Genomic DNA, 115,343 nt, shown 5'->3' with positions numbered 1-115,343 from the left:
TTGAGAATAAGCAGGTGATCATTTGGCGATTCAAAAGCCCACAGATAAGGGATAGAGGCCATACCATAGAGAACTGAGCCGACAATAAAGGTGATTGCTGTTAGGTTCATCAATTGCAGTAATTGCACCGATTCAGCCTTGATAATCAGTAACACATTGGCTGCAGCGCCAAGCACAAACAATGTGCTGCCAATGATAAACAACCAAGTGCCGAGGATCAGATCATCAACCGCAGGGAAATAAGATATTCGGCCAAAAACAAAACATAGGGTACCCAGCAGATAACTGATACCTGCAAAATATTCTAATTTTAAATCAATCCCGTGGGATGGCTGGCTTTTCCAATGTCGCCTGATCTCAGCCATATCGTGAACATTAACCGCTAAGTAAATCAGTGAAGCGGCAAGAAAAAACCAACCGCCAATATGGGCATATTCAGCCCGACTTGGGAAAAAAAAGAAACTGCCAATAACAAAAAGAATACCGCCGACTTTATAAGCAATTGCGTTGATGGTTTCCCAGCGAAATTGTGCTCTAAGTTCTTTCTTATTTGCAGTTAAATTAAGAATACGTCGACGATTTGAAAATATATGCGGCATGTAAGTTTTGTCTCGGTTCTGGGGGGAAGAGGTTTCTTAAGTTAGTTTTGCTCATAATCTACAAGTACATCAATAAATGTGTTTTACTGACGTTTGTTTAACCTAGGTGCCTAAGCGTCTAAATTAACGCTTCGATTTAAAAATTCTGCTACAACTGCCAAAGGATGATAAACCACAGCTGTGAATAAGTGAAATATTCAACTCCACATCAGCCTAATTATAATCGCTAGTTACATTTATTGTTAAAACGAGTTGTCGCGACAAGAGTTGGCGGTTTGGATACAAGAAACCCTTGATAAATGGATAAAACTGGATTGATGTTCGTATTATGCACAATCAAGGTGTCCTAGCAGAGGATGATTGGCACTTAATCGCTTGGAGTAATGCCTTAACTTATAGTCCAATATTTTCAGAAAATATAGTAGATAAATTTTCGCAAATTAGTAGTGAAACCTTTCTAATCATCGGCACTAGGGATAGAACAGGTCCTGGCCGAGGTTGGTTAAAAAAAGGTGTTAATAGAAAGCTTGGAGATGACCAAAACCTTGGCAAACAAGCTCAGGTAATGATTAAAGGTTCAAGCCTTATTGAGTTGGAAGGTTTAGGTCACATGCCACAATATGAAGATTATGATGCTTTTCATGCGGCATTTACTCAGGTGATTGATGAATAGTTTACTTTGTTAATTAGGGTGACTTATCTATTTTAGCCATTCAAAACATTAAAAAGGCCGAACATATTACACTGTTCGGCCTTTTTATTATCGATTATTTGTGTTGTTGATAAGCTCTAAATCAGGGCTTAGCGCTTAGATTCAACCTCGTTATAACGCTCAAATGCTGCGGTTAAGTCGGCTATAAGATCATCGGGATCTTCAAGGCCAATATGTAGGCGAATAAGCGGCTTGCTGGTGTCCCATGTGGTGGCAGTTCTAATTTTATCAATGCCAAAGACACCGAGAATTAAACTTTCATAACCGCCCCAAGAAAAGCCCATTTTGAAGTGACGCATGTTTTCTACAAAAGCGGTCACAGAGGCTAAGTTGCCTTGTTTGAGTACGAATGAGAATAAGCCATTACCGCCACTGAAATCTCGCTGGTAAAACTCATGGCCCGGACAAGTTTCAAACCCAGGGTGGCGCAAGTGATCCACTTCAGGTCTGGTGGCTAACCAATTAGCGACCTTTAAGGCATTTTTGTCATGTTGGGCCATTCTGACGCCTAAGGTGCGTAAACCTCTTGCGGCAAGATAAACATCATCTGGTGAAGTGGTTTGACCCATGATGTAACTGTTTTCACGCAGTTGTTCCCAGCAGGCTTCATTAGCGGTTGCTGTGCCCATCATCACATCAGAGTGACCAACAATGTATTTAGTGGCAGCTTGAATTGAAATATCAACGCCCATCTCAAATGGACGACAATTGATAGGCGAAGCCCAAGTGTTATCGAGCATGACGACCATATCATGTTCGTGTGCGATACGACTTAAAGTGGGAACATCTTGAATTTCCATGGTGATAGAGCCTGGTGATTCAAGGAATAACACCTTGGTGTTGGGTTTAATCAGCGCTTTAATCCCTTCACCAATTAACGGATCGTAATAGGTGGTTTCAATGCCAAAGCCAGCTAACAGCTTATTACATAAATCGCGGGTGGGTTCGTAAGCATTATCAACCATTAATAAATGGTCACCACTTTTTAAAAATGACAGTAACGCGCTGCTGATTGCTCCCGCACCTGACGGATACAAGGCGGTACCTACGCCACCTTCAAGTTCACTGATGGCTTGCTGAAATGAAAAATGCGTTGGGGTGCCACGGCGACCATAAAACATTTCGCCATTGGTTTTATTTTTAATGGCAAAACGCATGTCATCCATGGTGTCAAACACTACGGTTGAGGCGCGAAACACCGGTGGGTTAATAATCCCTTTGGTGTATTTTTTGTCTCTGCCGACACTGACGATTTGCGTGGCTAATTTGTCTTGCTGATTGCTCATAGATTCATTCCCAACTGGCACAACGGATGTTATGAATTATTGTTTTAGCCATCCTAACATCTATACGGCTAAAATAAAGGTTATTTTGAGTCTGCTAAGGGGAATATCAGCACGAACTTAACCCCACTGCCATCGGCTAGATTCTCAGCCTTAATGCTGCCTTGGTGAAACTCAGTCACTAATCTTGCAATGTACAAACCTAGCCCTAGATGCGGCTTGGCTTGCACGCCTTGTGGACGTATTGACACCATAGATTCAAAGATTTGCGCTGTCATGTCTGCAGGCAATAATGGCCCTTGGTTAGCCAGTTCGATAATCGCAGTTTTAGCGGTGCGTTTAAGTGTCAGCCTAATAGGATCATCAGTACTGAACTCAATGGCGTTATTAATCAGTTTATCCATCAGCTGCGCTATGTATTCAGGTACACCGAACATGATCATTGGGCCATCATCAATGTCTAGGGTAAATTGAGTTTCAGGGTAGGTATATTGATAACCTTGCATGCAGCCGCTAATGACTTCTGTTAAAGAAAACTGGCTTTGCTCTGCATGGGATAAACTGGCTTCTAAGCGGGTTGCTTCACTTAAGTTGTTTAAGATTAAATGCAAACGGCTGACACCTTCTTGAGCGCGAGCGACGTATTTTTCACTGCCAGGCTCAAGTTGTTGCAAGCTTAAATGCTCAAGGGATGAACGCACTACGGCAACTGGGGTACGTAGTTCGTGTGACAGCCTCGATGACATGTTCTCTAAGTAGTGGGTGTATTGACCTAAACGGCCAACAATATTGGCAAAGCTGCGAGATAAATCGCCAATTTCATCACGGGTTTTAGAGGGGACAATTTGTTGTCTCACTCGGCCTTGGCTATCGATAGCTTGTTCAGATTGATCTCTGAGTTTGCGAATGCGGCTTGAAATGCTGGATGCAAAGATAAACAGCGCCAAGGTGCCCATACTCATGATGGTTAAAATCACATTAAACAGTTTTTCTAGCGCGCGGTTACGCAGGGTACGAATTCCGTGGGTGGTTTCTTCAGCAATGACGGCGCCCATAACTTTATCATCAATCCAGATAGGACTGGCCGCGGCTAATACCACCGCTTTACTGTCAGGGGTTAAGCGCCAGGTTGAGCCTTGTTTTCCATTAAGGGCTTGTTGTATATGACTGCCACTTAACTCGGTTGAGTCTTGCAATGAATCGACAAAATCCTGCGGCGGTTTAGTGAGGATTTTATAATATAGCGGCAATAGGTAATCAGTTTTAAATTGCCCCCAAATGCTAGGCTCACGGGTGTCATCTAAGCTTGATGACCAAAGATTATTGCTGGCGCGAATGTCACCCGATTTAGCTAATACCCGGCCATGATTATCAACCACCCAAATACGCGAGCTGTTATGACTCATACCTTTGATAATATTTTCAATTTCAGGTGATGGCACTAAGACTGTGCCTAAATGCGCCACAGAATCGATAGCTGAGGTACCGATAATAGTATTCACTGTACGGGTTTGGCTGTCATCAACATTGTAAATGGCGAACCCGAGTTTACTGCCTAGCATATTTAGCGGCATTCTAAATTCAATGTTATAACCTCTATCGGTGGCAAGCCATTGTCCTTGAATGCGAATTTCTGGTGTTACGGGCATTGATTGAGTTGGATCTTGTGGCAGCTCAAAGGCACTTAACCAACCGTCTTGAGTGTTGGCGACAATATAACGCTTAAATTGGCCATCAGGTGTTTGAGTGGCAATCACTAAATGATCGTTTTTATCTACCCGTAAGCTATTTTTACTACGATAGACCAGATGCTTATCGGCAACCTCAAAAAATCCATATAAATAGCCGGCGTATTTACCCACCATGTGACTAAAGTGAATATCAACGACTTGGTTTTCATTACGATTAAAAATCACGTGATCAGTGCCATAATTGATCACTCTATGCTGATATTGCTGCCAATCAGTCAGTTTACCATCAAGTTGAATTGGCCCCGAAAGTGGATAGGCGTATAAGTCGCGGCCTTTTTCAACCTGACTTAAAAAACTGGCTTGGTGATTAAACAGTTTCGGGCGTTCATGCAATGCGGTGGCTAAGGCTTGAGTGGTGCCCACCAAGGTTTTTTCTTGGCCGTGGCGCAGGTATTTTTCCATTTCCCACACGTATTCATAGCCAAGCCAAGGTAAGCACAGCAAAAATAGCGATAAGATAACGACTTTAGCGCGCAGCCCTATGGGAATATTAAACATTAACTGACACTGTCCCAGCGGTAACCCATGCCATACACGGTATCGATGCAATTAAAGTCTTTATCTGCGCTTAAAAACTTTTTACGAATACGTTTAACGTGGGAGGTAATGGTACTGTCATCGACAAATATTTTAGCTTCTTGCATTAAGTCTTGGCGACTTCGCACATGACCTGGATGTTTTGCCATCGCGTGCACCATCCAAAACTCTGTCACGGTCAACTCTATAGGTTGCTGCTGCCAGTACACCTGAATACGGTTGCCATCAATGGTGAGCTTGCCGTGTTCAATCAGGTTATCTTCAACGATGGCTGCGCCAATCAGTTCTGAGCGTCTAAATAAAGCGGCAATACGAGCAATTAAGTGCGGAAAGCTGACATCTTTTGATAGGTAATCATCAGCGCCTAATCTAAGGCCGCAAACGGTATCAAAGTCACTGTCTCGGGCGGTTAAAAAGATAATCGGTAAACTGCTAGACATAGATCGCAGCGACTGACATAAGGTAAAGCCGCCATCTATTTCGGTCTCAAGGCCAATATCAATAATGGCTAGGTCAGGTAAACGGGCATTAAAAGCCAACATGGCAGCAGGGCGGTTGGCATAACCCTGCACGCTATAGCCTTGTTGTTGCAGTAACTCTTTATAGTTTTCTCTAATGGCTACTTCATCTTCTACAATCGCAATTCTTTTCATATCACCATCTTTGTTTTGTCTTATATGGCTGACTATACATTATTTTTATGGCCAAAAAAGCGCTCCCTAGCAATTGCCATATTGTTGCCACATTTCATCGCTACATTGCCACTTTTACGCCCCTTAATTGCCATTTCAATGCTGTTTAATAGTTTCATCGAATGAGCAAACGCACTTCATTCAAATTGAATTATTAATCTGAAATAAAGGACAACACCATGAAAAAGCAATTAATCGCCATCGCAATCATCAGCAGTTTATCGATCGCCAACATCACTCACTTACACGCAGAAGAAATGAAACCAGCGATTGATTCAACCATTGATTCAAGTGATGTTTTAGCACAAACACCAGAAAGAGAGCACACAGAAGAGTTAGTCGGCTTGTCATCTGGGGCCATATTAGGCGCTGTGGTAGGCGGACCTGTTGGCGCCATCGTTGGCAGCTTTGTTGGAGTACTTATTGGTAAGACTGTGGGTGATGATTCAGAGATTGAAACTCAAAATGAGTTACTCGCCGATCAACAACAAGCAATCGAGCTGCAAACATATGAACTTACGGCGCTACATGAAAAGCAACAGTCTTTGGCGGAGGTCAATGATGAGTATATACAAGTGCAGACGCAATTAGCTGATTTGCGCCAAGCTCAAGAGCAAAAAATGCAAGAGTTGGCCATCGGGTTAAATGTGCAATTCAAAACCGGCTCAGCGACTATCGAGCCACATTTTGAACAACAACTCGATGATGTTGCTTATGTGATGGCATTATCACCTGATTTAATGTTGGATTTAACCGGTTACGCTGACCGCCGCGGTGACAGTAAATTTAACCAAGCACTATCAGAGCAGCGTTTAATAGCAGTGACCAAGTATTTGGCTAATCAAGGCATAGCTGATGAACGCTTACATGCCAAAGCCTATGGCGCGACAGCGCCTTTACATGAGCAACAAAATTTTGAAAACGACTTTTTTGATCGCCGCGTGACTTTAAAAATTATCCCTGTGGGTGAAGCTTTAGCCGCTAATTAATATGACGAAAATTCAGTGTAAACCTTGGACTGGTGAGAATGCTGGTTTTGAGGTTTACGCTAATTTCATGGAGAGAAAACAATGAATATTAGTGTTAATCGTCATAGGGTGCATTACCTTTGCTCGAGCTTAATTTTACTGGCTTTAGTGATTTTGAATGTGCTATTTCCAGTATATGCAATGCCAACAAGTAAAGCAGATGGGCGCTCTGATGAGATAACCCAGGGCGTGCTTGAATATATACAAGAGGGTGAAATCCACCATAGCCTGCCTTTATCCACCGATGTGTCAATGAAAGTATCTGGCTGGGTTAATCGCGTTAAGGTTAAGCAAACCTTTACCAATAACACCCAAGGCTTTATAAACGGTAAGTATCATTTTCCGTTATCCCACAATGGAGCGGTGGATCAAATGCGGTTAGTCATTGGCGAGCGTATTATTGAAGGCGAAGTACAACCAAAATTACAAGCCAAAGCCACCTTTGAAAAAGCCAAAGCTGCAGGTAAACGTGCCAGTTTAGTGAGTCAGCAAAGGGTGAATATTTTTACCACAGAAGTGGCGAATTTAGCCCCTAACGAGACTTTAACTGTTGAGATAAGTTATCAAGAAAAACTTAATTATAAAGAGGGTCAGTTTAGTTTACGGTTTCCAATGACCATTACGCCGCGTTATTCGCCAACAGCTTTATCAGAGCAAGTTTTAGTCGGTAATAGTGCTAGCAGTCAGAGTTCTAGTGAAAGTCCTAGTCGGCAACAGCGCCATAACCATTTGGGCATATTTGATTCTATTGCTGAAATGCTACCTGAGATGCTAACCGGCTTTAATTTGAATAACTTTGCAGAAGGGGCTGTAACTGATGATGCCTCTTCGGATTCTGCTGGTAATATCATGGTTAATATTAATGTCGAATTAAATACAGGTTTTGAACTTGGTGCGGTAACCAGTCCGTATCACAAAATTAAAGCAGCGCCAGTGGTAGGCAAGCAACAATGGATGGTAGAACTTGATCGCGCTGTGGTCGCCAATCAAGATTTTGTATTGAATTGGAAGCCTGTTGATGCAGCTAAATCGCATGCTGCAAATCATGCTGAGGTGGCGTTGCCGCTGCCATCAGTGTTCATTCAACAAGGATTAACTCATCAATCAGCTGAACTTACGTCAGCTAAAAACAAGGTCAAAAATCAAGATTATTACGGCTTAGTGATGTTAACGCCGCCACAAGTTAAAACGTATAGTGGCGTCACTCCTCGGGAGTTAATTCTGGTTATTGATACCTCTGGCTCAATGGAAGGGGACTCTATAGTGCAAGCCAAACAGGCTTTACTGTCTGCGCTTGCAGGTTTAAGAACTGAAGATAAGTTTAATATTATTGGATTTAATCATCAGCTAACAAAACTATCTGCATCATCTTTGAAAGTTAACAGCCGTAATATTGCTAAAGCCAATCAATTTGTCCAAGGATTACAAGCCAATGGCGGCACTGAAATTAGCATGGCGCTTTCTGCATCTTTGCTAATTCAACATCAAAGCAATCAAGTAAGGAGTGAAAACGCGCTACGTCAGGTGATATTTATTACTGACGGCGCGGTGAGTAACGAACAGGGCTTATTCAAGCAAATAGAAGCTGACTTAGGCCAAAGCAGACTATTCACTGTCGGGATTGGCTCAGCCCCGAATGGGCATTTTATGGAGCGCGCTGCCATGTTTGGCCGTGGCACTTACACCTACATTGGTAAAACAGCTGAGGTAAAACAAAAAATCGATGGGTTACTGCAAAAGATTGAGCAACCAGTGGCAACAGATGTAAAAGTCACTTATCAAGACGGCACAATCCCTGATTACTGGCCGGCAAAAATCCCTGACTTATATAATGATGAACCAATCTTAGTCAGCTTTAAATCTCCGGCATACAATCAGCAAGATATTGTTATATCAGGCGTGACTAATGGCGAATATTGGCAGCTGCAAGCACGCAACCCGCAACAGGCTAGTCATTTAGATAATTCAGACATTGAGGCCGCAGGGTTAGATCTTATCTGGGCTAATGCGCAAATCAATGCCATTGAAGCTACCCAAACTAGGGCGAATAGTGAACGTATAAAGCAGCAAGTGGAAGCATTAGGAATGAAGTATCATCTGGTGACCTCACAAACAAGTCTAGTAGCGGTAGATAAAAGCCAGGTTAACTTTACCCCTGAATTTAACGCTGATTATCAAGTTAAGCCACATTTACCAAAGGGATTACAAAAAGCAGGTGTCTTACCGCAAACAGCAACATCGAGCCGTTTGAATATACTCATTGGATTAAGCTTTTTATTGATTGCGCTTTTGCATGGACTTTGGCTTAAGCTGTGTCTTCCTGGTCAGCGGTTAACCATACCTAAGCATAAATAAGGAGCGCTGCGTTGATAAGTTTAAAAATGCTCATCCCTGGTTGTTTAGCCGTCTTAGGAGTCAGTTTTTTATCACATGGAGCCTATATGCAAGTTAAAGCGAATTTTGCGCAATATTTAATTGAGCAAGCATGGAATAAAACCTTGCAAGACCAAACACCCCATAAGCCTTGGAGCTGGGCTGATACGCATCCAGTTGGCAAGTTAATGCTTTATGCAGATAAAGAAACAGATGTTTATCCTGTAGGGGATCCTATGTTTGTGCTAGCGGGGGCTTCGGGCCGAAATTTGGCGTTTGGCCCAAGCTTGATGCTTAAAGGTGCAGGGGTTGGAGAGGTTGGTAATACAATCATTGCTGGCCACAGAGACACCCATTTTTCACACTTAAAAAATGTTAAAAAAGGCGACATCGTAGAATTAGAAACCGCAATTGGGCAAATACAAAGTTACTTAATAACCGGCATCGATATAGTACATGAAACGCAAACAGAGATACTCGATATGACGGCGGATAATCAGCTAACATTGATAACCTGTTACCCGTTTGAAGACTTGTCTGCAAGCAGTGATTACCGTTACGTGGTAACGGCAAAACAAGTAAATCACAGTTAGTTGTTTTAATTGGACGGTTTAATTTAACTCGCTACTTAATCGCTTTAACTATATAGGCATGACTCTATTACGCCCTAATCTTTTTGCTTGATATAACAACTGGTCAGCAGCCTCAATTAGCTGACTAGTTGTTTGATTTTCTTGCCACTGCACCACACCAAATGACGCATTGATATTATCAATTCGAGTGTCACTGCGCCTGTCTTTGACCCTGAGTTTTTCAATGGAGCGTCTCATGGCTTCGGCTAATTGTCTGGCGATCCTTAATTGGCTATTTGGGACGATAATGGCAAACTCTTCACCGCCAAAACGGTATAACTTTACCCCTTCTCGACAAGATTCCTGTAGCCGTTTGGCTACCACTCTAAGTACTAAGTCCCCAAGCTGGTGGCCATAAGTATCATTAAATAGTTTAAAGTTATCAATGTCAGCCATAATCAAGCAGCAGCCTTGGGGCGATTGTGCAATAACCGCATTAATATCGTCATTAAAGGCGCGACGATTTAACGTTTCGGTGAGTGCATCATACAAAACATCTTTTTCTGTTTTAGCCAGCTTTTGTTTTAAAATATTAATCTCGGACTGCGCTTTATTGAGTTGTTCAGTAAAACTCTTGCTACTTGATTGAATACGCGAAGATTCTTTAACCATACTGCGCACCACAGTGACCAATTGTTCCAGTGAAAAATCTTGGTTTTCAAACTCAGTTAATTTACGGACATTTTTTTGTATTTGAGATTGAAAAGTACGGGTGTCATGATGGGTATCTTTGATTGATTGAGATAACTCGCACACCATAGCATCAAGATTTTGACGCATAGTTCTGACATCTAACTCAACAGGATCGGCGATATGTTCTCGATACAGTAACTCACTTGAAACTGGTGAATATTGTTGATTTAGCTTAATATTTTCATCAAGTGCCAGATTTAGCTTAGGATTGGTTTCGCTAACATAGGCATACCAAAGTGCATAATTGGTTGGTGTTGTTGGAATGCTGTGTTTTAGCATTAAAGGTACGGCTTTTTTTAGATGAAGCGCGGCCGTTTTCAATAAATCGTTAGACATTCAATCCCTCAACAAAATAGGTAATAAAGCGAATGAACCAATTAGGTTTATCAATGAAATATAACAATTAATTAATGTGATAGATATTTTGTTAGTAAGTTTTTTGATAAACAGGCAAACCTTAAATAAAGTTTGCCCGTTTATTGATTGAAGATAAGATATTTTGCCGTGATTAAAAATGTAGTTGTTTAAAAGCGGTAGGACACTGCAAACATGGGGCCGGTGAAACCATAGTTTATGTTGTAATCTAGGGTACGATATTCTTCATCTAAAATACTTCTAGATTGTTCAATATCAACATCGACATCATAATAGTTATACGCCAGTGCTAATTGCCAGTTATCGCTAATTTTTGCCTGCACGCCAGCCCTGATGTCGACTAACGAACCTTTAAAATTATCATATTTGATCGCAAAATATTGAACATGGGCGCCAAATGTCCAACCAGGATAAAATTCATAGTTACCATATAAGCCGATATTAGGCAGAGGCGCAGTGATTGCGTTATCAACAACTTTTGGAGTAAAGGTCGTCGTATCACACAAACTATTGGGGTCACTGTGACCTTCACATAAACTAATATTGCCTTCGAAAATGGTTTCAACAAACATGGTGTGAATACCAATCGATGCGCCGACAAAATATTGTTCACCTTGCCAAATATCATAACCATAACCTAAACGGAGAATATCGATATTTAACGTGGTGGAAATAGTGGCACTACCATCAATAAGGTAATTCTGATCATTATCGCCAAATTCAGGGATTTCAATATCAAACCCCAGTTGTGGGGTTTCAGCATCTCGATGTAGAGATTTCCAATCAAGGTAAATATTATGACGGTCTTTGAAGTGATAGCGGAATTCGAAAAAAGGTAGAAATTGATCTTCTGTTAAAAGTAAGTCGTCTTCAAAATCAAGCAAATAGTAATTACCTGTATCTCTGGCACTTTTAACTAACATGGTGGAATCTGTATTGGCATAAAAAGCCCCGAGAGTAAATTTATACTCGTCAGCAGACACACTGTTAGATATACATAGGGCTGTCAATAGACCGATAGGGACTCGCTTTAACATTATTTCTCCGCACTCTATGGGGCTCATTTGGGGTAATAAATGAGGGTCGTGCATTATTATTTTTTTAGTTTTACTAGGCTAATATCTTAGCGCTGAAATATATTAGCATTATGTAAGCAAATGTGAAGTTTTTGTTGCTAAAGCGGTGGTTTTTTTGATCTAGTACAGGTTAACAAGCGTATTGGGCTAAAAACAAACGAAAGTCGCATTAAACCAGCTTGTTTAATGCGCATTTATAACCATACCTGATAATAACTACATCGTAGAGGGGCGCAGAATTGCTGTGGCTGATTGACAAGATTAAAAAGTAAAAGAGACTAATTCAGCACATAGGCATTAATCAAAATACATGCCCAAGTGATCCCACATAGGGCTAGGCTCATAAATACTGCTGCAGAGGCAGTATCTTTGGCTTGGCCACTTAAGGGATGAATTTCATCACTAATGCGATCCACTACAGCTTCAATTGCAGAGTTAACTAATTCGGTGATCAGAACAATAAATAAAGTCATGATTAACAGCAACTTTTCAATAAGGCTGACATCGACCATAATAGCCACTGGCAGTAAAATCCCCGCTAAAATCAGTTCTTGTCTGAATGCTGCTTCGTTAACCCATGCACTTTTAAGCCCTTTAAATGAAAAACCTGTCGCACGTAAGACACGTTTTAATCCATGATTGTTTTCAGGTTTCATATTGGCTGACTTAGTCCCTAAATGGTTTGGTGGATGATGGTCCAATTGATGACAAAAGTAGCCAAACATTGGCTAACTTATGGCAGTTTATTGATCATGCACTAAAATTGCTAATCAATTTGTTTAATTATTAGTTTACTTTTACGGCAACAGGATGTTGTTCCAAATACCAGCAAGGATGCAGCTATGTCTATTTTTTTATCAAAAACTATTGCTACGCCAGTGTCAGCTCTGTCGTTGATAGTAATTATATTGGCTGATTTTATAAGGCGTAATATATCAATCATCATGACAGTATTGAGTCTCTTTGCGCCCCCCATATTGTTTGCTGCAGATAAGCCAGCAATCCAACTTGCTACCAAAATCACTGAAGGAATTGATATTAATCAATATTATGTCAGTGAAAAGTTAGATGGTGTACGTGGTTATTGGACTGGGGACAAAATGCTTTCACGTTCAGGTCGAGAGTTCATTTTACCGCAATGGTTCGTGGCAGATTTTCCCAAGCAGGTTTTAGAAGGGGAGTTATGGCTAGGAAGAGCAAGCTTTGAAGCCATGTCAGGGCTTGCACGAAAAAATATCCCAGACAGTGAAATGTGGCGGCAAGTGAAGTTTATGCTGTTTGACTTACCTGAACATGGGGGCATGTTTCGTGACAGATACATAGCACTGCAACAGCTGGCCAAGCAGTCTAAATATCTGCAAGTCATACCCCAAGAAACGATAACCTCTGACACCATGCTGTATAAAAAACTGGATTTAGTCGTGAGTGCCCAAGGTGAAGGGCTAATGCTTCATCGCAAGCAAGCTTTTTATAAAGTAGGTCGCAGCCAAGATATTATGAAATTAAAACCCAAATATGATGCTGAAGCCATTGTTATTAAGCATATTGAAGGCAAGGGGAAATATACCGGTATGCTAGGGGCAATAGTTGTCAGCATGCCCGATGGGCTTGAGTTTAAAATCGGTAGCGGCTTTAGCTATGAACAAAGGCGTAAGCCGCCCCAAATAGGCGCAACGATAACTTATCAGTACTTAGGTCTAACCAAAAATGGTGTGCCACGATTCGCTCATTTTTTAAGAGAAAGACCTAAAATGTGATAGACATAAAAACAATTTTTAATACGCTGAAAAAGGAACTTATGTGAATACAATTAACTCGGTACTATTCGTATGCCTAGGTAACATCTGCCGCTCACCTAGCGCTGAAGCTGTGTTTCGTAGTAAAGCGGCTGAATATGGCTTAGTCATCGAGATTGCCTCTGCTGGCACCTTAGCTTACCACCAAGGTAATGCGCCCGATCCGCGCGCGATTAAAGCGGGCAATGCCAGAGGCTTAGACTTTTCAGGCATGTATGCAAGGCAAATCGCTCAGGCTGATTTTGAAAAATTTGATTTAATACTGGCTGCAGATAATTTTAACTTAAAGGACTTGCAGGCAATATGCCCGCAAGAACATCAACATAAGCTTAAATTAATGCTTAGTTATATGAGTGACGATGTAGCTGATTTTGATGAACTGAGTATGGATAAGTTTTCCCTTGAGCAAGTGAATCATGCCAAGGAAGTTCCTGACCCTTACTATGGCGGCACTAATGGTTTTGAAACGGTTTTGGACTTACTGGAGTCTAGCCTTGATAATTTAGCAAAGCAGATAGCGAAAAACCGTTAATATTATCTATACATATTCGCTCTTTAACGGGTAAAAACAATAAAGGCTTAGCATTGCTGCTAAGCCTTTATTTTAAATATGTCGTTTATCAAACACATTGCAGATAAGCTGGATGTTTTTGTTAAAGCCTTATTCGCCTTGGTGACGTTTACCTGATCGTTTCAGATTTTCTTGCTCTAATTTCTGCTGCTTAATAGCTTCTTTTTCAGCCAACACTCTAGCGACTTCTTCTTTCTCGATTTCGGCCATTTCAGGGGTTTCAAGGGTAAGTAGCCCTGTTTTGCCAGAGCGGAATTCATGTAACAGTAATTCTGATGCTTTATGTAAATCGATACGGCCACCAGGTCTTAGTGCTCCGCGCTTACGGCCAATTTCTTCAAGTAATTCAATGTCGGTTTCTGGCAATGATTTAAGCTTATAACGCTCACAAATTTCTTGTGGGTAAGCTTTTAAGAAATATTCAGCAGCAAACATGGCAACGTCTTCATATTCCATTGCGGTGTCTTTAATTGCACCAGTAACAGCAAGGCGGTAGCTACTGGCTTCGTTATCTACTTTAGGCCATAAAATACCCGGCGTATCTGATAGTACGATGCCATTTCGTAAATTAATTCGTTGTTGACGTTTAGTTACAGCTGGCTCATTACCGGTTTTAGCAATGGTTCTACCTGCAAGTGTATTAATGATGGTAGATTTACCAACGTTAGGGATCCCCATGATCATGGTACGAATATCTTTTTCGATTTTGTCTCTGGCAGGTACCAGTTTGCGGCAGATATCAGGAATGTTTTTGACCTGACCAGGTTGTAGTGTGGTGATAGCAGTGGCTTTTACGCCTTGTTCCTGCTCAAGGTACTCAATCCAACGCGCCGTGACTTTTGGATCTGCTAAGTCAGACTTGTTCAGTAGTTTGATACATGGCTTATCGCCCCTTAGCTTAGAAACCATTGGGTTTTCACTACTGTAAGGAATACGGGCATCAAGCACCTCAATAACAAGATCGACTTGAGGCATTGCCTCTTCAATCTCTTTACGAGCTTTATGCATGTGACCTGGATACCATTGAATTGCCATGATTTTGCCTTTTATAAATCTACTACTAACAAAGGGGGCATATTCTACCTTGTTATGAGTAAAAATGATAAAAAAAAGCGCCTATTGGCGCTTTAATATCATTAACGATGTCACTAAATAAGCAGTAGGGTTAAATAACCCCAAGCTCACGCAGTCTTTCCATTAAGTAGCTGTCAGCGGTGTGACGCTCTGACAATACTACTTCTGGATTTGGGTGTAAGAATAGTGGTAATGAAATTCTTGATTTAGTTTTATCACTGCCTTGAGGGTTAATCACCCGATGTGACGTTGAAGGGTAGTAACCTGCTGATGCCTCTTGTAGCATATCACCGATATTGATAATGATATTACCAAAGTCACTGGGTACATCAACCCAGTTACCTTCTTTGGTTTTAACTTGTAGTCCTGGCTCATTGGCAGCAGGTAGTACAGTAATAAGGTTTATGTCCTCATGTGCAGCAGCTCTGATAGCGCCTAACTCTTCATCGCCAAGCATTGGCGGGTAGTGCAGTACTCTTAATAATGTCTTCTGACTATTTTCAATCATTTGTGGTAATGGCATTGAGAATTTGTCAGCAATATCCTTAGGTGCGTACTCTTCAATCCAGCCGAGTAACTCTGCTGCTAGCGCGTTGGCATGTGCATAATAGGCTAAGATATTTTGTTTTAACGATTCAGGAATACGGCCCCAAGGATAAACGTGAAAATATTCTTTGATATCTTTTACGCTATGGCCTTTAGCGGTTTCTGAAATTGAAGCAGGGAAAAATCCATCTTGGGTTTCTGGTTTAAATAGATAATCATTTTTTTGTTCAGATTGAAAAAAGGCATACCACTCTTGATAAATTTTTTCGACCAGTTCTTGACTGACTGGGTGGTTAGAAAGAACGCCAAACCCGGTTTCTCTTAATGAAGCGACAAACTGTTGTGGACAATCTTTTGCGCGGTAATCAATTGTTTCTAGTTTCATATTTTTCTTCTATTGTTTTTATTTGACCCAGCGCGATTCTAACCTTGGTCACACTTTGTCGCAATTTTTTGATGCGAAATATGTCTTGGTCAGTCGAAATAGTGATCTTAATTGTGCATACTGCCATAGTTGTAATACTTGCAGTACAGTAAACCTAATCAAAACAGAAGTAGAGATGGAACTCATGAAGCAGTTAACGGAATTCGAAAAGTATGTGATTGAACAAAAAGGAACTGAGCAACCTTTTAGCGGCGAATACGTCAAACATGATGCCCCAGGGGTGTATTTATGCAAAAAGTGCTTAGCGCCTCTGTATAAAAGTGAGCATAAATTTAATGCTCATTGTGGTTGGCCTGCTTTTGATGATGAAATACCGGGAGCAATTGACCGAACTCCCGATGAAGATGGCCATCGAATCGAAATCACCTGCCGAAAATGTGACGGCCACCTAGGGCATATATTTGAAGGCGAAATGTTAACCGCTAAAAATATCCGTCACTGTGTCAATTCTGTTTCGATGATATTTCAAACGGCAGATGAATTACAAAAAGTAAATAGTAATCAGTTTGCTACTTTTGGCGCGGGCTGTTTTTGGTGCATTGAAGCGGTATTTAATGAGTTAAAGGGAGTGATTGAGGTAACGCCAGGCTACAGTGGCGGTAGTGGTAGCGATGCAAATTATATGGCGGTATGTTCTGGTGATACTGGACATGCTGAAGTTATATTGGTGGAATTTGATCCTAGTATCATTAGTTACCAAAGCTTACTGGCGGTTTTCTTTGCCATTCACAATCCCACCACCTTAAATCAGCAGGGTAATGATAAAGGTCCGCAATACCGTTCAGTTATTTTTACTCATTCAACAGAGCAGGTTGATCAAGCGACCATCGCTATTAGTAAACTAATTCAGCAAGCCATTTGGCCTAAACCTATAGTGACCGAAGTTGCCATGTTCGAAGCTTTTTATCCTGCAGAAAGTGTTCACGAAAATTATTATGCTAATAATGCTGAGCAGCCATATTGTGAGTTAATTATTAAACCAAAATTTGAAATGGCGATGAAACGATTTGAGCAGTTGTTAAAGGACACTGATAAATAATGACTAGCTAAGGTTAGTTTACATCGGCAACAAAAAAGGCGAACTGAGTTCGCCTTTTTTAATGTGTAAACCTAACGATTAAGAGTCTAATGCGTCGTCAGCCACTTTGTAATGGGGATCTTCAATCACATTGACCTCGACTAACGCTCTAGCTTTATGGAGTAAATCTTTACAATCACCGCTCAAATGGCGCAAGTGTAACTTCTTACCGGCAGCAAGATAACGCTCTGCTAAGGTGTCAATTGCATCGAGGGCAGAATGATCTGCAACCCGTGAGTTTTGGAAGTCTACGATAATGTCTTCAGGATCATTCTCTGCGTCAAACAGCTCTAAGAAATTAGATACCGAACCAAAAAATAACGGTCCATTTAATTTGTAAACTTTCCAACCGTTGGCATCAATATTGGTTTCAACATTAATATGTTTGGCATGCTCCCAAGCAAAGACTAATGCAGACACAATAACGCCGACAAATACTGCGAAGGCTAAATCTGTGAACACGGTTACCGTTGTTACTAACACAATGACAAACGCATCATGCTTAGGCACTTTGCCCATGACTTTGAAACTGGCCCATTCAAAGGTACCTAAAACGACAATGAACATAACCCCAACTAATGCAGCTAACGGAATTATTTCAATAAAGGCTGCACCAAATAAGATAAATGCCAATAAAGCGAGTGCTGCAGTGATCCCTGATAATCGTCCACGACCGCCAGAGTTGATGTTAATCATCGATTGTCCAATCATCGCACAGCCACCCATAGCGCCGAAAAAGCCACTGGTAATATTACCAACACCTTGACCAACACATTCTTTGTTACCTTTACCACGGCTGTTAGTCATTTCATCAATAACGGTTAGCGTCAGCAATGATTCAATCAAGCCTACAGCAGCAAGAATACAGGCATAAGGCAGAATGATATAAAGCGTTTCTAGCGTGAATGGGACACTTGGGATAGCAAAGCTTGGCAGGCTACCTGCAATTGTTGCTTGTTCATCGCCGCTCATGGTTTTTAAGAAATCGAGTACATTGCGAGTATCTAAATCTAAGCCTACAACCAATGCCGTTACCGTTAAAATAGCCACCAATGAAGAAGGGATAGCAGTGGTTATTTTGGGTAAGAAGTGAATGATCGCCATAGTTAGTGCCACTAAAGCTAACATAATCATTAGGGGCTCTTGTGCAAGCCATACCATGTTGCCAGCAGCATCTTTTACTTTAAATTGGCCTAATTGTGCAAGGAAAATCACAATGGCTAAGCCATTCACAAAACCTATCATCACAGGATAAGGAACAATACGGATAAATTTACCCAGTTTAAAAATACCGGCAGAAATTTGTATTATCCCTGCCAGTACTACTGCGGCAAATAGGTATTGAACACCATGTTCAACCACCAGTGATACCATAACAACAGCCATCGCGCCGGTAGCGCCAGAAATCATCCCAGGACGGCCACCAATAACAGCAGTAATTAGCCCCATGATGAAGGCTGCGTAAAGTCCTACCATAGGCTCAACTTGTGCGACAAAAGCAAAAGCAACGGCTTCAGGAATAAGCGCGAGTGCAACGGTTAAACCAGATAATATATCTGCTTTGCCGCTACTGGTTTTATGACGTAGTAGATCGAACATTTAACCTCTGAAATCTATTGATGTGTTTGATAATAAAAGTGTGAGCATGTTAACAAAAATGACAAACCTTCTAAACCTGAAATTAAACTTAATTTGTGCTAATTCGTATCGTTAGGGTTTTAGAGAGAATTTTTAAGAGGATAAGCTAAGCTTGATATTTTCGTTAGTAACAGAAAAACTAGATCACAGCTGAGGTTTTATAATCAGGATTAATATCAAGGCTTGATAAGGGCTGGTAGTTTGAACAGTCTCTAAGTTTTTAGTAAAAGTTAAGCATAAAAAACCACGCTAAGAAGCGTGGTTTTTATTACCATCAAAGGTGAATGCTAACAGTTATGCTTTAGACATATCTGCTGAAGCACTATTGGCCACTTTTGACTTAACGCTATTGGCTTCAGTTTGCGAAGCTTGATACTCGCGGCCTTTTGGCACAGCTTGCTGAGTACGAACCTCTGTTACTGGCTTAGTCGTATCTGACATGACCATAGAGCCGAAGCGGCTAGCGACAGGTGCTTTTTTAACAGCTGGTTCAGCTTTAACTTCGGTTGGTGCGACAGTTGTTGGTGCGACTGCGGCTTTACGTTGTATTGCAACAGGCTTAGTCATAGGTGCAGATGCAACCGTTTTAACTTCAACTTTAGCTGTTTCAGTTTTCACTTCAACCGCTGGCGTTTCAGTTTTCACTTCAACCGCTGGCGTTTCAGTTTTTACTTCAACTGCTGGCGTTTCAGTTTTAACTTCAACCGCTGGCGTTTCAGTTTTCACTTCAACTGCTGGCGTTTCAGTTTTTACTTCAACTGTTGGCGTTTCAGTTTTAACTTCAACTGCTGGCGTTTCAGTTTTCACTTCAACTGCTGGGGTTTCAGTTTTAACTTCAACCGCTGGGGTTTCAGTTTTAACTTCAACCGCTGGCGTTTCAATTTTAACTTCTACTGCAGGTGTTTCGGCTTTAACTTCGACAGCTGGCGTTTCTACAGTAGGTGCAGCTTTAGCTTCGTTAGCTTGCTCTGCATCAAGTTGTTTTTCTAGCTCATCAACAGATGTAAATACAGCAGGGCTTGACGAGGTATCATCTTCATCACGACGACGACGTTGACCCGCTGCACGAAGGTGGCGAGGGCTACGACGGCTACGGCGCTGTCCTTCACGCTTGTCATCAGCATCTTCATTTACGGTTTCAGAAGCATCTTGAGTTGCTGTGATTTCTTCTGCAGATGTTGTGTTAGCAACAGCGGTTTCAGTAACAGGCGCCTGAACCGGTGCTTGCGCTTCAACTGGCGTTTTAGCTTCTACTTTAATGTCAGTTTCAGTGCTAACGTCTTTAGTCACTGGAACAGCAGCCTTAGCTTCAGATTTAGCTGAATCATTTTTAGTGATAACTTCAGCGTCTTTTCTTGGGCGGCGAGTACGGGCAGGTTTTGAATCCTGTTTGGTCTCTGGCTTAGCTTTAGGTTCAACTGCAACTTCAACCTGTGAAGTGGTGGTTTCCGCTAATTTAGCTTCGTTTTGCTCATTTTCAATTCGCACTTTACGACGCATGTTACGACGTTGACGACGCTCTCTCGCTGCTTCTTGCTTAGGCGATTTCTCAGCATCTTGACGTGGCTTTTCTGTCTTCGCTTTTGGCTCTGCTTTAGTTGGACGCTTATCAAGTTGTTCTTTATTAGCTACATCTCTGTCCGACTTTTTATTGCGCGCTTTATTATCACGGCCTTTATTATCAGCGTCGTTGCGAGTATTACGGCGGTTGTCATTTCGAGAATCGTTACGACGACTGTCATTACGAGAGTCGTTACGACGATTACGACGGTTGTTTTGTGCTTCTTTACGGTTCTTATCAGCAGATTTAGTTTCAGTTTTAACTGGCTCTGGTGAGGCGAATAAACCACTAATAGCAGCAACAATTTTTGAGAAGAACCCAGGCTCTGCAGGCGCAGCCGGTTTGGCTACTGCAGCAGGTTTAGCTGCAGTTGTAGCTGCTGGCGCCGCTTTAGGGGTACCGAAGCCTTTAATTGCTGGCTGTTGTGCTTCCGCGCGCTCTAATTTGCGAGGCTCGTAAAGTTTTGCAGCAGGCTTTTCAACACGCTTGTAGCTTGACTCAACCACTTCATCATCGCTTCTGAGGCGTGATACGCGGTAATCTGGTGTGGTCATATGTGCATCTGGGATGACATAAACTTCAACTTTATGGCGCTCTTCAGTAATACGAATTGCTTTACGCTTTTCATTTAACAAGAAGGCCGCTACATCGACAGGCACTACTGCTTCTATTTGAGTGGTGTTTTCTTTAATTGCTTCTTCTTCCATTAAGCGAAGAATAGAAAGCGCTAAAGACTCAGTGCTACGAATCGTACCTTGACCGTGACAGCGAGGGCATAAATGGCCAGCTGATTCACCAAGAGAAGGACGAAGACGTTGACGAGACATTTCCATCAGGCCGAAGCGTGAGATGCGACCGAGTTGAACACGGGCACGATCTAAATGAACCGCATCACGCATTCTATTTTCAACTTCACGTTGGTGTCTAACAGGGGTCATATCGATGAAATCGATAACCACTAAACCGCCTAAGTCACGAAGACGTAATTGACGGGCAATTTCATCAGCAGCTTCTAGGTTAGTGTTTAATGCTGTTTCTTCGATATCACCGCCTTTGGTTGCGCGTGCAGAGTTAATATCGATAGAGGTCAACGCTTCAGTTGGGTCAATAACGATTGAACCACCTGAAGGCAAACGTACTTCACGTTGGAAAGCCGACTCGATTTGAGATTCAATTTGGAAGTGAGTAAATAACGGCACTTCTGATTCATAACGCTTAACGCGCTCAACAAAATCTGGTCGAACTAAACCTATGTGCTGTTTAGCTTCTTCAAAAATGCGCGGGTGGTCGATTAGAATTTCACCGACATCACGGCGTAAGTAGTCACGTATTGCGCGAACAATAACGTTACTCTCTTGGTGAATTAAGAAAGGTGCAGGTTTGGTTTGCGCGGCCTCTTGAATTGCATCCCAGTGATGTTGTAAAACTTTCAAGTCCCACTTTAATTCAGCAGCATCTTTACCAACACCTGCAGTTCGAACGATTAAGCCCATACCGTTTGGCACTGATAACTCAGACATTGCCGCTTTAAGTTCAGTACGCTCATCACCTTCAATGCGACGAGAAATACCGCCAGCACGTGGGTTATTAGGCATAAGTACTAAGTAAGAACCTGCAAGACTGATAAAGGTTGTTAGCGCAGCGCCTTTATTACCGCGTTCTTCTTTATCAATTTGAACGATAACTTCTTGACCTTCAGATACCACTTCTTTGATATTTGGACGGCCTTGGAAAGAGTAACCTTTAGGGAAGTATTCGCGAGCAATTTCTTTTAGCGGTAAGAAACCATGGCGATCAGCACCATAGTCAACAAAAGCAGCTTCTAAAGAAGGTTCTACGCGGGTGATAGTACCTTTATAGATATTTGATTTTTTTTGTTCATGGCCTGGGCTTTCGATGTCCAGATCATACAATTGTTGCCCATCAACTAGGGCAACACGCAACTCTTCAGACTGAGTTGCATTAATTAACATACGTTTCATGATGACTTAATTCTTCTAATAAGGTCATCAAACAAAGTAAATTCGCTGCATTACGGGCCTAAAATGGTTATGCACAAAGCCTCGCGGCTGGTTTTTAGGCAAGTTAGGTGCGCATTACTGTAAGACGCATCGCTGCGTGTCGCATCCTATTTATGGCTTATTTTTTAATAATTACAAAAACAAGGAATTGGTTGTTCATTATCAACCAACCCCATAAATTTAATATTTCTTCCGATAATGCCCAAGTCGAATTGGTTTGTTTGATAACAAGCTAAAATTTGTTCGAATTTGGGATGGTATTTTTCAGGAAAACTTTTAAAATAAAGATGACACCGACGGTTTAATTGTAAAAACGAATTATTTCGTTTTGTGATGTTTACAATTTGCAAATCAATGACTTGCTACCAGTCTTGTTCATGAATTCTACTGAAAAAACACCGTAATAAATTGAGTTTGTGAACATTTTATCCACTGTTTATCCTCAATCACAGCGCAAATATAGCAATAATCAATTTAGACAGCAATCAAAACTCTCATTCTTATTGTCCCATCAGGTAGAAACTTAGGTTACAATACGCGCCGTAATAACTTAAGGCGCATCATGAATACAGAAACTCCCACAAAAGTTCAATTGGTCACTATTGATGAAGACCATTTCGAACAACGCATTGACAATTTTCTTCTCACCAAATTGAAAGGTGTACCTAAAAGCATGATTTACCGAATCGTGCGTAAAGGTGAGGTGAGGGTTAATAAAAAAAGAGTGAAGCCAGAATACAAGCTTCAACTTGAAGATGTTGTTCGTATTCCGCCAGTTAGAATTGCGGAAAAAGACAACCGCACAGCGCCGTCTGCAAAACTGTCTAAAGTAAGCCAGTTAGAAAGCAGAATCATTCATGAAGATAATCATCTTATCGTGCTGAACAAACCTGCAGGTATCGCAGTTCATGGTGGTAGCGGTGTCGATTACGGTGTGATTGAAGGATTACGTTCTTTAAGGCCACAGCAAAAATTTTTAGAGCTAGTACATCGTTTAGATAAAGACACCTCTGGCGTGTTGCTTATTGCCAAAAAGCGCAGTGCACTTAAGCATTTGCATGAGCAACTTAGAAACAAAACGATGCAAAAGGATTACCTTGCATTAGTTAGAGGTGATTGGCAGGCAAAAGACAAAGTGGTTAAAGTGCCTTTGCTAAAAATTACCTTAAAATCCGGCGAACGTATTGTTCGTGCCAATCAAGAAGGTAAACCTTCTGAAACACGTTACAAAATTATGCAGCGTTACCAAGGATGTACCTTAGTCAAAGCCAGTCCAGTGACAGGTCGAACTCACCAAATTCGCGTGCATTGTCAATATGCCGGCCATGCTATTGCGTGTGACGACAAATACAGTGAGCAAAAATTTGACGATTCTATGCGGGCTAAAGGTTTAAATCGTTTGTTCTTGCATGCTGCAGAGCTTAAATTTAAACATCCTGACAATGATGAAGTCACCACAGTCAAAGCGCCACTTGATGATGTTTTGTTAGCCACTTTAGATAAATTGACTCGTGCATGAAGCTAAATAATATAAAGCAGTACCAATTAGTGATTTTTGATTGGGATGGCACCTTAATGGATTCAGTCGGTAAAATTGTCGATTGTATGCAAAGCGTGGCGCAATCATTAGCACTTGATATTCCCTCTGAGCAAGCGGTTAGGGATATCATTGGCTTGTCTTTATTACCTGCGTTAGAAAAATTATTTCCTCATCATGGGAATAAGTACGATGAATTAATCGCAGGTTATAAACACTATTACCTTAATGTTAATCTAACACCATCGCCTTTGTTTGACGGCATAGAGCATTTACTTGCACAACTCAAAACCGCTGGTTACACCTTGGCAATTGCCACTGGTAAAAGGCGGGCGGGCTTAGACCGAATGTTGGCTGAAACTGGTTTAGGGCAATATTTTGTCGCGACTCGCTCAGCCGATGAAGCGCATTCGAAACCGCATCCATCGATGATTTTATCTTTGCTCGAAGAGTTAAATATTAACGCGGATCAAGCGGTGATGATCGGTGATTCAAAACTTGATATTGCGATGGCGAACAATGCTAAGGTAAACAGTATTGCGGTCACCTATGGCGCCCATAGCCTAGAGGATCTGTTAACTGAAGGGCCCACAGCCACAGTTAATCAGCCGAAAGATATTTTATTACATATATAAGCAGAGCCATAATACGCTTTGCTTACTTTTGTAATTCATAAAGCCGATGTTAACCGCATCGGCTTTTTTGTGAGCCAATTACCAGTTGAACTGACAGCTAGCCAAAGCGGCATTGTGCAAGCTAAAGACGGTCTTGTTGAAAATTTAGCATTGTGTAAATATTTTTTAGCATCAAAAAGTTTATAGCACGTTTATATTATGGCGCTTTAATAGCTCGATTAAGCGGATTAATGGCAGACCAATGAGGGTATTAGGGTCATCTCCCTCAAGGCGTTCAAATAAAGCAATACCCAGTCCTTCAGATTTAAAACTACCTGCGCAATATAAAGGCTGCTCTAAATCAACATAACGCTCAATTTCTGCAGTCGTTAATTTTTTAAAGTGCACAGTGAAGGGTTCTACAATGCTATAAGCTTGCTGTGTGACATTATGGATAACACTTAAGCCAGTATAAAAGGTAATAGATTGACCTGAGGCTTGCTTAAGTTGTTTAACTGCGTTTTGTTTGTTTAGTGGTTTACCAATGATTTGTCCATTAATGACGGCCACTTGATCAGAGCCGATGATCACAGCAGGAATATGCGCTTGCTGACAGCTCGTTTGATTAAATAACTCAACACCAGCTTTTGCTTTTAATTGCGCTAAACGCAAAACTAATTGCTGCGCTGTTTCATCTTTAAGCGGCGTTTCATTGGTTTTTGGGCTGACACATTCAAACGGCAGTTGTAATTTTTCTAATAACGCTTTGCGATAAATAGAGGTGGAAGCTAGGATGATTTTAGTGTTCATGGCTCACTATTCGGGGAATTAGACAATTACTTCTATAATACGATAAAAAAGCGACTGAATGGAGTAATTTTAGTCGGATCGCGCTTGTGATCGCGGGCTGTGACAGGTAAAATTTCGCTTCGATCCATTTTAATGTTGGTGTTTAAGTAATGAGTCTATTTTGTTTGGTTAAGTCATTAACCACAATTTGGATAAATTTTCTTTGACTCTAGCGTTTTCAAACTATAATATGCGCGCCTTATGCAAACAGTAAAGATACCAGTATCAATTGATCCTATTCGAACTGCAGCCAGTGGTCTTCGTTATGAAGGCATAGTGCCTGGGGTTCAAAATAAGCGATTAAATGAATTATGTGCTGGCGATTGTTCCGATGTGACAGTGTCGTTAGAATGTGGCGTCGATATTCAGGGGATAGTCTACCTTCGCGGGAAGGCTGTGACGGAGCTCACTCTGCTATGTCAACGTTGTATGACACCATATACCACAAAGGTTACGGTCGACTTCAGCTTTGGTCTTTGTAAGACCCAAGATGAAATCGATGAGCTCCCGGATGCGTATGAGCCGATTGAGTGCAATGAAATTGGTGAAGTTCGTCTACATCAATTGGTTGAAGATGAATTGATAATCGCTATGCCAATTATTCCTATGCATCAGAATGATGATTGCAATTTAGGAACGAGCGACGTAGTTGTAGGCGAGATTGACCCCTCTCATGAGGAGCGTCCAAATCCGTTTGCAGTGTTAGAAAAACTGAAGAGCAAGTAATCTAGGAGACAGGTCAAATGGCTGTACAACAGAATAAAAAATCACGTTCAAAGCGCGGCATGCGCCGTTCACACGATGCATTGAGCACAGCTCAATTATCTGTAGACGCTACTAGCGGTGAATTACATCTACGTCACAATGTGACTGCTGATGGTTTTTACCGCGGTAAAAAGGTTATCAACAAGTAATTGTTGCTAATCTTATGACGAATCTGACGCTCGCGTTAGATGTGATGGGGGGCGATCATGGCCCCCTCGTCACAGTGCCTGCAGCCTTGCAGGCACTGAAATTTAACCCTCAATTATCAATTTATCTAGTCGGTAATCAAGCCGAAATAGACCCATATCTAATTGATATTGAAACGGCTATTCAAGCAAGAATTCAAATTATCCATACCACTGAAGTCATCACTATGTGTGATCGACCAATTCATGCTATCCGTTCTAAAAAACAAAGTTCAATGCGCTTAGCATTAGAATTAGTTAAAGATGGTAAGGCTCAGGCCTGTGTGAGTGCGGGTAATACTGGCGCGTTAATGGCGCTATCAAAGATCTTATTAAAAACCTTGCCCGGTGTAGATAGACCTGCATTAGTCAGTTGTTTACCTGCTATGACAGGTAAACCAGTTTATTTACTCGATCTGGGTGCTAACGTTTCTTGCGATTCTGAAACCTTGTTTCAGTTTGCTGTCATGGGCTCGGTGTTATGTGAAGTTGTGCATAAACGCTCTAGACCAAAAATTGCGTTACTTAACGTCGGTATTGAAGACGTTAAAGGTAACGATCAAGTCCAACAAGCAGCTCAGCACCTGATACACACTTCTCAAGTCAATTACGATGGCTTTATTGAAGGTGATGAGATATTTACCGGCAAAGTCGATGTTATCGTCTGTGACGGCTTTGTTGGCAACATTACATTAAAAACATCTGAAGGTATTGCTAAGTTATTAGTTCATCAATTAAAACATGGATTAACTCAAGGCTTTTTCGTTCGTTTGTTATCAAAATTCCTCGCTCCACGTATCCAAGCTGTACTGAGTAAGATGAACCCCGACCACTACAATGGTGCAAGTCTGATAGGATTGCGCGGAATAGTAGTAAAAAGTCACGGAAATGCTGATGAAGCCGCTTATTTACAAGCAATCAATTTAGCTGCAACGGAAGCAAAACGTCGTTTACCGGAAATGATTAAAGATCGTCTGGAGACGATTCTTTTAGACATCAATAGCTGATCTCATAATATGTATACAAAAATTCTCGGAACTGGTAGTTATCTGCCGGTGCAAGTTCGTAGTAACCACGATCTAGAAAAAATGGTCGACACCTCTGACCAATGGATTGTGGAACGTACGGGTATTTCAGAGCGACGCATCGCTGCTGAATATGAATCTGTGACTACCATGGGTTATCAAGCTGCGCTGAAAGCCATAGAAATGGCAGGTGTTGAAGCAAGCGAATTAGATATGATTGTCTGTGGTACAACCAGTGCCAATAATGCATTTCCAGCTGCGGCTTGCGAAATACAAAAATTATTAGGCATTCATACTATTCCTGCATTTGATATTGCTGCCGCATGTTCAGGCTTTGTTTATGCATTGTCGGTTGCAGATCAATTTATTAAAACCGGTGCCGCTAAGAAAATATTGGTGGTGGGCGCTGACGTGTTGTCACGCCTGTGCGATCCTGAAGATCGCAGTACCATCATATTATTTGGTGATGGTGCTGGCGCTGCGGTTATTGGCGCCAGTGAGCAACCGGGTATTATTTCAACCCATATTTATGCCGATGGCCGCCAGGGGGATTTGCTAAAGTGCACATTCCCGCCTCGGGCCAGCGAAACATCAGAAGCTGTGAGCTTTATGACCATGAAGGGCAATGATGTCTTTAAGTTTGCGGTGACGCAATTATCCCATGTGGTGACAGAAACCCTGCGAATTAATAATATCGACAAGTCTGAAATTGATTGGTTAGTACCACATCAAGCCAACTTTAGAATTATTAAAGCGACCGCCAAAAAGTTAGATATGAGTTTAGATAAAGTGGTATTAACGCTGGCAAAGCACGGTAATACTTCAGCAGCTTCTGTGCCTATCGCGTTAGATGAGGCAGTAAGAGATGGCCGTATTAAACGCGGACAGCTTATTTTACTTGAAGCATTTGGCGGTGGATTTGCTTGGGGCAGTGCGCTAGTTAGATTCTAGATATCATTGATAAATAGCAGTAGGATATAACGCGATTAATTTATATTTTACAGCTAGCAAAAAATAAAAAGTTGTTTTTCAAAAACGAATAAAGGTAATAATTATAATGGAAAATATAGCGTTTGTTTTTCCAGGTCAAGGCTCGCAATCAGTTGGTATGCTTGCTGATTTAGCAGCTGATTACCCTGTAGTAACTGAGACATTTGCTCAGGCGAGTGCCGTATTAGGTTACGACTTATGGGCATTGGTGCAAGATGGACCTGCTGAAACTCTAAATGAAACAGATAAAACTCAGCCTGCATTATTAACCGCAAGTGTGGCTATCTGGCGCGTTATCGAAGCAAGTGGCACGATTAAACCTGCTGTTTTAGCAGGCCATAGTTTAGGTGAGTATTCAGCATTAGTGTGTGCTGGCATTATTGCCTTTGAAGATGCGGTAAAATTAGTTGAATTGCGCGGTCAATTAATGCAGCAAGCAGTACCAGCAGGTACCGGTGCTATGTACGCCATTATTGGTTTAGATAATGATGCAATTGCTAAGGCATGTGAAGAGTCAGCAAATGGCGCTGTTGTTAGCCCTGTGAATTTTAATAGTCCTGGCCAAGTAGTTATTGCGGGTGAAAAAGAAGCCACAGAAAGAGCCGCTGGCGCATGTAAAGCTGCTGGCGCTAAAATGGCAGTTGCTTTACCTGTGAGTGTGCCGTCACATTGCGCATTAATGAAACCTGCAGCTGATAAACTGGCACTTGCATTAGAGAATATCAAGTTTAACTCGCCGGTTATTTCTGTGATTAATAACGTTGATGTAGCAAGCCCTAATGATGCAGCTGCAATTAAAGATGCGCTAGTTCGCCAATTATATTGCCCGGTACGTTGGAGTGAGACAGTTGAGTTAATGGCAAGTCAGGGGATTACTGATTTAGCTGAAATTGGCCCTGGTAAAGTATTAACTGGGTTATCAAAAAGAATTAATAAGTCATTAAAAGGGCAAGCAATTAATAATGCAGCCACTTTATCAGCTTTAATCCAATAAGGAATATTCATGAGCATTAGCTTTGATTTAACAGGTAAAGTCGCGTTAGTTACTGGCGCAAGTCGTGGTATTGGCCGTGCCATCAGTGAAACACTGGTTGAAGCAGGCGCTACCGTGATCGGCACTGCAACCAGTGAAAAAGGTGCCGCTGCAATTCAAGATTACCTTGGTGATAACGGCTTTGGTTTAGTATTAAATGTGACTGATAGTGAATCAGTTACACAATTATTTAGCCAGATAAAAGAAAAAGCCGGAGATGTTGATATCTTAGTAAACAATGCTGGTATCACACGTGATAATTTATTAATGCGCATGAAAGATGATGAGTGGCATGATATTCTTGACACTAATTTGACATCACTGTTTAGATTATCCAAGCCGGTTATGCGGTCTATGATGAAAAAGCGCAGCGGCCGTATTATTAATATTGGCTCTGTGGTCGGAACCATGGGTAATGCCGGGCAAGTAAACTACTCTGCAGCTAAAGCTGGTTTGATTGGATTTACAAAATCTCTTGCAAGAGAGGTTGCATCTCGTCAAATTACCGTTAATGCTGTTGCCCCTGGATTTATCCAAACAGACATGACAGATGAGCTTAATGAAGAGCAGCAAAAAGCTTTCATGGCGCAAGTTCCAATGGCTCGACTCGGTCAGGCGCAAGAGATTGCCAATGCGGTATTGTTTCTAGCTTCTGACTCTGCAGCTTACATCACTGGTGAAACTTTGCATGTAAACGGCGGAATGTACATGGTCTAAGGACCATAATTGATAACGACTTTTATTGAATCTCGTTTGATATCAAAGTATGATAATTTTCGTGGTTAGACCACGAAAACTAAGCTTGCAATGTCAGCTGGATCGAATAAACTACTCTCAATCTTACGCAAGTGTGTAATTTGAATAGGAAAGAAAACTAATGAGCAACATCGAAGAACGTGTAAAGAAAATCATTATTGAGCAACTTGGCGTTAAGGAAGAAGACGTTAAATCAGCTGCATCATTCGTAGACGATTTAGGTGCAGATTCTCTGGACACTGTTGAATTGGTTATGGCTCTAGAAGAAGAGTTTGACACTGAGATCCCTGATGAAGAAGCTGAAAAGATCACTACTGTTCAAGCAGCGATCGATTACGTTTCAAAAAATCAGTAATCCCTGATTCACTAAAACAGGTGGCATTTATGCCGCCTGTTTTTGTTTGTGGCGTCGAATAAATGTCGACTTAACTCTCTATAAAAGTGAGTTAACCCATCATTTCTTATCATCCGTTTGATCTTTTTCCTTTGATTGGTGGTGGGTTAACAGAATATCTCTTGGCGAATGCCTAATAAAATACAAAGGTGAATGCTGTGTCTAAACGTCGTGTGGTAATTACAGGTTTAGGACTAGTTACTCCAGTGGGTAACGATGTCGAATCTTCTTGGCAATCTTTATTAGCTGGTAAAAGTGGTATTGCACCTATTACCAAATTTGATGCAACTGAATTTAGTACTCGTTTCAGTGGCTCGGTAAAAGACTTCGATGTTGAGCATTATATGTCTCGCAAAGATGCCCGTAAAATGGATTTATTTATCCAATACGGCATGGCTGCAGGTATACAAGCAATGACAGACTCAGGTCTTGATATGGAACAAGAAAATCCAGCGCGAGTTGGCACAGCGATTGGTGCTGGTATGGGCGGAATGCCATTAATTGAGCAAAATCATGCAGCATTGCTTAAAGGTGGCCCTCGAAAAGTGTCGCCATTTTTTGTTCCTAGCACCATTATTAATATGATTTCTGGTCATTTATCTATTAAGTATGGCATGACTGGGCCAAACTTTGCAGTGACAACAGCTTGTACAACGGGTGTGCATAATATTGGTTTTGCAGCGCGTACGATTGCCTACGGTGACGCCGACGTTATGGTTGCTGGCGGCGCTGAAGATGTTACTTGTCCGTTAGCTGTTGCTGGTTTTGGCAGCGCCAAAGCCTTGTCAACTCGTAATGACGATCCAACCTCTGCAAGCCGCCCATGGGATAAAGACCGTGATGGTTTTGTTATCGGTGATGGCGCAGGTGTGTTGGTGATGGAAGAGCATGAGCATGCTAAGGCGCGCGGCGCTAAAATTTATGCAGAGCTTGTTGGCTTTGGTATGAGTGGCGATGCTTTTCATATGACATCACCACCAAGTGATGGTGCGGGCGCTGCTGCAGCAATGGTTAATGCCATTAATGATGCGCAAATTGCCAATGAAGAGGTTGGTTATATCAATGCCCATGGCACTTCGACTCCAGCAGGTGATAAAGCTGAAGCGGCTGCGGTTAAGTCGGTGTTTGGCGACCATGCTTATGATTTACTTGTAAGTTCTACTAAATCTATGACCGGACATTTATTAGGTGCAGCGGGCTCAGTTGAAGCAATTATTACAATCTTAGCGTTGCGGGATCAAATTGTACCGCCTACCATTAATTTGGATAACCCTGATGAAGGTTGTGACTTAGATTTTGTACCGCACGTAGCCAAACCCCATAGTTTTGATTATGCATTGTGTAACTCATTTGGCTTTGGTGGCACTAATGGTTCACTTTTATTTAAAAAGTAACGTGATTAAAATGTAATAAAAAGGCAGTCACTTTAAAAGTGACTGCCTTTTTATTTAAATTAATTAAAGCTTACAGTTTTATTAGTCGCTGCTGTACTCGCTCAATGTCGTTACTCTTACCCACTAATTGAATATGATCGCCTTCTTCAGTTATCAGATCAGGAGTAATCAACATATCAAATTTATTTCTGGCAAGTGCTGTAATACATACTGAACTGTCGGTATTGGCATTCAGCATTTTTTTAATCGCTTTTAGTGACAGACCAACTAAGTGGTTAGGCTTAATCACGTATTCAAATGTCGTTTCAATAATGTTGCTATCATCAATAGCGATTTCAGTACCAATGATATTATCATCATAATAATAAAGTGCATTATTAGGTCCGGTAATGGTCACAATATCACCTGCTGCAATCATATCAGGCTGTTGTTTATCAAGGTTTTGGCTTAAGGTTAATTCAAAACTCACATCAATTGCTGCCTCATTAAGTTGTAACAAGGTTTTATCGACGACCGTACTATCGTTATTTACTTCAAATGAGCGAGAAACAATATTTTTAGTGGTATTGATATTTTTTGGCTTAAATGGATCCATTAACAAGAGTTTACTCTCTGTATATTTAGAGCCAGATAAAAAACCAATGATATAGATAAATATACCCAATAGCAGTACACCAAGTTCTGGCTCTAAATGGAGATGAAGCAGTGTGATGGTGATGCAACCACCGATAAAACTAGCCAGAATACCAAACACAACTCTGTGCATGCTAATTAAGCCGATTAAAAAACCTATTACTAATGTTAAAACAAAAGTGATGTATGGGTTGGAATGAAATAAATTTTCAATTGTTTCCATAATTATGACTACTTTATTTTGGAGCGATTTATGCCAACAATACTCATTACTGTATATATTAATTACATAGTAGGGATATTCACCCTTGGTAAAATATCACCAACGATAATCAATACAGTGTGGTGTTATGCAGTCATAATAAAGTGCAGTCAGTTTTATAGACAATCTCATTTGAAGGATGAAACCCTGCATTGAAGTTGCTGAAGATAACTAAAGGGATGAAAGCCTCTTAATGCAGAGGCTACTAATACAAATATGATGCTATTATTTGGATCTAACTCTATTTATATAGTTAGCTATGGCTGATGTGATAGACTTTTTGGCCGGCATAACTTGTTTTGAGTGTGGGTTCCAAAGTGATATAGGTACTTGTAATGCGTCTTGTATTTGTTCTATTTCTATCGGTATAAGATCGTGTGCAGTATATTCCATGGAATTGATTAACAATGGGAAAATGCTCCACCCAAGACCTTCTTCAACCATTTTAATGATGAGAGTCAGTTGATCTACCACTTCATAATTGGAGGAGACAATGATTTTTTTACTCATATCATCATCAAGCATGGATTTTAAGATAAACTGACGGCTAGTCTTCATTTTAGCCAAGGTTGCTTCAGAGTTTAGTGTTGCTAGGTCAGCGTCTTTGTTGGTGAAAGCGGCAAATGACATGTTACATAAAAAAGTATGATCGATGCTGTTTAGCACTTTGCTTTCGTATACATTCACAATTCCAAAATGAATACTGCCGTCTTGTATTCCCACTTTAATATCATTTTTGGTTCTGACGAGGAAGTTAACTTTTAATGATGGGCTGTCAATTAGCAGTTGTTTTCTTATCTCAGATATCACTTGTTGCGGTATAAAACTGCAATACCCAATTGTAATTGAATTAAGCTCACCAAATGCCAAGCTCATGGCCACTTGGTCAAAGGTTTTGGATTGCTCAATAGCCTGTTTGGCATAGTTATAAAGTAGTACTGCATCTTCAGTCGGTTCAACGGTTCTACCGATCCGTTCAAACAGGGTAATGGCTAATTGATCTTCAAGGTTATTAATGACTTGGCCAATAGTTGTACGATGTTTGTCCAGTTTCACCGCTGCTTTACTGAAAGCTTTCTGCTCATAGACAGTTACAAAGGCAAGAAGTTGTTCCAAACTAAAGTTCATAGTTGTCTCTTCAAATAATGAAAAATGCGATGTGGTATGCATTTGGGGTTATACCGTCACTTAAATCACAATTTATCACACATAAAAACAATTGTTTATAGATTTCGATGGGTGAGATCCATCATAGATGATTACAAGATTTTCTCTGCCGCCATTAAAATATATGCATAAATGAGTAAGAAGACATTAAGTCAATGTTTTTTAAATAGTTAATATTATTTAGGTGATAGGCGTATGAGCATAATGCCCCATGAAGTGGTAATCGGTGATGTGTATTTTCCGCCATTATTACTGGTTGCCGCTATGGCATATATATTAACCGGCGTAGTTACCGCTATTGGTACTAAAATTGGTTTACATAAATATGTCGCAGCTCCGGCCATAGTTGAATTGTCTATGGTTATTCTTTTTATCGGCTTAATTAGCCAATTTATTTCCATATTTTAAGTAGGTAACGCCAATGTTTAAACGTTATTTTATTACCCTGTTGCTGATGGCGGCGGCAATAGGTGTTTTGTATAGTCAGTATCAAACTTACACTGATAATCCTTGGACAAGAGACGGTCAAGTCAGAGCCTATGTTATCCAAGTAACCCCACGAGTGACAGGTCAAATTGTAAAAGTTAATGTCATTGATAATAGTCATGTACAAAAAGGTGATGTGCTTTTTGAGATTGACGCTAGCCTATACCAAACCAGTTTACAAAAAGCGGTAGCAACTGAAAAGCAATCACAAGCATTAGTTCGTAAGGCTCAGAACGAGTCTAGTCGTGCTATTGAATTAGAAAAGCTAACCCCTGGTGCTCAGTCAGTGTTAACCCTTAATAATCTACAAAATGCAGTTGAAACCGCACAAGCGAACTTGTTAATGGCAAAAGCCCAAGTGGCAGAAGCTAAATTAAATCTAGCTTACACTAAAATTACTGCACCAACAGATGGCTATATTACTAATTTGAATTATCGAGTAGGCTCACAAGTCGTTGCTAATTCGCCTGTTGTTGCTTTGATTGATGAAAACAGCTTTTGGATTGACGGTTTTTTTAAAGAAACTGATTTAAAAGATGTGGCTATTGATAATAAAGCCCAAGTCACATTAATGATGCATGACCAAGTCACTTTAGAAGGTAAAGTACAAAGTATTGGTTACGGCATTTCGAAAACTGATGGCAGTACCGGCAATTCGTTACTACCTAATGTGAACCCGAATTTCGAGTGGATCCGCTTAGCACAACGCATTCCAGTTAAGATAAAACTTGATAAGTTACCTGAAGATATTCAGCTGCGAGTAGGTATGACGGCATCGGTAAAAATTCTAAAGCATTAAATTTTATAGAGTGAGAATGTGTATGCTCAGTTTACCCGTTAAGGAAGCGATAAAAGTTTCTGTCTCTGTCGGTATAGCAATTGCCTTAGCATTGCTTTTTCAATGGGAAAAACCTTATTGGGCTGCTATTACCGTTATTGCCATTGCTTCAAATGAAACTCTTGGGCATGGCTTACACAAAGGTAAAAACCGCCTTATAGGTACAGTTTGCGGCATTAGTGTGGCGTTATTTCTGGTGAGCTTTTTTGCCCAGACTCCGATGTTATTCATTGGTTGTTTACTGTTGCTTTTGGCTGTTAGCGTGTGGTTTGCTGATAATTTGCGTTATGGTTATGCATTTACCATGGGCTTTACTGTGTGCACTATTGTTGCGGTAATGGGAGGCTTTAATGGTGAAGCTTCATTTGATATTGCGGTTTTACGAATACAAGATAATTTACTTGGAGTGCTAGTTTATTCAATTGTTTATCGTTTTATTTGGCCTTTAAACACTGAATCTTTATTCTTTAGCAGCGTTGACTCTGCGTTAAATGCTTTTCATAAAATAGATAACGCGCTTAACGAGGCTGCAAAAAGTGCTCATCATGATAATATTCAAGACTTATTAGTCGATGCACAATTACTGATTGATAAATTAAGTGACTTGATCAGTATGCCATTGAGTTCCAGTTATAAACTTCAACATGAAAAAGATAAATGGACTGTCATAGTCGATGGTTTTTCTCACGTTCTGCAGCATAGCAAATCCACCATCAAGTTGTTATCCAGTGATAAACCCAATGATGATAAGTTGCAACAGTTAGGTTATTTTTCCCAAGAAATTAAAATGCTTGATAATGCCATTAATGGCGAAAAGTTAGATGTTGAAATTTTAGCTAACTACTGGAAGCAAGAGAGCATAAAGCCCCAAAACTCGAAAGAGGCTGTAAAAGAAAATTTATTGAAAGTGAGAATTAACAGAGTTATAAAGGCGGTTGCAATAGCCTCAACTTGTTATGGCGCATGGATATATTTTGCCTTACCTGGTGGTATTTTTATCCCTATGTTTGGTTCAATTTTTGCCAATATAACAGTCAGTTTACCATTTCCTTTAATGAAGCAGGTGATATTATCTGCACTGCTATGGGGAGTGTTTTTTTTACTGCAATATATTTTTATAATGCCCGCATTTACAGAGCTTTGGCAGTTAGTTGGTTTTTATATGATTAACGTTTTCCTCATTTGGGGACTTTTTCCAAAGCCTGCAATGATGCTAGTGCGTATGCTAGGTGGCAATTTACTTATGGTAATGACTATGAGTGCATTACATTTAACGCCTAGTTATGACATTAATACGCCATTGCTGATACTGGTCATATTAATGATTACCGTGATTGTTGCACGTTTCTATAATCAATTATTTATGCTCAAATAAGAGAAATAAGATTTCCTCATGACGCTCAATACAGCATTGAGCGTCATTAATAGCCTCGAATTTACATTCTTTTATATATAATTCCAGTTTAACCCCCTAATCCTTCTATTGGTTTTGATCCGTTTTTATTTTATCTACTTAGGTAATTTTGATGCTGATTTGCTGTTTATCTCAGTAGTGGTTTTTATTCATGTAGGGTTTAATCCATCAATAGCGATTAAATATCTAATAAATAAACACATACAATATTCCCATTGAACGGAAAAAGCGCGTTAGCCAATAACGTTTGCTGAACTTGCATTATGTTTTTCCGAAATTTGAATCAGGAAATGATTCGATAACTTATTTGCCATAGATTGGCTTTCAAAGGGTACTATTAATGAATCAAACGCTATTTTGTTCACTTAATCATTTTTCTACTTCTCGCTGTATTCTAAAAGCAATACCAATAGCCATATTGTTAACACTCTCAAACGTAAGTTATGCGCAGGAAAGTATTTTTGTTGAAGATAAAAACAACAAACAACTCATTAATTCAGCGGAGCAAAATGTTTTTCAACAATACGGCGTTTCAGAAGATATTTTGAAATTAGGCTTAAGCTCGCTGTCACTAGGTGATCAGCAAGTTGAGCGTGTGGTTAGAACCTTGGAAGTCGGCGATAAGGTAAAAAGTTCAGATGTGTTTTTGGTTCAAAGTACAGATACTCGCGGTAATATTGATCTGAGAATTAAATATGACCAATCTAAATTAGATGATAATGAGGATGTCATAAAAACTATCGAACAAATAACTAAAACAGAATATCGCTTGAAAAATTACATGGAAAGTTATGATAAGTCTTCCGTCGTTGTTGATGAGATATCTGCCAATGAAATAGAAATAAGCTTTAATTACTCTAAATATGGTTTACCGCAAGATATTGCTTATTTTCGTTTTATGCGGGTTAAGCTTACTGTAGTAAATGGTGTTGCAACCAAAATGGTCATGACCAATTCAAAACCATTTGATTTTGATGCGTTTAGTGTCGAACATTATCGTCAAGAAGTTGATTTAATGACACTGGTTAACGGACACACAGCCATTGCAAATAAAGTGATTCACGCTACTGGTAAAAAAGGTAACAAAGAAGCAAGTTATCACGCAACTATCAAGCCCGTGGCATTTTATGATGATGAACATGGTGCATTAGTTTTTGATGAAGCGTCATTAAAAATGGTTTCTGATCCGCGCATTCGTGAAGAAAAGGTCGATTTAGATAGACTCTTTCCGTTAATGAGTGATTTAGTTCGCCAGCAAGGTATTGATGTGCCACTGCCATTTGGTTTTTCGGTCGCTTATCGAAATCAAGATATGGATTTTGGTTTTGATAGTTTTAATATTATGGGGGTAGATTTGGATGAATGGTTTGATCCATCGAGCTCAGTTGGCACTGTTAATGCTGAAAGTTATTCATTTAGAGCTGATGTCAATATTTTACCGTTTTGGAATATATATGCTTTAGTGGGCAAGGTGAATGTGGATGCAGTCGTTGATGCCCAATATACCGGAAAACTTAAAGATGTGTTTGAAGATAAGCTCGGGGTTATCGGTGGCAGTTTGGCATGCAGTTTATTAGAAAATCAGGGCGCTGATTTATGCTCACCAGGAAGAGTCGAAGTGCCGCTACATTTAGAATATGATCTGGCAGGTTTGGGGACAACGCTTTCTGTCGGTTATAAAGAATTTTTTGCATCTGTTACTGCAACTTACTCTAAAACTCGTCTTGATGGCCAGGATTGGGGAGATGGTATTGTGACTATCCAGCCAATGCTTGGTTATCAATTCCTTGAGTCGCGAGCACAAATTTTTATCGGCGCAGAATATCAAGGCCTTAAGCCTTCGATGACTGGTAATTTAGGCGATATATTGGGAACCGGTGAAGACTTTACTTTTGATGTGGGTGTAGGGTTAGAACAATGGGCTTATTTAGTGGGTTTTAATAAACAGATAGGTCGTCATTTAAATTTGACAGGGCTGTACAATAAAGGTGAAACAAGAAGTTCATTTACTTTAAATTTAGGTTATCGTTTTTGATGTATTCAGTGGTAATTCAAGAGCCACCCATTAGCTAACCCTTTATAGTGTCAGTTTTAGTAAGCACAACTTTTTTAAGTTGTGCTTTTTTGTTTTTTGAAACTCAGCAGTATTTTTTTGAACTACCAAATAGCAATTAAGTACTCTTTCATCAAATATTTTCATTTAGGCATAATTTTTACTCATTTCTTTGATTAATTATCGTAAACTGACATTAATTAGCTGAATTAGGAGTCGTTATGGCCGGATTAGAAAGAGAAATTACCTTAAGGTTTTTAGCTGAACCTGCAGATGTGAACTTTGGCGGCAAAGTGCATGGTGGCGCGGTGATGAAATGGATTGATTTAGCTGCATATGCTGGTGCTGCAGGTTGGAGTGGTAAATATTGCATTACCGCTTATGCTGGTGGTATTCGTTTTGTAAAGCCTATCCATGTGGGCAATATTGTTGAAGTAAGCGCCAAAGTTATTTATACCGGCACATCGTCCATGCATTTTGGTATAGCGGTTAAAGCGGGTGACCCTAAAGAGCCTGAACGTCATCTTACTACCCATTGTATCGTGATTATGGTCGCAGTTGATGATGATGGTAAACCTACATCAGTACCTGAGTGGGTCCCCCAAACAGATGATGATATTCGTTTGAGGGATTCAGCATTACGTTTAATGGATATGCGCAAAAAAATTGGCTCTGAAATGGAAGCCCATGTAAAACCGGCTTTGTAATCAATGTATTAGCCAAAATTCAATCGCTTACTCATAAAGCCTGACTCGTTTTGGCTTGTAGCACAATCAACACTATTTTTAATAAACAACCACAATAATAATGAACGAAGGAATGATATGGCTAAAGTAGCATTTATCGGCTTGGGCGTGATGGGATACCCAATGGCAGGGCATTTGGCTAACCAAGGGCATCAAGTTACGGTTTATAATCGCACCACAGCAAAAGCGCAGCAATGGGCAGCGCAATATTCTGGTGAGTTAGCATTGACCCCAAAACTTGCGGCAGTAGAGCAAGATATCGTGTTTACTTGTGTGGGTAATGATGACGATCTTCGCCAAGTGGTTTTAGGGGAAGATGGCATTGTTCATGGGATAAAAGCTGGTGCAATTTTGGTCGATCACACCACCGCATCTGCCGATGTTGCTCGTGAACTGGCAGCCGTGCTTGCTAAGCAAGAGGTTGAGTTTCTAGATGCGCCCGTATCAGGTGGTCAAGCCGGTGCTGAAAATGGCGTGTTAACTGTGATGATGGGCGGAAAAGAAGCCGTTTTTAACCAAGTAAAACCGGTCATTGAGGCCTATAGTCGCTGCGCAGAATTATTAGGGGAGGTTGGCGCGGGCCAGTTAACCAAAATGGTCAATCAAATCTGTATCGCAGGAGTGGTGCAAGGGCTTGCCGAAGGGTTACACTTTGCTAAAAGTGCAGGTCTTGATGGTTTAAAAGTGGTTGAGGTGATCAGCAAGGGCGCAGCTCAAAGCTGGCAAATGGAAAATCGTTATCAAACCATGTGGCAAGGTGAGTATGACTTTGGCTTTGCCATTGACTGGATGCGTAAAGATTTAGCTATTGCTTTAGATGAAGGGCGTCGTAATGGTAGCCAGTTACCAGTTACTGCCTTAGTGGATCAATTTTATTCTGAAGTACAAGCCATGAAAGGTAACCGCTGGGATACTTCAAGTTTGTTAGCGCGTTTAGAAAAAAACCGCTAGACGCTCTCAATGGTGATAACTTATTAGCCATTGCACAATTTTGTCGTTTAAGTTGCGAATTTAGTTTGTTGGTAACATAAAAGCTCGCTGGTATTTAACATTGCCAGTGAGCTTTTTTGTTATCGTATTAGCCCTTGGTATTTGTAAAAAATTCAATAATTTACTATCACTTGTTGTAATAATGTTCATTGGTTCTCAAGGTGATTGATTAGCTTATAAGCATTTGCTGCTCATAAATGGCGCTTAAGTTAATAGGTCGTTAATTTGTATTAAATTATACTATCGAAAATATAAATTCGATTTAATTTAAATGCCGCATTTTACTCAATAAAATCGTAATAAATGCTAGTAAATTAAGCTTAGCTAACGTAAAATTCCAGCTTTTGTTTTACCCCCATGCTTTAGGCATAAAGTTGACTTTGTGCCTAGACTACTATGTCGCCTGATAATCAGGCGCCCAATAGCATTTGATATGCAAAAATGCAGTGGATGAGAAAATGCAGCAGTTAACAGAGATCGTAGAACAAGCCTTAGAAGTAATAGGTAAGGCCAGTGATCTAAAGACACTGGATGATATCCGTGTCGACTACCTTGGTAAGAAAGGTAAGATCACTGACATGATGAAAATGATGGGTAGCTTAAGTCCAGCAGAGAAACCTGCCTTTGGACAAGCAGTCAACCAAGCTAAGCAAGCGGTACAGAAGCAACTTTCTGAGCGTATTGAAGGCTTAAAGGCTGCTGAATTAGAAGCGCAACTTATCGCAGATAAAATCGATGTAACCTTACCAGGTCGTACGCTTGAAATGGGCGGTTTACACCCAGTAACACGTACGATTGAACGTATTGAAACTTTCTTTGGCGAGCTTGGTTTTACCACTAAGCATGGTCCTGAAATCGAAGATGACTTTCATAACTTCGATGCATTGAATATTTCTGAGCATCATCCAGCTCGTGCTGATCATGACACCTTTTATTTCAATCCAAAAGTGATGTTGCGTACGCAAACTTCAGGGGTACAAATTCGTACCATGGAGCATGAAAAGCCACCTTTACGTATCATTTCTCCAGGTCGTGTTTATCGTAACGACTACGATCAAACTCACACGCCAATGTTCCACCAAGTGGAAGGTTTGTTAGTTGATGAAAAAGTTAACTTTGCAGAGCTGAAAGGCATTTTGCATGACTTCTTACGTAACTTTTTCGAAGAAGATTTAGAAGTGCGATTCCGTCCATCTTACTTCCCGTTTACTGAGCCTTCAGCTGAAGTTGATGTTATGGGTAAAAACGGTAAGTGGCTTGAAGTATTAGGTTGCGGCATGGTGCACCCTAATGTCCTTCGCAGTGTCGGTATCGACCCAGAAAAATACTCTGGTTTTGCTTTTGGTATGGGGGTTGAGCGTTTGACTATGCTGCGCTACGGTGTTAACGACTTACGTGCCTTCTTTGAAAACGATTTACGTTTTCTTAAGCAATTCAAATAACGGAGCAATATAAAGATGAAATTCAGTGAATCTTGGCTTCGTGAATGGGTTAGCCCATCTGTAAGCCGTGAAGAATTATCACACCAAATCACAATGGCCGGTCTTGAAGTTGACGGTATTGATGCCGTTGCAGCCGAATTTAGCGGTGTGATTGTTGGTGAAGTGGTTGAGTGTGGTCAGCATCCAGATGCTGACAAATTACGCGTAACTAAAATTAATGTTGGCGGCGATGAGTTAATTGATATCGTCTGCGGTGCACCAAACTGCCGTTTAGGCTTAAAAGTTGCTGTGGCAATGGTGGGCGCTGTGTTACCTGGCGATTTTAAAATTAAAAAAGCCAAACTGCGCGGTCAGCCATCATTTGGTATGTTGTGTTCATACGGCGAAATCGGTATTGATATCGACAGCGACGGTATTATTGAATTACCAACAGATGCTCCAATCGGTAAAGACATCCGTGAATACCTTGAATTAAACGATGCGATTATAGATGTTGATTTAACCGCTAACCGTGCTGATTGTTTAGGTATGGCAGGTTTAGCGCGCGAAGTCGGTGTATTAAACCGTCAAGCGGTTGTTGAGCCAACGTGGGATGCAGTAACTGCGACTATCGATGATAAAGTTGAAATTAACGTTATTGCAGCAGATGCCTGTCCTCGTTATTTAGGCCGTGTGGTTAAGAATGTAAACCTAGCGGCAGCAACGCCTTTATGGATGCAAGAGAAGTTACGTCGTAGTGGTATTCGTTCAATCGATCCGATTGTTGATATTACTAACTACGTATTAATTGAATACGGTCAGCCAATGCATGCCTTTGACTTAGCAGCCTTAAATGGTGCTATCCAAGTGCGTTTAAGCGATGGTGTTGAAAAGTTAACTTTACTTGACGGTAATGAAATTACTGTTCCATGCGACACTCTAGTCATTGCTGACGATAAAGCAGCCGTGGCATTAGCGGGTGTATTTGGCGGTGAAGCGTCAGGCGTAACCGAAAAGACCCAAGATATTTTATTAGAGTGTGCATTCTTTGCGCCTTTAGCCATTATGGGTAAATCTCGCCGCTTAGGCTTACACACAGATGCGTCACACCGTTTTGAACGTGGTGTTGACCCTGAGCTTCAACATAAAGTTATGGACCGAGCTACGCGCTTAGTACTTGATATTTGTGGTGGTGAAGCAGGTCCTATTGCTGAAGCAGTATCTGAAACGCATTTACCAAAGCCGGCTCAAATCACTTTGCGCCGAAGCAAGTTAGACAAAATTCTAGGTCATCATATCCCTGATAGCGATGTGACAGAAATTCTTGAGCGTCTTGGATTTACTGTTGCAGTAACCGCTGACGCTTGGAATGTGACCACGGCAACATATCGTTTTGATATGGCCATTGAAGAAGATTTAATCGAAGAAGTTGCCCGTATTTACGGATATAACAATATCCCAAATATTGCACCTGTTGCTTCATTAAGTATGTCTGATCACAAAGAAGCTAATATTCCATTAAGTAAAGTGCGCAGTGTATTAGTGGCTCGCGGTTTCCAAGAAGCTGTGACCTATAGCTTTGTTGATCCTAAGTTACAAAACATTGTTCATCCAAATGAGCCTGCAATGATTTTACCGAATCCTATTTCGGTTGAAATGTCAGCGATGCGTTTATCGATGTTCACGGGTTTATTAACTTGTGTAGGTTATAACCAAAGCCGTCAACAAGGTCGCGTACGTTTATTTGAAACCGGTTTACGCTTTGTACCTGATGCCAAAGCAGATTCTGGCGTTAGACAACAAGCGATGATTGGCGCGGTTATTTCTGGTGTTCAAAATGATGAACATTGGTCTATGGAATCTAAAACTGTCGACTTCTTTGATTTAAAAGGCGATTTAGAATCAATTATCGGCTTGACAGTTTCGACTTCTGAATTTACTTTTAGAAGTGCAACACATTCAGCTCTACATCCAGGGCAATGTGCTGAAATATTGAGAAATAATCGAGTTATTGGTGTCATAGGTGCTATCCATCCTAGTTTGGAGAAGCCTTTTGGCCTTAATGGCAAAACAATTGTTTTTGAGTTAGAACTGGACGCTTTATTACAAGCCAGTTTGCCGCTAGCCCAAGCTGTATCTAAGTTTCCTGCTAATCGACGTGATATTGCTGTTGTTGTAGACGAAGAAGTTTCTGCAACTAATGTTATGAATTTGATAAGAAAAGTTGGCGAAAATCAGTTGGTTGGCTTAAACTTGTTCGATGTATACCGGGGTAAAGGTGTTGAAGCTGGCAAAAAGAGCCTTGCAATCGCACTTACATTACAAGACATTACTCGTACACTTGAAGAAAAAGACATTACTGAAACTGTTGATTCAGTTGTCTCGGCACTTAAGAGCGAGTTCAACGCATTGTTGAGGGATTAAAAGTATGGCACTTACCAAAGCCGAAATGGCAGAACATCTTTTCGAAACACTTGGCATGAACAAACGTGTAGCCAAAGAGATGGTTGAGTCTTTCTTTGAAGAGATTAGAGAAGCACTTGAAAGTGGTGAGCAGGTCAAGTTATCTGGCTTTGGAAACTTTGATTTGCGCGATAAAAACCAAAGACCGGGAAGGAACCCAAAAACTGGTGAAGATATTCCTATTTCAGCTCGCCGTGTAGTGACGTTCCGTCCGGGGCAAAAACTCAAAACACGTGTTGAAGAAGCAAATGCTGAAAAGAAGTAGTTTCACTGTTTAATAAAAAAGCCACTCATTGAGTGGCTTTTTTATTTTAACAAATTAAGCAAGATTCAAAGTAGCAATTTTACAATATTCAGATGTTGTCCCGCTGATAAATTGGTATTATGGCCAATTCCTTAGGCTCTTTGTTTCACTGTGTTAATGTAATCTTTGAGGTTTCTTTTGGCTAGACAAGCAAAACATTTCGATCGTCGCTTTACCCTATCTTTATTGCACCCGAAATATTGGGGTACATGGCTAGCCATTATGGTGTTATTTATGTTTGGGGTGATGCCTGCTTGGTTGCGAGATCCTATAGCGCGACTATTAGCCAAGCTGGTACTGTCTTATGCGAAAAAACCCATCAATATTGCGCGTATCAATATTCAAACATGTTTTCCTGAGAAGTCAGCGACTGAGGTGGATGAGTTAATTAACGCCAACGTCGATATGTTTGTTTTAACCTTGGTATCTCAAGCTGAATTATTAATTCGCTCAGATGCGCATCTAAGGCGTCGAGTCAGTATTACAGGTTTTGAACATGTGCAAGCCGCGCGTGATGCTGGCCAGCCGATTATTTTTATCATGCCCCATGTATGGCCGATTGATTATGCCGGGCTGCGTTTAAATATCGAACTGCCTATGGTTACCATGGCCAAAGCTCATAATAACGGCTTATTCAATTGGTTTAGTAATCGACTACGCAGTAGTAAGAATGGCCGCGTTTACATGCGAGAGGCGGGCATACGCGCGCTAATCACTGAATTAAAGCAAGATAATAGCTTCTTTTATTTACCAGATGAAGATTTAGGTCCTGAGCAAAGTGTATTTGCTCCATTGCTGGCAACAGAAAAAGCCACCTTACCGGTAGTAGGGCGTTTAGCGCAAGCAGGTAAGGCGCAGGTTTTACCGGTAAAAATTGGTTACGACAAAGCAGCTTACCAGTTTAAGTTGACCGTGATGCCGCAAGTTAAGCCTGAAGATATGCAAGGTAAGGATAACGAAGCCATTGCTTTAAATAAAATGGTTGAGCAAGTTATTCAAGCTTACCCTGAGCAATATATGTGGTTTTTGAAATTCCTTAAAACCCGTCCAGAAGGGCAAGCAAAAATCTATTAATTTGAATAACTAATAAACCAAAAAAGCACTCGATGAGTGCTTTTTTTGGTTAAAGGAAAATTAGTGTGGCGCTAAGATGTCACTTTAATTAACGGTTACTCTGAAAAGTAATACCAACCTTGATTGATAAGCTGGGTTAATACCGTCATGACTTGCTGATCATTGAGCCAGTTTTGAAGCTGCGATTGAGTGAGTAGGTGATTATTGGCGATCTCGGCGATGATGTCTTGTTCAATCCCTGCGGCGTAAACCACTTCACCATTGATATACAACTGCGCTTGGGTATCAGCCTCTAGGCTTAATACCTTTAAGCCGCCAATACGTTGCATGTTAGCGCCATCTTCAATGGCTTCCTTAACATCTGTTGTTGAAATTGGCGCTTCAAAGGGATTGATATCGAGTTCAAAACGATTTTGGCTGAGTAACTTACCTAGCATAGTTTGGTATTGGGCAGGATCAGTTGCTAATTGAGCCAGTAAATCCATGATCCCTTGCTGCTGAGTTTGACTGACTAGGCCATGGCTTGCAGCTTCTTCGCTAGAGGTAAATCTATGTTGGCCAGCACTGTTATCAATCAGCGAATCAGCCAACTCAGTTAATAACTCTTGCTGACTTGGCGCTCTAAAACCAATAGAATAACTCATTGCAAGACTTAAGGTTTCACCGCAATGAGGGTAGCCTGGCGGAATATATAACATATCGCCTTTGCTGAGCACCACATCAATAATAGGTTCAAAGTCATCGACTAATGGACTTGATGGATCTCCACCACGGCATTGATGTTCGCCATTATGGCCCACTTTCCAGCGGCGTTCCCCTTCTCCTTGGATCAAGAACACATCATAATTATCAATATGTGGCCCAATGCCGCCTTGTGGGGTGGCAAACGATACCATTAAGTCATCAAAACGCCAATCAGGTAAAAATCTGAATGCTTCAACCAGTGGTTGAGACTCCGGATACCAATGGTTTACCGCTTGTACAAGTAACTGCCATTTGTCATCGCCATGTTCGTCATAGTCTTCAAACGGCCCTTGAATCACTTTCCAGTCATCGGTTTCAGTTTTAACGATGCGAGAAGAGATATCTTCTTCCATGGCTAGGCCTGCAAGTTCATCGGCCGATATTGGATCTTCAAATGCCTTAAAGGCATTTTTGATGACTATAGGTTTTTGTTGCCAATATTTACTGATGAACTCAGCAGTATCAAAATTTAATGTATACATAGTATTAAAAAAGGCGGCAATCCTTATGGAACTGCCGCCTATCCTTATTCAACAATCAATAGTTGTTATTGAGTGGAAGATTATTTTAACTCGTCAACAAATGCTTCAGCACGACCAATGTAGTTGGCTGGCGTCATTGTTTTAAGTTCAGCTTTAACGTTATCAGGTAACTCTAGACCATCGATAAAGACTGCAAGTTGATCGCCGTCGATACGCTTACCACGGGTTAACTCTTTTAATTTCTCGTATGGCTTTTCAATGCCGTAGCGACGCATCACTGTTTGTACTGGCTCTGCTAATACTTCCCAGTTTTTATCTAACTCAGCGCGAAGGTTTGCTTCATTCACTTCAAGCTTGCTGATGCCTTTCATTGTTGCTTGATAAGCAATTAATGAATGCGCCATACCAACACCTAAGTTACGCAATACTGTTGAGTCAGTTAAATCTCGCTGCCATCTTGATACAGGAAGCTTTGCGGCTAAATGCTGCATTAACGCGTTAGCAATACCTAAGTTACCTTCAGAATTTTCAAAATCAATTGGGTTAACTTTGTGCGGCATGGTTGATGAACCAATCTCGCCAGCGATAGTGCGTTGCTTGAAGTGACCTAATGCAATGTAGCCCCAAATGTCACGATCGAAATCGATTAAGATGGTGTTGAAACGGGCAATAGCATCAAATAACTCAGCGATGTAATCATGGGGCTCAATTTGAGTGGTGTATGCGTTCCAGTTAATACCTAAACTTGTCACAAAGCGTTGTGACAGCTCATGCCAGTTAACTTCTGGGTAAGCAGAAAGGTGAGCATTGTAGTTACCCACAGCGCCATTGATTTTACCCATGATTTCTACTGCATTGATTTGGTCTAGTTGGCGTTCTAAACGAACGGCAACGTTAGCCATTTCTTTACCCAGCGTAGAAGGCGAAGCCGGTTGACCATGTGTACGTGACATCAATGGTACTGATTTGTTGTCTCTTGCTAATTGCTTAAGCGCATTGACAATTTCTAGACACTGAGGCGCTAATACTAATTCACGTGCTTCTTTAAGCATTAATGCGTGAGATAAGTTATTAATATCTTCAGAAGTACAAGCAAAATGTACGAATTCGTCGATTGCAACTAATTCAGCGTTATCTGCAATTTGTTCTTTGATGAAATACTCAACCGCTTTAACGTCATGGTTAGTGGTTCTTTCAATCGTTTTAACGCGCAAAGCGTCTTCTTCACTGAAGTTATCCTTAATGCTATCTAGTAACGCTAATGCGTCTTCACTAAATGGCGGAACTTCTTCAATCTCTGGGCAACTTGAAAGTAGTTTTAACCAGTTAATTTCAACTTGTACACGGTATTTTGTTAAACCGAATTCGCTGAAAATACCTCGTAGAGAGGTGGTTTTACTACCGTAACGACCGTCTATCGGCGAGATAGCTGTCAGTGCAGAAAGATCCATTTGAAGCTCCTTGATGAACTTTTATTGTAAGTTGGAATATTTGTAGGGTGAATCGTTAATTATTTTTACGGCTACTGATAGCGGTATCCACAATGGCTTTACGGGCAAAAACTAAGTGACGGCGTTTGCCTCCCAGTTGTCGCCATAAAACGGCACTGCGCATCGCTGCTAGCAATAAAGCACGAATTTTTTGTTGTACTTGCGGTTGTTGTAAATAAGCTGGATTCCCAGAAATTTGCAATTTAGGTCCCAGTTCACTGATGGTATCACTGTAAATACTGGCAAGACTGGCGATGATTTGTTCATCAGTAATCGCAAAATGGTGTAGTTGTCGATGCACTTGGTTGATGCGTTCAGCTAACATGCCTAAGCCATTTGCTGAGCGAGCCAGTTTGCGCTCCAGTGCTAACATACCAACAAGGTAGCGGGTGGTTTCCACATCCTTGCTATTACCATCACCCAATTGGTTTTCAATGAGCTGATAACCTTTATTAAGTGCTTGCTTATCGGTATAGATATCACTAATAGAATCAGGATCTGTGACCATGATGGTGTTCAGACTTGCAGCAAGTGCGCTTTCATCTGAATCACCATGACGAGCAATATGTTGTACTTGAGCAATAGCTTGTAATATTCCGGCAAACGCCATAGTGCGTTCAAATAAGACTTGGCTCACAGACTATCCTCTAATTAAACAATCAATGATTCCGCCGCCAAGGCAGACTTCACCATCATAAAATACTGCAGATTGCCCCGGCGTTACCGCAGCAACGGGTTCATCAAAAATAACCCTTAAGTTACTGTCATCATCATAAGTCACAGTGCAGTGCACATCTTGCTGACGATAACGAGTTTTAACGGTAATTTTTGCTGGTGCGCTTGGGCCTTTGCGGTCAACCCAATGTAATTGATTGACCAACATGCCAGTAGACATTAACCGTGGATGCTTACCACCTTGGGCCACAACGAGCACATTGCGGGTTAAATCTTTATCAACCACATACCAAGGATCATCGTTACTATTTTTCAAGCCACCAATACCCAGACCTTTACGCTGGCCTAGTGTGTGGTACATCAATCCTTGGTGGGTACCAATCACTTCACCTTCATCAGCGGTTTCAATATCACCAGGCTGAGCAGGTAAGTAGGTTGCTAAAAAGTCAGTAAACTTGCGCTCACCGATAAAGCAGATGCCAGTACTGTCTTTTTTATCATGGGTGATTAAGCCCATTTCTTTGGCGATATCACGAACTTGGTGTTTTTCTAATTCGCCCACAGGGAATAAACTTTTAGCCACTTGCTCATGACTAAGGGTATAGAGGAAATAACTTTGATCTTTATTGCCATCAACACCACGTAACATTTGAGTTCCGTCAGCACTGTCATAACGGCGAACGTAGTGGCCCATAGCAATATAGTCAGCATCAAGAATTTCGTCAGCGAATTCTAAAAATGCTTTGAATTTGATTTCTTTGTTACAGATGATATCGGGATTTGGGGTACGACCTGCTTTATATTCCGCTAAGAAATACTCGAAAACATTGTCCCAATACTCTGCCGCAAAGTTAACTGTATGAAGTTTAATGCCTAATTTATCACAGACGGACTGGGCATCTTTTAAGTCTTCAGAAGCCGCACAATACTCATCGGTATCATCTTCTTCCCAGTTCTTCATGAACAATCCTTCTACTTGGTAGCCTTGCTGCATAAGCAAATACGCAGAAACAGAAGAATCTACACCGCCGGACATGCCAACGATGACTTTTTTACCATTTGGATTGGGAGTACTTAATGTCATAAAACCTAGAAACCATGAGTGTTTGGGTAGTTAGAGATTATAATGTGGTCGCCGTTAGTGCATTTCAAGTGCGCTGACAAATGAACCTATAAATCTCCAAAATGTGCGGCGCATATTCTATCATGCATTATTGGTTGCGGCTATGATCTGCAGTTCACTATTAATCAGTGATAATGGGCTGTGGGGTTTATGTAAATAGTCTTCAATAGATTTGAGTACTAATGGGCTGCGAAGTTGATTTTGACGGGCTTTTACCTGTTCTATAGTTAACCAATGGCAGGCACTAATAGCAGGATCTGTTGGGGTGCATTCAACGCATTTGTTTACTTGTGCGCAAAAAGTAAATCGCATAAAAGACAATGCGTTTGATGCACTAAATTGGTAGATGCAAACGAGTGCCGAAATAGTAATATTTAATCCGGTTTCTTCTTTTACTTCCCGAATGCAGGCATCAATGATGGTTTCATTGGCTTCTAAATGCCCTGCAGGTTGGTTAAAGCGCACTTCACCATCAATAATTTCTTCAACTAATAAAAATTTATTATCACAATGGATAACACAAGCAACAGTGGTATTGGGTTTATAACGTGGTTTCACCATGACTTATCCTATTGCCTAAAAATCTTGTGTGACAGATTAACTTTCTTGTTTGTGGACTTTATATTCACCACAATTAATGTCACCTAAACTCCATTGACCTATTTTATAGCGAATTAATCTTAAAGTAGGGTGGCCGATATGCGCTGTCATGCGTCTCACTTGTCGGTTTCTGCCTTCACAAATTTGAATTTCTAACCAGGTTGTTGGAATAGACTTTCGCTCACGCACTGGCGGGGTTCGCTCCCAAACCGCAGGTTCATCGATTACTTTTGCTTTTGCTGGCAAGGTCATGCCATCTTTTAGTTCAACCCCTTGGCAGAGTGCTTTTATTGACGCTGCATCTGGCTCACCTTCAACTTGAGCCCAATAAGTCTTAAAGGTATTCTTTTTCGGCTGGGTCAATTTCGCCTGCAGTTTACCGTCATTAGTGAGTAGCAATAAGCCTTCACTGTCTCTATCTAAACGTCCTGCAGCATAAACGTCTTTTACTGGAATAAAATCTTTTAAGGTTTGGCGACCAGATTCATCGGTAAATTGACATAAAACATCAAAAGGTTTGTTAAACAACACAATTACGGGATCGGATACTGGCTTAGCTACTGGGCGTTTAAAGCCTTTTTTCATTGGGCGAGTTGATGTTGGGGATGCAAATTTATTACTGAAACGTTTTGGTTTGCCATTGACTGACATATAAAAGCCTTTAATGATGAAATTGATTCATTTTGTATAGTTTACTCGGCATTGGGCCTTAGTGGAATTTGAATCTTGCACATAATGGTCTATGATGTTGGCCTAAAAATGTGATCTGTACCCGTTTTTAAAAAACAAGCAGCCACTATTTATTTTTCAAATTTCATATGGATTTGTGCCGCAAAATTACACTTTAACAATAGATTAAAGGTCTTTTTAGGTAGATACTTATTACAATAATAATTTATAAAAACTATTTATTTCAATAATGTAGGAAAAAGCATGAAAGATAATTCTCCAACGATCATTTATACTGAAACTGATGAAGCCCCCGCATTAGCTACGCTGTCATTACTCCCTATCATCCGCACATTTACCAATGCTGCAGGTGTAAAAGTCGAGACTAGAGATATATCTTTATCTGGCCGTATTATTGCTAACTTTCCTGAAAAGTTAACTGCAGAGCAAAAAATTGCTGATGCACTCACTGAGTTAGGCCTAATGGCAAATACGCCTGAAGCTAATATTATCAAGTTACCTAACATCAGTGCGTCAATTCCACAGTTAAAAGCCTGTATCGCTGAACTTCAAGCGAAAGGTTACGACATACCAAACTACCCAGATGAGCCATCGACTGATGCAGAGCGTGAATCTCAGTCACGTTATGACAAGATTAAAGGCAGTGCAGTAAACCCGGTATTGCGTGAAGGTAACTCTGATCGCCGCGCGCCAACATCGGTAAAAAATTACGCTAAGAAAAACCCGCATTCAATGGGTAAATGGGCAAGTGATTCAGCATCACACGTTGCGCATATGAATGAAGGTGATTTTTACGGTAGTGAGCAATCAGTCACCCTGACTGATGCTGATACTGTAGATATCGTGCTAACCCAAGCAGATGGCCAAAAAGTAGCTTTGAAAACGGGCTTATCTTTATTAGCCGGTGAAGTAATTGATACCGCAGTAATGAGCAACAAAGCTTTAGTTGCCTTTTACGAGCGAGAAATCGAAGCGGCTAAATCTGAAGATGTACTATTGTCATTGCACCTTAAAGCAACAATGATGAAAGTATCAGACCCGATTTTATTTGGTCACGCTGTAAAAGTTTTCTTTAAAGAGGTTTTTGACAAGCACCAAGTGCTGTTTGATGAATTAGGCGTTGATGTTAACAATGGTTTTGGTGATGTATACGCAAAAATTGCCACATTACCAGAAGCCCAGCGCGCAGAAATCGAGGCTGATATTGCTGCGGTTTATGCTAAACGTCCAGCATTGGCGATGGTTGATTCAGATAAAGGCATCACTAACTTACACGTACCAAGTGATATTATTATTGATGCATCTATGCCTGCAGCTATTCGTTCTTCAGGTAAAATGTGGGGCCCAGATGGCCAACTTAAAGACACCAAAGCAATGATCCCTGATCGTTGTTATGCCGGTGTGTATCAAGAAACAATTGCATTTTGTAAAACCAATGGCGCATTTAACCCAACCACAATGGGCAGTGTGCCAAACGTCGGTTTGATGGCTCAAAAAGCCGAAGAATACGGTAGTCATGATAAAACATTTGAAATTGCACAAGCAGGTGTTGTTAACGTTGTTAACCGTGCTGGCAAGGTGTTGATGACGCATAATGTTGAAGTTGGTGACATTTTCAGAATGTGCCAGGTAAAAGATGCACCAATCCGCGATTGGGTTAAGTTAGCAGTTCGACGTTCACGTTTAAGTGCCACGCCTGCAATTTTCTGGTTAGACAGTAAGCGTGCTCATGACGCTCAATTAATCACTAAAGTTGAAGCTTATCTTCAAGATCATGATACTGACGGCTTGGATATACAAATTCTTGCACCAGTAGAAGCAACTCGAGTGACACTCGCTCGCGTTAAACAAGGTTTAGATACTATTTCTGTAACGGGTAACGTACTGCGTGATTACCTGACTGATCTATTCCCAATTCTTGAATTAGGCACTAGTGCTAAAATGCTATCAATTGTGCCGTTAATGAATGGCGGTGGCTTATTTGAAACAGGCGCGGGTGGTAGTGCACCTAAGCATGTTCAACAAGTTGAGAAAGAAGGCCATTTACGCTGGGATTCACTGGGTGAATTTTTGGCATTAGCGGCTTCTTTAGAGCATTTAAGCCAAACAGCAAATAACCCTAAAGCACAGGTGCTAGCGGATACGTTAGATATTGCTATCGGCCAATTCCTTGATAGCAATAAATCACCTTCACGTCGTGTTGGTGAGCTTGATAACCGTGGTAGTCACTTTTATTTAGCCATGTATTGGGCTCAAGCTGTCTCAGTGCAAACTGTTGATACGGAATTAGCTGCGCAGTTTACTGAACTTGCTGAGTCGCTAACATCTAACGAAGCGGCAATTGTGGCGGAATTGAATGCATCACAAGGCCCTGCTGTTGATTTAGGTGGTTACTACCGTTTAGACGCAGCAAAAGCTGAAGCTGCCATGCGTCCAAGTGCATTACTAAATCAATTTATTACACATTAAGCGTTTTTTTGTGGCTAAATTGAAGGCATAAAATTGATGCCGTAAAGCAGAGGGCTTGCTCTCTGCTTTTTTGTGCCTGTTTGCCGCCATAGCCAGTTCGACTGATTTTAATCGCACTCAGTTAATGGGATAAGCTTTCAAGGCTTGAATACTGAAACTAGGCTCAGTGAGATTTAGCCTCTGTCAGCAAATTTGTTAACGCCGGAGGTTGAAGTTGCTTAAGTTAAGATGAATTGAACCTCAGTTTTATTTACGATTAGGTGTTTTTTTGGGCAAACAGTTTAATATTTACTTTTTATTTGCCCAATAAAAAAGGCAGAGATTAAAATCTCTGCCTTTTTGATTTATAGTTTCACCGACTATTTTGTTGGTGAAATGGCTGAAGCATGCATGCCCTTTGGGCCCTGCTCAGTTTCGAAATCGACAGGCTGACCCGCTTTTAGCGTTCTGTAGCCTTCCATTTCAATAGTTGAATAATGTGCAAAAACATCTTCGCCACCCTGATCTGGGCATATAAACCCGAATCCTTTGGCGTTGTTGAACCATTTAACAGTTCCGCTTGCCATACTTCCACTTCCTTCTGTTGCCTACTTACCAGTAAGATAGTAAAACTTATTAAGAGCGGTCTACATGTGCCGCCTGCAAACAGAATGAAATTTGTACGAAAAGATGTCAAGTAAAAATTAACAAAATGACAACATTTAATTAATTTAATAATATCAATTGGTCTTGTACCAAACTAGAGGCTAGTATTAACACATGGGTAGATTAGGCAGCGTAGAGCACACTAAAGAGCGTGTTGAATCGGAGCTACAACCACCTTCAATGTATAAGGTCGTGTTAAATAACGATGATTACACACCGATGGATTTTGTTATTGAAGTGCTTCAACGCTTTTTTAACAAGGATGAACAGCAAGCCACAGACATCATGTTGGCTATCCATCACCAAGGTAAAGGAATATGTGGTGTTTTTTCATTTGGGATCGCTGAAACCAAAGTCTTACAAGTAAATCAATTTGCCAGAGAAAACGAACATCCGTTGCTGTGTACATTAGAAGCCGCATAGTGAACTTGCTGTTCACAACCGGTAACTCTGCAGTATTTGAGTATTTTTAGGGGGTGCTATGCTAAACAAAGATCTTGAAGTCACCTTGAATCTCGCTTTTCAACAAGCTCGAGATTCACGTCATGAATATATGACAGTAGAACATTTATTATTAGCATTAATTAATAACCCATCGGCTAAAGAAGCACTATTAGCCTGTGGTGCAGATCTGTCTCGTTTACACGAGGAAGTATCTAACTTCATCCAACAAACAACCCCATTAATCGCTGACACCACAGAAGAACGTGAAACTCAGCCTACCTTAGGCTTTCAACGTGTGCTTCAGCGTGCAGTATTTCATGTGCAGTCATCAGGTCGTAATGAAGTCACAGGTGCCAATGTCTTAGTTGCTATTTTTAGTGAGCAAGAGTCTCAGGCTGTATATTTACTGCGTCGCTGCGAAATAACGCGTTTAGATGTGGTTAACTATATCTCCCACGGTTTACCAAAAGACGATAGTGACGAAGAGATAAATAACCCAGAAGCCAGCGAAGAAGGCACTGAAGCCGGTGAAGATAGAAGTTTATTGGCTCAATTTGCTACAGACTTAAATCAATTATCTAAAGATGGGGTCATAGACCCACTCATTGGCCGTGATGATGAAGTTGAACGAGCGATTCAAACCTTATGTCGTCGTCGTAAAAATAACCCATTATTGGTCGGTGAGGCTGGTGTGGGTAAAACAGCCATTGCTGAAGGTTTAGCCTACCGTATCGTTAATGAGCAAGTACCTGATGTTATCAAAGATGCGACTGTGTATTCGTTAGATTTAGGCTCATTACTCGCTGGCACTAAATACCGTGGTGATTTTGAAAAACGCTTTAAAGGGCTATTAAAAGAGCTGGCCAAAAATGAACATGCGATTTTATTTATTGATGAAATTCATACCATCATTGGTGCAGGTGCCGCTTCAGGTGGGGTAATGGATGCCTCAAATCTGTTAAAACCTTTGTTATCCAACGGCTCACTTCGATGTATGGGCTCAACCACATTCCAGGAATACCAAAGTATTTTTGAGAAAGACAGGGCTTTAGCCCGTCGTTTCCAAAAAATTGATATTAACGAACCTTCGGTTGCTGAAACCACTAAGATTTTACTGGGACTTAAATCAAAGTATGAAGAACATCATGGGGTTCGTTACACTCAGGCTGCAATCAGTTCTGCGGCCAGCTTGTCAGCTAAGCACATTAATGACCGTCACTTGCCTGACAAGGCCATTGATGTGATTGATGAGGCGGGCGCTAGAATGGTGATGCTGCCAGCTAGCAAACGTAAAAAAACCATCGGTCAGCCAGAAATTGAAGCCATTATTGCCAAAATAGCACGTATTCCTGAGAAGTCCGTATCGTCTACTGACAAAGATTTACTTAAGAACCTTGAACGTAACCTTAAGATGTTGGTATTCGGGCAGGACAAAGCCATTGAGGGCCTTAGCTCTGCCATACGTTTATCTCGAAGCGGCTTAGGTGCAGAGAAAAAGCCTGTGGGCAGTTTCTTATTTGCCGGCCCTACTGGGGTGGGTAAAACCGAGGTGACTAATCAGTTGGCATCATGTTTAAACATGAAGCTTATCCGTTTTGATATGTCTGAGTATACCGAAAGACATACGGTTTCACGTTTAATTGGTTCACCACCCGGTTATGTCGGTTACGAGCAAGGCGGTTTACTTACTGATGCCGTAATTAAAAACCCGCATTGTGTGGTGCTGCTAGATGAAATCGAAAAAGCTCACCCTGACATTTATAATTTGCTGTTGCAAGTCATGGATCACGGTACCTTAACCGATAATAACGGTCGCAAAGCAGACTTTAGAAATGTGACCTTGGTGATGACCACCAATGCTGGCGTTCAAGAGTCTATCCGTACTTCAATAGGCTTTAAGCAACAAGACAACAGCCTTAATGCGATGTCAGAAATTAATAAAGTGTTTTCACCAGAGTTTCGAAATCGTTTAGATTCGATTATTTGGTTTAATCATCTTGATATGACCATTATTGCTAAGGTTGTCGATAAGTTCCTTATTGAGCTGCAAGCGCAGTTAGATGAGAAGCGTGTCACCCTCGAGGTCACTGATGAAGCGCGCACTTTATTAGCTGAAAAGGGTTACGATAAAAATATGGGCGCTCGCCCGATGAGCCGTGTTGTTACTGAGTTAATCAAACGACCATTGGCTGATGAAATCTTATTTGGCAAGCTTGAAACTGGTGGAATAGCAAAAGTTGATGTCAAAGATAATGAGCTGGTGATCAGTTGCGAATGTGAAGAGAAAGTCTCTTAAACCTTGTTAATTATTTGGCTCAAATAAAAATGGCTATCTGTTTTCAGATAGCCATTTTTTCTTGACGTTAATCGCCTAATTACTATTACTAAAAATTACTGCTAATTCTTAGTATTTGCCAGGATAGCTAGCAAATAAAAAACCCGACATTAAAGCCGGGTTTTTAATATATGAGGCAGGATTAACGTGCGCGGAAGACGATACGACCTTTACTTAAATCGTAAGGAGTCAACTGAACAGTGACTTTATCACCCGTTAAAATACGGATGTAGTTTTTGCGCATCTTGCCAGAAATGTGTGCTATCACTACATGACCATTTTCAAGTTCTACGCGGAACATTGTATTTGGCAAGGTCTCAAGGATAGTGCCCTGCATTTCAATGTTGTCTTCTTTCGCCATTAATTGGTTACCTTTATGCCTTCAAATATAAAAAATTCGCCGTATCATGCCGTAAAAAGCGCGAGCTGTAAAGGCTTGAAACACTAAAGCATAGGTTCTTTTTCAATATGTTGCCATCCTTGAGCTGTTAAGATTTGATAAGGACGATATAAACGCTTGTAATTCATTTTACGATTTTCATCAATTTGGTAGCCTAAATAAAGAAATTGCTTATGTTTTTGCTGCGCGAGCTGGCATTGCAATAAAATCATATATGACCCTAAGGAACGTTTTGCATATTCGGGGTCAAAATAACTGTAAATTGCCGACATTGAATGCGTCATCATATCGGTTACAGCAACGCCAATGAGCTTTTGTTGGTCATAAACTTCAATGAAGGTATCAGGTAGCCACTGGCAAGCAAGAAAGTCGTTAAACTGGCTCTCAGAGGGAGGATACATAGGACCATCAAAATGGCGACCAATAATATATTGTTCATATAATTGATAATGTGCCGCCGTACGCTCGTGCGTAACTTTCCAGGTTAAATCTTGATTATTCTTTAAGGTTCTTTTTTGTCTTTTGGATACCTTAAACTGGCCAACATCCACTCGAATGGACTGACAAGCCTGACAGCTAGGACATCTGGGTTTGTAAATTGAACTGCCATTACGTCTAAAACCCATTCCTAACAATTGTTCGAATAAGTTTGCGTCAAGTTCAGACTCTTGAATAACAAGTAATTGCTCTTGTAAACCGTCAATATAATTACAATCAAACGGCTGGGTTAGGCCAACGCTAATGCTTCTAGAACTCAAAATAGACCTCTTGTTGTAACCAAGTATCATCGTTAATAACTTGATTTCGTAATTGTTTTAGTTGAGCTAAAAATGCTTTTCTGGGAACGTCTACGGCGCCTAAATTGGCTAGGTGAGGGTTCATAATTTGTGCATCAATGAGTTTAAAACCCTTGTCGAATAAATGCTGGTTGAGCATAGCAAAGGCCGCTTTTGAGGCATTAGATTGACGATGAAACATTGACTCGCCACAAAACACGCTTCCCACTGCAATGCCGTATAAGCCGCCAACTAGCTCATCATTATCCCACACTTCAATTGAATGTGCTTTTCCCAGTTTATGCAGCTGTATATAGGCCTGCTGGATGTCAGATGAAATCCAAGTGCCTTGCTGTGTGAGCCTAGGTTGTGAGCAAGCATGGATAACCTCAGTGAAGGCTTTATTAATACTAAAGCGCCATGGACTTTTTTTGAGCAGCTTTAACATACTTTTATTTACTGCATGTCGCTTGGGGATAAAAATGGCTCTAGGATCTGGTGACCACCAAAGGATGGGGTCGTGTTCATTAAACCAAGGGAATATGCCTTGATAGTAGGCTTCCACAAGGCGTTGCGGGCTTAAATCACCACCAACAGCTAGTAAACCATTGGGATCTGACAATGCTTGTTGTGGATCAGGAAACAAAGGCAGTTTATTTAAATAGGACAGTGAGTTCACAATTGAGTATATTAATGAGTAGACCTTATGCATACGTTAGCGGAATTTTGCCTATGTTGAAACTCACAAACTGTTCTCGAGCACTTTTTAGTGCGATTTTGTTTATCTTAATCTCAGTGCCAGCAAGTGCGGCCTACGACCGAAATCAAGCTGTCCCAGTAGAAAAGGTTGTCTACGGCCAAGTTGAATCAATTAAACATGTCACTCAAACCCAGTTGGTGGAAGATCGAAATGTTGGCTGGAAAACATTTGGCGGCGCCTTGGTGGGCGGCGTTATTGGCCATCAATTTGGTGGTGGCTCAGGCCAAGATGTTGCAACTGTGCTTGGTGCGTTAGTGGGCGGCGCTGCTGCAAATCAGTATGGAAACACGACCAGAACATTAGAATATAAACTCATTGAAATGATGATAAACCTTGATGATGGTAGCCAAGTGATGGTGATTCAAGATCAAGATCCTGGCATGGCATTTAACGCAGGTGACGAAGTGAGGGTGGTTTATCTAAAAGGCTATGTCAGAGTTGATTTAGCCATGTAAGTCTGGACGTAATTTACACAATAAAAAAGGACACAATAAAAAAGGAGCCTAAGCTCCTTTTTTATTGTGTAAACGCACCTGAAACTAGAAACCGCGAGGTAAGGTACTTTTACCTGCCGCAGCTAGTTTTTCACGCCATAATTCTTTTGGCGTTTTACCACCAGAAGTTGACGTTGCTGGTGTACTTGCAACTTTAACAGCAGGCTTTTTAGCAACTGCTTTTTTTGCGACAACTGCTTTAACCGGCTTATCTGCTACAGGCGCAACAGCGGTTTGACCTTGTGTGGCTTCAAGGTGCATTTTCTCAAGTTCGCTAAAGCGTATCGACTTGCCGCCATCAATTTTGTACCAACTGCCTTTCTGTTCAATTTCAACAGATTTACCAGTTTGATTTTCAAGAGCCGCGGTTAATTCAGCGATAAGCGCTTCTTTTGTCAAGTTTGACATTTTGAGACCTATTTTTATTTATTGAATAGTTTATTTAATGTGTTCAACATCCCGTGGGCTAATTTTAATGTTTAATGTACTTAAAAGTCCAATTTATGCAAAAATCGCTCAGCTATTAGCCAATCTTAACAAGGGTTTTTCAATAAGTATTGGTCTGCGTTACACTATTACTATCAATAAATTTAGGGTTAGTTTTATGTCATTAACGTCTGTATCTCGCCAACAATTGTCTAAATATCTCAATGATTTTCTGAATGTGAATCAGTTTAAAGATTACGCTCCCAATGGGCTGCAAGTGCAGGGCACTGAACACATCAGCACGATTGTGACTGGCGTTACCGCTTGCCAAGCATTAATCGATCAAGCTGCAGCATTAAATGCAGACGCGATTTTAGTGCACCATGGTTTTTTTTGGAAAAATGAACCCGAAGTGCTTACTGGTATGAAATACCAAAGAATAAAATCACTAATGACCCACGATATGAATTTATTCGGCTATCATTTACCTTTAGATGCACATCAAACACTGGGTAATAATGCTGAATTAGCTAAAGAATTAGGTATTGTCGATGTTGAGGTGTGTACCGATATACCGCAAAATTTACTATGGCAGGGGAAATTTCCTCAGCCATTAACTGTTGCACAAGTTAATGCATTATTAACAGAGAAGCTTAATCGAGTGCCGTTACACATTGGTGACGAGACTGAGGTTATTTCATCTATTGCTTGGTGTACTGGCGGGGCGCAGGATTATATTGATCATGCTGCAGGCTTGTACGTTGACGCCTTTATCAGTGGTGAAGTGTCAGAAAGGACCTTTCATTGCGCTATGGAGCAAGGGATCCATTACTTTGCCGCAGGTCATCATGCTACAGAGCAATTTGGTATAAAAGCTTTAGGTGAACATTTAGCCAATGAATTTGGTTTAACCCATCACTATATTGATATTGTGAACCCTGTGTAATGTTTGTCACCTGAGCGCAAAATAACTACAGATAAGGAATAAATGGATGACTGAGTATTTTTTACAAGCGTTTATATATTTATCAGCTGCAGTTATCGCCGTACCATTGGCTCAACGTTTAGGGCTTGGCTCAGTGCTTGGCTATTTAATTGCCGGACTGGTCATTGGTCCCATCATCGGCCTTGTTGGCAGTGAAACCAGCACCATTCAGCATTTTGCTGAATTTGGTGTAGTGATGATGTTATTTCTGGTGGGCTTAGAGTTAGAGCCTAAAATGCTGTGGTCCATGCGGCATCGTCTTATTGGCATGGGCGGCTTACAAGTTGGCTTGTCAGTGGGCGGTGTGATGGCCATTGCGATGTTATTTGATATTCAATGGTCAATCGCATTAACCATAGGTTTGATTTTTTCATTGTCTTCAACAGCAATTGTATTGCAGACCTTTAATGAAAAAGGCTTAATTAAAACGCCTGCCGGTCGAAATGCATTCTCAGTGCTTCTGTTTCAAGATATTGCCGTGATCCCCATGTTGGCGTTAATCCCATTGCTAGCGTTACCTGAATTAGTCGCAGTGACACAAACAGCGGTGTCTGAGGCGGCAGCCCATCATGAAGAGTTATCCTTGGTGGCTGAACTCTCCAGTGGTGTGTATGCCATCGTTTTAGTGCTCTCAATCGCTTTTGTTATTTTTGGCGGCCATTATTTAACTCGACCCATTTTTAAATTTGTTGCAGATTCTGGTGTCAGAGAGATTTCAACTGCTGCGGCATTATTGTTAGTTATTGGCATTGCGGCATTAATGAGTTTGGTTGAGGTTTCACCTGCTTTAGGCACATTTTTAGCAGGTGTGGTACTGGCTAATAGTGAGTTTAAGCATGAACTTGAGGCGAATATTGCGCCGTTTAAAGGTTTATTACTGGGGCTATTTTTCATTACCGTGGGGGCGGGGATTGATTTTGACATCTTATGGCAATATCTAGGACCCATTTTAGCCATTACTTTTGGGGTGATGTTTTTAAAGGCATTGGTGTTATTTATATTGTCTTTTATATTCCGAATTACAGGTAGTGATAGGTGGCTGTTTACCCTAAGTCTCGCTCAAGCGGGTGAATTCGGTTTTGTGTTATTGAGCTTTAGCCAACAAAATGATGTATTACCCATTCATATCGCCCAGCCATTATCTATTGTGGTTGCCTTGTCGATGTTTTTGACTCCAGGCTTATTCATCTTCTATGAAAAGTTTATTGTGCCCAAATATGAAAAGAACTCAAACGAGCGGGAACAAGATACGGTTGATGAGCAAGGTGTGGTGATCATTGCCGGTATCGGTCGTTTTGGTCAGATAGTCAATCGACTGTTACTGTCTAATGGGGTTAAGACGGTGGTGTTAGATCATCAAGCGACCCAAGTCGATAATCTACGTAAAGTCAATACTAAAGCCTTTTATGGCGACGCTACGAGACCAGATTTACTTGAGACCGCAGGTGTTGCCACGGCATCAGCATTTGTTGTAGCGATAGATAATCCACAAGCCAGTGTAGAGCTGGTTAAGCACCTAAAACATAAATACCCTAAACTGAAAGTGATTAGCCGAGCATTTGACCGTGGACATGGCCATTTATTACGTCAGGCGGGGGCTGATTACGTTGAGTCAGAGACGTTTCGCTCAGCGTTAAAAGTCGGAGCCGAATCAATGAAAGCGATGGGCTTTTCTGATGAGCTTGTGCAAAGACAAAAGAAGACTTACATGCGAGTTGAGAGTGAAGCTTCTGAAGTGCTTTATAACGAGTGGGCTAATCGTTCAGATGGTGAAAAATTTGGTGGCGATTTTATCAACTTGTTTATTGAATACGAGGAACGTTTAAAAGAGGCTATCGTAGCTGATACTGAAGCGTATAAAAGTCAACGATTCGCCCAAGAACATCCTTGCGACCCAGACAAAGAAAACTGCGGTAAAATAAATAGTAATGACACTGACAAAGACTCAGAAACTAAGTTGATGTCTTAAATTTTATTATTCATAACCCATTAAAAAAGCCGTCAAATGACGGCTTTTTTGTTGTTAATAAGTCAGTAAACTTATTACATCACACGCATACCAGGTTTTGCACCTGCATGTGGCTCTAAAATCCAGATATCTTTTCCACCAGGACCGGCGGCTAATACCATGCCTTCAGATTCACCGAACTTCATTTTACGTGGTGCAAGGTTGGCAACCATTACAGTGTGTTTACCAATTAAGTCTTCTGGTGCATAAGCTGATTTAATTCCTGCAAAGACTTGCTTAGTTTCGCCGCCTAAATCCAGTTCTAATCGAAGTAGTTTATTGGCTTTTTCAATATGTTCAGCTTTAGAAATAAGCGCGATACGCAAATCAACTTTGGCAAAATCATCAAAAGTAATTTCAGGGCTTAGGGGCTCTTTCTCAAGCTCAGTTTGAGTAGCTTCCGGCGCAGCATCAGTCACTTTACTTGCAGTTACTTGTAAGTTTTCAGTTGATGCCTCAATGATAGCTTCAATGCTTTTCATTTCAATGCGCTGCATTAATGCTTTAAACTTAGCAATTTCATGGCCAGCTAGATCTACAGCTAAATTATCCCATGTTAATGGCGTCTGTAAGAAAGCTTCAACATTGTCAGCTAGCTTAGGTAGTACCGGTTTAAGGTAAGTGACTAAGATGCGGAACAAGTTAAGTGCATTGCTACACACTTGATGGGCTTCATCTTGCTTGTCTTCTTGTTTGATTAACTGCCAAGGCGCGGCATCAGCAACATAGGCATTTGCCATGTCAGCTAAAGCCATAATTTCACGCATCGCTTTACCAAACTCACGAGTCTCATATAAATCAGCAATGATATCCTGTTTAGCTAAAAAGGCCTCAGTCAAAGTCATATCGTTGATTTTAGCTAACTTGCCGTCAAAACGTTTACTGATAAAACCAGCGGTACGTGAGGCTAAGTTCACTAATTTACCAACTAGATCAGAGTTCACTCGCTGTGCGAAGTCTTCTAGATTTAAATCTAAGTCATCAACACGGCTGTTTAATTTCGCCGCGTAGTAATAGCGAAGATACTCAGGATCTAAATTATCTAAATAAGTACGCGCTTTAATAAACGTGCCTTTTGACTTAGACATTTTGGCACCATTTACCGTAACATAACCATGTGCATAAACAGCAGTAGGTTTACGAATACCCGCGCCATCTAGCACTGCAGGCCAAAATAAACCGTGGAAGTTGACAATATCTTTACCAATGAAGTGATAAAGCTCTGTTGTAGAGTCTTTTTTCCAAAATTCGTCAAAATCAAGGTCACCACGTTTATCACATAAGTTTTTAAACGAGCCCATGTAACCGATAGGTGCGTCTAACCATACGTAGAAAAATTTACCTGGTTGCTCTGGTATTTCAAAACCAAAATAAGGCGCATCACGGGAAATATCCCATTGCTGCAGACCTTGTTCGAACCATTCTCTTAGCTTGTTGGCGATTTCAGGTTGTAGTGAACCTGATGCAAGCCATTCACTTAACATGGTTTCAAATGCAGGTAAGTCAAAGAAGAAATGTTCACTGTCCTTCATTACTGGCGTAGCACCTGACACGACCGAGTAAGGATTGATTAAATCTGTGGTGCTATAAGTCGCACCACAGTTATCGCAGTTATCACCATATTGATCTTCACTCTTACATTTCGGGCAAGTGCCTTTGACAAAGCGGTCTGGTAAAAACATTTCTTTTTCAGGATCGAATAATTGAGAAATGGTTTTGGTTTTAATGTAACCACCATCACGCAACTTCAGATAAATATCGCTGGCAAGCTCACGGTTTTCTTTACAGTGCGTGCTATGGAAGTTATCAAAGTTGATATTGAAATCAGCGAAATCTTGTTCATGTTCTTTTTGAACTTGAGCAATCATTTCTTCTGGTGTAATACCCAGTTGTTGGGCTTTCAGCATGATTGGGGTGCCATGGGCATCATCTGCACAAATATAGTGACATTCATGTCCACGAAGTTTTTGGTAACGAGACCAAATATCAGTTTGAATATACTCAAGCATATGACCTAAATGGATAGGACCATTTGCATATGGGAGGGCACTTGTCACCAGAATTTTACGTTGTGAATTTGTCATTTTGTCTCAACAATCGATTACACCAAATATATGTTGATGATACTAACCGATCAAAGTGATTATTTCATCAAACAACAACAAAATGGGCTAAATTTGCGCTCATTTTTCTTGAATTCTGGTACACTTGAACAAATTTATCGCTGGGAGTTCTGCTTTTGTCTACTTCGCATACAGATTATCAATTAAGTGCTGACCTATTAGGTCCCGTGTTGAGTATTTTAGATGCATATCAAGATCCATATTTAGCCGAAGGGCTTGTATCTGCAGGTTGTGTCACTAAGCTTTCAATTGAAGGCAAACGTTTATCACTTGGGTTAGTTTATCCATACCCATGTATGACGCAATATCGTGATACTGTCATGGATGTGACTAAAAAATTAGCCGTACTTGATGCTATTGATGAAGTAGAGTGCGAAATTGATTTTCAGCCAAGAGTATTTTCTGCGGTTAGCTCTGTAGCGCCATTGCCAAATATTAAGCAAGTCATTGCTGTGGCTTCAGGTAAAGGTGGCGTGGGTAAATCAACCACGGCAGTTAACCTTGCATTAGCTTTAAAAGCAGAAGGTGCTGAAGTGGGCATCTTAGATGCTGACATTTACGGTCCTTCAATTCCTATGATGCTGGGTTTACAAGGTTTTAAACCGACTTCACCTGACGGGAAAATGATGACCGCAGCCAGTGCTCATGGCATTACTGCCCAATCAATCGGCTTTATGTTAGGTGATGGCGAAGCTGCAGTATGGCGTGGCCCAATGGCGGCCGGTGCTTTAAATCAGTTATTAACTGAAACCCAGTGGCCAGAACTTGATTATTTGGTTATCGATTTACCACCTGGAACCGGTGATATCCAATTAACCCTTTCGCAAAAATTTCCTGTGAGTGGCACGGTTGTGGTGACTACACCGCAAGATATTGCCCTTGAAGATGCGAAAAAAGGCATTACCATGTTCCAAAAAGTGGATATCCCAGTGTTAGGGATTATTGAGAACATGAGTTTTCATTTATGTCCAGAATGTGGCCATAAAGAACACCCATTTGGTACTCATGGTGGCAGTAAAATTGCCGAGCGTTATGAAGTACCGTTATTAGGTGCTTTGCCGCTTAATATCAACATTCGTGAATCAATGGATGAAGGTAACCCTGCAGTTGTGAGTCAGCCTGATTCTGAAGTGGCAGGGATTTATCGTGAGATCGCTCGTAAAGTTGGGGCTCAACTAGCCAAACAACAAAGTAAAAAGACAGTATCAATTAGTATTTCAGACGACGAGTAAGGTTTTAAATAATGAATTCTCCGCAATGTGTCATTATCGGTATCGCGGGTGCGTCAGCATCAGGTAAAAGTTTAATTGCTCAAACTATTTTTGAAGAGTTAAAGCGTGATTTAGGTACCGACCAAATTGGCGTAATCAATGAAGATGCCTATTATCGCGACCAGAGCCATTTATCAATGGAAGATCGTGTTAAAACCAATTATGACCACCCTAAAGCATTAGATCATCAGTTGTTGGCTGAGCATCTAAAACAGCTAAAACGAGGCGAGTCGGTTGATATTCCTTGCTACAGCTATAAGGAACATACTCGTATTGGCAAGACCTTAGATATGCAACCTAAAAAGGTGATTATTTTAGAAGGTATCTTATTATTAACGGATCCTAAACTGCGTGAATTAATGGATGCCAGTGTATTTATGGATACGCCGTTAGATATCTGTTTTTTACGTCGTCTATCACGTGATGTTGCTGAGCGCGGGCGTACCATGGAATCTGTGATTTCTCAGTATAAAGCGACCGTTAGGCCGATGTTTTTACAATTTATTGAGCCATCTAAGCAACATGCTGACATTATCGTGCCTCGTGGTGGTAAAAACCGTATTGCAACCGATATTCTTAAAGCAAGAATACAGCATTTATTGGCACGCTAGATATTAGCACGCTTAATATAGCCGTGTTTTGCGGATTAAAATTGTATTAAGATAAAATGATGACACAGAAAGGCTCCTACAAATGGGGCCATTCTTTTGTGTAAAACCGCTTGAATCGACATGCTAATATCAAGCTGGCAGTCAGATAACACTCAGGAACGAGAATGGCATCAGTATTTGTTAATGGATTACCACAACAGCAAATTAACCCACTGGATAGAGGTTTAGCCTACGGTGATGGTGCATTTGCCACCATGCGTGTGTTACAGGGTAAGGTGTTATTCATTGATGAACATATTGAGCGATTGCAGCAAGCATGTTTGCGTATGGGCTTTGCATTACAAAATCAACTTGAGTTAATAAATCAGCTTGAGCAGCACGGCCAGGTTTTAAACCAAGGCTGTATCAAAATACTCATTAGCCGCGGTGTAGGTGGTCGAGGTTACAGTGCCCCAGACATTGTGGAGCAAACAAGCGTCATTTCCTTACATGATATTCCCGCTCACTATCAGCAATGGCAACAGCAGGGGATCAGTTTATCTTTAGCGGCGATTAGCTTAGCGCGCCAACCAATACTTGCTGGGATGAAACACCTTAATCGGCTTGAGCAAGTGCTGATAAAGCAAAACCTATTACCACAAGGTTGCGATGACTGGCTGGTACTTGACACCGATGGCAATGTGGTTGAATCATCAATGGCCAATGTCTTTATTGTAGAAGGCCAAAATGTTTATACCCCAGCAATCAGCCACAGCGGTGTATCAGGGGTGATGCGACAACAAGTTATTATCGCGTTATTAGAAAACAACATTAACGTTTACGCTGAACCAATCAGCTTATCCAGGCTTAAGCAAGCAGATCATGTTTTTATCAGCAACAGCCTGTTGGGCGTTGTTAATATTAATCATCTTGATGATAACCAATATTCCAGCTGGCCTATGAGCCATAACTTAATTAAACAGTTACAATTATCACTCTAATATGAAAAAAATACTGACCGTTTTACTCGCATTTTTGATGACCCTAACCACAGTGGCTTGCATTGTCGGTTACTGGGGATATCAACAGATAATTGCTTATCCCAATCAGACTCTCACCGTCGATGCGCCTGTTGAGTTAACTATTTCACAGGGCATGAATGTCACCAAGCTTGCTAAAGATTTAGAGCATAAACAATGGCTAACAGATAGCTGGAAATTAAAATATCTGGTTAAGCTTAAACCTGAATATGCCCATATCAAAACAGGCTTATATCAAATTGAGCCGGGTGACAGCTTGGCCTCTTTACTGAATAAGATTAATTCGGGTGACCAAATCAGCTTTTCAGTAACGTTAATCGAAGGCAAGACTATTAAGGAATGGCAACAAGTGTTGGCCACATCACCGCATCTAACTTTTGATGAGCAAGTGTTCAATCGAGTGTTATTGAAAAATGGTGACGATTCAAATTTACCAGAAGGTAAGTTTTTCCCTGAGACCTATCAATATCATGCAGGCGATAGTTTAGAGTCGGTGCTGCAACGCAGTTATACATTAATGCAAACCACTTTAGAGGCTGCGTGGCAACAGCGCGATAAAGATCTTAAACTAAAAACACCCTATGAGTTATTGATCATTGCTTCAATCATCGAAAAAGAAACAGGCAAGCCAGAAGAGCGCGATTGGGTCGCTGCAGTATTTAATAATCGCTTAAAATTAGGCATGCGTCTTCAAACAGATCCGACCGTTATTTATGGCATGGGCGATCGCTACCAAGGTAATATCACTCGCAGTGATTTACGAGAACACACGGCATTTAATACTTATCGTATAAATGGTTTACCGCCAACACCGATTGCAGCGCCAAGTAAAGCTGCTTTGTTTGCAGCAGCAAAACCTGCTGAAGTCGATTATTTATACTTTGTCTCAAGAAATGATGGCAGCCATGTTTTTTCAAAGACACTTGCACAACATAACCGTGCAGTTAACGAATATCAGAGAAATAGAAAATGAGTAAAAACAACGCTAAATTCATTACAATTGAAGGATTAGAAGGCGCGGGTAAGTCCAGCGCAGTTGAATTAGTAAAGCAAATTATTACTGACCATTGTCATCAAGCGCCAATATGCACCCGTGAGCCAGGCGGTACGCCATTAGCAGAAAAAATTAGAGATTTAGTCAAAATTGCTGATGATAGTGATCCACTGTGTGATGAGGCTGAATGTTTACTGTTTTACGCAGCCCGTACTCAGTTAATTTCAAATGTCATTAAGCCCGCTTTAGCCAACGGAACTTGGGTATTAGGCGATAGACATAACCTCTCGTCGTTAGCTTACCAAGGCGGCGGTAGAGGATTAATGCCATTAGTAAAATCCATTAGTGATGCTTGTTTACAGGGCTTCAAGCCCGATTTAACCCTTTATTTAGATATTGAACCGCAATTAGGCTTAGCCCGCGCAGCCAAACGTGGTGAGTTAGATCGCATCGAGCAACAAGAATTGGATTTCTTTATTCGTGCTCGAGAAACCTTTTTAGCGTTTGCTGCTGAAGATAGCTCAATTTTAGTTATTGATGCTAGTAAACCCATTGATCAAGTCCATGAACAGATCCGAGTCGCATTAGCAGCGAATCTTGTGTAATGGTAATGACCTTGATTAAAACAGCGTAAAGTGAGTCATTGATGCAAGCTTTTGGATTAAATCAGTTGCCCTGGTTAGATGAACCGTTTCAGCGATTCTTAAATGAGTTAGCAAACGGGCATAGTGCTCACGCACAACTGTTAACCATAGATACCGGTCTAGGAGGGTATTTATTTGCTCATGAAATGGCCCATGCCGCCATGTGCCAAAACTTAACCCCTGTTGGGGCATGCGGTCAATGTAAAAGCTGTCTGTTATTTAAAGCGGGAACACACCCTGATTGTCATGTGATTAAAGCTGATGGCAATCAAATCAAGGTCGATCAAATTCGCGACTTATGTCAAAAATTAACGGTCACAGCCCAGCAAGGCGGTCAACGTGTCGCCATTATTCAAAACTGCGAGCAATTTAATTTAGCGTCAGCCAATGCGTTATTAAAAACCTTAGAAGAGCCGGGTAATAATATTTTAATTATTTTACAAACAGACGTGCCTTCAAGATTGTTAGCAACCATTAAAAGTCGCTGCCAGAATGTGGCCTTTAATGCCCCTGATAGACGCCAAGTATTAGCTTGGCTGTCTTCCCATCAATTATTACCACAACCTCCTTATGGCGAGAAAGCCCATGATGTGACTTGGTGTTTAAGTATGATTGGTGGGCCGTTGAAATTAGCTGAAAGCCTAGGTAATCAACATTACCAACAACTACTGCAATATCGAGTCGATTGGGCAAACAGTATTAAATCAGGACATTTGACTGGCAGTTTAATTAAGTTATCAGAGCAACAAATTATTGATGCACTTAATGTTTTATATTTGTACTTAAGGCAATATGTGTTAAAAAGTAAAGAGCTCGACGCATTAGCTGCGAGTAACATCATTGGTTTCTCATCGAAAGTCGCGCAAATGTGCCAAAAATTAGCGACGATGGCGAGTATAAACGCGCCTGCATTATGTCAAGACTACATTCTTGAATTTAGACAACTTATTCATTACAGACAATAGAATTACACTATGACCGATCTTGTTGTAAATTTTGATACTCTGCACCAGTTGTACAGAGCATATATGCCATTCATTAAACCTGCGGGTTTGTTTATTTCGACCACAGAAAGCCACTTTCTAGGTCAGGAGTTATCCATAGCTTATAAGTTGCCAGGTACTTCACAAATGGCTGATTTTCAAGGTGTGGTGGTGTGGATTAATCCACTTGGTGCATCAGGCGGCCGACCTGCGGGTATTGGCGTAAAAATAAAAACCGATCCTGAAAGTCATAAACATCATATTGAAAAGCTGCTTTCTACTCAGTTATCTTCAAGTGACATGACTTGTACCATGTAATAGTTAAACAAGGGTACTGTAAAGGTTCTTCCTCTATCATAGGTTTTATTTGGCTAATACAATTAAGTTAAACAAAAAATGTCAAAACCAAATCTAACCTTTGATTAAACTGTGGTAACTGCTGATATGAAAATCAGCTTGAAAGATAATCCTCCCCTAGGTATTCTTGCTGGCTTGTTTAAGCCTTTAAAGAATCATCATGTTAATCGACTCTCACTGTCATCTAGACCGCTTAAAATCCGCGCCAGATCAAGCTAGTTTGCACGCTATTGTAGATGCTGCAAAATCTCGCGGGGTTGAATATCTTCTTTGTGTTAATGTTCGCCAGCAAGGTTTTGAAGCCATGCGCGATAAAATGGCCGACTTTGATAATATATTCTTATCATCAGGGGTGCATCCACTTGACGTTAAAGACGGTCTCAATGTCAGTGAAATAAAGCAATTTGCCACTGATCAAAAAGTCGTGGCAATTGGTGAAACTGGCCTTGATTATTTTTATGCCCCTGAAACGAAAGTATTGCAGCAACAATGCTTTGAACAACAAATAGCCTTAGCCGTAGAGGTGAATAAGCCGCTGATTGTTCACACTCGTGATGCCCGCGAAGATACTATTAACATGTTAAAAGCTGGCTACGCAGACAAAGTGGGTGGGGTATTGCATTGTTTTACAGAAAACTGGGAAATGGCCAAAGCAGCGATTGATTTAGGTTTTTATATCTCGGTGTCAGGTATTGTCACTTTTAAAAATGCCGGTGAACTTCGTAGCGTGATCCGTAAAGTACCTAAAGACAGGCTACTGGTTGAAACTGACTCACCGTATTTAGCGCCAGTACCGCACAGAGGGCAAGAAAACCAACCAGCTTTTGTGCGAGATGTTGCTGAGTTTGTTGCCGAGTTACGGGGTGAGAAATATATCGATTTAGCCGAATATACCACGGAGAACTTTTTTAACTTGTTCAAAGAGGCTGCAATATTAGCCAAGCGTTAACTTACGCTTTTGTGGTAAATTTTGATATTAAGTTTAGGCTGAATTTAGGCAAAAAGAGACCCAAAACTATCCAATTGTTCTGGGTCTAGGGGAACGGCTCTTTTAGAAAAGAGCCTTGCGCTACTGTCGAAAACCAATTTCACTAAAAATCTTACTTCTCAGTATAGACCCGTTAATCATACTTTGCCTAAAAATCGCGCAACCGGTCAGTGTTTTATGCCGCAATAGCTTAACAACTAGCGCCTACTGATAATTGTTAAACGATAAAAGTCGCTGAATTATCGGCAATAAAGTGTATCTACTCTATTTTATCTTTTACCAATTCTCTTGGTAAATTATTTTTCAATCTATGGCCTAAATGCTTTACCACCCCTAATGGACTGTGGTGATGAGTGACAATCATTTCGCCCTTTGGGGTTAAGTCTAAATCGCTAAAGCTATCAGTGGCGATATCACGGCCCATTAAAAAGTCTTTCGCTTGTTGAGCATCAAGTTCGATAATTTTATCGTCTGAGCTGATATAGCGCCTAAGGCAGATAATGGCTTCATGTTTCACCTTAAAGCCTTTTTTCATCACATCGGCCAATTTGACCCCAATGCGTTGATAACGCATTAAACCGGTGAAATCGTTAAATTCAGCTGGAAATAACCAATACTCATCATCACGGATCATCACCGTATGATCTGCAGGTAAAGTGAGATTAAAGGTGGTGCTAAAGTATTGTTCAATGGCGGATGCTTGTTTGGCATTCGCAACAGAAAACGGGAAGTTACGCTGAGGCTTAGGCTGCTTTTTAATTCGTTCAACAGATGCGGTTTTAGCAATTTTAGCGACGAAGAAACCTTCGCTATCATAAATTTGTGGCCAAACGTGTAAAAAACCTTCTTGGGTACAGGCTTGTTCTGCGCCAGGGAATAAATCAGTTAGAGGAATAAATTCAACCGCATCGGCATAGGTTTGTCTTAAAAATTGACAAATTTGCTGATTTTCAAGTTGACTTAAGGTGCAAGTGGAATAAACCAATGTGCCACCGGGCTTTAAGGCTAAAAAGGCGGATTGGATCAGCTGTTTTTGAGTCTCGGCAATATCAACAACATCATCTAATTGCCAGTTTTTAAGCGCATTAACGTCTTTTCTAACCGTACCTTCGCCACCGCATGGTGCATCGAGCAACACAGCATCAAACTTTTCAAATAAATACTCCCCAAAGACTTTGCCATCAAAATGGGTGAGGGCACATTGCTTTACGCCCATTCTAAGCACGTTGGCGTGCAAAATTTTAACGCGACTGGCAGAGTACTCATTAGCAATTAATAAGCCTTGATTATCCATTAAGGCGGCTAACTGAGTCGTTTTTGAGCCAGGTGCTGAGGCGACATCGAGGATCAGTTTACTGTGGTTATCATTTTGTAGCAGCGCAACAGGTGGCAACATCGAACTGGCTTCTTGGATATAAAATAAGCCTTGAATATGCTCAATCATATTACCAATTTGCACATCATCGCTGACTGAAACCCAAAACCCTTCAGCGCACCAAGGGATAGCTTCAAACTGCCAGCCATTATCAGTCATTATTTGGGTAAATTGCGCCACGGAAATCTTTAAAGTATTTACTCTGATTGATTTACGTAAAGGACGATTACAGGCAGCAATAAAGTCGTCCATATTAAGATGTGCGGGGAGTTCTGTAGCAATATGGGTTAAGTATTGCGGATTTATTTGAGCCATAGTAAAAATATCGATAAAACAACTGTGTAATAATGCGATAGATTATATCATGCATTTTCACGGTGTCGCTCACCCTGTTAAAGAAAGCGCAACCAACACATTCGCTAACAGCTGATGTTGAAAACTACAGCTGTGAAAAATAACGGAGTATTCAGTGCTAAATAGAGTTTGGTTGTTTTTTTTCTTAACGGCAGCAATCGCCATAATCGTGCAATTGTTTAATGGCCATGTTGAGGTATTAGGGGAGTCGGTTAAAGCTATTTTTAGTAGCGCTAAGTTAGCTGCTGAAATATCCATTGGCTTAATTGGTGTATTAGCGCTATGGATGGGGCTGATGCAAGTGGGTGAGAAAGCCGGTGTGGTTACGGTATTTGCTAAACTATTTGAGCCGTTATTATCAAAGTTAATGCCAGAGGTGCCAAGGGGGCATAAAGCTTACGGCAGTATCACCATGAATCTCACCGCAAACATGTTAGGCCTAGACAATGCAGCTACGCCGCTTGGTCTTAAAGCGATGCAAGACTTACAAAGCCTAAACCCAAATAAAGACGTGGCGACCAATGCGCAGATCTTGTTTTTAGTGCTCAATACTTCCTCAGTCACTTTAGTGCCAGTGACGGTATTTTTGTATCGAGCTCAGCAAGGTGCAGTCAATCCAGCAGATGTGTTTTTACCTATTCTATTAACCACAGTGGCATCAACCTTAGTGGGTTTATCTGTCGTGGCAATTGTTCAGCGTATTTCTTTAATCAATAGTGTGGTGCTGGCTTATGGCGCAACTTTGTTTAGTATATTAATTGCGGGTGTGTTTTATTTATTAACCCTATCTGCTGAAGCCATTGGAACATTATCGACTGTATTAGGTAATGGCATATTATTAGCCTTAATTATGAGTTTTATCCTGATTGCTGGTTACCGCAAAGTCGCCATTTATGATGAGTTTGTCGAAGGGGCCAAAAGCGGTTTTTCCCAAGCAATAATGTTAATTCCATATTTGTTGGCAATGTTACTCGCCATTGGATTATTGCGCTCATCGGGCGCCCTTGACTTTGCCCTTCAAGGCATAGCAGGCCTAGTGAGCTTGTTGGGGTTTGACAGCCGTTTTGTCGATGCCATGCCTACGGCGTTAATGAAACCATTTAGTGGTTCAGGGGCAAGGGCGATGATGTTAGAAACGATGGAGCATCATGGGGTAGACTCTTTTGCGGGTCGTTTATCGGCGATTTTTCAAGGGAGCACAGAAACCACCTTTTATGTACTTGCGGTGTACTTTGGCTCTGTCGGTATTCGAAATAGCCGCCATGCATTGGGCTGTGGCTTAGCGGCAGACGTCGGCGGAATAATGGCTGCCATCGCCGTTTGTTATTGGTTTTATGGCTAAGCACAACAGCTATTAAACGAGCAATAAAAAATCGGCAAATGCCGATTTTTTATTGGATGTTATCTACGCGCAGAAAGGTTATAAAGGCTTCACTTGTTCAGGTTTCCATTTACGCCATTCGGCTTTCATTTTGTTATGCAGGGTAAATCTTTCATCGAGAGCTAATTGATTCGTTTTATCCGTTACTTCCTCGGTCACGACTGAAATGCCACCTGAAAGCAGCGTTTCAAGAGAGCCTGTTTCAATTTGAGCGCCAGAGAAAATACCCACTTCAAGTTTTATACCTGATGCATCCCAAAACTGACTTGTTTGATTCACTAAGTGGGCATATTGTTTTTCAATGTGTGAATACATTAATACTTGGTTGCCATTGTAAGATAATGAGTAACCATCCACTTGCCCAATAGCAATACCTCTGAAGAAAATTGGGGTGCCAATTTTTATCGAACCAAGCTGACTATCAACTAGGGTCACTTTTAATGCATCTTCATCGATATCCGCATCGTAATGCGCAGCTAGGAGACCATCAAACTGTGTTGCTTGTCGTTCTGACGTGCCAGGTAACACGCCAATGTAAGGGCCGGTTATCAAGGTTTCTGGCGCTTTAATACCCACTAATGAAATTTGTGCATCGACGACAAAAAATTCACTGTCTTCTTTGGTGAAATGTTGTGCGTATTCACCATAAAGATAAGCACTCACGGTTAAGTTGGCTAAGTCTTGATTGAGTTTAACCTGTTGGATCACACCCACTTGATGGCCTTGATAACGAATCGCTGCTTTTGCAGCTACTTTGGCATCAGCTGGTAGTGATAGTGTTATGGCTTTGGCCTGTTTTAGGGCCAGCTCTTTAGAATCATATAAACGAGTTTGATTGCCTTGTTGGTTTTCTGGCAACAAACCTAGGCTAATACTGCCTTTTAAGGCGCCTTCTAATGGAGCGATATCAACATCAATGCCAGATAAACTTGCATTGATACTGGCGGCATCATTTCGCCAAAATACGCTGTTACTTCGAACCAAGTTAGTAAACCTTTTTTGAATGGCCACCGTGATTGAAAACTTATCAGTTTGACTGTTCCAATTTACTTCTGAGACAGAGCCAATACGCATTTTTTTGTAATAAACCGGTGAGCCATGAGCTAAACCTGCGCCATCAATACTGTCTAGCGCCAAGGTACTCATTGATGATTTATTCAAGGCCGTTAAGGCTTGATCAGCAGATTGATATAACGAAAATTTTGCTTGAGGTTTAACTACAGCCTTAGCTTTACCTGGCACCAAAGATACAGCGCCAGCAAGCAGGGTATTAATATCTCGGGTTTTGACCTTTACGCCATCTAAGGAGGCATCTATGGCAAGCGCCGATTCAGACACAAAATAACTGTCCACAGTGAGTAATGATGAATATTCAGGCTGAATGTCCACTGAGTATTCAACACGGCTAAAGTCATCAGATAATTTTACTTGGCTAATCTCACCAATAGGCATTTGTTTGTAACGCACCTCAGCCCCAGCGCTTAAACCACTGTGTTCATCAGACGTTAATTTGATGGTCAACTGGCTAGCTTGCATAAGGTCCGGTGCTTGAGATTGTAATTGATACTCTTGTGGCAGCGCGTTGTCGCTCACTCCAGGTAGTACATTGACTACACTACCAGTGATCAACCTTGCAGCGTGCTTAACGCCCTCTAAAGAAATATCAGCACCTGCAATCCAAAATTGGGTATCTGCGTTTAATAAGTGTTGGTATTGACTATCAAACTTAGCTAAAAACTTCACGCCGTTTTCAGTTAGTTGGGTTTGATGAATCTTACCCACATCAATGCCGCGATAAACTAACGTTGAGCCTTGATTAATCTCATCAGCATTATCGGCTAGCAGAGTGAATTCGATGCCTTTGACAGCACTTTCTTCATCAGGGTAAAGCACAAAGTTGTCACCATTTTGCGCCGCGGCAGAATTAGCGACTGAATTAAAACTAATTCCGCCAGCGAGCAGCGATGCCAAGCTTTCGGTATTGACTTTAATGCCCGACATAGACGCATCAATTTTTAGACCTGACACGTTCCAGAACTGGGACTCTTGTGTCACTAAATGGGCGTACTGTTGCTCGATAAACGTGCTGATATTAATGGTATCGCTGTCAATTAAGCGATAGTTTACAACTTTCCCTACAGGTATTTGACGGTAAAACACCATTGAGCCGATATCCAGTGAGCCTAATTTTGAGGTGGTCAGCGTAATAAGCACCCCATTAGTATCAGGAAGCATAGTTGGCGCATCTTTTAAGGCGACAAATTCAGATGCTGAGCTGCCATCACCGGGTTGAACGGCAATATAATTGCCTGAAAACAAGGTATCTAAACCTTCAATACCAGTGATACTGGCTTTAGGCGTGACCAACCAGAACTTGGAATTTTTATTGAGAAATGGTTCAGAGCGATAATCCATAATAATTTTGACATTAACGCCAGACAATTCATTGTCGATACTGATATCTGTCACCTTACCAACGGTCAAACCTTGGTATTTGACTAAGGTTTTACCTATGTCGATACCAATGGCACTAGGAAAATGGACTTGAATTTCAATACCAGATTCTTTAATGCTTTTGACGCCTAACCAAGCACCAAGGGCCAAGGCCACAATCGGTAATAACCAAATTGGCGAGAATAATTTCTTTTTAACAATTTTTGGCGATTCAATTTTTGTCATTATTTTTTTCCAAGCGATCCCAAAGTAAACGAGTATCCAAAACTTTTGCAGCTAACTGTGTCAGTAAGATAACTAAAGCAAATGCGGTAGCAGCAGGCGCAGGTTTAGCGTCTAATAGTTGCCCCATATTAACCACGGAAACGGTTAACGCAATAACAAATAAATCTAACATCGACCATCTGCCAATCCATTCAATTATATGAAAGCCAATCATTAATTTCTTTTTTGAAATAGGTAAATTGAAACTAATAGCAGAGAGGTATATCGCTAAACCAATAATTTTGAGCCAAGGGACTAAAATACTGGCAGCAAATACGATAATAGCAATGGGGATCATTTCTAAGTGAACTAAATGCACGATACCAGAGAAAATGGTGTCATAAGTGACCTTGCCCTGATTGGTTACCATAGTTATAGGGTAAATATTTGCTGGTACCAGTAAGATTGCTGCTGTTATAAGTAGAGCCCAGCTTTGCTGTAAACTGGCCTGATTTCGAGCTTGAATTTTAGAATCACAGCGACGACATCGGCTACGGCTAATGCTATTTATTTTTCGGCAAACAGTACACAAACAAAAACCAATTTGTTTTCCTTGAAAAATTGGCATTTTACTCGTCATGTGTAAACCCCCACATATGTTCCAAATTGTACTCTCGTTGTAAAAATAAGATCACCAAAAAAAGCATACTAAAAGAAAAAGTCCCCATACCAAGATGTATATCAGCAAAGTCAGAAAGGTTAAATGCCGCCACCAAGAATGAAATAACATAAATTTCTAACATGGTCAGCTGCGATAATAGAACATGGTTTTTAAGAAGATTTCGGTAGGTGTGCTGCCAAAAAGATGATTGTAACTTTAATTTAACGATAAAGACTTGTATTAAAATGGATACAATCAATAAGCCGGGAGCAATAACCGCAGAAGCCATAACCGCAATGGAGACAATCCAATAGCCTTGGTTGCCGACAGCAATAGCTGATTCGTAAACCGTACTGGTTCTGACACTGCCTAAAAAATGAATTTCAATGACAGGTAAGACTGTGGCAGGGATATAAAATAATAACGCAGCAATGCATAAGGCAAGCATGCCATTAATTGAGCAGTAAGGCACGTCGTAAAGAGTAGTGTGACAGCGAGGGCATAGCGCCCGAACATTGGATGGAAGGGCTCTTTTTTGTACCGCTAAATCACAGGAACGACATAATAATATTGTGTTTGGGTCAAGACTTTTCGGCATATATAAACGTAAACCGTCCACTTAGAGAAACATTAACGGGTAATATAATAATGTTAAACACCCTGTTTTTGATTAAAAACACAGTGGAAATATTATTTATCAAGTTACAATAAAAACAGATAATACCAGAATAATCAGAATACTTGCATCAGAAGTTAGTTCTATGACACTCTATGCACTGTATATAAAAACAGTAAGAGGTTAATCATGGCTGTAATAACAAAGTTTGTCGTGGTAAGAGAAGGGGTTGAGAAGATGACGTTTACATCTAAGAAAGAAGCTGACGCCTACGACAAAATGCTCGACATTGCGGATAACTTAGTGCCTTTTATTTCTGGCGCTGAGCTGGAAATAGAGGAAAATAGTGTCGAAAAACTTGCTTTTTATCTTGCATCTAACAAGGATGAACTTGCAAATTTATTAAAAGGGATCGTAAAGCCTAAAGCGGCTACACCCAAAACAGCAAACAAAAAAGCCACTAAAAAAGCGGCTGCAGAATAATAAAAACCTCACTTAGGATGGAAAATGAAAGCTGAGTTTTATGACACATTAAACCGCCAAGTACTGGCATTAATGACCGGTGAAGACGACCTTATTGCAGGAATGGCAAACTTTTCAGCGTTATTAAATGACAACTTAGATGATATAAATTGGGTTGGCTTCTATATTAAGCGTGAAGAACAACTCGTTCTTGGTCCGTTTCAAGGAAAAGTTGCTTGTACACGTATTGTGATCGGTAAAGGTGTATGCGGCACAGCAGCGGCAAATGATGAAACACAATTAGTGGCAGATGTGCATCAATTTGCAGGACATATTGCCTGTGATGCTGCCAGTAATTCTGAAATTGTAGTCCCTGTTCGCCAAGGCAATGACGTAGTTGCGGTATTAGATATTGATAGCCCATCATTGAATCGTTTTGATACAGACGATAGAAAAGGCTTAGAAATGCTAGTAAAAAGCTTTGAATCTTGCCTATTTGCTTAATTAGCGACCAAATATAGCAAATTGCGGGTCGCAATCGCTGCCATGAGCTTTATAATACCGAACAGCGCGCATTGCTATGGATAAAATTTATTTACTGTAAAATTACAGCTAAGTGAGTTAATTTGTTAAAGCATGTTTCAATTGCTTTAGCAATCGAATAAGAAGTGCTAATTTGAACGTTAAGCAAGATCTGTTTAACGAAAGATAAACGACTGTACTCGCAAAGAAAGCTGAGACTCAGTCCCTTTTATAACGTGGAAGTAAAAATGGAATCAACAGACAAGTTGACCGACACCAACGCAGTTTTAGCGTATTTATATGAAACATTTCCTTTATGCTTTATTGCAGAAGGTGAAACTAAGCCATTAAAAATTGGGTTGTTTCAAGATTTAGCTGCTAGGTTGGCTGATGATTCTAAAGTAAGTAAGACACAATTACGTGTTGCACTTAGACGTTATACAAGCAGCTGGCGCTACTTGAAAGGCGTTAAAACTGGTGTTCAACGTATCGATCTTGACGGTCAAGATTGTGGTGAGTTAGAACAAGAACATATTGACCACGCTCAACAAACGTTGAAAGAAGGTCAAGAAAAAGCCAAAGCTAAGCGTCAAGCTGTAGCGGCTAAAGCGGCGCCTAAAAAGCCAGCAAGAAAACCTGCTGCAAAAGCACCGGTTAAAAAAGAACGTCCAGCTAAGCCTGCAAAACCTGCCGCACCTAAAATTAATTATGTTGCTGCAAAATTTGACGAGCTTAAGCAAAAACAACGTGTTAGTGTCAAGTTAGGACAGAACCCAGTACCTGGTGTTATCACTGACATTAAGAAAGAAGATATCCATGTCCAGCTAGATACGGGTTTAATTGTTAAAGTTCGTGCAGAGCATATTTTATTATCGTGATCATTTAAGGAGTAACTTGTTGATGCGAAAACTCACTTTGGCTGCGTCGATTGCCACTTTATTTGTCGGTTTTTCGGCTTGGGCAATTTCACCAACGATTCAAATCAACGAGTTACCTAAACTTGAGCAAGAGCCTCAACATAAGGTTGCGAGTAAAAGGGTAACGAATTTATTTACTCGTTCTCATTATCATCGCTTTAACCTTGATGATGCTTTTTCTGAGTTGATTTACGACAGATATTTGCAACAACTTGATTTTCGTCGCAATGTTCTGACTCAAGCTGATGTTGATACTTTTAAACAGTATCAACATCTGTTTGATGATATGGTCAAATCTGGCAATATCTCACCTGCCTTTGATATGTACTCCCTAGTACAAAAACGTCGTTATGAACGTTTTACTTATGCACTTACTTTACTTGATAAAGAATTCGACTTTACCGAAGCTGGTGACGCTTACGAATTCGATCGTGAAGAAGCTGCTTGGCCAAAAGATGAAGCTGAATTAAATGAGTTATGGCGTCAGCGAGTTAAATATGACGCACTTAACCTAAAACTTGCCGGTAAAGATTGGAAAGAAACCGCTGAAGTATTAGGTAAGCGTTATAACAATGCCATTAAACGTTTAAGTCAAACACAAAGCGAGGATGTATTCCAAGGTGTGATGAATGCCTTTGCGCGTACTGTAGAACCTCATACCAGTTACTTGTCTCCTCGTAATGCAGAACGTTTCCAAATGGAAATGAACCTGAGCCTTGAAGGTATTGGTGCAGTTTTACAAATGGATGATGATTACACAGTAATTAAAAGTTTAGTTGCTGGTGGCCCCGCTGCTACCAGTGAAAAATTATCACCTGAAGATAAAATTATTGGTGTAGGCCAAAAAGACGGTGAGATAGTCGATGTTATCGGTTGGCGTTTAGATGATGTTGTAGAGTTAATTAAAGGCCCAAAAGGCAGTGAAGTTAACTTACAAATTTTACCTAAAAAAGGTGGCGCCAATGCAAAAGCATTTGAAGTGACCATTATCCGCGATAAAATTCGACTAGAAGATCGCGCTGCAACGTCAAAAGTCGTTGAGCCAACTGAAGGTGAATACGCCAACCGTAAAGTCGGTGTCATTCAAATCCCAGGCTTTTACATGAACTTATCTGTTGATGTAGAAAAAGAACTGGCTAAATTAAAAGAACAAAACGTTGAAGGCGTTATCATTGATTTACGTCGTAACGGCGGCGGAGCGTTAACTGAAGCCACATTATTAACGGGTTTGTTTATTGATATGGGCCCAGTGGTTCAAATTCGCGATGCAAATGGCCGTGTTACTCAAAACCGCGATAATGATGGCAAGAGCGCATATGATGGCCCATTAACTGTCATGGTTGATCGTTATAGTGCATCAGCGTCTGAAATTTTTGCAGCGGCATTGCAAGATTACGATAGAGCCTTAATTGTAGGTGAAGCCAGTTTTGGTAAAGGTACTGTGCAGCAGCACAAGAGCCTTGGCAGAATTTATGATATGTACGAAAAACCTATTGGTCATGTGCAATACACCATTGCTAAGTTTTATCGCATTAATGGTGGCAGTACCCAGCTTAAAGGTGTTACACCCGATATTATGTTCCCAAGTGCATTAGAGCCGGGTGAATACGGTGAATCTGAAGAAAAGAATGCACTGCCATGGGACAAGGTTCCTGTCGCGCAATACGGCACGTTAGGCAATATCAAACCAGAGTTAGTGACTAAGCTTGACGAAAAGCATCAGCAGCGTATTAAAGCAGATGTTGAGTTTGGCTATATCTTTGAAGATATCGCTGAGTTTAAGAAGCACCACGATGATAAAACCATTTCATTAGTTGAAAGTGAGCGAATCGCTTCACGTGAAGATGATGATAAGCGCTTACTTGATAGAACCAATGAACGCCGTGTTAAAAATGGTTTAGAACCATTAGCCTCTTTAGATGACGATGAAGAAATCGAAGACGGTGCAGATACTAGCATTGAGGCAACTGAAGTGGCACAAGCAAATGAGGCTGACGAAGAAACTGAAGACGAGTTAGTTGTGCCAGATGCTTTCTTAGACGAAACAGCATTAATCACCTTAGATATGGTTGATGCAAAGAAACTCGCACTGAAGTAAACTTTATTTCGTGCCAAAAAAACGCGCTCTAAGCGCGTTTTTTATTAAGTGAATTTTAGCTCTAACAAGAGCAGTGTTATTCAAGGATTACCTATGACTCAAGCACAAGCAAAACATCTTAAAGATTATAAATCACCTTTATTTACCATTAGCCATATAGCGCTAGATTTTGATTTAAATGGTGCAGAAACTCAGGTCGTTGCAAAGAGTAAAATCCAAAGAGTTGGCGAGCACAAAGAAGCGCTGCATTTAGTTGGTGAACAAATTCAGTTAACCTCAGTGTTAATTAATGGCCACAAAGCTAACTATAAAACAGAAAATAACCAGCTTATCATTGACACAGAGCTAACAGACTTTGAATTAACGGTTGTTACTAAACAAGATCCTGAAGCTAACTCAAGCCTAGAAGGTTTGTATATGTCCGATGGCGCTTATTGCACTCAGTGTGAAGCAGAAGGCTTTAGACGAATTACTTATTTCCTTGATCGCCCCGATGTTTTAGCCATTTATAGCGTCAGAATCGAAGCAGATAAAGCAGCGTTTCCGTTTTTATTGAGTAATGGTAATTTAGTCGAGCAGGGCACTTGTGCTGATGAAAGTCGCCACTTTGTTCGTTGGCAAGATCCTTTCCCAAAACCGAGCTACTTATTTGCGTTAGTTGCAGGCGATTTTGATTTATTAGAAGATAAATTTATCACCCGTAGTGGAAGAGAAGTAAAGCTACAAGTATTTGTGGATAAGGGTAATTTACATAAAGCCAATCACGCCATGGTGTCATTGCAAAAGTCGATGGCATGGGATGAGTCGCGTTTTGATTTAGAGTATGACTTAGATATCTACATGATAGTCGCGGTAGATTTTTTCAACATGGGTGCAATGGAAAATAAAGGCCTCAATGTATTTAATACCAAGTATGTATTAGCAGATACCGCCAGCGCGACAGATGAAGACTATCATGGCATTGAATCCGTTGTTGGGCATGAGTATTTCCATAACTGGACAGGTAACCGAGTGACTTGTCGTGATTGGTTCCAATTAAGCCTTAAAGAAGGGCTCACGGTATTTAGAGATCAAGAATTTAGTTCCGATTTAGGTTCTCGCGCTGTTAACCGCATTCAAGCTATTCGTGTCATGAAAAATCAACAGTTTGCCGAAGATGCTGGACCTATGTCACATCCTATTCGCCCTGAATCTGTCATTGAAATGAATAACTTCTATACCGTGACCGTTTATAACAAAGGCGCAGAAGTCATTCGCATGATGCACACCATTTTAGGTGAAGCTAAATTCCAGCTAGGAATGAAGTGTTATTTTGAGCGTCATGATGGTCAAGCTGTAACCTGCGATGACTTTGTCAACGCGATGGAAACAGCAAGCGGAATCGATTTGTCTCAATTTAGACGCTGGTATAGGCAAGCAGGCACTCCGGTGCTTAAAGTAACAGATCACTATAATGCTGCGACTAAGCAATATTCACTGACTGTTGCACAATCTGTGATGTCTAACGGTGTTGCAGGGGAGGTATTACATATCCCGTTCAGCATTGAGCTACTCGATACTCAAGGTCAGTCAGTTGCTAATACCGTGTTAGATGTAAAACAAGCACAGGAAACCTTTGTGTTTGACAATATTGCGTCATCGCCAATTCCATCATTATTACAAGACTTTTCAGCGCCAGTAAGACTTGATTATCAATTTAATGTTGATCAGTTAGTGCACTTAACGCGCTACGCATCAAGCGAAGTGGCTCGCTGGGAAGCATCTGTTGGGTTATTTAGCCAAGCCGTGTGGCAAAACGTCGCCAGTCTTGAAGCGAAAGAAACGATGCATTTAGATGCCAGAGTCATTGAAGCTGTTAGAGGAATTATCCTCGATGAAAGCATCGATAAAGCGCTAGTGGCTGAGATTTTGGCATTCCCAAGTGCTGCAGCATTAATTGAACAAGTAGAGACAGTGAACTTAGATGCCTTGGCGGCTGCAAGAGAGTTTGTGGTTAATGAAATCGCAGAGTCTTGTTTAGACGAGCTGGTAACGCGCTATCGTAGCTTGATTAATGAAGATAATGCAGCAAGTCGTGCATTTAAGAATATTTGCTTAAGTTTGTTGTCTAAAGTGTCTTCTGAATATGAAGACTTGGTGATTAACCAATATCAGCAAGCTTCAAATATGACAGATAGCTTAGGCGCATTAAAAGCGGCAGTCTCGGGCCAGTTGACTTGTCAGCAGTCATTAATGCAAGATTTTGAGCAAAAGTGGCTAAAAACGCCGCTAGTGATGGATAAGTGGTTTAGCTTACAAGCCTCGCAAAATACCGCAGATGTGTTGGAGGTTATTAAAGGGCTCACTGAGCATGAAAGTTTTAGTTTCAATAACCCTAATCGCGTACGCTCATTAATTGGATTTTTCGTAGCGGCAAACACCTATCAATTCCATGATGCAGCAGGTAAAGGTTACCAGTATCTAACTGATGTACTGATCAAGCTTAACGAGTTAAACCCACAAATAGCGGCAAGAATGATCACTCCGCTTATTCAATTCAGCAAGTTTGACGAAAACCGTCAGCAACTAATGAAAGCATCGTTACTGCGATTGAAAGCATTACCGAATTTATCTAAAGATTTATTCGAGAAAGTTGAAAAGGCGTTAGAGCAAGCTTAACTATCATTTTAACAATTAACGCCCACAAGGATTTAATTAATTATTGTGGGCTTTTTTATAAGGTTTTATAACGTTACGATGGAATTTAATTTTTCAATCTATGTGAGTTTCAATGATTTTCTGCCTTTTTACCAAGGTGCAGTGAAAAACGTTGAAGTTCGAGACCGTAATGGCAACGTATTACACATCAATGGTAAATATTTTAGACCATTTGTGACTGCTGCAGGCATTCATGGCTGTTTCATTTTACGCCTCGATACTTCAGGTAATTTCATTTCACTAAACAAGATTTAGAGTATTTACTTAAAACGGTCGATTGATTAGAGAGTGTTAAATTAGCTGGAATTATCACCTCTAACTTATTGAAAGTTAACAATTACATTTAAAGATTACTCACGGCTCATATATTTAAGCCATTCAATTCAAATCAGTCTGACTTTTTTTACCCATAAAATCATCTAACTGCACCAATTCATTCATAAATTTTCTTTTTTTTGAACTTGCCGAATCATGTTAATTGCTGTAACAATGGTGTTGCCTGTAGGCTAACAAAATGTTGGTTTAAATCCTATAACAACGAATCCGGCAGGTTACGGAGAGAAGCAAAATGAATATTGTTAAAAGACGCTTTAACAAGTCGGCACTCGCTTTGGGGGTGGTGTCGGCATTAACTTTGGGGATGAGCAGTAGCGTTAATGCTGTTTCATTTGATTGGGGAGAAGTACGCGGTACTTTCGATTCTACTTGGACTGTCGGAGCTAGCTGGCGTGTGTCTGATAGAGATTGGGAAGGGCAGATCGGTAAAGTCAACCAACCACAAATGGATTGGTCTGGCTATTCTGCATTTGGTGCCCCTTTCGGCCAAACACCTATCTATTCTAAAGCCCAAATTTGGGATCAAGCAGGGTCGTACTCAAGTAACAACGATTTGAGTAACCTACTTTATTCAAAGGGTGATACCACCTCTGAACGTTTCAAAGGGTTACATGAACTGTCACTAGAGTATAAAAATTTCGGTTTGTTTGTTCGTGGTATGTACTTCTACGATACTAAAATCAGCGATGGTGATTATGACTTTAATGACCCGCTAACTGGCAAAGAATTTGATCCGTGTGAAGATAGCCGCGCATCAGAAGTGCAATGTAAAGACATTCGCTTATTAGATGCTTTTGTATACGGTAATTTCGATTTAAATGATGGCAAAAACCCATTATCAGTGCGTGTGGGTAACCAAGTTGTTTCATGGGGGGAAAGCACCTTAATACCTCATGGTATTGGTGTGATTAACGCTGTCGATTTAAACATCCTCAATGCTCCAGGAGCTGAGCTAAAAGAAGCATTCCGTCCACAAGGAATGGTGTGGGCTTCATTAGGTCTGAGTGAAAATTTAAACATTGAAGCTTATTACCAATATGATTGGGAACCAATTTGGGTGCCAACCCCAGGTTCAAACTTTGCCACTAACGATTTTGCTGGTTTTGGCGGTTATAGCCAAAATGCACAGTTAGGTTTTAACGCTAACCCTGATATTAATCTTGAATTCTTAATGTCTGAGTATGCAGCATTATATAGTGCGGCATCTCAAGTCACAGATCCTGAGCAGCTTCAAGCAATGGCAGCCTACATGGTACCTTACGCGACTAAAGTGGCGCTGCTCCAAGATGAAGCAGAGCCTGCTGATGACGGCCAATATGGTATCAAACTAGGTTATTACGCGCCTAATTTCGGTGAGACTGAATTTGGTTTGTATTACATGAACTACCATAGCCGTCGCCCAATTATCAGTGGTACAGCGTCAGATTTCTCACAAGCTGCTATAGGTGGGGATTTCAATAAGTTATTAGCAAGTGGCGGTGATATCGACCGTGAATTGCTATTAAGCATGGATACATTTACTAAGGCTCAGATTGTCTATCCAGAAGATATTCAATTATACGGCGCAAGTTTTAATACTTTAGTGGGCGATACCTCTGTTGCCGGTGAAGTATCACATCGTATTGATGAACCTTTACAAATCGATGATGTTGAATTGTTATTTGCGGGTATGCCACAGCAATTAGCTAATGGCGGAATAGCTCCAGAATTAGATGGTGTATCCCAAATTAGTGGTGTCGAAGCTGGTGAAACAATTGATGGTTTTATCTTGTCAGATACAACTCAAGCACAGTTTACGCTAACCCATTTATTTGGCCCTACTTGGGGAACGGATAATTTAGTGATGCTTGCTGAAGTTGGCGGCGTGTGGATCCATGACATGCCAGGATTTGATGAGCTACGTTTAAATGGCCCAGGAACAGCTCGTTCTGGTGGCAATCCTGATATGCCAGGCATTATCGAAGCACTGCATGATGGTCCTGAAACTAATCCGTTCCCTACTGATTTTGCTTGGGGATATCGTTTAGTTGCTAAGGCTGACTTTAACAATGTCTTTGCCGGTGTGAATATGTCACCGCGGGTGATTTTCTCTCACGATGTTGACGGTATTACACCAGATCCAATGTTCTTATTTACTGAAGGGCGTAAGTCTGTGGCTGTTGGTCTAAACTTTGACTATCGCAGTCGCTGGGGGGCAGATGTGTCCTATAACAGCTTCTTTGGTGGCGTAGGCACAACTAATGCAATGACTGACAGAGATTATGTCTCTTTCAACGTCAAGTATTCGATCTAAAAGGATAATAATAATGAAGAAACTGACGATATTATCGGCTGCTGTCATGTTATCGCTGACTGCACCAGTAGCGATGGCGAAAGTATCAGAAGCCGAAGCTGCAAAATTAGGTACTGAATTAACCCCTTTAGGGGCAGTTATGGCAGCTAATGCTGATGGCTCTATCCCTGCATGGGATAAGGGGATTACATCAGCACCAGCTGGGTATGAGAAGGGCATGCATCATCCAGACCCTTTTCCAAACGATAAAGTGTTATTTACTATTACCAATGCTAACAAAGCACAATATGCTGAGTTTTTAACACCGGGTCAGGTGAAGTTATTTGAGCTTTATCCAGATACCTACAAAATGAATGTCTATGAGACTCGTCGTACTGCGTCTGTTCCTCAGTATGTTTACGAAGCCACTAAAGCGAATGCGTTAAACGCTGAATTAGTTTCAAATGGTAATGGCGTGAGTGGGGCATCTATTGGTGTACCATTTCCTATTCCATCAACTGGTTTAGAGGTGATTTGGAACCATATCTTGCGTTATCGCGGTGTTGATGTGGAAACTTATCGTAGCCAAGCTTCACCAACAAAAAGTGGCTCTTACACCTTGATCGAAACCGCTGAAGAGATCCGTTTTGAATATAGCCGTCCAGAGATCACGCTAGATAAACTCGCTGAAACTAATACCTTGTTCTTCTTTAAACAAGTTGTTCGTCAGCCAGCACGTCTTGCTGGTACTGCATTGTTAGTTAAAGAAACCATGGATCAAGAAGCATTACCTCGTCAAGCATGGACTTATAACACTGGCCAACGCCGTGTTCGTAAAGCGCCAAACGTTGCTTTTGATACGCCGGGTACTGTTTCAGATGGTTTAAGAACCACAGATGATTTTGACATGTTCAACGGCTCTCCAGTACGTTATAACTGGGAACTCGTTGGTAAGAAAGAAGTTTATATCCCTTACAATGATTACAAACTTCATTCTGATGCACTTGAATATGATCAAATCCTAAAACCTGGTCATATCAATCCTGAGTATGCTCGTTGGGAAAAACACCGTGTTTGGGAAGTAAAAGCAACTCTTAAAGACGGTATGCGTCATATCTATAAAACCCGTGTTTTCTATATTGATGAAGATTCATGGCAAGTATCGTTAACCGATATGTATGATAACCGTGATGAGCTTTATCGTGTGGGTACAGCACATTCTATCAACTACTATGAAGTTCCGACTCATTGGAGTACGTTAGAAATTTTCCACGATTTACAATCTCGTCGCTACTTAGCAATGGGATTAGATAACGAAGGCCGCATGTATAATTTTGATGCCAAGCTTTCTGAAGCTAATTTCACACCTGATGCGCTTCGTCGCGCAGGTATTCGCTAAGACCTTTATGGGGCGCATCATGCGCCCCAGCTATTCTTAAGGAAGTTTGTATGTCGTTTCGCACACTTCGCAATGTTGCCGTAATCAGTGTTAGCTGCTTTTTCGGTGTTGCATCAGCAAATGTTCAATTTGATCCGCTCAGCGTTCAACTCCAACCCCTTGCTCAATCATCTTTAGTGTTAGATATTGCTAACGCTGGCGATAAGCTAGTTGCTGTTGGTGAACGTGGCCATGTTTTAGTCAAACAACAACAATGGCAACAAGTGACTACGCCTGTTATCGCGCACTTAACCAAAGTATTTTTCCTCGATGAGATGCAAGGCTGGGCCGTGGGTCATGATGCAACCATCATTCATACCCAAGACGGTGGTTTAACTTGGACCTTACAATTTCAGTCATTTGAAATTGAAAAGCCGTTATTAGATATTTTATTTTTTGATGATAAAAACGGTATAGCGGTTGGGGCATATGGCTTGTTTTATCGCACCGAGGATGGCGGTCAAAACTGGCAAGAAGAATTCCATGAAGAGTTATTATTCGAAGAAGATATTGGTTATTTAGCGGATTTAAAAGCTGAAGATGAAGCACTGTATTTATCTGAACGCGCAGCGTTACTACCGCATTTTAACCGTGTTATTCAATTAGCTGACAATAGTTTATTAATGGTTGGCGAACTGGGGTTAGTCGCCACATCAATTGATAATGGTAAAACCTTTACTGCACATGATTTTATTTATGACGGTTCAATGTTTAATGCCATTGAAACGGATAAAAATATCTTTTTGATGGGGCTTCGTGGTCATGTTTTTGTTACCGATAAACAATTTTCACAATGGAGTGAAATTAAATTACCGGTTAAGTCAACGATACATAACGCTTATATCAACACAGATGGTTCAATTTACTTAGTTGGTAACGCTGGCATGATCATTGAGCTCAATAATAAGCTTGAGGCCAAAGTCATAGCTCGCAGACAAGGTGAAAACATTGTTGCTGTAGCCAGTGATAATCAAGGGGAACTTTGGTTTGCAGGTACTAAAGGCTTATTCCAACTTAAGTAGCCATAACAAATAGCCATCACAAAATGATAACTAAAATTAAAACAACAATAATAGGGCCGATAAGATGTTAGAAAAACTGGTCAATGGATTTGAAAGTTACCTCTTTAGACACAGGATGTGGGTAATATTTTCATTTATATTAATTACCTTCTTTCTAGGTTACCAAGCTAGCCAATTAAAAATGGATGCCGCTTTTAGTAAGAATATTCCATTAAATCATGAATACATGAAAACCTATACCAAGCATCAAAAAGATTTTGGTGGTGCGAATAGGATCATGGTGGCAGTGGAAGATACCAGCGGCAATATTTTTAACCCAGAGTATTTTGAAACCCTCAAAAATGTACATGATCAACTCTTTTTCATTCCTGGGGTTGAACGCTCTCAAGTTAAGTCATTGTATTCACCTTCGACTCGATTTACCGAAGTCGTTGAAGATGGTTTTGCTGGTGGGCCGGTTATTCCTGCTGACTTTCGTAATGATGAATATGGCTTAAATACTGTCAGAGACAATATCGAAAAAGCCGGTATTGTTGGCCGCTTAGTGTCCAATGATTATTCATCAGCTATGTTAACGGCGCAGTTAATGGAGTTTGTAGCAAAAACAGATGAAGAAATGGCCGCATCTGAAGGCGCTGAAAAGGATGTTACTTTTAAGCCGTTAAATACGATTCAATTTGCTCAGCAACTTGAAAATGAATTACGCGCTAAATATGAAACCGATACCATCAAAATCCATATTATTGGTTTTGCTAAAATGGCTGGTGATGTAGCTGAAGGCGCTAAGGGCGTGCTGCTGTTTTTCTTGATTGCTATCGCAATCACAGCTGTGATGGTTTATTTATTTTCTAAGTCATTAATGCTGACGATTTTGCCTTTAGTATGCAGCTTAATTGCGGTGGTGTGGCAACTTGGGTTGTTAACAGTAGTAGGTTTTGGTTTAGATCCAATGTCAATTCTTGTACCATTTTTGGTGTTTGCAATTGGCGTAAGCCATGGGGTACAAATGATTAATGCGGTTAGGCGCCGTGTTGGTGATGGACAAGCCACTAAAGCTGCAGCTGCATCCGCGTTTCGTAGTTTATTAGTACCAGGCGGTATTGCATTATTATCAGACACCGTTGGCTTTTTAACCTTACTTGCAATCGATATCGGTATTATTAGAGAGTTAGCGATATCGGCATCATTAGGTGTTGCTGTTATTATTTTGACCAATTTAATTTTATTGCCACTGGTTATTTCTTACACCAACATCAAACCGGTTCAAGAGAATAAAGCGCAAAAAGATAAAATTGAAGGGATTTGGCGTAGCTTATCTAAATTTGCCACTCCTAAATATGCTGTCATTGTGCTGATTTGTACTGCACTGTTATATGCTTTTGGCTTGCAACAAGCCAGTAATATGAAAATAGGTGACCTTCAAGGCGGTGCGCCGGCATTGCATCTTGATTCAAGATACAACCAAGATACTTTTTATATTACTGATAATTATTCAATTACCACTGATTATATGACGGTGATTGTTGAAGCAACCCCTGAAGCCTGTACCTATCATTCCATATTAGCTGAGATCGATCAATTCGAATGGATGGTGGCCAATACCCCGGGAGTTGAATCAACAGCCAGTTTAGCGTCAGTGGCTAAGCAGGTTAATGCCGGCTTTAACGAAGGTAACCCTAAGTGGCAAATATTGCCAAGAACCACAGCAAGTTTAGTGCAAGCGGTAGGACGAGTACCAACGACTTCAGGTTTATTAAACGGCAACTGTTCGGTGATGCCTATTTTCTTATTTTTGAAAGATCATAAGGCTGAAACCATTGAAGTGGTGATTGCTAAAGTCAAAGATGTAGCTGAAAAGCTCAATACCGAAACATTACAATTTAAACTGGCTTCTGGCCCTGTTGGTGTCATGGCTGCGACTAACGAAGCTGTTAGTGAAGCGCAGCTACCTATGATGATTTATGTTTATGGCGCTGTATTTATCCTATGTTTAATTAGCTTCAAATCACTTAAAGCGACGGTAGCAGTGATTGTGCCGTTATATGTGGTGTCGACATTAGCACAAGCATTAATGACTTGGCTTGATATCGGCCTTGCGGTGAGCACTTTACCGGTGATTGCATTAGGTGTTGGTATTGGTGTTGATTATGGTATTTATATTCTCTCGACTATGGCAGGTAAACTCAACAATGGCATGGCGGTGCAGCAAGCCTATTTTGAAGCGTTAATTGAGCGAGGCAGTGCGGTTATTTTTACCGGGCTTACTTTAGCCATCGGTGTGAGTACTTGGTTCTTTTCTGCACTGAAATTCCAAATGGATATGGGAATTTTATTAACATTCATGTTTTTAGTGAATATGTTGGGAGCGATAATTATTTTGCCCGCATTATCAGCCGTTTTCTGGCGCAAACCCAAGTAAGTTAAAGGGTTTATAAATTAAAGAGGAGCTTAGCTCCTTTTTTTTTTTGCATAGTTAGTCTATCTAAACGCTTGATTGGTCAATTAGTGACTATAATTCTTGAATTAACAAGGGTTTTAGAGGATCTACCACTAAAATTTAGCTCGAAATAGCATGAAATTAGTAATAAACTTTGCGGCAGATCTCAGTTTAAGACGGGATCAACAAGCCGAAGCATCCAATATAATGATAAAAGCGCTGCCATAAACGCTTAAGGAAACTGCAACATGGCCTTTAAAGATGCAATGCCTTCAGTACTACTAGAAAATGTAGTCAATTTAATTCATAAAAAAATCCCTAATACTCAAGCAAAACAAGTTGAGCAATTTGCCCATTGTATATACGCCCATATGTCAGAAGACGACTTAAACGCTCGTAATGACAGCGATTTGTATGGCGCAGTATTAAGTCTTTGGAATGCCTTAAACAAATCTGCTGCAACCAATACCCACATTCGGGTATTTAATCCAAGTCAGTCAAAACATGGCTGGCAGTCAAGTCATAGTATTATCGAAATTATACAGCCTGATATGCCATTCTTGGTTGATTCAGTTGCTATGGCGTTAAATCGTATGGGGATTACTGCTCATATGATGCTGCACACACCAATGGCGTTGGTGCGTGAAAAAGAATTAGTTAAAGAAGTGTCTTTTATTAAAGATGCTGATGAAAACACAGAAAATGTTGCGGTGTTTTTGATTGAAATTGATCGCCAAAGCAGTGAAGCCGATATTAAAGCCATTGGTAAAGAACTTGAATCAGTTTTTGCTGATGTGGTGTCGTCAGTCGTTGATTGGCAAAAAATGTCTGACAAATTGTCAGAAACAGTAAAATTATTACCTAAGCAGCCTTTTCCTGGCGCGAAATGTGAAAAAGAAGAAGCAATTAGCTTTTTAACCTACCTAAATAATCATCACTTCACCCTACTAGGTTACCGCTATTATGAGTTAAAGCGTGTTGAAGGTGATGTTGAGTTAGTACCTGATTTAGATTCAAGTTTAGGATTAATGAGCCGCTCTGTTAATAAAAACGGCGAGCGTGGCTTATTACTGTCTTCGCTTTCTCAATCAGCAAGAAAAGAAGCTCTAGATGAGAGTCTGTTAGTGCTGACTAAAAGCTCGACTAAAAGCCGAGTTCATAGGCCCGCTTATGTGGATTACATCGGTATTAAACGCTTTGATAAAAAAGGTAACGTGATTGGAGAAGATCGCTTTTTAGGACTTTACGCGTCCAATCTTTATAACCGTAGCCCCAGAGAAATACCGCTGTTAGCTGAAAAAGTTGAACGGATTATGGAGCGCTCAGGTCTAGCACCACGTTCACATGACTACAAAGCGTTGATGAATACCCTTGAGAATTTACCTCGTGATGAGTTAATTCAATCTAAAGAAGATGAATTAGCCAGTGTTGCTCGTGGTGTATTACATATGCAAGACCGTGACAAATTAAAAGTATTTGTTCGTAAAGACGGTTTTGGCCGATTTTTGTCCTGTTTGGTGTATGTTTCAAAAGATCGCTACAACACTAAATTACGTCAAGACACTCAACGTATTTTAGCGCAGCATTTTAACAGCACTGAAGATGTTGAATTTACCACTTATTTCTCAGAATCGACTTTAGCGCGTACGCACTACATCGTGAAAGTTGATAATAATAATATGGATGTCGATGTGGCTGCTATTGAGAAAAACCTAATTGAAGCGGCGCGCTCTTGGGAAGATAAATTACAGAGTTCATTAACTAACTCATTAGGTGAGCAATCGGGTACTGGCTTAGTTAAACGTTACCTCAATGCGTTTTCACCAAGCTATAAAGAAGATGTATTGCCGAGTTCAGCCGTGGTCGATATTCAGCACCTTGAAGCGTTGAATGACGAGCATAAACTAGGCATGCTATTTTATCAGCCGCAAGAAACAGCCTTAAATGATAATAAAGTACGTTTAAAGTTGTTCCATAAAGATGAACCGATACATCTGTCTGATGTACTGCCAATGTTAGAAAACTTTGGATTACGGGTCATCAATGAGCGTCCATATGAAGTGAAAACTGAAGATGGTGCCACCTATTGGATCCTTGATTTCTTAATGATGGTGCAGGGCGCAGCAATTGAAAACTTGGCAGATAGCCAAGATCGATTCCAAAATGCGTTATCTCAAGTATGGCAAAAGAAACTTGAAGATGATGGCTTTAACCGCATGGTGTTGGCAACCAGCCTTACTGGCCGTGAAGTATCTATTTTACGTGCTTATGCCAAATATATGCGTCAAATTGATGCAACATTTAGCCAATCATATATCGAAGAAACCTTTAATCGTTATCCGCAAATTGCTGATTTATTAGTTAAAATGTTTATTCGTAAGTTTAACCCTAAACTTAAAACCCGCACTCTCAGTAAATTTTATGAGCAAATCGATTTACGCCTAGAAGATGTCTCTAGCCTTGATGATGACCGCATTATTCGCCGTTACTTAGATTTGATTAACGCAACGCTGCGTACCAACTTCTATCAAACGATTAACGATGTTGATGTTAAACCTTATATCTCATTCAAGTTTTTACCTGAAGATATTCCTGAGATGCCGCGTCCATTGCCAAAATTTGAAATCTTTGTGTATTCACCAAGGTTTGAAGGGGTGCATTTGCGTGGTGGTAAAGTCGCTCGTGGTGGCTTACGTTGGTCAGATCGTCGTGAAGATTTCCGTACTGAAGTACTAGGCTTGGTCAAAGCGCAACAAGTTAAAAATACCGTGATTGTTCCTGTTGGTGCAAAAGGCGGTTTTGTGTGTAAGCAGCTGCCTACAGACGGCGGCCGTGAAGCCTTCTTTAACGAAGGGCAAGCGTGTTACCGCTTATTCATTCGCGGGTTATTGGACATCAGTGACAATATCATCGAAGGCAATGTTGTACCGCCAAAAGATGTGGTTCGTCATGACGAAGATGATGCCTATTTAGTGGTTGCAGCCGATAAAGGCACTGCAACATTCTCCGATATTGCCAATGAAATCGCCATTGAATACAACTTTTGGTTAGGTGATGCATTTGCATCTGGCGGCAGTAATGGTTATGACCATAAGAAAATGGGCATTACCGCCAAAGGGGCTTGGGAGTCTGTCAAACGTCACTTCCGTGAAGAAGGCATCGATTGTCAAAGTACCGACTTTACCTGTCTGGCAATTGGCGACATGGCTGGTGATGTATTTGGTAATGGCATGTTGTTATCCCGTCATACTAAGTTAGTGGCGGCATTTAACCATATGCATATCTTCATCGATCCCAATCCAGATGTTGAAGCCAGTTATATCGAGCGTGAGCGTTTATTTAATTTACCGCGTTCAAGTTGGGAAGATTACAATACCAAGCTAATGTCAAAAGGCGGGGTAGTATTCCAACGTTCAGCTAAGTCATTAAAATTGACTAAAGAAATCAAGCTGATGCTGGATACTACCGAAAACACCATGACGCCAAATCAACTTATGCAAGCATTGCTAAAAATGCGTGTAGATTTAATTTGGAATGGCGGTATTGGTACCTACGTTAAGGCGACGACTGAAACTCATGCTGAAGTTGGCGATCGTGCTAATGACGCTATTCGAGTCAACGGTAATGAACTCAACGCTAAAATCATTGGTGAAGGTGGCAACTTAGGTGCAACCCAATTGGGTCGTATTGAATTTGCAGCCAATGGTGGCCGAGTCAATACTGATTTTGTTGACAATGTCGGTGGGGTTGATTGTTCAGACAACGAAGTGAACATCAAAATCTTACTTAATACTATTGTTGCAGATGGTGAACTTACGGTTAAACAGCGTAACCGTCTGTTAGAGTCAATGACAGATGAAGTCGGTGAGATTGTTCTGCAAGACTGTAACGATCAAACCCGCACCATTTCTGTGACTCTGGCACATGGTGTTGCTCAGTTAAAAGAGCATATCCGATACATTCAATATCTTGAAAAAGATGGCAAATTAGATCGCGCCCTAGAATTTTTACCAACAGATGATGAGTTAGCCGATCGCTTAGCAAATAACCGTGCACTGACTCGTCCAGAGCTATCAGTATTGGTTGCTTATGGCAAAATGGTCCTAAAAGAGCAATTGGTCACCGCTGAAATCACTGAAGATAGTTTTTTAAGTAAATTGCTAACGAACTATTTCCCGCAGCAATTGAAAGATAAATATGCAGATAAGATGATTTCGCATCCTTTGCGCGGTGAAATTATTGCAACTTCATTAGCCAATGAATTGGTTAATGATATGGGCTTTAACTTTGTACAGCGTATGCAAGATGAGACCGGTGCCTCAGTTGCTGAAGCGGCAATTTGCTACACTATGGCTCGAGAAATATTTAGCTTAACTGAACTAACACAGTCAATTACTAAGCTTAATGGAATTGTGTCTGCTGACGTTCAAAGTGAAATGTTGCACCAATTACGTCGTAACATGCGCAGAGCTTGTCGCTGGTTAATTCGTCACCGCAAGAAAGGTGAAAATATTGAGCAAACTGTAGCATTCTTCAAACCTGTGTTTGATGAATTAAAAGCTAATGTTGATCAATATATGATTTCTGCAGAAGTTATGGCTATTTCAACTGAAATTAAATTACTCCAGGAACAGCAAGTACCAGAGTCTTTAGCGCATGTTATCGCTAAAATGAGTACCTTATTCTCAGCATTAGATATTGCTCAAATTGCCCAACTTGAGGACAAATCAGTAAAACTGGTTGCTGAAACGTATTTCAGATTAGGTGCAAAAGTTGAATTACATTGGTTCTTAGAACAGATTAGTATTCAACCAGTGTCTAATCATTGGCAAGGATTAGCCCGCGCAGCCTTCAGAGAAGAGTTAGATTGGCAACAGCGCTCATTAAGCTCTACAGTCCTTCGAGCCTGTACAGACTCTTGCGATGCAGATGTGATCATTAACCAGTGGATTGATAATAATCAAAAGTTGTTAGAACGCTGGTTTAACCTACTGACTGAATTTAAGGTGTCTCAAAGCCATGATTTTGCAAAATTCTCAGTGGCACTGCGAGAACTTAATTTATTGATCCTTCATTGTGAAGGACCGAGATAATTATTTATAATAAGTGAACGAGCCCTGGCGATAGCCGGGGCTTTTTTTAGGTTTAGGAGAAAGCATGTTTTTTTATAAAGTTGCACAAAAAGTAATGTTTCAGATGGATCCAGAGATCGCGCATAATATCGCTATCGGAAGTTTAAAAAATACTGGAAACAACCCTTTAAACCTATTTTACAGTCAAAAAGTTGCCTCAGCGCCTGTGACTTGTATGGGCATTAATTTTAAAAATCCAGTTGGCTTGGCGGCTGGATTGGATAAAGATGGCGAATCAATTGATGCATTTCATGCGATGGGATTTGGTCATATTGAAGTCGGTACGGTAACGCCTCGTCCACAACCGGGTAATGAACAACCGCGTTTATTTCGCTTAAAACCTGCAAAAGCAATCATTAATAGAATGGGTTTTAACAATAAAGGTGTAGATAATTTAGTCAGAAATTTAATGGCGAAGAAATCCGATATTATTGTTGGTGTAAATATTGGTAAAAATAAAGATACCCCAGTAGATGAAGGTAAGAATGATTATTTAATCTGCATGGAAAAAGTCTACCAATATTCGGATTATATTGCGGTAAATATCTCATCACCTAATACTCCAGGTCTACGTACGCTGCAATATGGTGAGTTATTAGACGATTTACTATCTTCATTAAAAGAAAAGCAAACAGAACTCGCAAAAAAGTACAATAAGTATGTACCAATAGCACTAAAAATTGCCCCGGATTTAACCTCTGAAGAAATTGAAAAGATTGCTGAATCGCTATTAAAAAGTAAATTTGATGGCGCGATTGCGACAAATACCACTTTAACCCGTGATGCGGTTGTTGGCTTAGACAATGCTAACGAAGCGGGTGGCTTAAGTGGTAAGCCGTTGACGGATCTTTCTACTCAAGTGATCAGACAATTAGCGGGATATTTGAACGGTGAGATCCCGATTATTGGCGTCGGTGGAATAAATAGTGCCGAAGATGCCTTAGCTAAATTTGATGTAGGTTCAGAATTGGTACAGATATACACTGGCTTTATTTATCAAGGTCCGGGTTTAATAAACGATATTGTTAATGCTTATAAAGCTAAATAATATAAGTTGATCTAAAAATTAGTCTTTTGATCCAATAAATCAGATCTAATCAAGTTATAGCGATCGCAATCACGATCTTACGATCGTTATAACTTAATGATAAATATATCAAAGTTTTTAAATAATATTTTGATATTGTCTGAAATATAAACTATTATCAGATTGTATTGTTAAAGTAGGTATTTAAAAATGTTATTAATGCCAAATAAGGACTGGCAGTGGGAATATAATGAAACTTTTAAGCAATTAAGTATTTCATTAGGTTCCGAAATGGAGTTCTTAACCCCATATAAAACCAAATCTCTTATCCCTGATGCATTAATGACGTCAGAATTTAGTGTGGATCATGCTAAATTCTATATAAACCTACTTGAAAGTCTGCCTAAAGCGTTAAAAATGTCCGATGCTGCAGTCGTACAAACAGCGCTGAATGCCACCGCAGCGCATTTTATGATCAAACCACAAATGCCAAAATCTTGGTTTTTTGAAATCAGTCAAGAATGTGTTTATTGCGAAGTAGGTAAGTTATTTTCGTTAAATGCCAATGGAACCTCTGTTTTAGTTCTAGTGGTTGAAAACAGCTTGCAGGCAGCGTTAGTGATGGTGTTATCCCGAGAATGCCCTTTAACTGAATCTAAAGTTCTACAGCAGTTTGATATTATTAAGGTGATGCATAATCGCTTAAATCCCCTTAAAAAAGCCAAACTTGTGGTTGCTGCTTAATCTAATATCTGTTTGGTGATTTACTCGTGTGTATATTTTAATTAATAATGTTCATTGCGGCTTTTTTAGTTAAAAGCGCTATTTAATAATATTTGTTAAATTGAAAAATTATCAGATATCTTCTTTGTACCCAATTCAATTGGTTTTAGCTCGTCATATACTCTTCACTGTCGTTTTAAATTCGAATACGGGATTAGCTAAGCTAGTCTAATTTCTGGTTCATTTGCTGCGAATATAGCAAATGGCGCTAATAGTCATCAGCTTTAATGCTAATAGACTCAATTAGTTTTAAAAAGTATATTGAAACAAACAGAGATAAATCACCTCGAATAAGCGAACTTTAGCAAAATAAGTAAGCGGGTGTTGTTAAACATCTATTTTGAATCGTAGCAAGGTTAAGCGGTAAACAGACTATGAAAATTATAATCAAACCCATAATATTAGCGCAAGATCCCCAAGTCGCAGCCATCATTAAATCAGTAGGTAAAGAATTTGGTGCCATAGGCGAGGGGTTTGGCCCTTCTGATCCCGAAGTACTACAAATGAGCCGGTTTTATTGCTCAAAAAATAAGAGTATTTATTTAGTAGCATGCATTGATAATCAAGTGGTAGGCGGTGCAGGTATTGCAAAGTTCAACGGTGATAACAAGATTTGTGAGTTAAGAAAATTATTTCTATTACCTGAAACGAGAGGGCTTGGTTTAGGTAAGCGCTTAACTGAGCAATGTCTTACATTTGCAAAAGCAAACGGTTTTGAACAATGTTATCTCGATACGTTAAATTCAATGACAGCGGCAATTACACTCTATGAAAAGATGGGCTTTCAACATTTAGATAAGCCCCTTGTTGGTACCATTCACGGTGGCTGTGATGTTTGGATGCTAAAAAGCTTATAGTAATAATTTATAGACATTATTATCAAATGTAGGTTATCGATAACACGATAAATTTATTGTGTGAGTAATAACCAGCTTTAGTCGCTAATAACGATGGTTCGATGATCCTTATTGACTGTTTTAATGTGATAATTATAGATTTTGCCACAATACGCATGAATAAGAATAAGTGATTATAGTATCAGTAATTTATCTGTTATTCTGAGGGTATTATTGTTACTACGAACTTTGTAACATTTATCTTATTTTTAAATGAGTTTCCTAATGAGTCCAATTAATAAGAGTAAATCAAGCACTAAAATCACTATTCAAGATGTTGCTTTAATGGCTGGTGTGTCGAAAATGACCGTTTCTAGGGTGTTAAACAAGGACGAAAAAGTCAGTGACAAAACACGAGCGAAAGTGCAGCAAGCGGCAGATCAACTAAACTATCGCCCCAATATTTCAGCTAGGCGTTTAGCGAGTTCTAAATCTTATTTAATTGGCTTACTTTACGAAAACCCAAGTGAAGGTGGTTATGTTAGTCAGTTCATGATGTCGGCTTTAAAAAGTTGCCGCCAGCAAGGTTATCATTTAGTGGTAGATGAGTGTGAAGGCACCCAAGAAGAAAAGTTAAAAATCACACGTGATTTAGTTGAAGAAACACGAGTTGATGGCGTTATTCTATTACCGCCTTTTTGTAACAATATTGAGATTCTCAAAGAGCTTACTGTATTAAATATTCCTTTTGTACGAGTATCACCAGATGTGGAGTTAACCTTATCTGCTTTTGTTTGTATGGACGATTATCAAGCCGCTTATGAGATGACTAATTTGTTGATTAATAAAGGCCATAAAGACATTGGCTTTATTATAGGGCACCCAGACGTTGGTGCCAGTCGTCTTCGTTATCAAGGATTTTTAGATGCAATGCGATCTAAACAGTTAAACATTCCGCCAGAGTTTATTGAGCAAGGTATGTTCAGCTATAAGTCTGCATTAGGAGCTGCTAAGGCTCTATTAGATAGAGAAAATAGACCAAGCGCGATATTTGCTAGTAATGATGATATGGCTGCAGCAGTTGTTTCGGTTGCCAATTCCTTAGGCTTAAATGTACCCAAAGACTTAAGCGTTGCCGGTTATGATGATACCCCGCTTGCTACTACGATTTGGCCACATATCACAACAGTGAAACAACCTATCAATGCGATGGCTGAAACAGCTATCACATTACTGACTTCTGGCCAAATGAATCAAGTGACTTCAGATAGCCTATCAAATTTACGCCATGTTTTAGACTTTGAATTAAAAGAGCGAGATTCAACAACTCAGTTTAATGAATTAGCTTAATAGTGATTGTATGTTATTTAATATCTTGTTTGTTTAACACGCCATGCTCAACCAGTTGAGACAATAGCTGCTGGGTTTTCTCTCTAAAATAATCACGTAATAAGCGCATTGTTGGAGTAATAGACTGACGGCTGGGGCACACAAGCCACAATTCTGTCGCAGTTGGCTTATATTCCGGCATGACGTTTACCACACGACCAGTTAGCAAATCATCCGCCATATCAAGACATGACTTAATCGCAAACCCGTGTCCCGACACACACCAACGCCGCACCAAATCTCCGTCATTAGATGCACGATTACCTTTAAGCTTTACTTTATGGCTTTGGTTTTGATGACTAAAGCGCCACTCGTTCTGAACAATATCCTGTAACTGGTAAAACAGCCCATTGTGATTTATGAGTTCATCTGGCGTTGTAGGGGCGCCATTTTTGTCTAAATAGCTAGGTGTGGCGCACAGTACTCGTGGAATACTGCAAATTCGAAAACCATACATACTGGCATCGCTTGGCTCACCATAGCGCAGCGCCATATCAACAGAGTCACGATAAAAATCAATATTACTGTCAGTGATATTACTGCGTAAAGCCACGTCGGGATAAAGCAGCAAAAAATCATCCAACCACGGGGTAACCACATTACGGCCTAGATCAGATGATAGGGCAATTCTTATTTCACCTTTTAGTACATCTAAATCTTCCTGAGCATTTTGCTGGGCATTGTCTAACAGTTGCACAGCCAGTTCGCATTGAGGTAAATAGCGCTCACCAGCAGGGGAAAGCCTAAGTTGGCGCGTAGTGCGTACAAATAGCTCAACGCCTAATGCTGCTTCAACACGCTTGACCGCAGCACTAGCGGTTGCCATACGCATATCAAGGCTGTTTGCAGCCGCAGTAATACTTCGAAATTCAGCTACTTTGAGAATGATGTGCAGGTCTTGTATGAGCATATTATCAATCCATATTTGAGAATATTATAATTAATATAGCGTTTTTAGTGGAGTTAACAACAGGTATTATTTACTTATTCGATAAAATAGCCCGCACAGGTGATAACAATGCAACAAGTTCATTTTCAACAAGGTCTAATACGTCCGCCATCTGAGACTGACTGTCTTCTTATTAGAACCACTTAAGGCTGTCCGTGAAATAAATGCAGCTTTTGCATCTTATTTAAAGATGTTGACTTTGCCTTCCAGAGTAAATCAAAGGGGATTTCTGACATAAGGTAGGCATTTTCTCTAGCTGATGAGTTGTTCAATCAAGGTCTCAATCGTGCTCTAAATAACGCCTAGCACATGTTTATTTAATGATTTCCAATGGTCTGCTAGACAATTCAGGCGATGCTTCCTATATTTACTATAATGCTCTAATTAACTGTATTTGTGTGTTTTTAAGAACGTTAAAATAAGTATGCAGCCTCATAAAATATTCGTTTATCTCAAGCTGTTAAAATCGATTAATGAGTTGTTTACTAGGGGCAAATTGTGCTGAATATAGGATATGTATGTCTAACGTTCCTGCAAAACTTTTACAAAATGTCGCCGAGCAAACACCCAGAGCCATGGTTGCGATGTTGATTGTCTCTATTACTTACGCCTTAGTATTTAACATCCTCATTCCGTTTAACATTTTGATGACTTGGTTTTGTTTACAAATTCTCTTAGCAATATGCCGAATTTATAATGCAAAAATGTTTGAAAAACATTTAGAAAAAGAAGATAGAAAAAGACTCGCTAATGATGAAGACATTTTTATCGCTCTAAATGTATTTCAAGCCTGCATGTGGACGGCATCATCGGTGATGCTAATAATTTATGCTCGTCAACCGTTTGAGTTTGTCGGTTTTATTCTAATTATCGGAATTGTCACAGCCGCAACATTATCGATGTCGTCTTTCTTTAAAGCCTATTTGGTGTTTTTCATTTTAATGATAACGCCGCAGATTGCTATTATGCTTTATTTTGGTGAATACCAACATTTTGCTTTATTGGCGTTTATTGTTAGCTATATTCCTGCAACCATTTTATTGTCAAAATCAATGTTAGATAGTCGAATATCTAGCATAAAAGCCCACGAGGATGTAGAAAAAAGTGCCGAAGAATTTCGTAGGTTATCCATCATGGATAACCTAACTAACATATATAATCGGCGTTATTTTTTTGAAATGGCCAAAAAGATAATGGCGATTGCTTCAAGACAACAAACTAGCGTTTCACTGTTAATGATTGATATCGATCACTTTAAAAAAGTGAACGATAATTATGGCCATCAAGCAGGTGATTTTGTTTTAATCGAACTGGCTAGAACCCTAGAAAGCAGCATGCGAGAAAGCGACATTTTCGCACGAATTGGTGGTGAGGAATTCGCTATTTTACTCAACAATACATCAATGAATGATGCCAAGCGTATTGCTGAGAAAATACGAATTATCATTGAGAGTAAAGATTTCCTTTATAATACCATTTTGATTGATACAAGCGTCAGTATCGGTGTCGCTGAAATGACCCAAGAAATCACTACAATTGAGGCATTATATAAACAAGCAGATACCCATCTTTATTTAGCAAAAGGTCACGGCAGAAATAGAGTGTATCCAGTTTAGCTAAAACGGTTTTAATACATTTGAAATTCAAAATTAAAGGGGCTTTTCTCAATTCAAATTGCTATTTTTCAACCCATTGTGGCACCGTGATAGGCAGACCAAGTGGAGGATATCCCAAATGACATTAAAGGATTCATTGGCGATATTTATCAAGCATCATTCAAATAGTAGCAACCACAGAGGGGAAAGGGCAGTTCTTGCTAAGCCAAGTACCAACTTAACCCGCAGTGAAGAGGTTTTGTTTGAAAAGTAAAAAATCAAAATGAACATACACCTTCGAATAGCGATAAGGTTTTTGTAGGTTTGGTTATGCAAGCTAGTTTTGGGTAGATTTAAAATATAAATTATTTACATAGCCGGATTATAAACAATTTAGGCTTACCCCCAAGTAAACCTAAAAAGATATAAAGTAATGCGATTATAAGATTGGACAATTAAATCAGCCAATAAAAATAGTTAGAGTATCAATTTGTGTTGAACTTGAGTCTTTTAGTATGAAGATTTTACTATTTAATTTGGGTTCTAGACTATTTATTTTTGTTTGATTGAAATCATGATTTCAAGTACTTCTTGGTAAGAAATACGATATTCTCTAGACAGTTGTATGACTTTAGATTTGTAGGTTTGAACTTGCTCTTGCTTCTTTAAGGCTGATTTTTTTTGCTCAACCATTTCTGAAACGACTTCATTTAAAATGTTTAATCGACGTAAACTGTAATCAAGAGAGTCAAGATAAGTTTTCATTTGCAATTTGTTGCGGGCACTTTCAAGACTTTTAGTTGTTCTATTTTCGAAATCTAATTCATCAAAGGCGTTAATTACATTTTGTAAATTAATATCAGTCATATGGATAACTACTTAGGATTATGAGTAAATGAATGCTATTTAGCATGGGTACTCTCTATCTTCCATGAATAGTAACAGAGCATTATTGATAGTTTATTCAGATTAATGATTTGTTTCAATAGAGCATGACGTTTATATTAAACATTAATTTATTTACTTTAGTACAGGATGTGCAAAATGCTAGATTTATTACCTGATTTATTTGACCACTATGGTTCTGAATTAACCTTGATACCCGCCAATTGGCAAAGTTACGGCGCCAAACGGATATTTTATGGTGAAGTGGTTACGGTTAAGTGTTTTGAAGATAACTCTAAAGTGAAGTCAACGTTAGCAACCGCTGGTAAAGGTAAAGTGTTAGTGGTCGATGGCGGCGGCGTGTGTCGGCGTGCTTTGCTAGGTGACATGATTGCGGAGTCGGCGGCCAATAATGAATGGGAAGGTATCATCATTTTTGGTGCGGTAAGAGATGTGGGCACATTGTCGACCATTGGTATTGGTGTGCAGGCGCTAAGTGCTAATCCCATTAAAACAGAAAAAAAAGATGTTGGCCTTGTGAATATAAATATCGAGATTGCCGGTGTCTCAGTAAAACCTGCCATGATGATCTATGCCGATGAAAATGGCATAGCCGTTACTGAAAAACCTTTAGATTTAGCAGTATTAAGCTAAACTTAGATGAATTAATTTATTTTTACATTAAAAATCAATTTGCTTACAAGGATGCAAACATGAAGGCACTTAAATGGCTATTAGCTATAGTCGCTAGCGTAATCTTATTGCTGGTTATTTATTTAACGGTATTTTTTGATCCAAATAGTTTTAAACCACAAATTGTGGATGCCGTTAAAAAGCAAACTGGCCGTGATTTTGTCATTAGCCAAGACTTAAGTTGGAGCTTTTTCCCGACACTTGGGATTAACCTCGGTGGCATTTCACTATCCAACCCTGAGAACTTTTCTCCAAGTACATTAGTTGAAGTAAACCAAGCGGTCGCCAGTGTGGCATTAATGCCGCTTTTAAGCCAACAAGTGGAAATTGCACAATTATCCCTTGATGGTTTGACTATGAATATCGTCACTAAAAAAGACGGTTCAACCAGCTTTGATGGTTTGGGCGGTGCTGCATCACCTGAAACCACAACCGCGTCAGAACCAGCATCATCAGCTAATACACTCGAATTGCAAAGTTTACAAATCGGCGGCGTGTCTATTACCAATACCACCATCAACGTAATTGATGAAGCGGCAGAAACCAAACAAATATTTAGTTTAAATAGTTTAACCCTTGGTGAGTTTTCATTAGGAAACGCTGCAGACTTTGCTTATGAATTTACTGCACAAATGCCTGATATGATGCTGGCAAGTTCTGGTAATGGTCAATTGACCATTAGTGAAGATTTGACTCAGGTTATTATGGCTGATTTAACCATTAATACTGATGTGACCGGTGAGGCTATCCCTAATAAAAGTGTTAGCAGCCAGCTGATTACTGATATTAATGTGGCTTTAGATGCTAAAAAATTAGATGTTGCTATAAAACAATTGTCAGCGATGGACATAAGCGCCACTGGCGATGTTTCAGTCAATTACGGCGCCACAATCCCTAAAATTAACCTGCAATTAGATGTCGGTGATATCGATGTTGATAAATTACTGCCGCCATCAGAGACCGAAGCTAAAGCAGAAGACACTGAACAAGTTGCAGCGAGCAAGCCAGCTGTAGAGCCTGATTTGTCCGCATTAAAAACCATTGATTTAACCTTAGGCATGTCGGTTAAATCAATCAAGGTCGCAAATCTACTCACTCAAAACTGGGTAATGAAAGCCAAGGTCAAAGATGGCGTTGCCGATTTAACTCAGTTTTCTGCGAATTTATATGAAGGTAGCATTAAAGCGACAGCCCAGCTTGATGGTCGTCAGAAAGTAGCTAGTTATCGCTTTGATGAAACATTAACGGGGGTGCAATTTAGACCGCTGTTAAAAGATGCGGCGGATATTGATTTAATTTCAGGTGCGGCAAATTTTAAAATTTCTGGTTCTGGTAAAAGTTTAATTCCAGATAACTTAAAGAAAAACCTGCTGGCACAGGGTAATTTCGAAATTGCCGATGGCTCGTTATACGGAGTGAATATCCCGCAAATGATCCGTAGTGCTCAAGATAAGTTAAAAGGGGATTTATCTGCAAAAAATACTGAAGAACTTAAAACTGATTTTACTAGTTTAACCGGTAGTTTTAGTTTGAAAAATGCTGTTGCGACTAACCCAGACTTAGCTATGGCGTCGCCACTCATTCGCCTTAGCGGTAATGGCAGTGCTAATATTGATAATGAAACTGTGGACTATAAGCTAACGACGTCAGTGGTGGGCTCATTAGCGGGTCAGGGTGGTGAAGATGCCTTAGCTGGCGTGGACATTCCGCTTACCATAACCGGCAGCATGAAAGATCCTAAATTTGGTATCGATACCAGTGCTTTATTAGATTCTAAACTTAAAGATGAAACCGATAAACTCAAAGGTAAGTTATTTAAGAAATTAGGTTTTTAATGATGTGATTAAGCCCACTTGGGCTTAGTCAGCGGCTATTTTTATCATAAGTAAAAATATCCAAGGGATCATGTTAACCAAGACTTTGGATCTTGTACTGCTTTAAACTTGGTATAGATGAGTTGATTACATCAAGTTTAAAAATCGCTATATAATAAAAAACGGCAAGGATCACCTTGCCGTTTTTTGTTTTAAGTCGCGAAATACTTACTGCGAAATTGCTAAGAAGTTAGCTTATAGACTCACTACGCATTGACCTTGGTGACATCCACAATCAATCTTAACATCTGTCCTGGCTGAATATACTTACTGTTTTGAAGTCTATTCCACTCGATCAAATCATTGACTGAAACGTTGAATTTACTGGCAATTCTAGCCAATGAATCCCCAGAGCGAACTTTGTAATTAACGGTTCTTTCTGCATTGTTTTTGCTACTTGATACTGCGCCAATCTTTAATTGTTTACCAATGCTTAAAGTGCCGTTTTTAGGCAGACGATTCCAGCGAATTAAATCATCAACACTGACATCATTTTTTCTGGCAATGACCCATAATGAATCGCCTGATTTAACCGTGTAAGTTTTAGTCTTAACTGAGCTTGGTTTTGCTTGTGCTAATAACTGTTCAGTTGTGAGGTTTGCGCCTTCAGCAGGAACTGGAATAATAAGGTACTTTCCGGCTCTAATATTATTATTTTTCAGGCCATTACTTGAACGAATAAAAGAAGCCGAAGTATCAAAACGCTTGGCAATATGGCTTACGGTATCGCCAGATTTAATTTGGTATCTATGCCAGTTCAATTTTGATTTAGGATCAAGGTTTGCAAGTTTTTGTTCAAACTGCGCCGCTTTATCAAATGGCACCACCAATGTATTAGGGCCATCAGGTGATGTTGCCCAGCGATCTAAACCTGGGTTTAATGCTTTTAATTCTTTAACTGGCATATTGGCTAAATCTGCCGCAAGTTTAAGGTCAATCTGGCTTTGGGTATCAACCACAGCAATATGCGGTTCATTACTGATTGGAGTTAGTTTGATGCCATATTTGTCAGCATTTTTAACCACATCTGATAATGCAATCAGTTGCGGTACGTAGCGTTGAGTTTCTCTGGGTAATGATAGCGCCCAAAATTCAGTGCTTTTACCTGCGGCTTTATTACGGCGAACAGCATTATTTACTCGGCCTTCACCCGTATTATAGGCCGCAATGGCATATAACCAGTTTTGTCCGGTCCTATCGTATAAGTACTCTAAGAAGTCCAGTGCTGCAGTGGTGGATGCGGGAACATCACGTCTGCCGTCATACCACCAGTCACTTTTAACACCAAAGTAATTAGAAATAGGCGTAGTTAATTGCCATAAACCTGAAGCGGCACTCGCAGAGTAAGCTGAAGGGTCAAACGAGCTTTCAACAATAGGTAATAATGCTAGTTCAATCGGCAGATTACGTTTTTCTAATTCTTCGACAATATAATGTAAATACGGCTCTGCACGTTGAGAGACAATTTCTAAATGTCTTGGGTTCGCTAAATACCAGTCTCGATATTTATTCACCAGTTTTACATCATCAATTGGCATGGTAAGTTGCAAACGGATCCGTTGCCAAACATCGGTGATTTCAACCGGTGCTGCAACTTCGTCTACAACTTTTTCAGGCTTAATTGGCTGAGGAACGACAATCGGTGAAGGCTCGACTTTTGTTGGAGTGGCAGTTTGGCATGCGGTTAGAAATGCCAAGCTTCCAACAAAAAGGTATAAAGGTTTATGCATCTAAAAAAAATCCTAAATCTTGCAAAGCTGGCAGATCAAAGGCGTCTACCAAATGTGTTTGGTCAAAATTGAGGCGGCATTGTAGTGTAAAATGGCTTTAATGTCTTTGCTAACTTAGCAAGTGACGCCGCGCTCAATAGCTTAAAAGTTATTTTTCCACTCTCTGAGTAAAGTAAACGTCTGTAGTGCTGTTGGTTTTTCAACTTGAAACTTAGCAGCGATGACTTGTTTTATTTCTTTACTGTTACTTCTTAAAAATGGATTTATGGCTAATTCTGTTGCGATTGTAGTTGGAATTGTAGCCATATTGTTATTACGAGATAAAGTAACTGACTGACTGTATTGCTGCAACGCTTTATTGTTAGGTTCTGCTTGTAACGCAAATTTAAGATTAGCCGCGGTATATTCATGGGCGCAGTAAACTTGGGTGTGAGGTGGCAAGTCAGCGAGTTTTGCTAACGAGTTTGCCATTTGTTCGGCTGTGCCTTCAAACAATCTTCCACAACCGCCGCTAAATAGGGTGTCTCCGCAAAATAACGCTTCACAGTTTACACTATCTGGCTGTTGATAAAAGTAAGCTATATGACCTAACGTATGGCCCGGCACACTAATGACTTTAAGCTTTGTATCAAGCTCCTTGAGTTTGAGTAATGGCTCGCCTTTTATTGGATGCGTAATACCGCTAATATTTTCACTTTCAGGTCCATAAACCTCGAGCTTATTATTAAAAGCCTGTTGTAATTGCGCAATGCCACCAGTGTGATCTGCATGATGGTGAGTGATTAATATCCCCGCCAGCTCTAATGGGGAGCCCTTGAGGTAATCGAGCACACTTTGGCCACAGCCAGGGTCAACAACATAGGCTTGATTGCTATTTTTTTGATGTATAAGCCAAATGTAGTTGTCATTAAACGCTGAAATACCGATGACTGAAAGCATGATTAAATCCATAAGTGAAATCTTACCGCTAGGTTAACGGATTATATGTAAAAGGCCAATAGAGTGAATATGCTTGGGCTGAACTAGGCTTGTATACTGTTACATTTAAAGTAAACAACTGGTTGAAGTGACTAAATAAGGTTATGTAAACGCGCTAATTAACAATAAATTTAACACTTTATTCGTCCCTTTTTTAAATGATATCAACTATGGGTAAAATGCTAACGACAAAGAGCCATAAGTCGTTATACTCAACCTAGGGCTTTTGAAATTAAGGGAGTATCAGGTTAATGTCGATAAATCAAAAACCACAATTATGGCAAGAGTTACCCTGTGGTGATGAGATTCAATTGGCCCTAGAACAAAAGTTAACTGATTGGTGGCCGAGGATTTTTGGTTACCATTTATTAAAGCTAGGTGCGCTTAGCGCTCAAGTGTCTAGTTTACATTGCAATATTGCGCGGCATTTTTCTATTCATGATGCCCAAGGCGCATCAATTCAAGCCGATCCCCATCATTTGCCCCTGCAAACAAGCACCATGGATGCCGTGCTGATGAGTTTTTTAATGGAATTTGAACATGACCCATATCGTTTATTACGGGAAGTTGACCGAGTAATGATTTCCGGCGGCTATATTTTTGTTTGTGGTTTTAACCCTGTCAGTACCGCCTTTATGGGTAAGCTTCTACCTAAATATCAAACTCAATTACCTTGGTGTGGTCAGTTTTTTATGCCAGCGAGGGTAAAAGATTGGTTAGGTTTATTAGGTTATCAAATCCTGCAGGATGAACGTTTTATTTATCACCCTTTGCTTGGACAAATGAACCAAGGCCGCTGGTGGCAAAATAGATTAGAAAAGTGGTTACCAGGCGTTGGCAGTGTGTATTTGATTGTGGCCAGAAAAATGGAGTCGCCATTAACGCCCATCAGGGAAAAGCGAAAAGCGCGTACTCGTCAATGGGCGACAGCGCCGACAGCAGGCAGAGCAGGGCACAGTAAACATACTAAATTGCTCTCAAAATAAGCTAAAGCGTATAGCCAATAATATATTGGCTATACAACAGATTTGGGTTTTAGGCTTTGGCTTCAGGCAGATAATTAACATCAGCTTGCTGAGGTTTAGCTTCGGCGGCTTGCCTGGCTAAATCATCACAGCGTTCATTTTCAATATGCCCAGCATGTCCCTTAACCCAGCGCCAATCAATTTGATGCAGTTGACTGGCTTTATCTAACCTTTTCCATAAATCGACATTTTTAACTGGGGTTTTAGTTGAAGTTATCCAACCTTTTTTCTTCCAGCCATGGATCCATTGGGTGATCCCTTGACGCATATATTGACTATCACTGGTTAAGATGATTTTACACGGTTCATATAGCGCTTCTAACGCCACAATAGGCGCTAATAATTCCATCCGATTATTGGTCGTCAGCTTAAATCCATCAGACATTTCTTTGGTATGCTGCTTATATTTCATTACAATACCGTATCCGCCGGGACCAGGGTTACCCAGACATGAGCCATCAGTAAAGATATTGATAAGTTTTAGTTCTGACATCAAATTGTTACCATATACACAGCAATAAACATTTCGGCAATTATACCTAAATTATTATCAATTAATTGAGTTACCTATGAATATTATTTCAGGCGCCAGTCGCCAAATCATTTTAGATACTGAAACAACCGGTATGAATCAGGCAGGTGGCCCCGTTTATATTGGCCATAGAATTATCGAAATTGGTTGTGTTGAAGTGATTGACCGTAAACTAACCGGTCGTACTTATCATCAATATATCAATCCAGGTCAGTTAATTGATCCAGAAGCCATTGAAGTACATGGTATTACTGATGAACGAGTTGCTAAAGAACCGCGGTTTCATCAAATCGCACAAGAGTTTATCGACTTTATCGCTGGTGCTGAAATTGTCGCACATAACGCACCGTTTGATATCAGCTTTATGGATCATGAATTTAGTCAGCTTAGGCCCCAAGGCCCCAAGTCAGCAGATATCTGTGACATACTCGATTCGCTAGACATTGCAAAATACCTGCATCCTGGTCAAAAAAATAATCTAGATGCACTCAGTAAACGTTACGGTATCGATACCTCTAGGCGTACCTATCACGGCGCACTATTGGATGCTGAAATCCTTGCTGATGTTTACTTAGTGATGACCGGTGGACAAATTGGCTTTAATTTATCAAATGAAAAAGTGGGTCAAGAAGGTGGTGGCATACAATTAATTGATCAAAATGAGTTTAATCTTAAAGTGATCCAAGCAACGGCCGATGAATTAATATCACACGATGAAAGACTTGATTTAGTCAAAAAATCAGGCAAATGCCTCTGGAGAGGTGAAGCATAAAAGTGAGCTTAATGAAATCATACTGTCTGGCGGTTATTTTTATCTTAGTTGCTACCGTTACGCCACAATTGGCAACAGCGGTGCCTTATACCCAAGCAAGTGAGTTACAGAATAGATTTCGTATTGATCATATGGTCGATGAAGTGACCTTATTGGTGCAAAGAACTTATGGCTCCGCTCCAGTGATAATCGTGTTGCCTGACGGTTCCAAATGGTATTCCGAAAGGCACCCTGATAATGTCAATTGGGCCGATGGCTTAACTGGCGATATGATTAGAATCAACAATCCGATGCCCGGTCCTTGGCAATTAATCGGCAGTTTAGCGCCTAATTCCACTATCCAAAAAGTATCGCAACTTGAAATTGACGTTGAGCATATCCCCCAGCCTCTATTTCAAGGTGAACGTTTAAAAGTCACTGCTAAGTTACTTGGTGACGGCTTAACGGTTCGTCTGCCAGGGCTTGATTACATGTTCGAATGGACGGTTAAATTTACCAGCCATCATAAAAATACCGAAGCCAACTTTACTACCGGCACTGTTACAGTCGGTTCTTACAGAGATAATGGTGAAGGTTTGGATGAGATACCCGATGATGGGGTGTTTACGGGCAAACATAATCTAAATCAACCTTGGGGAAGCTACACCTTAAGTGTTGTCGCGCGAAATAATGTATTTGAGCGTGAAATTAGCTACCCAATCTATTTATCAGAAACTCCCATTCAAGTTGAAGTAATTGAACCCGCGGATAAATTAACCGGTGTTTGGCAGATTCAAATAAATGTTGATGACGAAATACTCAAACTTGAGCAAACCCATATTCAATTCGATATCGTTGGCCCGGCAGGGCTTAAGTTACCGATTGTTGTTAATGAGTTCACTGAAACACCAGCTTTAGTCGCGATACCGCAAGTGACCGATTTTGGCAGTTATAGAATCAAAGGCAGTGTTGCCTCAACCAGTATTGCAGGGCGTGAGTTAATACTGGATTTACCGGAATTGTTTTTTAATTTAATTGAACCGCCTCAACCTCCACCCAGCGCTGAAGAGTTAGCTGCAAGAGCTGCGCAGCTAGCAGCGCAAGAAGAGCAAGCTGCAAAAGATAAGGCTATCGTGTGGATTGCATCGATTAATGGCCTACTGTTAATCATAGGAGGGGTAGGGTTAATTTTTTGGCGTAAGAAACTTGCGTTAAATAAAGCACTGGCAACAACCAAATTAAGACTTGAACAAGAAGCTGCGAAAAAAGGTGATATCACTGCTGCTATTGATGATTTTGATTTAACCATGCCAGATGAAAAATAATTGTTTGCTGCTAATTATATTAGCTTAGATTAAATTGATCTCTTTTTAGTCAAAAAGTTTATAACTTAATCGCTGTTGTATGTTTTTTAGCTAAACGGATAAAAACTTAAAAAAAACTGTTGACGGTTTTTGACGACGACCTTATTATTCGTGCAACTTAAGTGGAGCGGTAGTTCAGTTGGT

General features: G+C 40.4%; 98 protein-coding genes (1 of these 98 running past the window's edge). 63 read left to right on the top strand and 35 right to left on the bottom strand.

What is annotated here, in order from left to right; all coding sequences use genetic code 11:
- Window positions 1-599 carry the 5' portion of a YrhK family protein gene (locus tag AB4160_RS07810; RefSeq protein ID WP_303501953.1) on the bottom strand. 118 nt of this gene lie to the left of the window's left edge, so the window shows 599 of its 717 coding nt (coding positions 1-599); it begins with the start codon at window positions 597-599; its stop codon lies off the left edge, out of view.
- A 328-nt stretch (window positions 600-927) separates the two neighbouring features.
- Here AB4160_RS07810 and AB4160_RS07805 point away from each other — a divergent pair, with 328 nt between their 5' ends.
- Window positions 928-1,272: an alpha/beta fold hydrolase gene (locus AB4160_RS07805; RefSeq protein WP_198589306.1), complete on the top strand. Its 345-nt coding sequence runs from the start codon at window positions 928-930 to the stop codon at window positions 1,270-1,272.
- 128 nt (window positions 1,273-1,400) lie between these two features.
- On the opposite strand, the gene AB4160_RS07800 is transcribed toward AB4160_RS07805, so the two are convergent.
- The 3 genes from AB4160_RS07800 to pdsR all read right to left on the bottom strand — a co-directional run bounded on the left by AB4160_RS07800 (window position 1,401) and on the right by pdsR (window position 5,535).
- A complete protein-coding gene (locus tag AB4160_RS07800; protein ID WP_303459243.1) occupies window positions 1,401-2,597 on the bottom strand; it encodes a cystathionine beta-lyase in 1,197 nt (398 codons plus the stop codon).
- 80 nt (window positions 2,598-2,677) lie between these two features.
- The gene (gene pdsS, locus AB4160_RS07795; RefSeq protein ID WP_102439605.1) at window positions 2,678-4,843 is read right to left on the bottom strand and encodes a proteobacterial dedicated sortase system histidine kinase; all 2,166 of its coding nucleotides are present in this window, start codon (window positions 4,841-4,843) and stop codon (window positions 2,678-2,680) included.
- Complete coding sequence (gene pdsR / locus AB4160_RS07790; RefSeq protein WP_102439606.1) at window positions 4,843-5,535, bottom strand: proteobacterial dedicated sortase system response regulator; 693 nt, start codon at window positions 5,533-5,535, stop codon at window positions 4,843-4,845. Before pdsR ends, pdsS begins: the two co-directional genes overlap by 1 nt.
- A gap of 218 nt (window positions 5,536-5,753) precedes the next feature.
- On the opposite strand from pdsR, the gene pdsO reads away from it, so the two are divergent.
- From pdsO to AB4160_RS07775, 3 genes are all read left to right on the top strand, one after another.
- A complete protein-coding gene (pdsO, locus tag AB4160_RS07785; protein ID WP_372004143.1) occupies window positions 5,754-6,563 on the top strand; it encodes a sortase-associated OmpA-like protein PdsO in 810 nt (269 codons plus the stop codon).
- An 81-nt stretch (window positions 6,564-6,644) separates the two neighbouring features.
- Window positions 6,645-8,957, top strand: coding sequence for a marine proteobacterial sortase target protein (locus tag AB4160_RS07780; protein WP_372004141.1), 2,313 nt, complete (start codon window positions 6,645-6,647; stop codon window positions 8,955-8,957).
- Between the two features lie 26 nt (window positions 8,958-8,983).
- The gene (locus tag AB4160_RS07775; RefSeq protein ID WP_102476395.1) at window positions 8,984-9,568 is read left to right on the top strand and encodes a class GN sortase; all 585 of its coding nucleotides are present in this window, start codon (window positions 8,984-8,986) and stop codon (window positions 9,566-9,568) included.
- Window positions 9,569-9,616: 48 nt separating this feature from the next.
- Here the strand turns inward: AB4160_RS07775 and AB4160_RS07770 are convergent, their stop codons facing one another.
- From AB4160_RS07770 to AB4160_RS07760, 3 genes are all read right to left on the bottom strand, one after another.
- A complete protein-coding gene (locus AB4160_RS07770) occupies window positions 9,617-10,636 on the bottom strand; it encodes a GGDEF domain-containing protein (RefSeq protein ID WP_102476394.1) in 1,020 nt (339 codons plus the stop codon).
- A 188-nt stretch (window positions 10,637-10,824) separates the two neighbouring features.
- The gene (locus AB4160_RS07765) at window positions 10,825-11,712 is read right to left on the bottom strand and encodes a hypothetical protein (protein WP_241901034.1); all 888 of its coding nucleotides are present in this window, start codon (window positions 11,710-11,712) and stop codon (window positions 10,825-10,827) included.
- 317 nt (window positions 11,713-12,029) lie between these two features.
- Window positions 12,030-12,407: a diacylglycerol kinase gene (locus AB4160_RS07760; RefSeq protein ID WP_102439618.1), complete on the bottom strand. Its 378-nt coding sequence runs from the start codon at window positions 12,405-12,407 to the stop codon at window positions 12,030-12,032.
- A gap of 186 nt (window positions 12,408-12,593) precedes the next feature.
- Here AB4160_RS07760 and AB4160_RS07755 point away from each other — a divergent pair, with 186 nt between their 5' ends.
- Both AB4160_RS07755 and AB4160_RS07750 read left to right on the top strand, forming a co-directional pair.
- Window positions 12,594-13,508, top strand: coding sequence for a DNA ligase (locus AB4160_RS07755; RefSeq protein WP_372004139.1), 915 nt, complete (start codon window positions 12,594-12,596; stop codon window positions 13,506-13,508).
- Between the two features lie 43 nt (window positions 13,509-13,551).
- Window positions 13,552-14,079, top strand: coding sequence for a low molecular weight protein-tyrosine-phosphatase (locus AB4160_RS07750; RefSeq protein WP_372004137.1), 528 nt, complete (start codon window positions 13,552-13,554; stop codon window positions 14,077-14,079).
- A 129-nt stretch (window positions 14,080-14,208) separates the two neighbouring features.
- On the opposite strand, the gene ylqF is transcribed toward AB4160_RS07750, so the two are convergent.
- Together ylqF and AB4160_RS07740 are read right to left on the bottom strand one after the other, a co-directional pair.
- Window positions 14,209-15,153 (bottom strand): ribosome biogenesis GTPase YlqF, encoded by a 945-nt coding sequence (ylqF, locus tag AB4160_RS07745; protein WP_076536189.1) that lies wholly within the window; start codon window positions 15,151-15,153, stop codon window positions 14,209-14,211.
- 130 nt (window positions 15,154-15,283) lie between these two features.
- Window positions 15,284-16,123, bottom strand: a complete 840-nt coding sequence (locus AB4160_RS07740) for an isopenicillin N synthase family oxygenase (RefSeq protein WP_102439613.1) — start codon at window positions 16,121-16,123, stop codon at window positions 15,284-15,286.
- Between the two features lie 184 nt (window positions 16,124-16,307).
- Between AB4160_RS07740 and AB4160_RS07735 the strand changes: the two genes are divergently transcribed.
- A complete protein-coding gene (locus AB4160_RS07735; protein ID WP_102530768.1) occupies window positions 16,308-17,222 on the top strand; it encodes a bifunctional methionine sulfoxide reductase B/A protein in 915 nt (304 codons plus the stop codon).
- 78 nt (window positions 17,223-17,300) lie between these two features.
- On the opposite strand, the gene AB4160_RS07730 is transcribed toward AB4160_RS07735, so the two are convergent.
- On the bottom strand, window positions 17,301-18,860 hold the full coding sequence (locus AB4160_RS07730) for a SulP family inorganic anion transporter (RefSeq protein ID WP_076536194.1): 1,560 nt from the start codon (window positions 18,858-18,860) through the stop codon (window positions 17,301-17,303).
- Window positions 18,861-19,193: 333 nt separating this feature from the next.
- Window positions 19,194-22,442 carry a ribonuclease E gene (gene rne, locus AB4160_RS07725; protein WP_372004135.1) on the bottom strand — a complete coding sequence of 1,083 codons (3,249 nt, stop codon included), beginning with the start codon at window positions 22,440-22,442 and terminating at the stop codon, window positions 19,194-19,196.
- A 601-nt stretch (window positions 22,443-23,043) separates the two neighbouring features.
- Between rne and rluC the strand changes: the two genes are divergently transcribed.
- Both rluC and AB4160_RS07715 read left to right on the top strand, forming a co-directional pair.
- A complete protein-coding gene (gene rluC / locus AB4160_RS07720) occupies window positions 23,044-24,000 on the top strand; it encodes a 23S rRNA pseudouridine(955/2504/2580) synthase RluC (protein WP_102520007.1) in 957 nt (318 codons plus the stop codon).
- Window positions 23,997-24,653, top strand: a complete 657-nt coding sequence (locus AB4160_RS07715) for an HAD family hydrolase (RefSeq protein WP_102440289.1) — start codon at window positions 23,997-23,999, stop codon at window positions 24,651-24,653. The genes rluC and AB4160_RS07715 overlap by 4 nt, the downstream gene beginning before the upstream one ends.
- Before the next feature lie 180 nt (window positions 24,654-24,833).
- On the opposite strand, the gene AB4160_RS07710 is transcribed toward AB4160_RS07715, so the two are convergent.
- Complete coding sequence (locus AB4160_RS07710; RefSeq protein WP_303409975.1) at window positions 24,834-25,442, bottom strand: nucleoside triphosphate pyrophosphatase; 609 nt, start codon at window positions 25,440-25,442, stop codon at window positions 24,834-24,836.
- A 240-nt stretch (window positions 25,443-25,682) separates the two neighbouring features.
- On the opposite strand from AB4160_RS07710, the gene yceD reads away from it, so the two are divergent.
- From yceD to fabF, 8 genes are all read left to right on the top strand, one after another.
- Window positions 25,683-26,207, top strand: a complete 525-nt coding sequence (yceD, locus tag AB4160_RS07705; RefSeq protein WP_076536204.1) for a 23S rRNA accumulation protein YceD — start codon at window positions 25,683-25,685, stop codon at window positions 26,205-26,207.
- A gap of 17 nt (window positions 26,208-26,224) precedes the next feature.
- Window positions 26,225-26,395: a 50S ribosomal protein L32 gene (gene rpmF / locus AB4160_RS07700; RefSeq protein ID WP_011496728.1), complete on the top strand. Its 171-nt coding sequence runs from the start codon at window positions 26,225-26,227 to the stop codon at window positions 26,393-26,395.
- A 14-nt stretch (window positions 26,396-26,409) separates the two neighbouring features.
- Entirely contained in the window at window positions 26,410-27,438 is a 1,029-nt protein-coding gene (gene plsX, locus AB4160_RS07695) for a phosphate acyltransferase PlsX (RefSeq protein WP_076536206.1), read from the top strand.
- A 9-nt stretch (window positions 27,439-27,447) separates the two neighbouring features.
- Complete coding sequence (locus AB4160_RS07690) at window positions 27,448-28,407, top strand: beta-ketoacyl-ACP synthase III (protein ID WP_372004133.1); 960 nt, start codon at window positions 27,448-27,450, stop codon at window positions 28,405-28,407.
- A 106-nt stretch (window positions 28,408-28,513) separates the two neighbouring features.
- On the top strand, window positions 28,514-29,440 hold the full coding sequence (gene fabD / locus AB4160_RS07685; protein ID WP_102440292.1) for an ACP S-malonyltransferase: 927 nt from the start codon (window positions 28,514-28,516) through the stop codon (window positions 29,438-29,440).
- A gap of 9 nt (window positions 29,441-29,449) precedes the next feature.
- The gene (gene fabG, locus AB4160_RS07680) at window positions 29,450-30,196 is read left to right on the top strand and encodes a 3-oxoacyl-ACP reductase FabG (protein ID WP_102477237.1); all 747 of its coding nucleotides are present in this window, start codon (window positions 29,450-29,452) and stop codon (window positions 30,194-30,196) included.
- Window positions 30,197-30,356: 160 nt separating this feature from the next.
- Window positions 30,357-30,590, top strand: coding sequence for an acyl carrier protein (gene acpP, locus AB4160_RS07675; RefSeq protein ID WP_011496723.1), 234 nt, complete (start codon window positions 30,357-30,359; stop codon window positions 30,588-30,590).
- Between the two features lie 197 nt (window positions 30,591-30,787).
- Window positions 30,788-32,023 (top strand): beta-ketoacyl-ACP synthase II, encoded by a 1,236-nt coding sequence (gene fabF, locus AB4160_RS07670; RefSeq protein ID WP_372004131.1) that lies wholly within the window; start codon window positions 30,788-30,790, stop codon window positions 32,021-32,023.
- A 70-nt stretch (window positions 32,024-32,093) separates the two neighbouring features.
- On the opposite strand, the gene AB4160_RS07665 is transcribed toward fabF, so the two are convergent.
- Together AB4160_RS07665 and AB4160_RS07660 are read right to left on the bottom strand one after the other, a co-directional pair.
- Entirely contained in the window at window positions 32,094-32,789 is a 696-nt protein-coding gene (locus tag AB4160_RS07665) for a TrkA C-terminal domain-containing protein (protein WP_157936432.1), read from the bottom strand.
- Between the two features lie 354 nt (window positions 32,790-33,143).
- Window positions 33,144-34,046 (bottom strand): LysR family transcriptional regulator, encoded by a 903-nt coding sequence (locus AB4160_RS07660; protein WP_102437897.1) that lies wholly within the window; start codon window positions 34,044-34,046, stop codon window positions 33,144-33,146.
- A gap of 234 nt (window positions 34,047-34,280) precedes the next feature.
- Between AB4160_RS07660 and AB4160_RS07655 the strand changes: the two genes are divergently transcribed.
- From AB4160_RS07655 to lpxM, 10 genes are all read left to right on the top strand, one after another.
- Window positions 34,281-34,493: a DUF1656 domain-containing protein gene (locus tag AB4160_RS07655; protein WP_102437895.1), complete on the top strand. Its 213-nt coding sequence runs from the start codon at window positions 34,281-34,283 to the stop codon at window positions 34,491-34,493.
- Between the two features lie 13 nt (window positions 34,494-34,506).
- Window positions 34,507-35,370: an HlyD family secretion protein gene (locus AB4160_RS07650; protein ID WP_102437893.1), complete on the top strand. Its 864-nt coding sequence runs from the start codon at window positions 34,507-34,509 to the stop codon at window positions 35,368-35,370.
- Between the two features lie 16 nt (window positions 35,371-35,386).
- A complete protein-coding gene (locus AB4160_RS07645; protein ID WP_372004129.1) occupies window positions 35,387-36,784 on the top strand; it encodes an FUSC family protein in 1,398 nt (465 codons plus the stop codon).
- A gap of 379 nt (window positions 36,785-37,163) precedes the next feature.
- A complete protein-coding gene (locus AB4160_RS07640; protein ID WP_198589307.1) occupies window positions 37,164-38,858 on the top strand; it encodes a hypothetical protein in 1,695 nt (564 codons plus the stop codon).
- 239 nt (window positions 38,859-39,097) lie between these two features.
- The gene (locus AB4160_RS07635; RefSeq protein WP_102437889.1) at window positions 39,098-39,583 is read left to right on the top strand and encodes an acyl-CoA thioesterase; all 486 of its coding nucleotides are present in this window, start codon (window positions 39,098-39,100) and stop codon (window positions 39,581-39,583) included.
- 117 nt (window positions 39,584-39,700) lie between these two features.
- On the top strand, window positions 39,701-40,573 hold the full coding sequence (locus AB4160_RS07630; protein WP_102437887.1) for an NAD(P)-dependent oxidoreductase: 873 nt from the start codon (window positions 39,701-39,703) through the stop codon (window positions 40,571-40,573).
- A 497-nt stretch (window positions 40,574-41,070) separates the two neighbouring features.
- On the top strand, window positions 41,071-42,054 hold the full coding sequence (gene pheS, locus AB4160_RS07625; protein WP_076536230.1) for a phenylalanine--tRNA ligase subunit alpha: 984 nt from the start codon (window positions 41,071-41,073) through the stop codon (window positions 42,052-42,054).
- A gap of 15 nt (window positions 42,055-42,069) precedes the next feature.
- Entirely contained in the window at window positions 42,070-44,457 is a 2,388-nt protein-coding gene (pheT, locus tag AB4160_RS07620) for a phenylalanine--tRNA ligase subunit beta (protein ID WP_372004127.1), read from the top strand.
- Window positions 44,458-44,461: 4 nt separating this feature from the next.
- On the top strand, window positions 44,462-44,761 hold the full coding sequence (ihfA, locus tag AB4160_RS07615; RefSeq protein WP_102437883.1) for an integration host factor subunit alpha: 300 nt from the start codon (window positions 44,462-44,464) through the stop codon (window positions 44,759-44,761).
- Between the two features lie 177 nt (window positions 44,762-44,938).
- A complete protein-coding gene (lpxM, locus tag AB4160_RS07610) occupies window positions 44,939-45,874 on the top strand; it encodes a lauroyl-Kdo(2)-lipid IV(A) myristoyltransferase (protein WP_102437882.1) in 936 nt (311 codons plus the stop codon).
- 95 nt (window positions 45,875-45,969) lie between these two features.
- Here the strand turns inward: lpxM and AB4160_RS07605 are convergent, their stop codons facing one another.
- From AB4160_RS07605 to AB4160_RS07580, 6 genes are all read right to left on the bottom strand, one after another.
- The gene (locus tag AB4160_RS07605) at window positions 45,970-47,100 is read right to left on the bottom strand and encodes a JmjC domain-containing protein (RefSeq protein ID WP_372004125.1); all 1,131 of its coding nucleotides are present in this window, start codon (window positions 47,098-47,100) and stop codon (window positions 45,970-45,972) included.
- An 80-nt stretch (window positions 47,101-47,180) separates the two neighbouring features.
- Window positions 47,181-48,551, bottom strand: a complete 1,371-nt coding sequence (purB, locus tag AB4160_RS07600; RefSeq protein ID WP_102437878.1) for an adenylosuccinate lyase — start codon at window positions 48,549-48,551, stop codon at window positions 47,181-47,183.
- A gap of 55 nt (window positions 48,552-48,606) precedes the next feature.
- Window positions 48,607-49,227 (bottom strand): high frequency lysogenization protein HflD, encoded by a 621-nt coding sequence (gene hflD, locus AB4160_RS07595; RefSeq protein ID WP_076536241.1) that lies wholly within the window; start codon window positions 49,225-49,227, stop codon window positions 48,607-48,609.
- 3 nt (window positions 49,228-49,230) lie between these two features.
- On the bottom strand, window positions 49,231-50,349 hold the full coding sequence (gene mnmA / locus AB4160_RS07590; RefSeq protein WP_102520013.1) for a tRNA 2-thiouridine(34) synthase MnmA: 1,119 nt from the start codon (window positions 50,347-50,349) through the stop codon (window positions 49,231-49,233).
- Between the two features lie 120 nt (window positions 50,350-50,469).
- Entirely contained in the window at window positions 50,470-50,949 is a 480-nt protein-coding gene (locus AB4160_RS07585; RefSeq protein WP_372000316.1) for an NUDIX hydrolase, read from the bottom strand.
- Between the two features lie 36 nt (window positions 50,950-50,985).
- Complete coding sequence (locus AB4160_RS07580) at window positions 50,986-51,639, bottom strand: rRNA large subunit pseudouridine synthase E (RefSeq protein ID WP_372004123.1); 654 nt, start codon at window positions 51,637-51,639, stop codon at window positions 50,986-50,988.
- Between the two features lie 282 nt (window positions 51,640-51,921).
- Here AB4160_RS07580 and AB4160_RS07575 point away from each other — a divergent pair, with 282 nt between their 5' ends.
- The gene (locus AB4160_RS07575; protein ID WP_102437872.1) at window positions 51,922-54,147 is read left to right on the top strand and encodes an NADP-dependent isocitrate dehydrogenase; all 2,226 of its coding nucleotides are present in this window, start codon (window positions 51,922-51,924) and stop codon (window positions 54,145-54,147) included.
- A 359-nt stretch (window positions 54,148-54,506) separates the two neighbouring features.
- Here AB4160_RS07575 and cspD read toward each other — a convergent pair whose 3' ends face one another.
- Entirely contained in the window at window positions 54,507-54,713 is a 207-nt protein-coding gene (cspD, locus tag AB4160_RS07570) for a cold shock domain-containing protein CspD (RefSeq protein ID WP_055024439.1), read from the bottom strand.
- Window positions 54,714-54,906: 193 nt separating this feature from the next.
- On the opposite strand from cspD, the gene clpS reads away from it, so the two are divergent.
- On the top strand, window positions 54,907-55,215 hold the full coding sequence (gene clpS / locus AB4160_RS07565; protein ID WP_102437870.1) for an ATP-dependent Clp protease adapter ClpS: 309 nt from the start codon (window positions 54,907-54,909) through the stop codon (window positions 55,213-55,215).
- Between the two features lie 58 nt (window positions 55,216-55,273).
- The gene (clpA, locus tag AB4160_RS07560) at window positions 55,274-57,532 is read left to right on the top strand and encodes an ATP-dependent Clp protease ATP-binding subunit ClpA (RefSeq protein ID WP_372004121.1); all 2,259 of its coding nucleotides are present in this window, start codon (window positions 55,274-55,276) and stop codon (window positions 57,530-57,532) included.
- 181 nt (window positions 57,533-57,713) lie between these two features.
- On the opposite strand, the gene infA is transcribed toward clpA, so the two are convergent.
- The 3 genes from infA to aat form a co-directional block, all read right to left on the bottom strand.
- The gene (gene infA / locus AB4160_RS07555; protein WP_011496276.1) at window positions 57,714-57,932 is read right to left on the bottom strand and encodes a translation initiation factor IF-1; all 219 of its coding nucleotides are present in this window, start codon (window positions 57,930-57,932) and stop codon (window positions 57,714-57,716) included.
- 83 nt (window positions 57,933-58,015) lie between these two features.
- Window positions 58,016-58,759, bottom strand: a complete 744-nt coding sequence (locus AB4160_RS07550; RefSeq protein ID WP_102437866.1) for an arginyltransferase — start codon at window positions 58,757-58,759, stop codon at window positions 58,016-58,018.
- Window positions 58,719-59,426, bottom strand: a complete 708-nt coding sequence (gene aat, locus AB4160_RS07545; RefSeq protein ID WP_102437907.1) for a leucyl/phenylalanyl-tRNA--protein transferase — start codon at window positions 59,424-59,426, stop codon at window positions 58,719-58,721. The genes AB4160_RS07550 and aat overlap by 41 nt, the downstream gene beginning before the upstream one ends.
- A gap of 53 nt (window positions 59,427-59,479) precedes the next feature.
- Here aat and AB4160_RS07540 point away from each other — a divergent pair, with 53 nt between their 5' ends.
- Window positions 59,480-59,962, top strand: a complete 483-nt coding sequence (locus tag AB4160_RS07540; protein ID WP_102437864.1) for a glycine zipper 2TM domain-containing protein — start codon at window positions 59,480-59,482, stop codon at window positions 59,960-59,962.
- 84 nt (window positions 59,963-60,046) lie between these two features.
- On the opposite strand, the gene AB4160_RS07535 is transcribed toward AB4160_RS07540, so the two are convergent.
- On the bottom strand, window positions 60,047-60,409 hold the full coding sequence (locus AB4160_RS07535) for a hypothetical protein (RefSeq protein WP_102437862.1): 363 nt from the start codon (window positions 60,407-60,409) through the stop codon (window positions 60,047-60,049).
- A 196-nt stretch (window positions 60,410-60,605) separates the two neighbouring features.
- Between AB4160_RS07535 and AB4160_RS07530 the strand changes: the two genes are divergently transcribed.
- A complete protein-coding gene (locus AB4160_RS07530) occupies window positions 60,606-61,373 on the top strand; it encodes a Nif3-like dinuclear metal center hexameric protein (RefSeq protein WP_303409898.1) in 768 nt (255 codons plus the stop codon).
- A 46-nt stretch (window positions 61,374-61,419) separates the two neighbouring features.
- Window positions 61,420-63,381, top strand: a complete 1,962-nt coding sequence (locus tag AB4160_RS07525; RefSeq protein ID WP_372004119.1) for a monovalent cation:proton antiporter-2 (CPA2) family protein — start codon at window positions 61,420-61,422, stop codon at window positions 63,379-63,381.
- A gap of 74 nt (window positions 63,382-63,455) precedes the next feature.
- Here AB4160_RS07525 and metG read toward each other — a convergent pair whose 3' ends face one another.
- Window positions 63,456-65,504 (bottom strand): methionine--tRNA ligase, encoded by a 2,049-nt coding sequence (gene metG / locus AB4160_RS07520; protein WP_372000309.1) that lies wholly within the window; start codon window positions 65,502-65,504, stop codon window positions 63,456-63,458.
- A gap of 155 nt (window positions 65,505-65,659) precedes the next feature.
- On the opposite strand from metG, the gene apbC reads away from it, so the two are divergent.
- From apbC to AB4160_RS07480, 8 genes are all read left to right on the top strand, one after another.
- Window positions 65,660-66,775: an iron-sulfur cluster carrier protein ApbC gene (gene apbC, locus AB4160_RS07515; protein ID WP_303409893.1), complete on the top strand. Its 1,116-nt coding sequence runs from the start codon at window positions 65,660-65,662 to the stop codon at window positions 66,773-66,775.
- An 11-nt stretch (window positions 66,776-66,786) separates the two neighbouring features.
- Complete coding sequence (udk, locus tag AB4160_RS07510; protein WP_102437854.1) at window positions 66,787-67,425, top strand: uridine kinase; 639 nt, start codon at window positions 66,787-66,789, stop codon at window positions 67,423-67,425.
- 164 nt (window positions 67,426-67,589) lie between these two features.
- Window positions 67,590-68,405, top strand: a complete 816-nt coding sequence (gene pabC / locus AB4160_RS07505; protein WP_372004116.1) for an aminodeoxychorismate lyase — start codon at window positions 67,590-67,592, stop codon at window positions 68,403-68,405.
- 1 nt (window position 68,406) lies between these two features.
- Complete coding sequence (gene mltG / locus AB4160_RS07500) at window positions 68,407-69,417, top strand: endolytic transglycosylase MltG (RefSeq protein ID WP_102437848.1); 1,011 nt, start codon at window positions 68,407-68,409, stop codon at window positions 69,415-69,417.
- Window positions 69,414-70,043: a dTMP kinase gene (gene tmk / locus AB4160_RS07495; RefSeq protein ID WP_102437847.1), complete on the top strand. Its 630-nt coding sequence runs from the start codon at window positions 69,414-69,416 to the stop codon at window positions 70,041-70,043. The genes mltG and tmk overlap by 4 nt, the downstream gene beginning before the upstream one ends.
- Before the next feature lie 41 nt (window positions 70,044-70,084).
- A complete protein-coding gene (holB, locus tag AB4160_RS07490) occupies window positions 70,085-71,047 on the top strand; it encodes a DNA polymerase III subunit delta' (RefSeq protein ID WP_102437845.1) in 963 nt (320 codons plus the stop codon).
- Between the two features lie 9 nt (window positions 71,048-71,056).
- A complete protein-coding gene (locus AB4160_RS07485) occupies window positions 71,057-71,383 on the top strand; it encodes a PilZ domain-containing protein (protein WP_076536275.1) in 327 nt (108 codons plus the stop codon).
- Between the two features lie 199 nt (window positions 71,384-71,582).
- Window positions 71,583-72,371: a TatD family hydrolase gene (locus AB4160_RS07480; protein ID WP_372004114.1), complete on the top strand. Its 789-nt coding sequence runs from the start codon at window positions 71,583-71,585 to the stop codon at window positions 72,369-72,371.
- Window positions 72,372-72,669: 298 nt separating this feature from the next.
- Here AB4160_RS07480 and rsmF read toward each other — a convergent pair whose 3' ends face one another.
- Complete coding sequence (gene rsmF, locus AB4160_RS07475) at window positions 72,670-74,100, bottom strand: 16S rRNA (cytosine(1407)-C(5))-methyltransferase RsmF (protein WP_372004112.1); 1,431 nt, start codon at window positions 74,098-74,100, stop codon at window positions 72,670-72,672.
- 154 nt (window positions 74,101-74,254) lie between these two features.
- Here rsmF and AB4160_RS07470 point away from each other — a divergent pair, with 154 nt between their 5' ends.
- Window positions 74,255-75,481: a nucleoside recognition domain-containing protein gene (locus tag AB4160_RS07470; protein WP_102437839.1), complete on the top strand. Its 1,227-nt coding sequence runs from the start codon at window positions 74,255-74,257 to the stop codon at window positions 75,479-75,481.
- A 78-nt stretch (window positions 75,482-75,559) separates the two neighbouring features.
- On the opposite strand, the gene AB4160_RS07465 is transcribed toward AB4160_RS07470, so the two are convergent.
- Genes AB4160_RS07465 through AB4160_RS07455 form a run of 3 tightly spaced genes read right to left on the bottom strand, consistent with a single transcriptional unit; the run spans window position 75,560 to window position 79,437 of the window.
- Window positions 75,560-78,199, bottom strand: a complete 2,640-nt coding sequence (locus AB4160_RS07465) for an MlaD family protein (RefSeq protein ID WP_372004110.1) — start codon at window positions 78,197-78,199, stop codon at window positions 75,560-75,562.
- On the bottom strand, window positions 78,186-78,818 hold the full coding sequence (locus tag AB4160_RS07460; RefSeq protein ID WP_372004108.1) for a paraquat-inducible protein A: 633 nt from the start codon (window positions 78,816-78,818) through the stop codon (window positions 78,186-78,188). The genes AB4160_RS07465 and AB4160_RS07460 overlap by 14 nt, the downstream gene beginning before the upstream one ends.
- Entirely contained in the window at window positions 78,808-79,437 is a 630-nt protein-coding gene (locus tag AB4160_RS07455) for a paraquat-inducible protein A (RefSeq protein WP_372004106.1), read from the bottom strand. The genes AB4160_RS07460 and AB4160_RS07455 overlap by 11 nt, the downstream gene beginning before the upstream one ends.
- 207 nt (window positions 79,438-79,644) lie before the next feature.
- Here AB4160_RS07455 and AB4160_RS07450 point away from each other — a divergent pair, with 207 nt between their 5' ends.
- From AB4160_RS07450 to AB4160_RS07380, 15 genes are all read left to right on the top strand, one after another.
- Entirely contained in the window at window positions 79,645-79,938 is a 294-nt protein-coding gene (locus tag AB4160_RS07450; protein ID WP_102437833.1) for a YebG family protein, read from the top strand.
- Window positions 79,939-79,962: 24 nt separating this feature from the next.
- The gene (locus AB4160_RS07445; protein ID WP_102437831.1) at window positions 79,963-80,421 is read left to right on the top strand and encodes a GAF domain-containing protein; all 459 of its coding nucleotides are present in this window, start codon (window positions 79,963-79,965) and stop codon (window positions 80,419-80,421) included.
- 266 nt (window positions 80,422-80,687) lie between these two features.
- Window positions 80,688-81,317: an RNA chaperone ProQ gene (gene proQ, locus AB4160_RS07440; protein ID WP_372004104.1), complete on the top strand. Its 630-nt coding sequence runs from the start codon at window positions 80,688-80,690 to the stop codon at window positions 81,315-81,317.
- Between the two features lie 22 nt (window positions 81,318-81,339).
- Window positions 81,340-83,454, top strand: a complete 2,115-nt coding sequence (gene prc, locus AB4160_RS07435; protein WP_372004102.1) for a carboxy terminal-processing peptidase — start codon at window positions 81,340-81,342, stop codon at window positions 83,452-83,454.
- 93 nt (window positions 83,455-83,547) lie between these two features.
- A complete protein-coding gene (gene pepN, locus AB4160_RS07430; RefSeq protein ID WP_372004100.1) occupies window positions 83,548-86,112 on the top strand; it encodes an aminopeptidase N in 2,565 nt (854 codons plus the stop codon).
- A 78-nt stretch (window positions 86,113-86,190) separates the two neighbouring features.
- Entirely contained in the window at window positions 86,191-86,406 is a 216-nt protein-coding gene (locus AB4160_RS07425) for a DUF2835 family protein (protein WP_372004098.1), read from the top strand.
- Window positions 86,407-86,719: 313 nt separating this feature from the next.
- The gene (locus AB4160_RS07420) at window positions 86,720-88,780 is read left to right on the top strand and encodes a DUF1302 domain-containing protein (RefSeq protein ID WP_372004096.1); all 2,061 of its coding nucleotides are present in this window, start codon (window positions 86,720-86,722) and stop codon (window positions 88,778-88,780) included.
- A 13-nt stretch (window positions 88,781-88,793) separates the two neighbouring features.
- A complete protein-coding gene (locus tag AB4160_RS07415; protein WP_102477260.1) occupies window positions 88,794-90,158 on the top strand; it encodes a DUF1329 domain-containing protein in 1,365 nt (454 codons plus the stop codon).
- Between the two features lie 50 nt (window positions 90,159-90,208).
- A complete protein-coding gene (locus AB4160_RS07410; RefSeq protein WP_102437817.1) occupies window positions 90,209-91,219 on the top strand; it encodes a YCF48-related protein in 1,011 nt (336 codons plus the stop codon).
- 64 nt (window positions 91,220-91,283) lie between these two features.
- Window positions 91,284-93,638 (top strand): RND family transporter, encoded by a 2,355-nt coding sequence (locus AB4160_RS07405; protein ID WP_102437815.1) that lies wholly within the window; start codon window positions 91,284-91,286, stop codon window positions 93,636-93,638.
- A gap of 266 nt (window positions 93,639-93,904) precedes the next feature.
- Window positions 93,905-98,749 (top strand): NAD-glutamate dehydrogenase, encoded by a 4,845-nt coding sequence (locus AB4160_RS07400; RefSeq protein ID WP_102477262.1) that lies wholly within the window; start codon window positions 93,905-93,907, stop codon window positions 98,747-98,749.
- A gap of 64 nt (window positions 98,750-98,813) precedes the next feature.
- The gene (gene pyrD / locus AB4160_RS07395) at window positions 98,814-99,836 is read left to right on the top strand and encodes a quinone-dependent dihydroorotate dehydrogenase (protein WP_102437812.1); all 1,023 of its coding nucleotides are present in this window, start codon (window positions 98,814-98,816) and stop codon (window positions 99,834-99,836) included.
- Between the two features lie 189 nt (window positions 99,837-100,025).
- A complete protein-coding gene (locus AB4160_RS07390; protein WP_372004094.1) occupies window positions 100,026-100,559 on the top strand; it encodes a cell division protein ZapC in 534 nt (177 codons plus the stop codon).
- A 413-nt stretch (window positions 100,560-100,972) separates the two neighbouring features.
- Complete coding sequence (locus AB4160_RS07385; RefSeq protein WP_102477264.1) at window positions 100,973-101,455, top strand: GNAT family N-acetyltransferase; 483 nt, start codon at window positions 100,973-100,975, stop codon at window positions 101,453-101,455.
- Window positions 101,456-101,719: 264 nt separating this feature from the next.
- Window positions 101,720-102,784: a LacI family DNA-binding transcriptional regulator gene (locus tag AB4160_RS07380; protein ID WP_372004092.1), complete on the top strand. Its 1,065-nt coding sequence runs from the start codon at window positions 101,720-101,722 to the stop codon at window positions 102,782-102,784.
- Window positions 102,785-102,797: 13 nt separating this feature from the next.
- On the opposite strand, the gene AB4160_RS07375 is transcribed toward AB4160_RS07380, so the two are convergent.
- Window positions 102,798-103,733, bottom strand: a complete 936-nt coding sequence (locus AB4160_RS07375; RefSeq protein ID WP_372004090.1) for a LysR family transcriptional regulator — start codon at window positions 103,731-103,733, stop codon at window positions 102,798-102,800.
- A gap of 557 nt (window positions 103,734-104,290) precedes the next feature.
- Between AB4160_RS07375 and AB4160_RS07370 the strand changes: the two genes are divergently transcribed.
- Window positions 104,291-105,388, top strand: coding sequence for a GGDEF domain-containing protein (locus AB4160_RS07370; protein WP_372004088.1), 1,098 nt, complete (start codon window positions 104,291-104,293; stop codon window positions 105,386-105,388).
- A 531-nt stretch (window positions 105,389-105,919) separates the two neighbouring features.
- On the opposite strand, the gene AB4160_RS07365 is transcribed toward AB4160_RS07370, so the two are convergent.
- Window positions 105,920-106,234 (bottom strand): hypothetical protein, encoded by a 315-nt coding sequence (locus tag AB4160_RS07365; RefSeq protein WP_102437802.1) that lies wholly within the window; start codon window positions 106,232-106,234, stop codon window positions 105,920-105,922.
- Window positions 106,235-106,411: 177 nt separating this feature from the next.
- Between AB4160_RS07365 and AB4160_RS07360 the strand changes: the two genes are divergently transcribed.
- Complete coding sequence (locus AB4160_RS07360) at window positions 106,412-106,906, top strand: putative 4-hydroxy-4-methyl-2-oxoglutarate aldolase (RefSeq protein ID WP_102437800.1); 495 nt, start codon at window positions 106,412-106,414, stop codon at window positions 106,904-106,906.
- 59 nt (window positions 106,907-106,965) lie between these two features.
- Window positions 106,966-108,780, top strand: a complete 1,815-nt coding sequence (locus AB4160_RS07355) for an AsmA family protein (RefSeq protein WP_372004086.1) — start codon at window positions 106,966-106,968, stop codon at window positions 108,778-108,780.
- Window positions 108,781-109,025: 245 nt separating this feature from the next.
- Here AB4160_RS07355 and AB4160_RS07350 read toward each other — a convergent pair whose 3' ends face one another.
- Together AB4160_RS07350 and gloB are read right to left on the bottom strand one after the other, a co-directional pair.
- Window positions 109,026-110,549 carry a LysM peptidoglycan-binding domain-containing protein gene (locus tag AB4160_RS07350; RefSeq protein WP_102437797.1) on the bottom strand — a complete coding sequence of 508 codons (1,524 nt, stop codon included), beginning with the start codon at window positions 110,547-110,549 and terminating at the stop codon, window positions 109,026-109,028.
- Window positions 110,550-110,690: 141 nt separating this feature from the next.
- The gene (gene gloB, locus AB4160_RS07345) at window positions 110,691-111,488 is read right to left on the bottom strand and encodes a hydroxyacylglutathione hydrolase (RefSeq protein WP_102437901.1); all 798 of its coding nucleotides are present in this window, start codon (window positions 111,486-111,488) and stop codon (window positions 110,691-110,693) included.
- A 290-nt stretch (window positions 111,489-111,778) separates the two neighbouring features.
- Between gloB and AB4160_RS07340 the strand changes: the two genes are divergently transcribed.
- A complete protein-coding gene (locus AB4160_RS07340; protein WP_102437795.1) occupies window positions 111,779-112,513 on the top strand; it encodes a class I SAM-dependent methyltransferase in 735 nt (244 codons plus the stop codon).
- 49 nt (window positions 112,514-112,562) lie between these two features.
- On the opposite strand, the gene rnhA is transcribed toward AB4160_RS07340, so the two are convergent.
- Window positions 112,563-113,045 (bottom strand): ribonuclease HI, encoded by a 483-nt coding sequence (gene rnhA / locus AB4160_RS07335; protein ID WP_102437793.1) that lies wholly within the window; start codon window positions 113,043-113,045, stop codon window positions 112,563-112,565.
- A 76-nt stretch (window positions 113,046-113,121) separates the two neighbouring features.
- On the opposite strand from rnhA, the gene dnaQ reads away from it, so the two are divergent.
- Window positions 113,122-113,856, top strand: coding sequence for a DNA polymerase III subunit epsilon (dnaQ, locus tag AB4160_RS07330; RefSeq protein WP_102477270.1), 735 nt, complete (start codon window positions 113,122-113,124; stop codon window positions 113,854-113,856).
- A gap of 11 nt (window positions 113,857-113,867) precedes the next feature.
- Window positions 113,868-115,160 (top strand): TIGR03503 family protein, encoded by a 1,293-nt coding sequence (locus AB4160_RS07325; RefSeq protein WP_372004084.1) that lies wholly within the window; start codon window positions 113,868-113,870, stop codon window positions 115,158-115,160.
- Window positions 115,161-115,343 lie beyond the last annotated feature (183 nt).

This window comes from Shewanella sp. 10N.286.51.B8, from assembly GCF_041469325.1.
Lineage (GTDB): Bacteria > Pseudomonadota > Gammaproteobacteria > Enterobacterales > Shewanellaceae > Shewanella.
The sequence above is the reverse complement of the archived record's forward strand: the minus strand, read 5'-3'. Positions and strand labels throughout refer to the sequence as shown.

Bases quoted from the DNA above. Each gene is read 5' to 3' on its own strand.
- AB4160_RS07805 (WP_198589306.1), top strand. From the start codon at position 928: ATGCACAATCAAGGTGTCCTAGCAGAGGATGATTGGCACTTAATCGCT.
- AB4160_RS07800 (WP_303459243.1), bottom strand. From the start codon at position 2,597: ATGAGCAATCAGCAAGACAAATTAGCCACGCAAATCGTCAGTGTCGGC.
- pdsS (WP_102439605.1), bottom strand. From the start codon at position 4,843: ATGTTTAATATTCCCATAGGGCTGCGCGCTAAAGTCGTTATCTTATCG.
- pdsR (WP_102439606.1), bottom strand. From the start codon at position 5,535: ATGAAAAGAATTGCGATTGTAGAAGATGAAGTAGCCATTAGAGAAAAC.
- pdsO (WP_372004143.1), top strand. From the start codon at position 5,754: ATGAAAAAGCAATTAATCGCCATCGCAATCATCAGCAGTTTATCGATC.
- AB4160_RS07780 (WP_372004141.1), top strand. From the start codon at position 6,645: ATGAATATTAGTGTTAATCGTCATAGGGTGCATTACCTTTGCTCGAGC.
- AB4160_RS07775 (WP_102476395.1), top strand. From the start codon at position 8,984: ATGCTCATCCCTGGTTGTTTAGCCGTCTTAGGAGTCAGTTTTTTATCA.
- AB4160_RS07770 (WP_102476394.1), bottom strand. From the start codon at position 10,636: ATGTCTAACGATTTATTGAAAACGGCCGCGCTTCATCTAAAAAAAGCC.
- AB4160_RS07765 (WP_241901034.1), bottom strand. From the start codon at position 11,712: ATGTTAAAGCGAGTCCCTATCGGTCTATTGACAGCCCTATGTATATCT.
- AB4160_RS07760 (WP_102439618.1), bottom strand. From the start codon at position 12,407: ATGAAACCTGAAAACAATCATGGATTAAAACGTGTCTTACGTGCGACA.
- AB4160_RS07755 (WP_372004139.1), top strand. From the start codon at position 12,594: ATGTCTATTTTTTTATCAAAAACTATTGCTACGCCAGTGTCAGCTCTG.
- ylqF (WP_076536189.1), bottom strand. From the start codon at position 15,153: ATGGCAATTCAATGGTATCCAGGTCACATGCATAAAGCTCGTAAAGAG.
- AB4160_RS07740 (WP_102439613.1), bottom strand. From the start codon at position 16,123: ATGAAACTAGAAACAATTGATTACCGCGCAAAAGATTGTCCACAACAG.
- AB4160_RS07735 (WP_102530768.1), top strand. From the start codon at position 16,308: ATGAAGCAGTTAACGGAATTCGAAAAGTATGTGATTGAACAAAAAGGA.
- AB4160_RS07730 (WP_076536194.1), bottom strand. From the start codon at position 18,860: ATGTTCGATCTACTACGTCATAAAACCAGTAGCGGCAAAGCAGATATA.
- rne (WP_372004135.1), bottom strand. From the start codon at position 22,442: ATGAAACGTATGTTAATTAATGCAACTCAGTCTGAAGAGTTGCGTGTT.
- rluC (WP_102520007.1), top strand. From the start codon at position 23,044: ATGAATACAGAAACTCCCACAAAAGTTCAATTGGTCACTATTGATGAA.
- AB4160_RS07715 (WP_102440289.1), top strand. From the start codon at position 23,997: ATGAAGCTAAATAATATAAAGCAGTACCAATTAGTGATTTTTGATTGG.
- AB4160_RS07710 (WP_303409975.1), bottom strand. From the start codon at position 25,442: ATGAACACTAAAATCATCCTAGCTTCCACCTCTATTTATCGCAAAGCG.
- yceD (WP_076536204.1), top strand. From the start codon at position 25,683: ATGCAAACAGTAAAGATACCAGTATCAATTGATCCTATTCGAACTGCA.
- rpmF (WP_011496728.1), top strand. From the start codon at position 26,225: ATGGCTGTACAACAGAATAAAAAATCACGTTCAAAGCGCGGCATGCGC.
- plsX (WP_076536206.1), top strand. From the start codon at position 26,410: ATGACGAATCTGACGCTCGCGTTAGATGTGATGGGGGGCGATCATGGC.
- AB4160_RS07690 (WP_372004133.1), top strand. From the start codon at position 27,448: ATGTATACAAAAATTCTCGGAACTGGTAGTTATCTGCCGGTGCAAGTT.
- fabD (WP_102440292.1), top strand. From the start codon at position 28,514: ATGGAAAATATAGCGTTTGTTTTTCCAGGTCAAGGCTCGCAATCAGTT.
- fabG (WP_102477237.1), top strand. From the start codon at position 29,450: ATGAGCATTAGCTTTGATTTAACAGGTAAAGTCGCGTTAGTTACTGGC.
- acpP (WP_011496723.1), top strand. From the start codon at position 30,357: ATGAGCAACATCGAAGAACGTGTAAAGAAAATCATTATTGAGCAACTT.
- AB4160_RS07665 (WP_157936432.1), bottom strand. From the start codon at position 32,789: ATGCACAGAGTTGTGTTTGGTATTCTGGCTAGTTTTATCGGTGGTTGC.
- AB4160_RS07660 (WP_102437897.1), bottom strand. From the start codon at position 34,046: ATGAACTTTAGTTTGGAACAACTTCTTGCCTTTGTAACTGTCTATGAG.
- AB4160_RS07655 (WP_102437895.1), top strand. From the start codon at position 34,281: ATGAGCATAATGCCCCATGAAGTGGTAATCGGTGATGTGTATTTTCCG.
- AB4160_RS07650 (WP_102437893.1), top strand. From the start codon at position 34,507: ATGTTTAAACGTTATTTTATTACCCTGTTGCTGATGGCGGCGGCAATA.
- AB4160_RS07645 (WP_372004129.1), top strand. From the start codon at position 35,387: ATGTGTATGCTCAGTTTACCCGTTAAGGAAGCGATAAAAGTTTCTGTC.
- AB4160_RS07640 (WP_198589307.1), top strand. From the start codon at position 37,164: ATGAATCAAACGCTATTTTGTTCACTTAATCATTTTTCTACTTCTCGC.
- AB4160_RS07635 (WP_102437889.1), top strand. From the start codon at position 39,098: ATGGCCGGATTAGAAAGAGAAATTACCTTAAGGTTTTTAGCTGAACCT.
- AB4160_RS07630 (WP_102437887.1), top strand. From the start codon at position 39,701: ATGGCTAAAGTAGCATTTATCGGCTTGGGCGTGATGGGATACCCAATG.
- pheS (WP_076536230.1), top strand. From the start codon at position 41,071: ATGCAGCAGTTAACAGAGATCGTAGAACAAGCCTTAGAAGTAATAGGT.
- pheT (WP_372004127.1), top strand. From the start codon at position 42,070: ATGAAATTCAGTGAATCTTGGCTTCGTGAATGGGTTAGCCCATCTGTA.
- ihfA (WP_102437883.1), top strand. From the start codon at position 44,462: ATGGCACTTACCAAAGCCGAAATGGCAGAACATCTTTTCGAAACACTT.
- AB4160_RS07605 (WP_372004125.1), bottom strand. From the start codon at position 47,100: ATGTATACATTAAATTTTGATACTGCTGAGTTCATCAGTAAATATTGG.
- purB (WP_102437878.1), bottom strand. From the start codon at position 48,551: ATGGATCTTTCTGCACTGACAGCTATCTCGCCGATAGACGGTCGTTAC.
- mnmA (WP_102520013.1), bottom strand. From the start codon at position 50,349: ATGACATTAAGTACTCCCAATCCAAATGGTAAAAAAGTCATCGTTGGC.
- AB4160_RS07585 (WP_372000316.1), bottom strand. From the start codon at position 50,949: ATGGTGAAACCACGTTATAAACCCAATACCACTGTTGCTTGTGTTATC.
- AB4160_RS07580 (WP_372004123.1), bottom strand. From the start codon at position 51,639: ATGTCAGTCAATGGCAAACCAAAACGTTTCAGTAATAAATTTGCATCC.
- AB4160_RS07575 (WP_102437872.1), top strand. From the start codon at position 51,922: ATGAAAGATAATTCTCCAACGATCATTTATACTGAAACTGATGAAGCC.
- cspD (WP_055024439.1), bottom strand. From the start codon at position 54,713: ATGGCAAGCGGAACTGTTAAATGGTTCAACAACGCCAAAGGATTCGGG.
- clpS (WP_102437870.1), top strand. From the start codon at position 54,907: ATGGGTAGATTAGGCAGCGTAGAGCACACTAAAGAGCGTGTTGAATCG.
- clpA (WP_372004121.1), top strand. From the start codon at position 55,274: ATGCTAAACAAAGATCTTGAAGTCACCTTGAATCTCGCTTTTCAACAA.
- infA (WP_011496276.1), bottom strand. From the start codon at position 57,932: ATGGCGAAAGAAGACAACATTGAAATGCAGGGCACTATCCTTGAGACC.
- AB4160_RS07550 (WP_102437866.1), bottom strand. From the start codon at position 58,759: ATGATACTTGGTTACAACAAGAGGTCTATTTTGAGTTCTAGAAGCATT.
- AB4160_RS07540 (WP_102437864.1), top strand. From the start codon at position 59,480: ATGTTGAAACTCACAAACTGTTCTCGAGCACTTTTTAGTGCGATTTTG.
- AB4160_RS07535 (WP_102437862.1), bottom strand. From the start codon at position 60,409: ATGTCAAACTTGACAAAAGAAGCGCTTATCGCTGAATTAACCGCGGCT.
- AB4160_RS07530 (WP_303409898.1), top strand. From the start codon at position 60,606: ATGTCATTAACGTCTGTATCTCGCCAACAATTGTCTAAATATCTCAAT.
- AB4160_RS07525 (WP_372004119.1), top strand. From the start codon at position 61,420: ATGACTGAGTATTTTTTACAAGCGTTTATATATTTATCAGCTGCAGTT.
- metG (WP_372000309.1), bottom strand. From the start codon at position 65,504: ATGACAAATTCACAACGTAAAATTCTGGTGACAAGTGCCCTCCCATAT.
- udk (WP_102437854.1), top strand. From the start codon at position 66,787: ATGAATTCTCCGCAATGTGTCATTATCGGTATCGCGGGTGCGTCAGCA.
- pabC (WP_372004116.1), top strand. From the start codon at position 67,590: ATGGCATCAGTATTTGTTAATGGATTACCACAACAGCAAATTAACCCA.
- mltG (WP_102437848.1), top strand. From the start codon at position 68,407: ATGAAAAAAATACTGACCGTTTTACTCGCATTTTTGATGACCCTAACC.
- tmk (WP_102437847.1), top strand. From the start codon at position 69,414: ATGAGTAAAAACAACGCTAAATTCATTACAATTGAAGGATTAGAAGGC.
- holB (WP_102437845.1), top strand. From the start codon at position 70,085: ATGCAAGCTTTTGGATTAAATCAGTTGCCCTGGTTAGATGAACCGTTT.
- AB4160_RS07485 (WP_076536275.1), top strand. From the start codon at position 71,057: ATGACCGATCTTGTTGTAAATTTTGATACTCTGCACCAGTTGTACAGA.
- AB4160_RS07480 (WP_372004114.1), top strand. From the start codon at position 71,583: ATGTTAATCGACTCTCACTGTCATCTAGACCGCTTAAAATCCGCGCCA.
- rsmF (WP_372004112.1), bottom strand. From the start codon at position 74,100: ATGGCTCAAATAAATCCGCAATACTTAACCCATATTGCTACAGAACTC.
- AB4160_RS07465 (WP_372004110.1), bottom strand. From the start codon at position 78,199: ATGACAAAAATTGAATCGCCAAAAATTGTTAAAAAGAAATTATTCTCG.
- AB4160_RS07460 (WP_372004108.1), bottom strand. From the start codon at position 78,818: ATGACGAGTAAAATGCCAATTTTTCAAGGAAAACAAATTGGTTTTTGT.
- AB4160_RS07455 (WP_372004106.1), bottom strand. From the start codon at position 79,437: ATGCCGAAAAGTCTTGACCCAAACACAATATTATTATGTCGTTCCTGT.
- AB4160_RS07450 (WP_102437833.1), top strand. From the start codon at position 79,645: ATGGCTGTAATAACAAAGTTTGTCGTGGTAAGAGAAGGGGTTGAGAAG.
- AB4160_RS07445 (WP_102437831.1), top strand. From the start codon at position 79,963: ATGAAAGCTGAGTTTTATGACACATTAAACCGCCAAGTACTGGCATTA.
- proQ (WP_372004104.1), top strand. From the start codon at position 80,688: ATGGAATCAACAGACAAGTTGACCGACACCAACGCAGTTTTAGCGTAT.
- prc (WP_372004102.1), top strand. From the start codon at position 81,340: ATGCGAAAACTCACTTTGGCTGCGTCGATTGCCACTTTATTTGTCGGT.
- pepN (WP_372004100.1), top strand. From the start codon at position 83,548: ATGACTCAAGCACAAGCAAAACATCTTAAAGATTATAAATCACCTTTA.
- AB4160_RS07425 (WP_372004098.1), top strand. From the start codon at position 86,191: ATGGAATTTAATTTTTCAATCTATGTGAGTTTCAATGATTTTCTGCCT.
- AB4160_RS07420 (WP_372004096.1), top strand. From the start codon at position 86,720: ATGAATATTGTTAAAAGACGCTTTAACAAGTCGGCACTCGCTTTGGGG.
- AB4160_RS07415 (WP_102477260.1), top strand. From the start codon at position 88,794: ATGAAGAAACTGACGATATTATCGGCTGCTGTCATGTTATCGCTGACT.
- AB4160_RS07410 (WP_102437817.1), top strand. From the start codon at position 90,209: ATGTCGTTTCGCACACTTCGCAATGTTGCCGTAATCAGTGTTAGCTGC.
- AB4160_RS07405 (WP_102437815.1), top strand. From the start codon at position 91,284: ATGTTAGAAAAACTGGTCAATGGATTTGAAAGTTACCTCTTTAGACAC.
- AB4160_RS07400 (WP_102477262.1), top strand. From the start codon at position 93,905: ATGGCCTTTAAAGATGCAATGCCTTCAGTACTACTAGAAAATGTAGTC.
- pyrD (WP_102437812.1), top strand. From the start codon at position 98,814: ATGTTTTTTTATAAAGTTGCACAAAAAGTAATGTTTCAGATGGATCCA.
- AB4160_RS07390 (WP_372004094.1), top strand. From the start codon at position 100,026: ATGTTATTAATGCCAAATAAGGACTGGCAGTGGGAATATAATGAAACT.
- AB4160_RS07385 (WP_102477264.1), top strand. From the start codon at position 100,973: ATGAAAATTATAATCAAACCCATAATATTAGCGCAAGATCCCCAAGTC.
- AB4160_RS07380 (WP_372004092.1), top strand. From the start codon at position 101,720: ATGAGTCCAATTAATAAGAGTAAATCAAGCACTAAAATCACTATTCAA.
- AB4160_RS07375 (WP_372004090.1), bottom strand. From the start codon at position 103,733: ATGCTCATACAAGACCTGCACATCATTCTCAAAGTAGCTGAATTTCGA.
- AB4160_RS07370 (WP_372004088.1), top strand. From the start codon at position 104,291: ATGTCTAACGTTCCTGCAAAACTTTTACAAAATGTCGCCGAGCAAACA.
- AB4160_RS07365 (WP_102437802.1), bottom strand. From the start codon at position 106,234: ATGACTGATATTAATTTACAAAATGTAATTAACGCCTTTGATGAATTA.
- AB4160_RS07360 (WP_102437800.1), top strand. From the start codon at position 106,412: ATGCTAGATTTATTACCTGATTTATTTGACCACTATGGTTCTGAATTA.
- AB4160_RS07355 (WP_372004086.1), top strand. From the start codon at position 106,966: ATGAAGGCACTTAAATGGCTATTAGCTATAGTCGCTAGCGTAATCTTA.
- AB4160_RS07350 (WP_102437797.1), bottom strand. From the start codon at position 110,549: ATGCATAAACCTTTATACCTTTTTGTTGGAAGCTTGGCATTTCTAACC.
- gloB (WP_102437901.1), bottom strand. From the start codon at position 111,488: ATGCTTTCAGTCATCGGTATTTCAGCGTTTAATGACAACTACATTTGG.
- AB4160_RS07340 (WP_102437795.1), top strand. From the start codon at position 111,779: ATGTCGATAAATCAAAAACCACAATTATGGCAAGAGTTACCCTGTGGT.
- rnhA (WP_102437793.1), bottom strand. From the start codon at position 113,045: ATGTCAGAACTAAAACTTATCAATATCTTTACTGATGGCTCATGTCTG.
- dnaQ (WP_102477270.1), top strand. From the start codon at position 113,122: ATGAATATTATTTCAGGCGCCAGTCGCCAAATCATTTTAGATACTGAA.
- AB4160_RS07325 (WP_372004084.1), top strand. From the start codon at position 113,868: ATGAAATCATACTGTCTGGCGGTTATTTTTATCTTAGTTGCTACCGTT.